122 protein-coding genes, 1 tRNA gene and 1 pseudogene (2 of these 124 cut by a window edge) are annotated in these 115,343 nt (G+C 34.9%); 38 read left to right on the top strand and 86 right to left on the bottom strand.

What is annotated here, in order from left to right; translation table 11 throughout:
* The 5 genes from ACNQGN_RS01770 to recR form a co-directional block, all read right to left on the bottom strand.
* Positions 1-714 carry the 5' portion of a UDP-glucose 6-dehydrogenase gene (locus tag ACNQGN_RS01770; RefSeq protein ID WP_417986165.1) on the bottom strand. The gene continues 678 nt to the left of window position 1, outside the view, so 714 of the gene's 1,392 nt are visible here — the first part of the coding sequence; its start codon is at positions 712-714; its stop codon lies beyond the left edge, outside the window.
* A 65-nt stretch (positions 715-779) separates the two neighbouring features.
* Positions 780-1,763 (bottom strand): SDR family oxidoreductase, encoded by a 984-nt coding sequence (locus ACNQGN_RS01775; protein ID WP_417986166.1) that lies wholly within the window; start codon positions 1,761-1,763, stop codon positions 780-782.
* A gap of 25 nt (positions 1,764-1,788) precedes the next feature.
* Positions 1,789-4,257 carry a polysaccharide biosynthesis tyrosine autokinase gene (locus ACNQGN_RS01780; protein ID WP_417986167.1) on the bottom strand — a complete coding sequence of 823 codons (2,469 nt, stop codon included), beginning with the start codon at positions 4,255-4,257 and terminating at the stop codon, positions 1,789-1,791.
* A gap of 15 nt (positions 4,258-4,272) precedes the next feature.
* Positions 4,273-5,064 carry a polysaccharide biosynthesis/export family protein gene (locus ACNQGN_RS01785; protein ID WP_417986168.1) on the bottom strand — a complete coding sequence of 264 codons (792 nt, stop codon included), beginning with the start codon at positions 5,062-5,064 and terminating at the stop codon, positions 4,273-4,275.
* Positions 5,065-5,135: 71 nt separating this feature from the next.
* A complete protein-coding gene (gene recR, locus ACNQGN_RS01790) occupies positions 5,136-5,756 on the bottom strand; it encodes a recombination mediator RecR (RefSeq protein WP_417986169.1) in 621 nt (206 codons plus the stop codon).
* Between the two features lie 99 nt (positions 5,757-5,855).
* Here recR and ACNQGN_RS01795 point away from each other — a divergent pair, with 99 nt between their 5' ends.
* Positions 5,856-7,364: a sodium:solute symporter gene (locus ACNQGN_RS01795; RefSeq protein WP_417986354.1), complete on the top strand. Its 1,509-nt coding sequence runs from the start codon at positions 5,856-5,858 to the stop codon at positions 7,362-7,364.
* Positions 7,365-7,451: 87 nt separating this feature from the next.
* Here ACNQGN_RS01795 and ACNQGN_RS01800 read toward each other — a convergent pair whose 3' ends face one another.
* The gene (locus ACNQGN_RS01800) at positions 7,452-7,817 is read right to left on the bottom strand and encodes a CoA-binding protein (protein ID WP_417986355.1); all 366 of its coding nucleotides are present in this window, start codon (positions 7,815-7,817) and stop codon (positions 7,452-7,454) included.
* Positions 7,818-7,973: 156 nt separating this feature from the next.
* Between ACNQGN_RS01800 and ACNQGN_RS01805 the strand changes: the two genes are divergently transcribed.
* Entirely contained in the window at positions 7,974-8,603 is a 630-nt protein-coding gene (locus ACNQGN_RS01805) for a MarC family NAAT transporter (RefSeq protein WP_417986170.1), read from the top strand.
* Positions 8,604-8,664: 61 nt separating this feature from the next.
* Here the strand turns inward: ACNQGN_RS01805 and ctlX are convergent, their stop codons facing one another.
* The 4 genes from ctlX to eno form a co-directional block, all read right to left on the bottom strand.
* Positions 8,665-9,600, bottom strand: a complete 936-nt coding sequence (ctlX, locus tag ACNQGN_RS01810; protein ID WP_417986171.1) for a citrulline utilization hydrolase CtlX — start codon at positions 9,598-9,600, stop codon at positions 8,665-8,667.
* A gap of 50 nt (positions 9,601-9,650) precedes the next feature.
* Positions 9,651-10,565: a dimethylarginine dimethylaminohydrolase family protein gene (locus tag ACNQGN_RS01815; RefSeq protein WP_417986172.1), complete on the bottom strand. Its 915-nt coding sequence runs from the start codon at positions 10,563-10,565 to the stop codon at positions 9,651-9,653.
* A 64-nt stretch (positions 10,566-10,629) separates the two neighbouring features.
* Positions 10,630-11,913 (bottom strand): citrate synthase, encoded by a 1,284-nt coding sequence (locus tag ACNQGN_RS01820; protein WP_417986173.1) that lies wholly within the window; start codon positions 11,911-11,913, stop codon positions 10,630-10,632.
* 157 nt (positions 11,914-12,070) lie between these two features.
* A complete protein-coding gene (eno, locus tag ACNQGN_RS01825; protein WP_417986174.1) occupies positions 12,071-13,363 on the bottom strand; it encodes a phosphopyruvate hydratase in 1,293 nt (430 codons plus the stop codon).
* A gap of 398 nt (positions 13,364-13,761) precedes the next feature.
* On the opposite strand from eno, the gene ACNQGN_RS01830 reads away from it, so the two are divergent.
* Positions 13,762-15,099, top strand: a complete 1,338-nt coding sequence (locus ACNQGN_RS01830) for an erythromycin esterase family protein (protein WP_417986175.1) — start codon at positions 13,762-13,764, stop codon at positions 15,097-15,099.
* A 93-nt stretch (positions 15,100-15,192) separates the two neighbouring features.
* On the opposite strand, the gene carA is transcribed toward ACNQGN_RS01830, so the two are convergent.
* The 33 genes from carA to rpsL all read right to left on the bottom strand — a co-directional run bounded on the left by carA (position 15,193) and on the right by rpsL (position 33,904).
* Positions 15,193-16,293, bottom strand: a complete 1,101-nt coding sequence (carA, locus tag ACNQGN_RS01835; protein WP_417986176.1) for a glutamine-hydrolyzing carbamoyl-phosphate synthase small subunit — start codon at positions 16,291-16,293, stop codon at positions 15,193-15,195.
* 390 nt (positions 16,294-16,683) lie between these two features.
* Entirely contained in the window at positions 16,684-17,169 is a 486-nt protein-coding gene (gene rplQ, locus ACNQGN_RS01840) for a 50S ribosomal protein L17 (RefSeq protein WP_073210393.1), read from the bottom strand.
* A 36-nt stretch (positions 17,170-17,205) separates the two neighbouring features.
* A complete protein-coding gene (locus tag ACNQGN_RS01845; protein ID WP_039110214.1) occupies positions 17,206-18,198 on the bottom strand; it encodes a DNA-directed RNA polymerase subunit alpha in 993 nt (330 codons plus the stop codon).
* A gap of 21 nt (positions 18,199-18,219) precedes the next feature.
* Positions 18,220-18,825, bottom strand: a complete 606-nt coding sequence (rpsD, locus tag ACNQGN_RS01850; protein ID WP_417986177.1) for a 30S ribosomal protein S4 — start codon at positions 18,823-18,825, stop codon at positions 18,220-18,222.
* A 92-nt stretch (positions 18,826-18,917) separates the two neighbouring features.
* Positions 18,918-19,301, bottom strand: a complete 384-nt coding sequence (gene rpsK / locus ACNQGN_RS01855; protein WP_024981527.1) for a 30S ribosomal protein S11 — start codon at positions 19,299-19,301, stop codon at positions 18,918-18,920.
* Between the two features lie 8 nt (positions 19,302-19,309).
* Positions 19,310-19,684 carry a 30S ribosomal protein S13 gene (gene rpsM / locus ACNQGN_RS01860; RefSeq protein ID WP_143387617.1) on the bottom strand — a complete coding sequence of 125 codons (375 nt, stop codon included), beginning with the start codon at positions 19,682-19,684 and terminating at the stop codon, positions 19,310-19,312.
* 2 nt (positions 19,685-19,686) lie between these two features.
* On the bottom strand, positions 19,687-19,803 hold the full coding sequence (ykgO, locus tag ACNQGN_RS01865) for a type B 50S ribosomal protein L36 (RefSeq protein ID WP_008992256.1): 117 nt from the start codon (positions 19,801-19,803) through the stop codon (positions 19,687-19,689).
* A gap of 12 nt (positions 19,804-19,815) precedes the next feature.
* Positions 19,816-20,031: a translation initiation factor IF-1 gene (gene infA / locus ACNQGN_RS01870; RefSeq protein ID WP_007136545.1), complete on the bottom strand. Its 216-nt coding sequence runs from the start codon at positions 20,029-20,031 to the stop codon at positions 19,816-19,818.
* A gap of 3 nt (positions 20,032-20,034) precedes the next feature.
* The gene (secY, locus tag ACNQGN_RS01875; RefSeq protein ID WP_417986178.1) at positions 20,035-21,381 is read right to left on the bottom strand and encodes a preprotein translocase subunit SecY; all 1,347 of its coding nucleotides are present in this window, start codon (positions 21,379-21,381) and stop codon (positions 20,035-20,037) included.
* 13 nt (positions 21,382-21,394) lie between these two features.
* The gene (gene rplO / locus ACNQGN_RS01880) at positions 21,395-21,847 is read right to left on the bottom strand and encodes a 50S ribosomal protein L15 (protein ID WP_416842887.1); all 453 of its coding nucleotides are present in this window, start codon (positions 21,845-21,847) and stop codon (positions 21,395-21,397) included.
* A gap of 11 nt (positions 21,848-21,858) precedes the next feature.
* On the bottom strand, positions 21,859-22,041 hold the full coding sequence (gene rpmD, locus ACNQGN_RS01885) for a 50S ribosomal protein L30 (RefSeq protein WP_035668100.1): 183 nt from the start codon (positions 22,039-22,041) through the stop codon (positions 21,859-21,861).
* Positions 22,042-22,053: 12 nt separating this feature from the next.
* Positions 22,054-22,581 (bottom strand): 30S ribosomal protein S5, encoded by a 528-nt coding sequence (gene rpsE, locus ACNQGN_RS01890; protein ID WP_035668102.1) that lies wholly within the window; start codon positions 22,579-22,581, stop codon positions 22,054-22,056.
* Positions 22,582-22,587: 6 nt separating this feature from the next.
* The gene (rplR, locus tag ACNQGN_RS01895) at positions 22,588-22,938 is read right to left on the bottom strand and encodes a 50S ribosomal protein L18 (protein ID WP_113636694.1); all 351 of its coding nucleotides are present in this window, start codon (positions 22,936-22,938) and stop codon (positions 22,588-22,590) included.
* Between the two features lie 11 nt (positions 22,939-22,949).
* On the bottom strand, positions 22,950-23,492 hold the full coding sequence (gene rplF, locus ACNQGN_RS01900; RefSeq protein WP_417986179.1) for a 50S ribosomal protein L6: 543 nt from the start codon (positions 23,490-23,492) through the stop codon (positions 22,950-22,952).
* A 17-nt stretch (positions 23,493-23,509) separates the two neighbouring features.
* Entirely contained in the window at positions 23,510-23,908 is a 399-nt protein-coding gene (gene rpsH / locus ACNQGN_RS01905) for a 30S ribosomal protein S8 (protein WP_035668108.1), read from the bottom strand.
* A 123-nt stretch (positions 23,909-24,031) separates the two neighbouring features.
* The gene (rpsN, locus tag ACNQGN_RS01910; RefSeq protein ID WP_007136553.1) at positions 24,032-24,301 is read right to left on the bottom strand and encodes a 30S ribosomal protein S14; all 270 of its coding nucleotides are present in this window, start codon (positions 24,299-24,301) and stop codon (positions 24,032-24,034) included.
* A 3-nt stretch (positions 24,302-24,304) separates the two neighbouring features.
* Positions 24,305-24,856, bottom strand: coding sequence for a 50S ribosomal protein L5 (rplE, locus tag ACNQGN_RS01915; protein ID WP_091173704.1), 552 nt, complete (start codon positions 24,854-24,856; stop codon positions 24,305-24,307).
* Between the two features lie 2 nt (positions 24,857-24,858).
* A complete protein-coding gene (gene rplX / locus ACNQGN_RS01920) occupies positions 24,859-25,173 on the bottom strand; it encodes a 50S ribosomal protein L24 (RefSeq protein ID WP_035668111.1) in 315 nt (104 codons plus the stop codon).
* Positions 25,174-25,185: 12 nt separating this feature from the next.
* Positions 25,186-25,554 carry a 50S ribosomal protein L14 gene (gene rplN, locus ACNQGN_RS01925; RefSeq protein WP_026717863.1) on the bottom strand — a complete coding sequence of 123 codons (369 nt, stop codon included), beginning with the start codon at positions 25,552-25,554 and terminating at the stop codon, positions 25,186-25,188.
* A gap of 2 nt (positions 25,555-25,556) precedes the next feature.
* A complete protein-coding gene (gene rpsQ / locus ACNQGN_RS01930) occupies positions 25,557-25,817 on the bottom strand; it encodes a 30S ribosomal protein S17 (RefSeq protein WP_039110222.1) in 261 nt (86 codons plus the stop codon).
* 17 nt (positions 25,818-25,834) lie between these two features.
* Positions 25,835-26,026, bottom strand: coding sequence for a 50S ribosomal protein L29 (gene rpmC, locus ACNQGN_RS01935; RefSeq protein ID WP_035668115.1), 192 nt, complete (start codon positions 26,024-26,026; stop codon positions 25,835-25,837).
* A 13-nt stretch (positions 26,027-26,039) separates the two neighbouring features.
* Positions 26,040-26,465, bottom strand: a complete 426-nt coding sequence (gene rplP, locus ACNQGN_RS01940; RefSeq protein ID WP_007803637.1) for a 50S ribosomal protein L16 — start codon at positions 26,463-26,465, stop codon at positions 26,040-26,042.
* Positions 26,466-26,484: 19 nt separating this feature from the next.
* The gene (gene rpsC / locus ACNQGN_RS01945; protein ID WP_035668118.1) at positions 26,485-27,243 is read right to left on the bottom strand and encodes a 30S ribosomal protein S3; all 759 of its coding nucleotides are present in this window, start codon (positions 27,241-27,243) and stop codon (positions 26,485-26,487) included.
* A gap of 5 nt (positions 27,244-27,248) precedes the next feature.
* Positions 27,249-27,662, bottom strand: a complete 414-nt coding sequence (gene rplV, locus ACNQGN_RS01950) for a 50S ribosomal protein L22 (RefSeq protein WP_035668120.1) — start codon at positions 27,660-27,662, stop codon at positions 27,249-27,251.
* Positions 27,663-27,668: 6 nt separating this feature from the next.
* Positions 27,669-27,947 carry a 30S ribosomal protein S19 gene (gene rpsS / locus ACNQGN_RS01955; protein WP_007136562.1) on the bottom strand — a complete coding sequence of 93 codons (279 nt, stop codon included), beginning with the start codon at positions 27,945-27,947 and terminating at the stop codon, positions 27,669-27,671.
* A gap of 6 nt (positions 27,948-27,953) precedes the next feature.
* A complete protein-coding gene (gene rplB, locus ACNQGN_RS01960) occupies positions 27,954-28,778 on the bottom strand; it encodes a 50S ribosomal protein L2 (protein WP_035668122.1) in 825 nt (274 codons plus the stop codon).
* Positions 28,779-28,787: 9 nt separating this feature from the next.
* Positions 28,788-29,078: a 50S ribosomal protein L23 gene (gene rplW, locus ACNQGN_RS01965; protein WP_066081040.1), complete on the bottom strand. Its 291-nt coding sequence runs from the start codon at positions 29,076-29,078 to the stop codon at positions 28,788-28,790.
* A gap of 6 nt (positions 29,079-29,084) precedes the next feature.
* Positions 29,085-29,714, bottom strand: coding sequence for a 50S ribosomal protein L4 (rplD, locus tag ACNQGN_RS01970; RefSeq protein WP_143387620.1), 630 nt, complete (start codon positions 29,712-29,714; stop codon positions 29,085-29,087).
* Complete coding sequence (gene rplC / locus ACNQGN_RS01975) at positions 29,714-30,331, bottom strand: 50S ribosomal protein L3 (protein ID WP_417964652.1); 618 nt, start codon at positions 30,329-30,331, stop codon at positions 29,714-29,716. The genes rplD and rplC overlap by 1 nt, the downstream gene beginning before the upstream one ends.
* A 154-nt stretch (positions 30,332-30,485) precedes the next feature.
* Positions 30,486-30,791, bottom strand: a complete 306-nt coding sequence (gene rpsJ, locus ACNQGN_RS01980) for a 30S ribosomal protein S10 (protein WP_011963470.1) — start codon at positions 30,789-30,791, stop codon at positions 30,486-30,488.
* An 11-nt stretch (positions 30,792-30,802) separates the two neighbouring features.
* Positions 30,803-32,959, bottom strand: coding sequence for an elongation factor G (gene fusA / locus ACNQGN_RS01985; protein ID WP_417986180.1), 2,157 nt, complete (start codon positions 32,957-32,959; stop codon positions 30,803-30,805).
* Between the two features lie 10 nt (positions 32,960-32,969).
* Positions 32,970-33,446, bottom strand: a complete 477-nt coding sequence (gene rpsG / locus ACNQGN_RS01990; protein ID WP_035668130.1) for a 30S ribosomal protein S7 — start codon at positions 33,444-33,446, stop codon at positions 32,970-32,972.
* 74 nt (positions 33,447-33,520) lie between these two features.
* Positions 33,521-33,904 carry a 30S ribosomal protein S12 gene (gene rpsL / locus ACNQGN_RS01995; RefSeq protein WP_007136570.1) on the bottom strand — a complete coding sequence of 128 codons (384 nt, stop codon included), beginning with the start codon at positions 33,902-33,904 and terminating at the stop codon, positions 33,521-33,523.
* Between the two features lie 180 nt (positions 33,905-34,084).
* On the opposite strand from rpsL, the gene ACNQGN_RS02000 reads away from it, so the two are divergent.
* From ACNQGN_RS02000 to rlmB, 6 genes are all read left to right on the top strand, one after another.
* Positions 34,085-35,794 (top strand): BamA/TamA family outer membrane protein, encoded by a 1,710-nt coding sequence (locus ACNQGN_RS02000; protein WP_417986181.1) that lies wholly within the window; start codon positions 34,085-34,087, stop codon positions 35,792-35,794.
* Positions 35,795-35,879: 85 nt separating this feature from the next.
* The gene (locus ACNQGN_RS02005; protein ID WP_417986182.1) at positions 35,880-39,068 is read left to right on the top strand and encodes a SusC/RagA family TonB-linked outer membrane protein; all 3,189 of its coding nucleotides are present in this window, start codon (positions 35,880-35,882) and stop codon (positions 39,066-39,068) included.
* A gap of 10 nt (positions 39,069-39,078) precedes the next feature.
* The gene (locus ACNQGN_RS02010) at positions 39,079-40,515 is read left to right on the top strand and encodes a SusD/RagB family nutrient-binding outer membrane lipoprotein (protein ID WP_417986183.1); all 1,437 of its coding nucleotides are present in this window, start codon (positions 39,079-39,081) and stop codon (positions 40,513-40,515) included.
* A gap of 8 nt (positions 40,516-40,523) precedes the next feature.
* A complete protein-coding gene (locus ACNQGN_RS02015; RefSeq protein WP_417986184.1) occupies positions 40,524-41,258 on the top strand; it encodes an immunoglobulin-like domain-containing protein in 735 nt (244 codons plus the stop codon).
* A gap of 10 nt (positions 41,259-41,268) precedes the next feature.
* Positions 41,269-41,766, top strand: a complete 498-nt coding sequence (locus ACNQGN_RS02020) for a lipid-binding protein (RefSeq protein ID WP_417986185.1) — start codon at positions 41,269-41,271, stop codon at positions 41,764-41,766.
* Between the two features lie 67 nt (positions 41,767-41,833).
* On the top strand, positions 41,834-42,568 hold the full coding sequence (gene rlmB / locus ACNQGN_RS02025; protein ID WP_035668140.1) for a 23S rRNA (guanosine(2251)-2'-O)-methyltransferase RlmB: 735 nt from the start codon (positions 41,834-41,836) through the stop codon (positions 42,566-42,568).
* 63 nt (positions 42,569-42,631) lie between these two features.
* On the opposite strand, the gene ACNQGN_RS02030 is transcribed toward rlmB, so the two are convergent.
* Positions 42,632-43,399, bottom strand: coding sequence for a rhomboid family intramembrane serine protease (locus ACNQGN_RS02030; RefSeq protein ID WP_417986186.1), 768 nt, complete (start codon positions 43,397-43,399; stop codon positions 42,632-42,634).
* Positions 43,400-43,644: 245 nt separating this feature from the next.
* On the opposite strand from ACNQGN_RS02030, the gene ACNQGN_RS02035 reads away from it, so the two are divergent.
* Positions 43,645-44,922, top strand: coding sequence for a replication-associated recombination protein A (locus tag ACNQGN_RS02035; RefSeq protein WP_417986187.1), 1,278 nt, complete (start codon positions 43,645-43,647; stop codon positions 44,920-44,922).
* A gap of 65 nt (positions 44,923-44,987) precedes the next feature.
* On the opposite strand, the gene ACNQGN_RS02040 is transcribed toward ACNQGN_RS02035, so the two are convergent.
* The 6 genes from ACNQGN_RS02040 to ACNQGN_RS02065 are packed head-to-tail and all read right to left on the bottom strand — an operon-like array spanning position 44,988 to position 49,727.
* The gene (locus ACNQGN_RS02040) at positions 44,988-45,749 is read right to left on the bottom strand and encodes a hypothetical protein (RefSeq protein ID WP_417986188.1); all 762 of its coding nucleotides are present in this window, start codon (positions 45,747-45,749) and stop codon (positions 44,988-44,990) included.
* Positions 45,750-45,752: 3 nt separating this feature from the next.
* Entirely contained in the window at positions 45,753-46,442 is a 690-nt protein-coding gene (locus ACNQGN_RS02045) for a YjjG family noncanonical pyrimidine nucleotidase (RefSeq protein WP_417986189.1), read from the bottom strand.
* 9 nt (positions 46,443-46,451) lie between these two features.
* Positions 46,452-47,144 carry a RadC family protein gene (gene radC / locus ACNQGN_RS02050; RefSeq protein ID WP_417986190.1) on the bottom strand — a complete coding sequence of 231 codons (693 nt, stop codon included), beginning with the start codon at positions 47,142-47,144 and terminating at the stop codon, positions 46,452-46,454.
* A 10-nt stretch (positions 47,145-47,154) separates the two neighbouring features.
* The gene (locus ACNQGN_RS02055; RefSeq protein WP_417986191.1) at positions 47,155-47,613 is read right to left on the bottom strand and encodes a GNAT family N-acetyltransferase; all 459 of its coding nucleotides are present in this window, start codon (positions 47,611-47,613) and stop codon (positions 47,155-47,157) included.
* A gap of 7 nt (positions 47,614-47,620) precedes the next feature.
* Positions 47,621-48,976, bottom strand: a complete 1,356-nt coding sequence (locus ACNQGN_RS02060) for a UDP-N-acetylmuramate--L-alanine ligase (RefSeq protein ID WP_417986192.1) — start codon at positions 48,974-48,976, stop codon at positions 47,621-47,623.
* A 55-nt stretch (positions 48,977-49,031) separates the two neighbouring features.
* A complete protein-coding gene (locus tag ACNQGN_RS02065; RefSeq protein ID WP_417986193.1) occupies positions 49,032-49,727 on the bottom strand; it encodes a tetratricopeptide repeat protein in 696 nt (231 codons plus the stop codon).
* 142 nt (positions 49,728-49,869) lie between these two features.
* On the opposite strand from ACNQGN_RS02065, the gene ACNQGN_RS02070 reads away from it, so the two are divergent.
* Both ACNQGN_RS02070 and ACNQGN_RS02075 read left to right on the top strand, forming a co-directional pair.
* Positions 49,870-50,685: a UDP-2,3-diacylglucosamine diphosphatase gene (locus ACNQGN_RS02070; RefSeq protein WP_417986194.1), complete on the top strand. Its 816-nt coding sequence runs from the start codon at positions 49,870-49,872 to the stop codon at positions 50,683-50,685.
* Between the two features lie 41 nt (positions 50,686-50,726).
* Positions 50,727-51,728 (top strand): glycosyltransferase family protein, encoded by a 1,002-nt coding sequence (locus tag ACNQGN_RS02075; RefSeq protein ID WP_417986195.1) that lies wholly within the window; start codon positions 50,727-50,729, stop codon positions 51,726-51,728.
* 60 nt (positions 51,729-51,788) lie between these two features.
* On the opposite strand, the gene obgE is transcribed toward ACNQGN_RS02075, so the two are convergent.
* The 4 genes from obgE to hpt all read right to left on the bottom strand — a co-directional run bounded on the left by obgE (position 51,789) and on the right by hpt (position 55,463).
* Entirely contained in the window at positions 51,789-52,790 is a 1,002-nt protein-coding gene (obgE, locus tag ACNQGN_RS02080; RefSeq protein WP_417986196.1) for a GTPase ObgE, read from the bottom strand.
* A gap of 66 nt (positions 52,791-52,856) precedes the next feature.
* Positions 52,857-54,131 carry a hemolysin family protein gene (locus ACNQGN_RS02085; protein ID WP_417986197.1) on the bottom strand — a complete coding sequence of 425 codons (1,275 nt, stop codon included), beginning with the start codon at positions 54,129-54,131 and terminating at the stop codon, positions 52,857-52,859.
* Between the two features lie 201 nt (positions 54,132-54,332).
* Positions 54,333-54,920: an adenylate kinase gene (locus ACNQGN_RS02090; RefSeq protein ID WP_417986198.1), complete on the bottom strand. Its 588-nt coding sequence runs from the start codon at positions 54,918-54,920 to the stop codon at positions 54,333-54,335.
* Between the two features lie 12 nt (positions 54,921-54,932).
* Entirely contained in the window at positions 54,933-55,463 is a 531-nt protein-coding gene (hpt, locus tag ACNQGN_RS02095) for a hypoxanthine phosphoribosyltransferase (protein ID WP_417986199.1), read from the bottom strand.
* A gap of 266 nt (positions 55,464-55,729) precedes the next feature.
* Between hpt and ACNQGN_RS02100 the strand changes: the two genes are divergently transcribed.
* From ACNQGN_RS02100 to purE, 4 genes are all read left to right on the top strand, one after another.
* Positions 55,730-57,382, top strand: coding sequence for a DUF1800 domain-containing protein (locus ACNQGN_RS02100; protein WP_417986200.1), 1,653 nt, complete (start codon positions 55,730-55,732; stop codon positions 57,380-57,382).
* Between the two features lie 296 nt (positions 57,383-57,678).
* On the top strand, positions 57,679-59,322 hold the full coding sequence (locus ACNQGN_RS02105) for a DUF1501 domain-containing protein (RefSeq protein WP_417986201.1): 1,644 nt from the start codon (positions 57,679-57,681) through the stop codon (positions 59,320-59,322).
* Positions 59,323-59,436: 114 nt separating this feature from the next.
* A complete protein-coding gene (locus ACNQGN_RS02110) occupies positions 59,437-60,594 on the top strand; it encodes a 5-(carboxyamino)imidazole ribonucleotide synthase (protein ID WP_417986202.1) in 1,158 nt (385 codons plus the stop codon).
* Positions 60,595-60,641: 47 nt separating this feature from the next.
* Positions 60,642-61,124 carry a 5-(carboxyamino)imidazole ribonucleotide mutase gene (gene purE / locus ACNQGN_RS02115; protein ID WP_417986203.1) on the top strand — a complete coding sequence of 161 codons (483 nt, stop codon included), beginning with the start codon at positions 60,642-60,644 and terminating at the stop codon, positions 61,122-61,124.
* A 99-nt stretch (positions 61,125-61,223) separates the two neighbouring features.
* On the opposite strand, the gene ACNQGN_RS02120 is transcribed toward purE, so the two are convergent.
* The gene (locus ACNQGN_RS02120; RefSeq protein ID WP_417986204.1) at positions 61,224-61,895 is read right to left on the bottom strand and encodes a hypothetical protein; all 672 of its coding nucleotides are present in this window, start codon (positions 61,893-61,895) and stop codon (positions 61,224-61,226) included.
* A 215-nt stretch (positions 61,896-62,110) separates the two neighbouring features.
* On the opposite strand from ACNQGN_RS02120, the gene ACNQGN_RS02125 reads away from it, so the two are divergent.
* The 3 genes from ACNQGN_RS02125 (at position 62,111) to ACNQGN_RS02135 (ending at position 65,432) form a co-directional block, all read left to right on the top strand.
* Positions 62,111-64,138, top strand: coding sequence for a M3 family metallopeptidase (locus tag ACNQGN_RS02125; RefSeq protein WP_417986205.1), 2,028 nt, complete (start codon positions 62,111-62,113; stop codon positions 64,136-64,138).
* An 88-nt stretch (positions 64,139-64,226) separates the two neighbouring features.
* Positions 64,227-64,934, top strand: coding sequence for a YqjF family protein (locus tag ACNQGN_RS02130; RefSeq protein ID WP_417986206.1), 708 nt, complete (start codon positions 64,227-64,229; stop codon positions 64,932-64,934).
* 6 nt (positions 64,935-64,940) lie between these two features.
* Positions 64,941-65,432, top strand: a complete 492-nt coding sequence (locus ACNQGN_RS02135; protein WP_417986207.1) for an SRPBCC family protein — start codon at positions 64,941-64,943, stop codon at positions 65,430-65,432.
* 211 nt (positions 65,433-65,643) lie between these two features.
* Here the strand turns inward: ACNQGN_RS02135 and ACNQGN_RS02140 are convergent, their stop codons facing one another.
* Entirely contained in the window at positions 65,644-66,309 is a 666-nt protein-coding gene (locus ACNQGN_RS02140) for a PEGA domain-containing protein (RefSeq protein ID WP_417986208.1), read from the bottom strand.
* Between the two features lie 178 nt (positions 66,310-66,487).
* Complete coding sequence (locus ACNQGN_RS02145; protein ID WP_417986209.1) at positions 66,488-67,309, bottom strand: UbiA prenyltransferase family protein; 822 nt, start codon at positions 67,307-67,309, stop codon at positions 66,488-66,490.
* Positions 67,310-67,444: 135 nt separating this feature from the next.
* On the opposite strand from ACNQGN_RS02145, the gene gcvP reads away from it, so the two are divergent.
* The 8 genes from gcvP (at position 67,445) to ACNQGN_RS02185 (ending at position 77,887) form a co-directional block, all read left to right on the top strand.
* On the top strand, positions 67,445-70,294 hold the full coding sequence (gene gcvP, locus ACNQGN_RS02150; protein WP_417986210.1) for an aminomethyl-transferring glycine dehydrogenase: 2,850 nt from the start codon (positions 67,445-67,447) through the stop codon (positions 70,292-70,294).
* A gap of 91 nt (positions 70,295-70,385) precedes the next feature.
* Entirely contained in the window at positions 70,386-71,732 is a 1,347-nt protein-coding gene (locus ACNQGN_RS02155; RefSeq protein WP_417986211.1) for a M48 family metallopeptidase, read from the top strand.
* A 23-nt stretch (positions 71,733-71,755) separates the two neighbouring features.
* Complete coding sequence (locus ACNQGN_RS02160; RefSeq protein WP_417986212.1) at positions 71,756-73,303, top strand: DUF6770 family protein; 1,548 nt, start codon at positions 71,756-71,758, stop codon at positions 73,301-73,303.
* A gap of 351 nt (positions 73,304-73,654) precedes the next feature.
* Entirely contained in the window at positions 73,655-74,713 is a 1,059-nt protein-coding gene (locus ACNQGN_RS02165) for a 3-oxoacyl-ACP synthase III family protein (protein WP_417986213.1), read from the top strand.
* A gap of 215 nt (positions 74,714-74,928) precedes the next feature.
* A complete protein-coding gene (locus tag ACNQGN_RS02170) occupies positions 74,929-75,453 on the top strand; it encodes a class I SAM-dependent methyltransferase (RefSeq protein WP_417986214.1) in 525 nt (174 codons plus the stop codon).
* Complete coding sequence (locus ACNQGN_RS02175) at positions 75,453-76,301, top strand: glycosyltransferase family 2 protein (RefSeq protein WP_417986215.1); 849 nt, start codon at positions 75,453-75,455, stop codon at positions 76,299-76,301. Before ACNQGN_RS02170 ends, ACNQGN_RS02175 begins: the two co-directional genes overlap by 1 nt.
* Before the next feature lie 78 nt (positions 76,302-76,379).
* Positions 76,380-77,129 carry an MlaE family ABC transporter permease gene (locus tag ACNQGN_RS02180; protein WP_417986216.1) on the top strand — a complete coding sequence of 250 codons (750 nt, stop codon included), beginning with the start codon at positions 76,380-76,382 and terminating at the stop codon, positions 77,127-77,129.
* Complete coding sequence (locus ACNQGN_RS02185) at positions 77,126-77,887, top strand: ABC transporter ATP-binding protein (protein WP_417986217.1); 762 nt, start codon at positions 77,126-77,128, stop codon at positions 77,885-77,887. The genes ACNQGN_RS02180 and ACNQGN_RS02185 overlap by 4 nt, the downstream gene beginning before the upstream one ends.
* Before the next feature lie 7 nt (positions 77,888-77,894).
* Here ACNQGN_RS02185 and ACNQGN_RS02190 read toward each other — a convergent pair whose 3' ends face one another.
* Together ACNQGN_RS02190 and ACNQGN_RS02195 are read right to left on the bottom strand one after the other, a co-directional pair.
* On the bottom strand, positions 77,895-78,503 hold the full coding sequence (locus ACNQGN_RS02190) for a SprT-like domain-containing protein (protein WP_417986218.1): 609 nt from the start codon (positions 78,501-78,503) through the stop codon (positions 77,895-77,897).
* 40 nt (positions 78,504-78,543) lie between these two features.
* Positions 78,544-79,221: an SDR family NAD(P)-dependent oxidoreductase gene (locus tag ACNQGN_RS02195; RefSeq protein ID WP_417986219.1), complete on the bottom strand. Its 678-nt coding sequence runs from the start codon at positions 79,219-79,221 to the stop codon at positions 78,544-78,546.
* A 132-nt stretch (positions 79,222-79,353) separates the two neighbouring features.
* Between ACNQGN_RS02195 and ACNQGN_RS02200 the strand changes: the two genes are divergently transcribed.
* Positions 79,354-79,923, top strand: coding sequence for a GNAT family acetyltransferase (locus ACNQGN_RS02200; protein ID WP_417986220.1), 570 nt, complete (start codon positions 79,354-79,356; stop codon positions 79,921-79,923).
* A gap of 6 nt (positions 79,924-79,929) precedes the next feature.
* Here the strand turns inward: ACNQGN_RS02200 and ACNQGN_RS02205 are convergent, their stop codons facing one another.
* From ACNQGN_RS02205 to ACNQGN_RS02240, 8 genes are all read right to left on the bottom strand, one after another.
* Entirely contained in the window at positions 79,930-80,907 is a 978-nt protein-coding gene (locus ACNQGN_RS02205; protein ID WP_417986221.1) for a M20/M25/M40 family metallo-hydrolase, read from the bottom strand.
* Positions 80,908-80,965: 58 nt separating this feature from the next.
* A complete protein-coding gene (locus ACNQGN_RS02210) occupies positions 80,966-81,607 on the bottom strand; it encodes a hypothetical protein (protein WP_417986222.1) in 642 nt (213 codons plus the stop codon).
* A gap of 4 nt (positions 81,608-81,611) precedes the next feature.
* Complete coding sequence (locus ACNQGN_RS02215; RefSeq protein ID WP_417986223.1) at positions 81,612-82,646, bottom strand: ATP-grasp domain-containing protein; 1,035 nt, start codon at positions 82,644-82,646, stop codon at positions 81,612-81,614.
* Between the two features lie 11 nt (positions 82,647-82,657).
* On the bottom strand, positions 82,658-83,368 hold the full coding sequence (locus ACNQGN_RS02220) for an NRDE family protein (RefSeq protein ID WP_417986224.1): 711 nt from the start codon (positions 83,366-83,368) through the stop codon (positions 82,658-82,660).
* Positions 83,356-83,844: a DinB family protein gene (locus ACNQGN_RS02225; protein WP_417986225.1), complete on the bottom strand. Its 489-nt coding sequence runs from the start codon at positions 83,842-83,844 to the stop codon at positions 83,356-83,358. Before ACNQGN_RS02225 ends, ACNQGN_RS02220 begins: the two co-directional genes overlap by 13 nt.
* Positions 83,845-83,859: 15 nt before the next feature.
* Positions 83,860-84,234, bottom strand: a complete 375-nt coding sequence (locus tag ACNQGN_RS02230) for a DoxX family protein (RefSeq protein WP_417986226.1) — start codon at positions 84,232-84,234, stop codon at positions 83,860-83,862.
* Positions 84,235-84,236: 2 nt separating this feature from the next.
* Entirely contained in the window at positions 84,237-84,677 is a 441-nt protein-coding gene (locus ACNQGN_RS02235) for a YHS domain-containing (seleno)protein (protein ID WP_417986227.1), read from the bottom strand.
* Between the two features lie 822 nt (positions 84,678-85,499).
* The gene (locus ACNQGN_RS02240; RefSeq protein WP_417986228.1) at positions 85,500-86,639 is read right to left on the bottom strand and encodes an acyl-CoA dehydrogenase family protein; all 1,140 of its coding nucleotides are present in this window, start codon (positions 86,637-86,639) and stop codon (positions 85,500-85,502) included.
* Between the two features lie 232 nt (positions 86,640-86,871).
* Between ACNQGN_RS02240 and ACNQGN_RS02245 the strand changes: the two genes are divergently transcribed.
* From ACNQGN_RS02245 to ACNQGN_RS02255, 3 genes are all read left to right on the top strand, one after another.
* Positions 86,872-87,942 carry an anhydro-N-acetylmuramic acid kinase gene (locus ACNQGN_RS02245; protein WP_417986229.1) on the top strand — a complete coding sequence of 357 codons (1,071 nt, stop codon included), beginning with the start codon at positions 86,872-86,874 and terminating at the stop codon, positions 87,940-87,942.
* A 67-nt stretch (positions 87,943-88,009) separates the two neighbouring features.
* Positions 88,010-89,236, top strand: coding sequence for a Glu/Leu/Phe/Val dehydrogenase dimerization domain-containing protein (locus ACNQGN_RS02250; protein WP_417986230.1), 1,227 nt, complete (start codon positions 88,010-88,012; stop codon positions 89,234-89,236).
* Between the two features lie 203 nt (positions 89,237-89,439).
* Positions 89,440-90,342, top strand: coding sequence for an energy transducer TonB (locus ACNQGN_RS02255; RefSeq protein ID WP_417986231.1), 903 nt, complete (start codon positions 89,440-89,442; stop codon positions 90,340-90,342).
* Positions 90,343-90,515: 173 nt separating this feature from the next.
* Here the strand turns inward: ACNQGN_RS02255 and ACNQGN_RS02260 are convergent, their stop codons facing one another.
* Both ACNQGN_RS02260 and ACNQGN_RS02265 read right to left on the bottom strand, forming a co-directional pair.
* On the bottom strand, positions 90,516-90,911 hold the full coding sequence (locus tag ACNQGN_RS02260; RefSeq protein WP_417986232.1) for an ExbD/TolR family protein: 396 nt from the start codon (positions 90,909-90,911) through the stop codon (positions 90,516-90,518).
* Position 90,912: 1 nt separating this feature from the next.
* Entirely contained in the window at positions 90,913-91,608 is a 696-nt protein-coding gene (locus tag ACNQGN_RS02265; RefSeq protein WP_417986233.1) for a MotA/TolQ/ExbB proton channel family protein, read from the bottom strand.
* Between the two features lie 129 nt (positions 91,609-91,737).
* On the opposite strand from ACNQGN_RS02265, the gene ACNQGN_RS02270 reads away from it, so the two are divergent.
* The 3 genes from ACNQGN_RS02270 to ACNQGN_RS02280 all read left to right on the top strand — a co-directional run bounded on the left by ACNQGN_RS02270 (position 91,738) and on the right by ACNQGN_RS02280 (position 94,174).
* Positions 91,738-92,973 carry a bifunctional folylpolyglutamate synthase/dihydrofolate synthase gene (locus tag ACNQGN_RS02270; protein ID WP_417986234.1) on the top strand — a complete coding sequence of 412 codons (1,236 nt, stop codon included), beginning with the start codon at positions 91,738-91,740 and terminating at the stop codon, positions 92,971-92,973.
* A gap of 117 nt (positions 92,974-93,090) precedes the next feature.
* A complete protein-coding gene (locus tag ACNQGN_RS02275) occupies positions 93,091-93,888 on the top strand; it encodes a hypothetical protein (protein WP_417986235.1) in 798 nt (265 codons plus the stop codon).
* Between the two features lie 208 nt (positions 93,889-94,096).
* Positions 94,097-94,174, top strand: a tRNA-Val gene (locus ACNQGN_RS02280).
* A 342-nt stretch (positions 94,175-94,516) separates the two neighbouring features.
* On the opposite strand, the gene ACNQGN_RS02285 is transcribed toward ACNQGN_RS02280, so the two are convergent.
* The 10 genes and pseudogenes from ACNQGN_RS02285 to ACNQGN_RS02330 form a co-directional block, all read right to left on the bottom strand.
* Entirely contained in the window at positions 94,517-95,380 is an 864-nt protein-coding gene (locus ACNQGN_RS02285; RefSeq protein ID WP_417986236.1) for a DMT family transporter, read from the bottom strand.
* A gap of 666 nt (positions 95,381-96,046) precedes the next feature.
* Entirely contained in the window at positions 96,047-97,279 is a 1,233-nt protein-coding gene (locus ACNQGN_RS02290; RefSeq protein WP_417986237.1) for a type II toxin-antitoxin system HipA family toxin, read from the bottom strand.
* 2 nt (positions 97,280-97,281) lie between these two features.
* Positions 97,282-97,569, bottom strand: a complete 288-nt coding sequence (locus tag ACNQGN_RS02295) for a helix-turn-helix domain-containing protein (protein WP_417986238.1) — start codon at positions 97,567-97,569, stop codon at positions 97,282-97,284.
* Between the two features lie 612 nt (positions 97,570-98,181).
* A complete protein-coding gene (locus ACNQGN_RS02300; protein ID WP_417986356.1) occupies positions 98,182-98,442 on the bottom strand; it encodes a GNAT family N-acetyltransferase in 261 nt (86 codons plus the stop codon).
* A 76-nt stretch (positions 98,443-98,518) separates the two neighbouring features.
* Positions 98,519-98,866, bottom strand: coding sequence for a HepT-like ribonuclease domain-containing protein (locus ACNQGN_RS02305; protein WP_417958021.1), 348 nt, complete (start codon positions 98,864-98,866; stop codon positions 98,519-98,521).
* Positions 98,859-99,158, bottom strand: a complete 300-nt coding sequence (locus ACNQGN_RS02310) for a nucleotidyltransferase family protein (protein ID WP_417958020.1) — start codon at positions 99,156-99,158, stop codon at positions 98,859-98,861. Before ACNQGN_RS02310 ends, ACNQGN_RS02305 begins: the two co-directional genes overlap by 8 nt.
* Positions 99,159-99,937: 779 nt before the next feature.
* Positions 99,938-100,093 carry a hypothetical protein gene (locus ACNQGN_RS02315; protein WP_417986239.1) on the bottom strand — a complete coding sequence of 52 codons (156 nt, stop codon included), beginning with the start codon at positions 100,091-100,093 and terminating at the stop codon, positions 99,938-99,940.
* Between the two features lie 4 nt (positions 100,094-100,097).
* Positions 100,098-100,295, bottom strand: a pseudogene (locus ACNQGN_RS02320) (DUF6934 family protein); the annotation flags it as partial.
* 57 nt (positions 100,296-100,352) lie between these two features.
* Complete coding sequence (locus ACNQGN_RS02325; protein WP_417986240.1) at positions 100,353-100,682, bottom strand: nucleotidyltransferase family protein; 330 nt, start codon at positions 100,680-100,682, stop codon at positions 100,353-100,355.
* Positions 100,683-100,907: 225 nt separating this feature from the next.
* A complete protein-coding gene (locus ACNQGN_RS02330) occupies positions 100,908-102,446 on the bottom strand; it encodes a Fic family protein (RefSeq protein ID WP_417986241.1) in 1,539 nt (512 codons plus the stop codon).
* A gap of 723 nt (positions 102,447-103,169) precedes the next feature.
* Between ACNQGN_RS02330 and ACNQGN_RS02335 the strand changes: the two genes are divergently transcribed.
* From ACNQGN_RS02335 to ACNQGN_RS02345, 3 genes are all read left to right on the top strand, one after another.
* A complete protein-coding gene (locus ACNQGN_RS02335; protein WP_417986242.1) occupies positions 103,170-103,403 on the top strand; it encodes a hypothetical protein in 234 nt (77 codons plus the stop codon).
* The gene (locus ACNQGN_RS02340; protein ID WP_417986243.1) at positions 103,393-103,683 is read left to right on the top strand and encodes a type II toxin-antitoxin system RelE/ParE family toxin; all 291 of its coding nucleotides are present in this window, start codon (positions 103,393-103,395) and stop codon (positions 103,681-103,683) included. The genes ACNQGN_RS02335 and ACNQGN_RS02340 overlap by 11 nt, the downstream gene beginning before the upstream one ends.
* Positions 103,684-104,331: 648 nt before the next feature.
* A complete protein-coding gene (locus ACNQGN_RS02345; protein WP_417986244.1) occupies positions 104,332-105,780 on the top strand; it encodes an ATP-binding protein in 1,449 nt (482 codons plus the stop codon).
* A gap of 406 nt (positions 105,781-106,186) precedes the next feature.
* Here the strand turns inward: ACNQGN_RS02345 and ACNQGN_RS02350 are convergent, their stop codons facing one another.
* The 3 genes from ACNQGN_RS02350 to ACNQGN_RS02360 are packed head-to-tail and all read right to left on the bottom strand — an operon-like array spanning position 106,187 to position 108,676.
* Positions 106,187-106,780, bottom strand: coding sequence for an NAD(P)H-dependent oxidoreductase (locus ACNQGN_RS02350; protein WP_417986245.1), 594 nt, complete (start codon positions 106,778-106,780; stop codon positions 106,187-106,189).
* Between the two features lie 27 nt (positions 106,781-106,807).
* A complete protein-coding gene (locus ACNQGN_RS02355) occupies positions 106,808-107,938 on the bottom strand; it encodes an aldo/keto reductase (protein ID WP_417986246.1) in 1,131 nt (376 codons plus the stop codon).
* A 60-nt stretch (positions 107,939-107,998) separates the two neighbouring features.
* Positions 107,999-108,676: an IS110 family transposase gene (locus tag ACNQGN_RS02360; RefSeq protein WP_417986357.1), complete on the bottom strand. Its 678-nt coding sequence runs from the start codon at positions 108,674-108,676 to the stop codon at positions 107,999-108,001.
* An 849-nt stretch (positions 108,677-109,525) separates the two neighbouring features.
* On the opposite strand from ACNQGN_RS02360, the gene ACNQGN_RS02365 reads away from it, so the two are divergent.
* Entirely contained in the window at positions 109,526-113,038 is a 3,513-nt protein-coding gene (locus ACNQGN_RS02365) for an SNF2-related protein (RefSeq protein ID WP_417986247.1), read from the top strand.
* Here the strand turns inward: ACNQGN_RS02365 and ACNQGN_RS02370 are convergent.
* The 4 genes from ACNQGN_RS02370 to ACNQGN_RS02385 form a co-directional block, all read right to left on the bottom strand.
* A complete protein-coding gene (locus tag ACNQGN_RS02370; protein WP_417986248.1) occupies positions 113,025-113,267 on the bottom strand; it encodes a hypothetical protein in 243 nt (80 codons plus the stop codon). The two genes, ACNQGN_RS02365 and ACNQGN_RS02370, sit on opposite strands and share 14 nt — an antisense overlap.
* A 299-nt stretch (positions 113,268-113,566) precedes the next feature.
* Positions 113,567-114,796, bottom strand: a complete 1,230-nt coding sequence (locus ACNQGN_RS02375; RefSeq protein ID WP_417986249.1) for an MFS transporter — start codon at positions 114,794-114,796, stop codon at positions 113,567-113,569.
* Between the two features lie 5 nt (positions 114,797-114,801).
* The gene (locus tag ACNQGN_RS02380; RefSeq protein ID WP_417986250.1) at positions 114,802-115,146 is read right to left on the bottom strand and encodes a 5-carboxymethyl-2-hydroxymuconate Delta-isomerase; all 345 of its coding nucleotides are present in this window, start codon (positions 115,144-115,146) and stop codon (positions 114,802-114,804) included.
* Between the two features lie 108 nt (positions 115,147-115,254).
* Positions 115,255-115,343, bottom strand: the end of a protein-coding gene (locus tag ACNQGN_RS02385) for an ankyrin repeat domain-containing protein (RefSeq protein ID WP_417986251.1). It continues 295 nt past the right edge of the window; the window shows 89 of its 384 coding nt (coding positions 296-384); the start codon falls outside the window, past its right edge — the gene reads right to left on this strand; its stop codon occupies positions 115,255-115,257.

A 115,343-nucleotide genomic window follows, 5' to 3' on the forward strand; every position in this document is an offset into this window, starting at 1 on the left:
CATTGCATTAATAGAAGAAATTCGTTGCGCCAAAAATGCATTGGCTGTCAATTTTGATAATTCCGATGACCATACATTAGTGGTCAATATTTTAGTGGGCGTAACCCAGTTCGAATAAACAGCAACAAGCGCTTGTATCGCTTTTTGTCCTTCTTCTGAAGGATCTCCACCGATTAGTATTCTGTCTGGATTCAATAAATCCTGAACAGCAGTTCCTTCAGCCAAAAACTCTGGATTGGAAAGAATTTGAAACTGAACACCATTTCCGGTATTGTCTAGAATGCTTTTTATTGCTTCAGCAGTTCGTACCGGAAGTGTTGATTTTTCAACTACAATTTTGTTGTCTTTTGCTACCCTGGCAATTTGCCTGGCACACAATTCAATGTATTTTAAATCCGCTGCCATACCTTTCCCTTTTCCATAGGTTTTAGTAGGTGTATTTACTGATATAAAAATAATTTGTGCTTCGTCAATTGCTTTTTCCACATCGGTTGAGAAAAAAAGATTTCTTCCTCTTGCTTCGCTAACAATTTTATCTAATCCCGGTTCGTAAATGGGAATATTTTCAATATTTTCATCATTCCAAGCCGCAATGCGTTCTTCATTTAAGTCGACTACTGTAACTTGTATTTTTGGGCATTTTTGAGCAATAACAGCCATAGTGGGCCCTCCAACATATCCAGCTCCGATGCAACAAATTTTTGTGATTTTCATTTTATAATTTTCAATTCGCAAATATACTTTATTTTATTATCCACCTTTTCCTCAAAAAAGGATTTCTATTTAAGATTATCCCAATACCAATTAACAGCTTCCTTCAGTCCTTCTTGCATGGAATACTTAGGATCATAGCCTAATAATGACTTGGCTTTATCAATACTTGCCAAAGAGTGTGGAATATCGCCAGCCCTGTTGGCCCCATATTCAACTTTAACAGAAGCAATCTTTGGATCGTATTTCGCCAAATATTCCTTCAAATAATCAAGTAGATTATTTAACGTATTTCTATCCCCATATGCCGTATTATAGACCGTGTTTACAGCATCTGGATTTTTTGTCAGCATGGCCAACTCATTCATTTGAATTACATTATCAATATAAGTAAAATCACGAGAATAGTTTCCGTCACCATTTATTTTTGGACTTTCCAATTGCATTAGTTGCATTACAAATTTTGGAATAACTGCTGCGTAAGCTCCATTAGGATCCTGCTTCCTTCCAAAAACATTAAAATATCGCAAGCCTATTGTCTCTAACCCATAGGTTCGGCTGAAAATTTCAGCATACAATTCGTTAACATACTTTGTTATCGCATAAGGAGACAGTGGTTTTCCAATCACTTCTTCTACTTTTGGCAATCCAACTGAATCTCCATAAGTGGAGGAACTTGCTGCATAAACAAATCGTTTTACATTAGCATCACGAGAAGCCACCAGCATGTTTAAAAAACCCGAAACATTCACATCATTGGTCGTAACCGGGTCAATCAAAGAACGTGGTACGGAACCTAAAGCGGCCTGATGTAATACATAGTCCACTCCTTTTACCGCATTTTGACAATCTGTTGCATTCCGAATGTCCCCATCTATTACACGAAAATTCGGATTATTGATAAAGTCTTTTAAATTATGTCTGTACCCTGTCGCAAAATTATCCAAACAAACCACTTCGTGTCCTTTAGATAAAAAATATTCACAAAGATTGGAACCTATAAACCCTGCTCCGCCAGTAATTAATATGGTGTTTTTTGTTTCTTCTTTCATGTTTTTTTAATTTAAAACAACCATATTACTTAGTCTGTTTTTTACGAAATGTTCCAACAACTCTTTCAAAGATATTTTTTGGCCTATCCTCTTCATGATAGCCACTTGAATAAGTACCATATCCATACCCGTAACCATATCCATATCCGTAACCTGCTCCGTATTTAGCTTTATTCTCAAAGCCATTCAAAATAATACTGGTATTATTTAACTCCCCGCGTTTCACTCGGTTGTTTAATAACGTAATCATTTCTTTTTTAGTGAAATTCTGTCGCACTATATATAAAGTAACATCGCAATATTGTGCTAATTCCAGCGCATCGGATACCAGACCAACCGGCGGTGTGTCCAAGATAATGTAATCGTATTTTTTCTTTAACTCTTCAATTAAATCCTTCATTCCCCCGTTCATAATCATCTCCGCAGGATTAGGAGGAACTGGACCGGACAGAATAACGTCCAGAAAAGGAATATGGGTATGATTGATGATTTCGTCAACTGTTTTTTGCTTAATCAGATAATTTACAACTCCAACTTCATTGGACAAATTAAACTCCGTGAACAGCTTCGGTTTTCTTAAATCAAGACCAATTACCACTGTCTTTTTCTCGCTTAACGCAAATACGGTTGCAATATTTACGGAACAAAACGTTTTCCCTTCACCACTCACTGATGATGTTATCATCAGTGTTTTAGCACCGTCTACGTTTTGTTGTTTGTATAAAAATTGTAGTGAAGAACGAATAGCCCTAAAGGATTCCGATAAAGCTGATTTGGGTTTATCATAAACCGCTAAATTGGTATCTTCTTTACTCAGTCCAACGACTCCTATCAAAGGAATTTGTGTCAGCTTGCTGATATCCTCCGTATTTTGAATCGAATTATTGACAAAGAAAATTGCAAATACAAAAAGTAACGGAAACAATATTCCCAGAAATAATGCCAACACATAATTTACGGATGTTTTGGGTCCTATAAGTCCGCCACCAACATCTTTTGCCGGGTCTATAAAATGAATATCTGATAAATTTGCCGCTTTAACAATATCGGCTTCACTTCTTTTTTGAAGAAATGTACTGTAAATATTATCACTTAAATCATATTTACGTTTAATCTTGATTAGCTCTTGCTGGTCTTCCGGAAGTTGCTTTATCGTACTTTCCGTTTCATTAATTTTACTGCTAACCATAGCCAAATCATACTGCAAAGAAGCCTTGGCTGTTGCTATATTTTCCAACAGTACTTTTTTCACAGCCTCCATTTGATTGTCGAAATCCTTGAATATCTTATCGCTTTTTACAGCATAGGCCATTTCGGATCTTTGAGTAGACAGTGCAATCAATTTCGAAACACTTACAACAATATTAGGATCTTCAATTCCTGCCACTGATGGCGCCGGAAGTTTAGAATAGTCCACACTGTTTTTTAAGTAGGCTTTTAATGAATTGTAATAGGCCAGTTTACGCGTAACTTCATCTTTCTTAACATCAAACTCAAGTATTTTGTCCGAAAACTTAGCTCCCCCCTGTTCTATGTCATAGATATTTTTGTCTTTTCTAAATGATTTCAGCTCATTGCCGGTCTCCTTTAGCTGGGATTCCATTGTGATCAATGTACTGTCTATAAAAGCAATTGTATTGGTCGCAAATTGATTTTTACTATCCAATTGTCTTTTTATAAGCATTTTTACAGTCGAATTCAAATATTCAACCATTCTTGCTTTATTGGTTCCTTGCATACCCAGGGTAATTATAGAACCGCCTTTATCATCTGATCTGACATTGATTCCTTTGTAACCGGATACTGTTCCGTCAAAATCATTAAACTGTACAAAATATTCATTTCCCTTATAAAAGCCGGGATTGTCTTTTATTTGTAATTTCCAATTTAAAAAAGGCAGTGCTACTTGCTCGCCTACTTTATATTTTTTTACAAATTCCCCTGTTTCAACGGCGGTATTACTGTACGAATTATTGGAATAGGTTATTAATGAAACGTTTTGACCCTCAAATGGAATTCTGATTTCATATTCATTCTCGCTTAAAAATTTAATCCCAATCAAATTTCCTGCTAACTGTCCTTTTGATTTATCTATGTTTACATAGAAAGGAACAGCTCCATACGCATCTTCCAGCGTGTACTTGCCTTTGACCAGGTAATTAATATAGTATTGCAGTTTATCGACAACCAACTCGTTATGAGATCTGGATTGCAACGTGGTTGAAATCGTCTGCACCTGATCTGAAGTACCACCCCAATTAAAAACCAAACTGGTATTTGAAGTAAAAAGAGGATTGCTTTCTTCCTTTACGGCAATAAGCGTTTCCATACCGTAAATTCTTTGTTTACGGATGTTAACTTGATAGGCAATCGTGAAAGTGATTAATAAACTCAGTAAAAACCATTTCCAATAACTTCCGATTTTTATTAAAAATCCCTTAAAGTCAAAACTTACCTGGTTTTCAAAAATCGAAAAATCTTTTATATCTAACATTTTTTGAAGTCTGTTTTAATTTTTTAATAGTAAAAAGGTAGTTGTTGCCAATGATAAAAGCGTAATAATGGTACCCAATGATTCGATTCCTGTTTTTCCGGTTCCCCAGGTTTTTTGTTTGAGTGGCTTTACATAGATATAATCATTCGGCTGTAAATAGTAATACGGCGATTTCATCACATTTATATCGGTAAGGTCTAAATCCTGCATTTGAACTCCAGTAGGTGTTTTTCTCATGATGGTAACTGCTTTTCTGTTTCCGGTTATGGTTATATCACCCGAATTCGCAATAGCCTCCATAATTGTTACATGCTCCTGAAACAATACTTTACTTCCGGTACTTCCCACTTCTCCATTAATAGTATATCGGAAACCTGCCAATTTTACGGTCACAAAAATATTTGCCTCCTTGTTGAAATATTCAGCTAATAACTGCTTCTCAACTCTAACTCTAATCTCATCCAGCGTGTATCCGATCACATTTAAGTCACCCAAAACCGGAACTCTGATATTCCCATGATCATCAACTGTAAAGCCATCAAAATACAATCCTGTCTCAGATTTACCAGCTGAATTGCCATCTCCTGTCGGACTAAAAATAGCCACTAATTTTGGATCAACTGCTTTTATGGTAATACTCAAAACATCATTAGTTTGCAATCGGTAAGGCTTTGATTCAACTGCTGCAATTGTGGCATTCTCTTGCGAATTATCCTTTTTCTGAAGATAAATCAAATCTTGAGTCGAGATACAAGAAGTAAATAACACACTAATAACTAGCAATAAGTAGAATCTGGATTTGCTCATTTTTACTATTTTTAACGACAAATATAGCTTTTCATTTACGATTTAAAAAGCGTAGCTATTCATTAAGTGGATTAATTATTTTTAAAAAACTTTTCAAAAGGAACTCTTTGCAATATACTTCTTCCTAAGGTAACTTCATCTGCATATTCCAGTTCATCACCCACCGAAATTCCTCTGGCAATTGTTGATATAATTATTTCACAATCGGCGATTTGTTTATAAATATAAAAATTAGTGGTATCGCCTTCCATTGTGGAGCTTAAAGCAAAAATGATTTCGTTTACACTTCCTGATTTTACTTTCTCTACCAATGTAGTAATATTTAACTGACTTGGTCCAACCCCATCAATAGGCGAAATTTTGCCTCCTAACACATGGTAAATCCCTCTAAATTGACCCGTATTTTCAATTGCCATCACATCGCGAATGTCTTCCACGATGCAAATGATCTGATGGTTTCTGCTTTTGTTAGCGCAGATTTCACAAAGTATACTGTCCGAAATATTGTGACAACTGGTACAGTATTTAATATCCTCACGCATAGCAACCAAAGCTTGTGCTAAAAAACCCGTTTGCTCTTTTGGCTGTTTCAATAAATGCAATACTAATCGCAACGCCGTTCGTTTACCTATTCCAGGTAATTGAGACATTTCGCTAACTGCTTTTTCTAATAATTTCGAAGAAAATTCCATAGAAGCAAAAGTAATCAATTTGTCCCGAACGTTCGGGATAGATAATTTGAAAATATGAAGATTATTTATGTAATTTGGCCTAAACAATTTTTATACAAAATGACTCCCAGCACCATTCTACTACTTATAACCGTTTATTTTGGAATTTTATTTTACATCTCTTATGCGGTAAGCAAAAAAGACAGTGGAAATGATGCCTTTTTTAAGGCCAATAAAAACTCAAGATGGTATCTCGTTGCCTTTGGAATGATTGGAACGGCACTTTCAGGAGTGACCTTTATTTCAGTCCCGGGGGAAGTGGGAGCACCAAGCGGGGAACAATTTAAGTATTTCCAGTTTGTCTTAGGCAACGCTATTGGTTTTGTCATTATTGCAAAAGTGCTATTGCCGTTGTATTACCGAATGAATTTAACCTCTATTTATGGCTATATAGAGCATCGACTGGGAACTTACTCTTATAAAACTGCCGCAACAATTTTCCTAATCAGCCGAACGATTGGCTCCTCTTTTAGATTATATCTTGTTGTAATTGTGCTGCAACGTTACGTCTTTGATTTTTATGGAATTCCATTTGCAGTTACGGTTTTGATTTCATTGGCTTTGATATTTGCCTATACCTATCGTGGCGGATTAAAAACAATTATTATCACCGACACGCTACAAACATTCTTCTTAGTTTCTTCTGTTTTTCTCACCATTTTCTTTATTTGCAGAAGTTTAAACCTGACTGTTTTTGAAGCTTTTGATGAAGTCAAAAACAGTAACTATTCTAAAGTATTCTTCTTTGAGGATTTTGTATCGAGTAAGTTCCATTTTGTAAAACAAATCCTTGGTGGAATTTTCGTAACCATCGCTATGGTAGGTTTGGATCAGGATCTAATGCAGAAAAACCTGAGTTGCAAGAATATTGGGGAAGCCCAAAAAAATATGTTTACGTTCACCGGGATATTTGTACTTATCAATATCTTTTTTCTTAGCGTAGGTGCCTTACTTTATATTTACGCCAGCAGAAACGGTATTGAAGTACCCACTGATTTAGTTACCGGAAAGCCCAGAACTGACTTGCTCTTTCCCGAAATTGCTTTTCACCATCTGGCAATAGTCCCTTCGGTTATTTTTCTATTGGGATTGACAGCGGCAACTTTTGCTACAACCGATTCCGCTTTAACAGCGCTTACAACATCATTTTGTGTTGATTTTCTCGGTATGGATAAAGCGGAAAATCTAAACAAACCAAACGTAGTACGCAACAGGCATTTTGTTCATATTGGCTTTTCTTTCCTTATGTTTTTGGTAATTGTATTCTTTAATGCAATTAACGATAGCTCTGTAGTGGGAATGATTTTCAGGGTTGCCTCCTATACGTATGGTCCGCTTTTAGGATTGTATTGCTTCGGATTGTTTCTAAAGTCAAAGACTGTCAAGGACAAATTTGTCCCTATGATTTGTCTCTTGTCACCAGCTATAACCTTCGGTATTAGCGAAAATTCGAAAGCGCTGTTTTTTGGATACGTTTTCGACAACGAGTTGATTATCGTAAATGGGCTAATCACTTTTCTTGGATTGCTATTGATTAGCAAGGATGCCACTTCTGAAACACGATTTTAGTGTAGCCCTGACCATTTCTTGTTCCGTTAAAAAGCGGGACAAGAAAAGACAGCGTGCATAGCTCGAAACTGGTGAAGAAAAAAAAAATTAATATTGATTTGTTGCCAACATAACAAGTGTACAACCTATCTCGACTTTGATATCGTTTAATTTTAACAATTGATAGAACTCCGGATTCTCAGTACCTGGATTAAAAACAACACGTTTTGGTTGTGCCTCGACGATATAATTGTAGTAATCACGCTGACGCAAAGGATTTAGATAAAGGGTAACTGTATCGATGTTTTTTAATGGAACAGCCTTAGTTTGGATTTTAATCCCTGCTACTTCTCCTGCATTTTGACCAATCGCAAGAACGGAATGCCCTTTTTCAACCAATTTTTCAATTGCTAAAAAAGAATATCTGGCTGGTTTTGTTGAAGCTCCAAGAACCAACGTTTTTTTATTTTTTATCATTTTCTGTAATTATATTTTGCAAAAGTAATCAAAAAGGTTCATGACTATAGCAATTATTAGGTTTAGTTACAAGCAATAAAAACAATATCCTAACACTAAAAATAATGCTTCATCTAAAAAAAGAGTATTTTTGCAGCATTAAATTAGAATAACATGGATCTTTTTATTTACCTGTTCGTTGCGCTTTTTTCAGTATTAAACCCTATTGGAACTGTTCCTATATTTGTTGGCCTCACACAAGACGACAGCAAACTGGAGCGCTCCAGGATTTCTCTTTGGACCGCAGTAAATGTTTTTGCGATACTGATAATCTCCTTTTTTATAGGACAATATGTTTTAATATTTTTTGGAATTAGCATTGACGCACTCCGAATTGCAGGGGGAATAATTATTGTGAGTTCCGGATTTTCATTGCTTTCCGGGAAGCTCAACAAAAAAAGAGGTATTAATAAAAAAGTGGAAACCGATGCTCAAAAAAGAAATGATATTGCATTGACTCCGTTAGCTATGCCAATGCTTGCAGGTCCCGGGTCTATTTCACTACTTATTGCATTCTATCAGGAACACAATTCCACCAGCGACATTATCATATCTTCACTAGCCATTCTTGCCATTGCAATTGCTATTTTTATTATTCTAAGAAGCGCCCATTATTTAGCAAAAATACTAGGGGCATCAGGAATTGTTGCAATATCAAGAATCGTAGGCTTTATCGTAATCGCAATTGGGATTCAATATATCGTTAGTGCTATCATCAATATTATTAAAGGAAATTTAATATAGATACAAACACACTGTTTTTTATACTCTGACAAGATTATTGGTCTTGCCAGAGTTTGAAAAATTAATCTCTGGGCAAGAAAATCTCTGCCATCATGCATCTGGCACTTCCACCGCCACAAGCTTCAATAGTATCTAAACTTGAACTCAGAATTTCAGCATGCTTTTCCAATTGTTCTATTTGTTTTGGCGTTAGGCTCTGATGTGCAGCTGTACTCATAACCAAATATCTTTTATCTTTTGCACCGAGAACTTCAAGCATATTCCCTGCAAAATTGTTCATTTGGGCTTCCGTAATCAGAATAATTTCTTTTCCGTTATCTTTTAGATTATCCAGAACCATTTTGCGCTCTTTTTTATCATCGATACAATCGGAACAAATTACTGCGAAAGTTTCTCCCACACACATCATTACATTGGTGTGATAAATCAGTTTTCGTTCTGAATCTACTGTTTGAAAAGCCTCGAAAATTACCGGTGCGTAATCAAAATCTTCACAGAATTCAATAAACAATTCTTCATCTGCTCTGGGTGACAGAGCGCAATAGGCTTTTGAATTACCTCTGTCCAGCACTAAACTTCCTGTTCCTTCCAGGAAAAAACCATCTTCCTCGGCCGATGTGTAATCCATTATATTATTGATCACAAAACCTTTGTCTTCCAGAATATCTAAAATATCCTCCCGACGTTCCTCCCGACGGTTTTCCGCAAACATTGGATATAAGGCCACATCGCCATCCTCGTGAAAAGAAACCCAATTGTTTGGAAAAATACTATCTGGTGTATCTGGATTTGAAGTATCTTCCACAACAGTTACATCAACACCTACTGCCCTCAATTTTTCCACAAAAGCATCAAATTCTTCTTGCGCTTTGGCATTTACCGTAGCTGGTAAAAGTCCTTCTATTACTTTTTGATAATAATTATTTACTGCCGTTTGCTCGTTCATTCGAAATGCAACCGGGCGAATCATCAATATGGAATTTGTCGTTTGTTTCATGTTTATATATTTTTTTCAGAGACTTGCAATGCGATGTCCCTATAATGAAATTAATCTCTTATTAAAGGTAATGTAGAACAGCGTAATAATCCTTCTTGTTTGGCGATTTCTGCATAGGGAATCTCTTCCACCACAAACTCGTTCGCGCGCAACCAATTGTTTAATCTGGTGAAGTTTTTTTCGGAAACAATAACATTCGTATCTATGGAAAAAATATTGGAATTCATATTATACATTTCCGCTCTGGTAATATGAAACAAGTTTTCTTTCCCAAAAAGATTCACAAGAAACAGATAGTCCGCCTCTTCACGGAATCCTCTTTTGTAAATGATTCCTTTATCAGTACCAACAGGCTGAAAACAACAGTCCAGGTGTAAAGCATTGTCGCGGGCTTCAATTTTTGATTTAACCAAATCGAATTCCTTGACAATTTTATTTGGAAATAAATCTTTGATGTACTGAACACCTTGCACATTGGTTCTTGCCGTAATATAATCTTTGTAATCACTGCCTTTATAAGTTCCGATAAAAATGTAGTCATTCCACAGAATCACATCTCCACCTTCAATATGTACTTCTTCCGGAGGACGAACCACTTTTTTGGGATCAATCTGATCTATTATATATTGTATCGCGTCTAACTCTCGTTCCCGTTCCGGCAGTATATTTGATTTAATAAAAACATCATCTATAACAAAACCGATGTCTCTTGTAAATATCTGATTGTAATTGGCAATCATTTCTGGACGAAAAACAGTCACATCATATTTTTGAAGAACTGTATTAAAGGCTTCCATTTCAGCAACCATATCAGATTCTATAGGATAAGTCCCCGCTAAAATATGTTCTAATGATTTTGGATCATAGGCTTCATCAGCCTTTGGAGTTGGACCGTTGTTAAGTGCTGAACCTAAAACTACGGATCTCAATCTTGAAGTCTCATTCTTTATATTTAACGCTAGCATGTATTTTCACTTTTGGCAAATATAAAAAAAGCTTCACAAATTAGTGAAGCTTTTTGAATTGAATTTATCTTTTGTCAGCGGTAACAAAATCTCTCAAAGGACTACCAGTATATACTTGTCTTGGTCTTCCGATTGGCTCTTTGTTTTCACGCATTTCTTTCCACTGTGCAATCCAGCCAGGTAAACGTCCTATTGCAAACATTACAGTAAACATATCTGTAGGAATTCCTAATGCTCTGTAAATAATCCCAGAATAGAAATCTACATTTGGATATAAATTTCTTGATTTGAAATATTCATCTTCTAAAGCTGATTCTTCCAGTTTCTTAGCGATAGCAAGAATTGGATCTTCCACTCCCAAAGTTGCTAAAACTTCGTTAGCTGCTTTTTTGATGATTTTTGCTCTTGGATCGAAATTTTTATATACTCTGTGACCAAATCCCATCAAACGGAAAGGATCATTTTTATCTTTTGCTTTCGCTATATATTTCTCAGCATCACCACCATTTTTGTGAATTTCTTCAAGCATTTCAAGTACTGCCTGATTAGCACCACCATGTAAAGGTCCCCAAAGTGCAGAAACTCCCGCAGATATTGAAGCAAATAGTCCCGCATGAGAAGAACCTACCATTCTAACGGTTGACGTAGAGCAATTTTGCTCATGATCCGCATGAAGAATAAACAATCTGTCTAACGCATCAATAACAACAGGACTTGCCTTGTAAGGCTCTGTTGGCAATTCAAACATCAAACGCATAAAATTCTCTACATATCCTTTTGTGTTATCATAATAATTTAAAGGATAACCCATACTTTTTCTGTATGTCCAAGTTGCAATTACCAAGAATTTACCCATGGTTTTACAAACTGCCTCATACATCTCTTTATCATTTTCAACATTAACCGACTTTGGATTAAATGCTGTCAAAGCACTTGTCAAAGCAGCTAAAACACCCATAGGATGTGCTGTTTTTGGAAAACCGTCAATGATATTCTTCATTTCTTCGTTTACCAAAGTATATTTTCTAATATCATTTTCAAACTGCTCTAACTGAACTTTAGATGGCAATTCTCCAAAAATTAAAAGATAAGAAACTTCTAAAAAATCCGCTTTTTCGGCTAAATCTTCTATTGAATACCCTCTATAACGCAAAATCCCAAGCTCTCCGTCAAGGAAAGTAATTTCGCTTTTACAAGAACCTGAATTTTTGTAACCCGGATCAATAGTAATTGCACCCGACAAATCACGTAATTTGTTAATATCGATAGCAACTTCATTTTCAGTCCCTACGATGATAGGAAGTTCAAATTTTTTGCCATCTATTTCTAATGTTGCTGTTTTTGACATAATATAATTGGAAATAAAACTTTTAAAAATAATAATTTACCAAATCTAGGGAATTTCAAATTAATTAAAAAATGAATAACACAATGAAATTGTTAAAAGTCAAAAAAAAAGCCACTCACGATCCGTGAATGGCCTTTTTAAAAATATTATTATGAACTTATTTTATTTTGAAAGCATTTAAACCTGGAAAATAAGCTGTATTTCCTAGTTCTTCTTCAATTCTTAATAATTGGTTGTATTTAGCCATACGATCTGAACGAGAAGCCGAACCTGTTTTAATTTGACCGCAATTTAAAGCTACTGCCAAATCTGCAATTGTATTATCTTCTGTTTCTCCTGAACGGTGTGACATTACTGAAGTATAACCTGCATTTTTAGCCATGTTAACAGCTGCAATAGTTTCAGTTAATGTACCAATTTGGTTTACTTTAACAAGGATTGAATTAGCGATTCCTTTTTCAATACCTGTAGCCAAACGTTTCACATTGGTAACGAATAAATCATCTCCAACTAATTGTACTTTATCTCCAATTTTTTCAGTTAGCAATTTCCAACCATCCCAGTCATTTTCATCCATTCCGTCTTCAATAGAAATAATTGGGTATTTAGCTGCTAATTCTGCTAAATATTCTACTTGCTCTTCAGAAGTTCTGATCTTACCAGTTTCTCCTTCAAATTTAGTGTAATCGTATTTCCCATTTACATAAAACTCAGCAGCAGCACAATCTAATGCAATCATAATTTCGTCTCCAAAAGAATAACCTGCAGTTTCAACCGCTTTTTTGATTGTATCTAAAGCATCTTCAGTTCCTCCAGGAAGATTTGGTGCAAAACCACCTTCATCACCAACTGCAGTTGAAAGACCTCTATCGTGTAAAACTTTTTTCAAGCTATGGAAAATTTCTGTTCCCATTTGCATTGCATGTGAAAAAGATGTTGCTTTCACAGGGAAAATCATAAATTCCTGAAACGCGATAGGCGCATCAGAATGAGAACCTCCATTGATGATATTCATCATTGGAACTGGCAATGTATTGGCAGAAACACCACCTACGTATCTGTATAAAGGCAAACCTAATTCATTCGCAGCAGCTTTTGCAACAGCAAGAGAAACACCTAAAATTGCATTTGCTCCTAAGTTAGATTTATTTGGAGTACCATCTAAATCGATCATCATTTGATCAACAAGATTTTGCTCGAAAACTGAAACTCCAACAAGTTCTTCAGAAATAATGGTATTAACATTTTTCACAGCATTCAAAACTCCTTTTCCAAGAAATGCTTTTCCTCCATCACGTAATTCAACAGCTTCATGTTCTCCAGTTGAAGCTCCAGATGGTACAGCAGCTCTTCCTATAACACCATTGTCTGTAATTACATCTACTTCAATTGTAGGATTTCCTCTTGAATCGAAAATTTGTCTTGCGTGAACTTTGATAATTATACTCATAATACTAAAATTTAAATTTTAAAATACAAATATATTCTATCTTTTGTAATGATTTAATGAAAATAATGAATGTTATTAACGAAAACGTTATAATTTTTTCACAAACAAAACATTTAAGCTATTTTAAGAATTTATTTTTACATTATCTGTTATTTTTTTCCATTCCCTCAAAATCAAAACAAAGAAATTCTAAGCGTTCTGCCCCCAACCTGGCGCCGTAAATTTCAACTTGAAACAAATTAATTCTAACGAATAAACAAATCAAAACTATCTGATTACCAATAATATAGATTAACTTTATACTCGTTTTTAAAAACATAAAAACACACTTTAAATCGTATATTTTTTAATTGTAAATTTTGACTATTCAAGCTGTAAATTAAAAAAATAAAAATGTGATGGAAACTTTAAAAAACCTTAACAATTTAATCAATTCTAGTGAAATCGTAGAATTATTGAACAAAACAGCTTCTCCATTGGAAAATTCAGAAGATTTAGACCCCTTAATGGATTATATTGGAGATGCAAAATATATCCTTTTAGGCGAAGCCTCACACGGAACCCATGAATATTATACCTGGAGAGCTAAAATTACGCAACGGCTAATTAAAGAAAAAGGATTTTCATTTGTAGGAGTAGAAGGAGACTGGCCAGATTGTTATCGTTTGAATCGGTTTGCTAAAGGATACCTAAATTCCGGAAAAGACATCTATACGGTCATGAATGAATTTAAACGATGGCCAACATGGATGTGGGCTAATTGGGAAACTGCAGCCTTCATAGATTGGCTCAAGTCCTATAATGAAGACCTTGCAGCGGAAAAACGAATAGGCTTTTACGGCTTAGATGTATACAGCTTCAGGGAGTCAATGAATTCAATCATTCAATACTTAGAAAAAAATGATCCCAAAGCACTAGCAGTTGCAAAAACGGCCATGAAATGCTTTGAGCCTTACGGCAAAGACGAAGGCCAATCCTACGCCAGAGCTTCTTCCTATGTACCGGAATTATGTGAAAAAGAAATACTGCACATGCTTGCCGAAATACTAAAAAATGTTCCCTACTATAATTCCGATGCGGAAAATGTTTTGAGCACGGAACAAAATGCATTTATTGCCAGAAATGCCGAAAAGTACTATCGTGCCATGATAAAAAGAGGTTCCGCCTCCTGGAATATTCGCGACGAGCACATGGTCTCCACCATACAACGCCTCATGAAATTCCATGGAAAGGAAGCCAAAATAGTAGTTTGGGAGCACAATACCCACATCGGTGATGCACGTGCTACAGAAATGGCGGCTCAGGGAATGGTAAATGTCGGACAGTTAGTACGAGAACAACATTTGATGGACGGCGTTGTAGCAGTAGGATTTGGCTCTTATCAGGGAAGCGTGGTTGCCGGAAGAGAATGGGGAGATGCTATGCGAAAAATAAAAGTTCCTGAGGCTGTCGAGGGCAGTTGGGAACATGCCTTTCATCTTGCAGGCAATGGTAGAAACAAATTAGTCCTGCTCAACAAAATAAAGGACGAAAAATGTCTTTCTTCTTATATAGGGCACCGCGCAATTGGCGTGGTATATAACCCGGAGCATGAAAAATTTGGCAACTACGTCCCTACACTACTTCCAAAAAGATACGATGCATTCATTTTTATTGACCAAACAACAGCGTTGCATCCAATTCATATTGAACCTGATGGACACCAAATCCCGGATACCTATCCTTTCGGAATGTAAGTTTACGTTGCTTTATAAAAAAAAGGGTTTGACTTAATTAAAAGTCAAACCCTTGTGTTTTTAACATCAAGCATTAATAGATCTGATTAAAGCTTAGCCTTTTATATTTTCAATAAACTGATCGAACAAATAAGACGAATCATGTGGTCCAGGACTTGCTTCCGGATGGTATTGAACTGAAAAACAATTTTTGTTTCTCATACGCATACCAGCAACAGTTCCATCGTTAAGGTGAACATGTGTGATCTCCAAATCAGGATGATTGTCTAACTCTTCCTTGTTAACAGCAAAACCGTGATTCTGAGAAGTGATTTCTCCTTTTCCGGTAATGATGTTTTTTACAGGGTGATTTATTCCTCTGTGACCATTAAACATTTTATAGGTAGAGATTCCGTTTGCCAAACCAATTACTTGGTGACCAAGACAGATTCCAAATAATGGCTTGTCCTCTTCAAGAATTTCTTTTGCTACCTGAATAGCACTAGCAAGAGGCTCAGGATCTCCAGGACCGTTAGATAAAAAATAGCCATCTGGATTAAATGCTGCTAAATCCTGGTAAGAGGAATCAAAAGGAAATACTTTTATATAGCAATCTCTTTTAGCAAGATTACGAAGGATATTAGTTTTAATTCCTAAGTCAAGTGCAGAAATTTTATACGTTGCATTCTCATCTCCAAAAAAATAAGGCTCAGTTGTAGATACTTTAGAGGCTAATTCTAATCCTTTCATATCCGGAACTTTCGCCAGTGAAGCTTTCAGTTCTTCAATTGGTGTTTCATCGGTACAGATCACCGCGTTCATAGCTCCGTTATCACGTATGTAACTTACAAGAGCACGTGTATCTACATCAGAGATGCAAATAAGGTTTTGTTTGATAAAATAGTCTTCTAAACTCCCTGAAGCACCTTCGCGAGAATAATTGAAGCTAAAATTTTTACAAACTAAACCAGCAATTTTAATACTGTCTGATTCAACTTCTAAATCACTTACTCCGTAATTTCCGATATGGGCATTGGTGGCTACCATTAATTGACCAAAATAAGAAGGGTCAGTAAATATTTCCTGGTAACCTGTCATTCCTGTGTTAAAACAAACTTCCCCAAAAGTAGTCCCACTGATTCCAATAGATTTACCATGGAATATGGTTCCGTCACTTAATAGAAGAATTGCTTTTTGTCGTGTTGTATATTTCATTCGTAGCTTTCTATTATTTTTTTAATAGTATCATGTAACTCGCAAAAACGCGTTTCATGTGTAGTTAAATATTGTGCAAATTTAATTCTTTAAAACAATGGATGCAATCTTTTTAAAATTTATATTTTCAAACAGAATTCATACCCTGAATTAAAACATATATAGATTTAAATCACCTCTTAAAAAGGCAGCTTAAACAAATCAAAAAGCGGTAAACTAGCCCCAGTTGAAAAAAAAATGTCTTTTCCGTAATTCTGCTAAAAAGCAATTTCAAAAGAACTGAAGCGAAAACCAGCAGAAAAACGAAGCTTTTCAATAAAAAAAATCAAAAAAAAAGGATAAACTAGTACTAGCTTATCCTTGATTTTTATTGAATGATTATTTTCATAACTATTCAGCAGTCTCTGTAGTTGTTTCAGTTTCAGCAGCTGGAGCTTCAGTAGCTTCATCTTTCTTAGCTTTACCACCACGACGGCTTTTTGCTTTTTTAACTTCTTTTTTACCACCATTGTAAAGTTCATTGAAATCTACCAATTCGATCATTGCCATATCAGCATTATCTCCTAAACGATTTCCAACTTTAATGATACGAGTGTATCCACCTGGACGGTCTCCTACTTTAGCAGCTACGTCTCTGAACAAGTCAGTTACCGCATATTTGCTACGTAAGTAAGCAAAAACGATACGACGATTGTGAGTCGTATCTTGTTTTGATTTTGTTATTAAAGGCTCAACGAATTGTTTAAGCGCTTTTGCTTTAGCGACAGTAGTGTTAATACGTTTGTGCTCGATAAGAGAACAAGCCATATTAGCTAACATAGATTTTCTATGCGCAGTCTGTCTGCTTAAGTGATTGAATTTTTTTCCGTGTCTCATTGCTTTATGAAATTTAATCTGCCAAGGCAGATTAGATTATTCTTTATCTAGTTTGTATTTTGCTAAATCCATACCGAAGTTTAAATTTTTAACTGCAACAAGCTCATCAAGTTCAGTTAAAGATTTTTTACCGAAATTACGGAATTTCATTAGGTCATTTTTATTGAACGATACTAAGTCACCAAGTGTATCAACTTCAGCCGCTTTCAAACAATTTAATGCTCTTACAGAAAGATCCATATCAACAAGCTTAGTTTTAAGCAATTGTCTCATATGTAATGACTCTTCATCATACGATTCTGTTTGTGCAATTTCGTCAGCCTCGAGAGTAATTCTTTCGTCAGAGAATAACATGAAATGGTGAATTAAAACTTTTGCAGCTTCAGTAAGGGCATCTTTTGGATTAATAGATCCGTCAGTTTTTATTTCAAAAACCAATTTTTCATAATCTGTTTTTTGCTCAACACGGAAGTTTTCAATCGCATATTTTACATTTTTTACCGGAGTAAAAATTGAATCTGTAAAAATAGTTCCAATTGCAGCATTCTGTTTTTTGTTCTCTTCAGCAGGAACATATCCTCTACCTTTTTCGATAGTTAAATCGAAATTAAGTTTGATTTTACTGTCCAAATTACAGATAACCAGTTCTGGATTCAAAACTTGGAAACCTGAAATAAATTTTTGAAAATCACCAGCTGTTAATTGATCTTTACCTGAAACAGAAATAGTAACTGATTCATTATCTATATCTTCAATTTGACGTTTAAAACGTACTTGTTTAAGATTAAGAATAATTTCGGTAACGTCTTCAACAACTCCTGAAATAGTAGAAAACTCATGATCTACACCTTCAATGCGAACAGATGTAATTGCATAACCTTCTAATGCTGAAAGCAAAACTCTTCTAAGTGCATTACCAACGGTCAATCCGTATCCAGGTTCTAAAGGTCTAAATTCAAATTTACCTTCAAAATCGGTTGAATCGATCATGATAACTTTATCGGGCTTCTGAAAATTAAATATTGCCATAAATTTCGACTAAGTCAATTATTATTTGTTGTACAACTCTACGATTAATTGTTCTTTAATGTTTTCTGGGATTTGAAGTCTCGCAGGTACAGAAACGAAAGTACCTTCTTTGATATCATTATTCCAAGTAATCCATTCATAAACATGACTTGAATTAGATAAAGAACGTTCGATAGCTTCTAAAGATTTAGATTTTTCACGAACAGCAACTTTATCACCAGGCTTAAGGTGGTAAGAAGGAATATTAACCACATCACCGTTTACAGTCACGTGTCTGTGAGAAACGATTTGACGAGCACCTCTTCTAGAAGGAGCGATACCCATTCTAAAAACTACGTTGTCTAATCTTGCTTCACACAATTGTAATAATACTTCACCAGTAACTCCTTTAGTAGCTGATGCTTTTTCGAATAAGTTTCTGAATTGTTTTTCTAATATTCCGTAAGAATATTTAGCTTTTTGCTTTTCCATTAACTGGACAGCATATTCAGACTTTTTTCCTCTTTTTTTAGCCATCCCGTGTTGTCCAGGTGGGTAATTTCTTTTTTCGAAAGCTTTATCGTCTCCGAAAATTGCCTCGCCAAATTTACGAGCGATTTTGGTTTTTGGACCAGTATATCTTGCCATTTTAAAAAATTTAAGGTAGAGATTATGAATTCAGGTCATATCCTCCGATAATCTATATTCTACCTATGTTATACTATATAAATTTTTGAGTATTAAACTCTACGTCTTTTAGGAGGACGACATCCGTTGTGAGGCATTGGAGTTACATCGATAATCTCTGTTACTTCAATTCCACCGTTATGCAAAGAACGGATAGCAGACTCACGTCCGTTTCCTGGTCCTTTAACATAAACCTTTACTTTTTTAAGTCCAGCTTCAAGAGCTACTTTACTACAATCTTCTGCTGCCATTTGGGCTGCGTATGGAGTGTTCTTTTTAGAACCTCTAAAACCCATTTTACCAGCTGAAGACCAAGAAATAACTTCACCTTTTTTGTTAGTCAAAGAAATGATGATATTGTTAAAAGTAGCAGAAATATGAGCTTCTCCCGTTGATTCAACGATAACTTTACGTTTTTTTGCAGTTGCTTTAGCCATATTACTTATTATTTAGTTGCTTTTTTCTTGTTGGCAACAGTTTTTCTCTTACCTTTTCTTGTTCTAGAGTTGTTTTTAGTTCTTTGTCCTCTTAATGGAAGACCAGATCTATGACGGATACCTCTATAACATCCAATATCCATTAAACGTTTGATGTTTAAAGAAACTTCAGAACGTAATTCTCCTTCAATTTTGAAAGTTGATACTGCTTCACGAATTGCTCCGATCTCATCATCATTCCAGTCTTGAACTTTTTTATCTTGGCTAACTTGAGCTTTTTCTAAAATCTCAATAGCTCTACTTCTTCCTAATCCGAAGATATAGGTAAGTGCTATAACACCTCTCTTATTTTTTGGGATATCTACCCCTGCTATTCTTGCCATAACTATCCTTGTCTTTGTTTAAATCTAGGATTCTTTTTGTTTATTACGTACAATCTCCCTTTTCTTCGCACAATTTTGCACTCGGGACTTCTCTTTTTTACTGAAGCTCTAACTTTCATTTTGAATATCCTTTAATATCTATAAGTAATTCTTGCTTTTGACAAATCGTAAGGGCTCATTTCTAGTTTCACTTTATCACCAGGTAATAATTTGATGTAATGCATACGCATTTTTCCAGATATATGTGCGATTACAATATGTCCATTTTCTAACTCTACACGGAACATTGCATTTGATAATGCTTCAATGATCGAACCGTCTTGTTCTATTGCTGATTGTTTTGCCATAAGTTAAGCTACTGCTTTTCTATTTTTACCAGTCTTCATTAAACCATCATAATGTCTATTTAACAAATATGAATTGATTTGCTGCATCGTGTCTATGGCAACTCCAACCATAATAATTAATGAGGTCCCTCCAAAAAACATTGCCCAAGATTGTTGAACATCCATAACGCTTACAACAATTGCTGGGAACACAGCGATTAAAGCAAGAAATAAAGATCCTGGGAAAGTTATTAAAGACATCACTTTATCAAGATAATCAGAAGTTTCAACTCCAGGTCTAACCCCAGGTATGAAACCACCGCTTCTTTTTAAATCATCAGACATTTTGTTAGTAGGAACAGTAATCGCGGTATAAAAGAAAGTAAACACAATTATTAAAGTTGCGAAAACAAAATTATACCAAAAACCGAACATATTACTAAAAGCGCCAACAATAGATTGTGATGCATCTGATTTTGACAACCCTGCTACAGCAGCAGGTATAAACATAATTGCCTGAGCAAATATAATAGGCATAACCCCAGAAGCATTAAGCTTTAATGGAATCCATTGTCTATTACCACCCATAACATCTTGTTCGTAATCACCTGAAGTTGTACGACGAGCGTACTGAACAGGTATTTTGCGGACTGCCATTACTAATAATACACAAGCAATAATAACCAATAACCAGATAATAACTTCGATAACCAATAACATTGGCCCTCCGTTATTATTAGTCACACGGGTCGTAAATTCTTGAATAAAAGCTTGTGGAAATCGAGCTAATATACCTACCATAATCAATAATGAGATACCGTTTCCGATTCCTTTATCAGTGATTTTTTCTCCTAACCACATGGCAAAAATTGTACCTGTAACTAAAATAATTACTGAAGAAAATAAGAATTCAAATGAATTAAATCCCAATAAAAAAGCATTACTAGGTAATGTTCTATAAAGATTATAGATATAAGTTGGTCCTTGAACTAAAGTAATACCTATTGTTAACCAACGAGTAATTTGATTAATCTTTTTTCGACCACTTTCTCCATCACTTTGAAGTTTCTGCAAATAAGGTATTGCAATTCCCATTAACTGAACAACGATTGATGCAGAAATGTAAGGCATAATACCCAAAGCAAAAACTGAAGCTTGAGAAAATGCACCTCCGGTAAACATGTCAAGAATAGAACCGATTCCATCCTTAGTCTGGCCGGCTAAATTCCCTAATTGTGTTGCATCAATACCTGGAAGAGTTACTTGAGCTCCAAAACGATATACTAAAAGCAATCCTAAAGTGATTAGAATTCTATTTTTCAGTTCCTCAATTTTCCAAACATTACTTAATGATTCAATAAATTTCTTCATCTTAATAGAAAAATTATATTGTTACAGCTTCTCCACCAGCAGCTTCAATAGCAGCTTTTGCAGTAGCAGTAAATTTGTGAGCGGTTACCTTTAATTTTGCTGTCAACTCTCCTCTTCCTAAAATCTTAACGATTTCGTTTTTAGTAGCCAAACGGTTAGCAACGTAAACTGTCATATCAACAGCATCAGTTATCACACCATTGTCTACCAACAATTGAAGCGTATCAAGGTTTACACCTTCGTATTCTTTACGATTGATGTTTGTAAAACCAAACTTAGGCACACGTCTTTGAAGTGGCATTTGACCACCTTCAAAACCAATCTTTTTAGAATAACCAGAACGAGATTTTGCTCCTTTGTGACCTCTTGCAGAAGTACCACCTTTTCCAGAACCTTCTCCTCTACCTAATCTTTTATTTTGATTGTGTGTAGAACCTTCAGCAGGTTGTAAGTTACTTAAATTCATAACAGTATTTGTTATTTAGTTTCTTCAACAGAAACTAAGTGTTTAACTTTATTTATCATCCCAAGGATTGTAGGGTTTGAATCATGCTCTACAACTTGTCCCATTTTACGTAGACCTAAAGCTTCTAATCCTCTCTTTTGAGTAAGAGGACAGTTGATTTTGCTTCTAACTTGTTTTACTAATAATTTAGCCATAATTTCCTTGAATTAACCTTTAAAAACTTTTTCTAAAGAAACGCCTCTTTGTTTTGCAACAGTATAAGCACTTCTCATTTGCAATAAAGCATCAAAAGTTGCCTTAACTACGTTGTGAGGATTTGATGATCCTTGTGATTTAGATAATACATCATGAATTCCTACTGATTCAAGAACTGAACGAACAGCTCCACCAGCAATAACTCCTGTACCATGAGAGGCAGGAATTAAGAAAACACGTGCACCACCAAATTTACCTTTTTGTTCGTGAGGAACTGACTGACCATTCAAAGGAATTTTTACTAAATTTTTCTTAGCATCTTCTACTGCTTTCGCAATTGCTTCAGAAACGTCTTTAGATTTTCCTAATCCATGTCCAACCACTCCATTTTCATCACCTACAACTACAATAGCAGAAAAACCGAAAGCTCTACCACCCTTTGTAACCTTAGTAACACGATTTACACTTACCAAACGATCTTTTAATTCAAGACCACTTGGTTTTACTAACTCTACATTCTTGTATTTACTATTAGACATACTATATTAGAATTTAAGTCCAGCCGCTCTTGCGCCTTCCGCTAATGATTTAATACGACCGTGATATAAATAACCTCCTCTATCGAAAGTTACTACGTCTATCCCAGCTTTTAAAGCTTTTTCAGCAACTAGTTTTCCAACTGCTGTAGCAACTTCAATGTTCGTACCGTTACCTATTTCTTTTTCTCTTGAAGAAGCCGCCAATATAGTAACTCCGTTTACATCATCAATAAGTTGAGCGTAAATTTCTTTGTTACTTCTAAATACAGATAGTCTTGGATTAGTAGCAGTACCACTAATTGTTTTTCTAATTCTGAATCTAATTCGTTGTCTTCTTTCAGGTTTTGTTAATGACATAATCTTATTTTTTAAGCTGATTTACCTGCTTTTCTTCTTAATACTTCACCTACAAATTTAACACCTTTTCCTTTATACGGCTCAGGCTTACGGAAACCTCTGATTTTCGCAGCTACCTGACCTAAAAGTTGTTTGTCAAATGATGTTAATTTCACGATAGGGTTTTTACCTTTTTCAGATATTGTTTCCAAAGTTACTTCTGGAGCAATTTCTAAAACTATATTGTGAGAGTAACCAAGTGCTAAATCTAATTTTTGTCCTTGATTTGAAGCTCTATAACCAACTCCTACCAATTCTAATGACTTAGTAAAACCTTCTGTTACACCGATAATCATGTTATTGATTAAAGATCTATACAAACCGTGTTTTGCTCTTTGGTCTTTGTGATCAGACGATCTTTCTACTTGAACTTGACCGTCTTCAACTGTAACAGTAACGTCCGAAAACTCCTGAGTTAGTTGACCATTTTTTCCTTTTACTGTAATAATACCATTTGCAACTTCAACAGTTACACCAGCAGGGATTACAACCGGACTTTTACCTATTCTTGACATCTTATATAGTCTTTAAATTAGTATACGTAACAAATTACTTCACCACCAACATTTAACTGTCTGGCTTTCTTTCCTGTCATCAAACCTTTTGATGTAGAAACAATAGCAATTCCTAATCCGTTAAGGATTCTAGGAATAGTTGAAGAACTTGAATATTTACGTAAACCTGGTTTACTAATTCTCTGGATATCTTTAATTACTGACTCTTTAGTATCTTTATCATACTTCAAAGCGATTTTGATTGAACCCTGAACAGCGTTGTCTTCAAATTTGTAACTCAAGATATAACCTTGATCAAATAAGATCTTAGTTATTTCTTTTTTTAGATTAGATGCAGGAATTTCAACAACTTTGTGGTTTGCAGCCACAGCGTTACGAACTCTTGTCAAATAATCAGCAATAGGATCTGTATACATGTGTATTAATTTGCGGTTTTGGTTTTCAACAAACTATTTGCCGAACCTGAAACCAATTTATAAATGTTTATGATACAGACAAAACGTAAGTTAAGTCTGTATCAAGACGCAATAAATTACGTCTTACCAAGATGCTTTTTTAACACCAGGTATCAATCCGTTATTTGCCATTTCACGAAATGTAACACGTGAAAGACCGAATTGACGCATATACCCTCTTGGTCTACCTGTTAATTTACAACGATTGTGCAAACGAACTGGTGAAGCATTTTTTGGTAACTTTTGCAAACCTACGAAATCTCCAGCTTCTAACAAAGCTTTTCTTTTCTCAGCATACTTTGCTACTGTTTTTTCTCTCTTAACCTCGCGGGCTTTCATTGATTCTTTAGCCATGTCTTAATTCTTTTTAAAAGGTAATCCTAATTCTGTCAATAGAGACTTTGCTTCTTTATCTGTTTTTGCACTAGTTACAAAAGAGATATCCATTCCTGAAATTTTGTTTACTTTGTCAATATCAATTTCTGGGAAAATGATTTGCTCCAAAACTCCAAGGTTGTAATTTCCTCTTCCGTCAAATCCAGTAGCTTTAATACCACTGAAATCTCTTACACGTGGTAAAGCTGAAGTAATAAGTCTATCTAAAAACTCATACATTCTTTCTCCACGCAAAGTAACTTTTGCTCCAATAGGCATCCCTTTTCTCAATTTGAATGACGCAACGTCTTTCTTTGAAATAGTAGATACTGCTTTCTGTCCAGTGATCTTTGTTAACTCATCAACTGCATAGTCAATAAGTTTTTTATCAGATACAGCTGCACCAACTCCTTTACTTAAAACGATTTTTTCCAATTTTGGAACTTGCATTACGTTTACGTATCCGAATTCCTCTTTAAGAGCAGCAATTACTCTGCTCTTATATTCTTCTTTTAGTCTAGGTATATACGCCATTACTATAGTACTTGATTAGATTTTTTTGAAAATCTTACTTTCTTATCTCCTTCTACTCTAATACCAACTCTAGTTGTTTCCTTAGTTTTAGGATCAATTAAAGAAATATTAGATATCTGTATAGAAGCTTCTTTCTTTACGATACCACCTTGAGGGCTTTTTGCACTAGGCTTCGTATGTTTCGAAACCATGTTTACACCTTCAACAATCGCTTTGTTTTTCTCACGGTAAACACGTAATACTTTACCTTCAGCACCTTTATGGTCTCCAGCAATTACTCTTACGATGTCACCTGATTTTATTTTTAGCTTTATCATCTTAAAAACGAATTAAAGCACTTCTGGTGCTAATGATACAATTTTCATGAATTGTTTTTCACGAAGTTCTCTTGCTACCGGACCAAAAACACGAGTTCCTCTCATTTCACCAGCAGCATTCAATAACACACATGCGTTGTCATCAAATCTAATGTATGAACCATCGGCTCTTCTTACTTCTTTTTTGGTACGTACAACAACTGCAGTTGAAACAGCTCCTTTTTTAACGCTTCCGTTAGGAGCAGTATCTTTGATAGAAACTACAATCTTGTCACCAACAGAGGCATACCTTCTTTTGGTACCTCCTAAAACACGGATAGTTAAAACTTCCTTTGCTCCAGTGTTATCTGCTACTTTTAGTCTTGATTCTTGCTGTACCATAATTATTTAGCTCTTTCTAGGATTTCAACTAACCTCCAACATTTTGTTTTACTCATAGGACGCGTTTCGCTAATCCTTACAGTATCTCCAATGTTACAGTCGTTCTTTTCGTCGTGTGCGTGATACTTTTTAGTTTTCAACACGAACTTACCGTATAACGGGTGTTTAACTTTACGCACTTCTGCAACAACAATAGATTTATCCATTTTGTCCGAAGTAACAACACCAACTCTTTCTTTTCTTAAATTTCTTTTTTCTTCCATCTTTCAGCAGAATACAGTTATTGTAACTCTCTTTTAGTAAGTTCTGTAGCTAATCTTGCAACTGTTCTTCTTACACTTCTAATTTGAAGTGGGTTCTCAATTGGAGAAATAGCGTGAGCCATTTTTAGGTCGGCATATGCCTTCTTAGTCTGGCTAAGTTTTTCTTGCAACTCCGCTGCAGAAAGATCTTTTATTTCTGATTGTTTCATAATATATAATTAATTATGCTTCGAAATCTCTAGCAACAACGAATTTAGTTTTTACTGGAAGCTTTTGAGCTGCAAGACGTAACGCCTCTTTTGCAACTGACAAAGGTACTCCTCCAACTTCAAACATAATTCTTCCGGGTTTAACAACGGCAGCCCAATACTCAACTGCTCCTTTACCTTTACCCATACGTACCTCAAGAGGTTTCTTAGTAATTGGTTTGTCTGGAAATATTTTGATCCATAATTGTCCTTCTCTTTTCATAAAACGAGTTGCAGCAATACGCGCAGCTTCGATTTGACGAGACGTTAAGAACATTCCATCTTCATGTACAGATTTAATACCAAACATTCCATTAGAAAGTTCATGTCCTCTTTGAGAATTTCCTTTCATTTTACCTTTTTGTACCTTACGGTATTTTGTTCTTTTAGGCTGTAACATTTTTCTTTAGTTTAAAAATTTACTTTCGTTTACGAGCGTCTGGTTTTCCACCTTTATTAAAAGGCTTTCTATCTCCTCTTGGAGAATCGCCACCTTTACCACCAGCACCAGATTGTTTTTTGTCCATTCCGGCAAGTGGAGAAAGATCTCTCTTTCCATAAACTTCACCTTTCATGATCCATACTTTGATTCCCATTCTACCATAAGTAGTATGAGCTTCAGCCAAAGCATAATCAATGTCAGCTCTGAAAGTTGATAGAGGAATTCTACCTTCTTTGAAACCTTCTGAACGTGCCATTTCAGCACCATTCAAACGACCAGAAATCAGAACTTTAATTCCTTCAGCGTTCATACGCATAGAGGCTGCGATAGCCATTTTAATGGCACGTCTGTAAGAAATTCTGCTTTCGATTTGACGACAGATACTAGTCGCAACTAGATAAGCGTCAAGCTCAGGTCTTTTGATTTCAAAGATGTTAATTTGAACCTCTTTGTCAGTAATTTTCTTAAGTTCTTCTTTTAACTTGTCTACCTCTTGTCCACCTTTTCCGATAATGATACCAGGTCTGGCTGTAGTGATAGTAACGGTTACAAGTTTTAAAGTTCTCTCGATGATTACTTTCGATACACTAGCTTTTGATAAACGAGCATGGATATACTTTCTGATTTTGTGATCTTCGGCAAGTTTATCACCGTAATCATTTCCACCATACCAGTTTGAGTCCCATCCTCTGATGATACCAAGTCTATTTCCAATTGGATTTGTCTTTTGTCCCATGCTGCTTAAGAATTGCTTTGTGTGTTATTGATAGCCCCAAGCACGATTGTTACGTGATTAGAACGTTTTCTTATTCTGTGTGCTCTTCCTTGTGGTGCTGGACGAAGTCTTTTCAACATCATTCCACCATCAACACGGATTTCCTTAACAAATAAACCAGCTTCTTCCATATTAGCTTCAGGGTTTTTTGCTTGCCAGTTGGCAATAACAGATAAAACCAATTTTTCTAATTTTCTTGAAGCTTCTTTAGAACTGAATCTTAAGATGTTAAGTGCTCTTTCTACCTTCTGACCTCTTACTAGATCTGCTACTAAGCGCATTTTTCTAGGTGAAGTAGGGCAGTTATTTAACTTTGCAAAAGCCAATGACTTGTTAGCCTCTTTTCTTGCATCTGCTGTTTCTCTTTTACGAACTCCCATTGCTTCTTATTTTTTACCTTTATTTTTTGCTCCAGCATGACCTCTAAAAGATCTAGTTGGTGAAAATTCTCCTAATTTGTGACCTACCATGTTTTCTGTTACGTAAACTGGTACAAATTGACGACCGTTATGAACTGCGATAGTTTGTCCAACAAAGTCCGGAGTAATCATAGAAGCTCTAGACCATGTCTTAACAACTCCTTTATTTCCACCTGCAATGTTTTCCTGAACTTTCTTGTCTAACTTATAATGAACGAAAGGTCCTTTTTTTAATGAACGTGCCATATCTTATTATTTCTTTCTACGTTCTACGATATACTTGTTACTCGGGTTTTTCTTAGAACGAGTTCTATAACCTTTAGCTGGTATTCCATTTCTTGAACGTGGATGTCCACCAGAAGAACGTCCTTCACCACCACCCATTGGGTGATCGACAGGGTTCATTGCAACAGGTCTTGTTCTAGGTCTTCTTCCTAACCATCTTGTTCTACCTGCTTTACCAGATACAACTAATTGGTGGTCTGAATTAGAAACCGCTCCAATTGTAGCCGAACAAGTCAACAAGATTAATCTTGTTTCCCCAGAAGGCATTTTGATTGTAGCATATTTTCCATCTCTTGCCATTAATTGAGCAAATGTTCCAGCAGAACGAGCGATTACAGCTCCCTGACCTGGTCTCAATTCGATACAAGAAATTACAGTTCCTAGTGGAACTCTACTTAAAGGTAAAGTATTACCAATTTCAGGTTGAGATTCTGGACCAGAAACTAATTTCTGACCAACTTTCAATCCGTTTTGAGCAATAACATACGTTTTCTCTCCATCAGCATACGCTAACAAAGCGATAAATGCAGTACGATTTGGATCATATTCAATTGATTTAACCGTAGCAGGAATTCCTTCTTTAGTACGTTTAAAATCAATGATACGATATCTCTGCTTGTGACCACCACCCGTATAACGCATGGTCATCTTTCCTTGACTATTTCTACCACCAGAGTTTTTTATCGGCGCTATCAAAGAGCGTTCCGGCTTATCAGTTGTAATGGCGTCATAACCATTCACAACTCTAAATCGCTGACCTGGGGTAATAGGTTTTAATTTTCTTACTGACATTTTTCTATCTTAGATATTGTTGTAAAAATCAATTGTTTCTCCTTCTTGTACTTGAACAATTGCTTTTTTAATTGCATTAGTCTTTCCACTGATTAAACCACTTTTAGTGTATTTAGTAGTTCTATCCGGTCTTACGTTCATCGTGTTAACACTCAAAATAGTTACTCCATAAGCAGCTTCAATAGCTTTCTTAATTTGCACTTTGTTTGCTTTTTTGTCAACAACGAATCCGAAGCGGTTTAAAACTTCACTTTCTTTGGTTACTTTTTCCGTTACTATAGGCTTAATTATGATGCTCATATCCTATTATTTACTTAAATTTTCTTCAATTATCTCCAAAGAACTCTCTAAAAGCACTAAATTATTAGCGTTTAATATAGCGTAAGTGCTTAATTCTAAGCTACTTACCACGCTAGAGCCCTTTAAATTGCGTGACGACAAATATACATTTTTATTTGTATCACCCAACACAAACAGGGATTTTTTATCCTGTAACTCTAAAGCTTTCAAAACGTTGATGAAATTTTTAGTGTTTGGTGTTTCAAAATTAAAGTCTTCAAGAACGATAATGTTCGACTCTTTTGCTTTAATTGAGAAAGCAGATTTTCTAGCCAAACGTTTCAAGCTTTTATTCAATTTGAATGAATAACTTCTTGGTCTTGGTCCAAAAACTGTTCCACCACCTTTAAACAATGGATTCTTTGCACTACCCGCACGAGCAGTACCAGTTCCTTTTTGTTTTTTAATCTTACGAGTACTTCCCGCAACTTCAGCTCTTTCTTTAGCTTTGTGCGTTCCTTGTCTTTGATTAGCAAGATATTGCTTAACATCAAGGTATACTGCGTGATTGTTTGGTTCTATACCAAATACTGAATCAGAAAGTTGAACTTTTCTTCCAGTATCTTTTCCGTTGAAATCTAATACTTTTGCTTCCATTACTTCTGAATGATTACATAAGAGTTGTTACATCCAGGAATACATCCTTTAATAACAAGTAGGTTCTTTTCAGCAACTACTTTTAAAACTCTAAGGTTTTGAACTTTTACATTGTCTCCTCCCATTCTTCCAGCCATACGCATTCCTTTGAATACTCTAGATGGATAAGAAGAAGCTCCTACAGAACCTGGCGCTCTTAAACGGTTGTGTTGACCGTGAGTTGCTTGACCAACACCACCAAAACCGTGACGTTTTACAACCCCTTGAAAACCTTTACCTTTAGATACACCTTGTACATCTACAAATTCTCCTTCTTGAAAAATAGAAACATCTATAAGATCTCCTAAATTTTGTTCAGTTGCGAAATCTCGGAATTCAACGACTTTTTTCTTAGCTACAGTTCCCGCTTTTTTAAAGTGACCTAAAGCCGCTTTTGTGGAATGTTTCTCGTTTTTGTCATCGAAACCAAGTTGCAACGCTTCGTACCCGTCAACACCTTTGGTTCTGACTTGGGTAACAACGCATGGTCCAGCTTCGATTACTGTACAAGGAATATTCTTCCCGTTCTCGTCGAAAATGCTAGTCATGCCGATTTTTTTACCAATTAACCCAGACATAATTATTAATTATTAATTATTAAATATAAATATAGAACGCAGCTTTTAACCGAATCCTATTTTTTTTAGTGGTGCAAAAGTATAACTTATTTACACACAAACCAAAAAAATATTTTTCGCTTAAAAACAGCGTTCCTTTTTACTCTTAAACTACTTAAACTTTGATTTCAACTTCAACTCCACTTGGCAATTCAAGTTTCATTAAAGCATCAATAGTTTTAGATGAAGATGAATAAATGTCAATTAATCTCTTGTATGACATTACTTCAAATTGCTCTCTCGCTTTTTTGTTAACGTGTGGAGAACGTAGTACAGTGAAAAGTTTTTTGTGAGTTGGTAATGGGATCGGTCCTGTTACTACTGCACCTGTACTTTTTACAGTTTTTACAATCTTTTCAGCAGACTTATCTACTAACATGTGATCGTAAGATTTTAGTTTTATTCTGATTTTTTGACTCATTTTCTTAAAGATTAAGCGTTTCCTTTTGCTTTTTTGATAACTGCTTCCGAAATATTCGAAGGAGTTTCAGCGTAGTGTGAAAATTCCATTGTTGATGTTGCACGACCTGAAGATAAAGTTCTTAAAGTAGTAACATAACCAAACATTTCTGATAATGGCACATCTGCTTTAATAGTTTTAGCACCATTTCTGTCACCCATGTCATTCACCTGACCTCTACGACGGTTGATATCACCTACGATATCTCCCATGTTTTCTTCTGGTGTAATAACTTCCATTTTCATGATAGGCTCAAGAATAACAGCACCTGCAGCACGACCTGACTCTCTGTAACCCATTCTAGCAGCTAACTCAAAAGAAAGCGCATCTGAATCGACAGGGTGAAAAGATCCGTCTAATAAAGTCACTTTCAAACTATCAACTTGGTATCCTGCTAAAGGACCTGTTTTCATAGCTTCTCTGAAACCTTTTTCAACTGAAGGGATATATTCTTTAGGAACGTTACCACCTTTCACTGCATTAATAAACTGCAATCCAACTGGAGTCTTACCGTCTACAACATCTGCTGGCTCGATTCTAAATACGATATCACCGAATTTACCACGACCACCTGATTGTTTCTTGTACGTCTCTCTGTGTTGAGCAGATTTAGTAAATGCTTCTTTATATTCAACTTGAGGCTCACCTTGGTTTACTTCAACTTTGAATTCACGTTTCATTCTATCAACAAGGATATCTAAGTGAAGCTCACCCATACCTGATATAATAGTTTGCCCTGAAGCCTCATCTGTTCTAACAGTAAATGTAGGATCTTCTTCAGCCAATTTAGCCAAAGCCATACCCATTTTATCTACGTCAGCTTTAGTTTTAGGCTCAATTGCGATACCAATTACCGGTGCTGGAAATTTCATAGACTCAAGAATAATTGGGTGTTTTTCATCACACAATGTATCTCCAGTTTTAATATCCTTAAATCCAACTGCTGCCCCAATATCACCTGCTTCGATATACTCGATTGGGTTTTGTTTGTTAGCGTGCATTTGGTATATACGCGAGATTCTTTCTTTATTTCCTGAACGTGTGTTCAAAACATAAGAACCTGCATCTAAACGTCCTGAATAAGCACGGAAGAAAGCTAAACGACCTACGAATGGGTCAGTAGCAATTTTAAATGCTAAAGCAGCGAATGGCTCTTTAACATCTGGCTTACGCAAAATTTTAGTTTGATCTTCTTCTAATAATTCAGCATCATCAGGATGAATCCCTTCGATACCTTCTTTATCCATTGGAGATGGCAAATACTTACATACTGCATCTAACATGAATTGAACTCCTTTGTTTTTGAAAGAAGAACCAGCAATCATAGGAATGATAGCCATATCCATAGTAGCAGCTCTTAATGCAATGTTGATTTCTTCCTCAGTAATTGAGTCTTCATCTTCCATGAATTTTTCCAACAAATTCTCATCATAATCAGCAACTGCCTCAATAAGAATCGATCTGTACTCTTTCACTTCTGCAATCATATCTTCAGGAATAGGCACAATATCATATGTAGCACCCAAACCTTCTTCATGCCATACAATAGCTTGATTCTTAACTAAATCAACCACTCCTTTGAAGTCGTTTTCTTCACCAATTGGCAAAGTTATCGCAACTGCATTAGATTTCAACATATCTCTAACTTGCTGACAAACCATCAAAAAGTTAGAACCCTGACGGTCCATTTTGTTAACGAATCCGATACGCGGTACTCTATATTGATCTGCAAGTCTCCAGTTCGTTTCTGATTGTGGCTCAACACCATCAACAGCACTAAACAAGAAAACTAACCCATCAAGTACACGCAATGAACGATTTACTTCAACAGTAAAATCAACGTGTCCTGGGGTATCAATAATATTAAAGTGATACGGTAATGTTTCCGGTAAAGGAACTCCTTGTGTAGTAGGGAAATTCCATTCACAAGTAGTAGCAGCAGAAGTAATTGTTATACCTCTTTCTTGCTCTTGCGCCATCCAGTCCATAGTTGCAGCACCATCGTGTACTTCACCTATTTTATGTGATTTACCTGTATAGAATAATATACGCTCTGTTGTTGTTGTTTTACCAGCATCAATGTGAGCAGCAATTCCAATATTTCTTGTGTATTTTAGATCTCTAGCCATTTCTTATGAATTAAAATCTAAAGTGAGAGAATGCTTTATTAGCTTCTGCCATTTTGTGAGTATCCATTCTCTTTTTAACAGCAGCACCTTCTTCTTTAGCCGCAGCTAAACATTCAGAAGCTAACCTTTGAGCCATAGATTTTTCATTTCTTCTTCTAGAATAAAGTATTAACCACTTCATTGCCATAGAGATTTTTCTGTCTGGACGAATCTGCATTGGAATTTGAAATGTAGCTCCACCTACTCTACGACTACGTACTTCTACGTGAGGCATAACGTTAGTTAAAGCATCTTTCCATATTTCTAATGATGGTTTTTCTGCATCTTGCTTTTTTGATTCTATGATGTCAATTGCATCATAAAAAACTTTAAAAGCTGTTGATTTTTTACCGTCCCACATTAAGTTATTCACAAAACGCGTTACCAATTGGTCGTTAAACCTTGGATCTGGTAAAAGTGGTCTTTTCTTTGCCGCTCTTTTTCTCATGTCTTTTTTTTAATAAAATGTCATACCTATACAGCTGTGAAGAATCACACCCTAATAAGAACTAACCTTTTAAATTACTTTTTTGCTTCTTTTGGGCGTTTAGCACCATACTTAGATCTTCTTTGCGTTCTTCCTGCTACTCCTGACGTATCAAGTGCACCACGAACGATGTGATATCTAACTCCTGGTAAATCTTTTACCCTTCCACCCCTAACTAATACTATCGAGTGCTCTTGTAAATTGTGTCCTTCACCAGGGATGTAAGCATTCACTTCATTACCATTTGTCAAACGTACACGCGCTACTTTACGCATTGCAGAGTTTGGTTTTTTTGGTGTTGTAGTGTAAACACGCGTACAAACCCCTCTTCTTTGAGGACAAGAATCTAAAGCAACCGATTTACTCTTCTTAGTTATCTGAGTTCTTCCTGTTCTTACTAATTGTTGAATTGTTGGCATAATTAATACTAAAAATTTCTTATTATATTAAATTCCCGCTTTTTACGGGGTTGCAAATGTAGAAAATATTTTTCACTCTACAAACGTTAAACTATTAATTTTCAATAAGATTATTTTGCCGTTTGATTTTTATCACAAACCATAGATATTTGCATTACATTTAATAAAACATCCATTCATTTGAAACCTTTACTAATTTTCTTTCTTTTTTTTAAATTCGGAATGAGTTGTTCTGCTCAAAATTTTAAGTTACAAATAATTGGACAAACCGCTTCTGAAACAAAAATCATCGATTCACTGACCTATAATTCAAATCACAAAAACCCAAAATCAATCGGTGACGAAATAGCTAAGACAGCAGAAAAGCTCTCTAAAACAGGATTTATTGAAAACAAAATCCTTAACAACATCAAAACAAAAGACTCCAGCTATACCGCTACATTTAGCCTAGGAAACAGAATTAAAAAGATACATATATATATAGGTAGAAATATTCCACTCACTAATTTAATTCCAGCAACAAAAACAAAGGACACAATTATCATCCGATACGAAGAAACAGAAGCATTTTTAAACAACGCTTTACTAAAACTGGAACAACAGGGATATGCCTTAGCAAAACTAAAACTGACAAACATCCAAAATAGGAATCAAATACTTTATGCCGATCTGGAACTCACCACTGACAAAAAAAGAAAATTAAATACCATCGAAATCAGATATTCTGAGAAAGACAGCAAAACAAAATTTCCAAAAGGACATATAGCCCAAATCAATCATAAATACCGCAATAAAACTTTTAACCAGGGAATCATCAAACAGGTTCATAATGAATTCGAAAAATTCAGATTCGTAAACCAGCTAAAATATCCTGAAATTCTATTCACAACAGACAGCACAAAAATATATGTTTATCTGGAAAAGAGAAAGTCAAATACTTTTGATGGCTTTATAGGTTTTTCCAACAATGACAATAAGAAAATAGCACTCAATGGTTATTTAGACGTAAATCTGGAAAACACTTTAGGAGTCGGAGAACAATTTTCGCTCTATTGGAAAAGTGATGGGAACAAACAAAAAACATTTAAAACCAGCATCGAATTACCATACCTATTCAAAAGCCCGATTGGCCTTAAAGCAAACCTAACAATTTTCAAACAGGACAGCACCTTTCAAAACACAAAAACAGGAATTGATCTAGGCTACTTTATTACGTACAACAGTCGCATTTACTTAGGCTACCAATCAACCGAATCAAGTGACATCCAAAACACAAACAGCTTTCAGTTAAGCGATTACAAAAATTCATTTCTGACTTCGAATTTTGAATACACAAAAATCGACAATGACAATTTCACATTCCCAAAAAAGTCAGCTCTTTCCATTACGATAGGTTTCGGAAAAAGAGACATAAACAATTTATCCGAAACAGCAAGAGCAGGTAAACAATTTTACATCAACCTGGAAGCCACCCATAATTTCTATCTAAATAAAAAAAACAGCATCAATATAAAAAGCCAAAATTATTTTTTACAAAGCGATACTTACATAATAAATGAGCTGTTTCGTTTTGGAGGTTTCAATTCGATACGAGGATTTGAAGAAAATAACCTACAAGCAAACTTTTTAACAACAGTTTTAACAGAATATCGATACGCACTTTCTCCAAGTTTGTACATTCATTCCATAATAGATTATGGCATATACAAAGACCCGACAATTGTCAACGAAAACAATCAAAAAACAAGCCTAATAGGACTAGGACTGGGACTGGGAGTCCAAACAAAAAACGGACTGCTAAAATTAGCGCTCGCTAACGGAAGTACAAAAAACCAAAATTTAAATTTTTATAACACTATTATTCACATATGTTATAATGTTAAATTTTGAATGCGTGCATAAAAAATCATTTCAAATGTTAGGAAAGTTAACAAATTATTAAGATTTTTGTCTCACTAATTCAAAATATTTAAAAATGAAACTAAAGTTCAATGGATTCTTAGTACTATTAGTAGTACTTGTGGCGCAACTAACTTTTGCGCAAGAAAGAGCTGTTTCAGGAACTGTTTCTGACAATGCAGGATTACCTTTACCAGGTGTGAGTGTATTAGTGAAAGGAACTAAATCTGGAACACAAACTGATTTTGATGGGAAATACTCTATCAAAGCAACGTCAAGCCAAGTCTTGATTTTTAGCTACATTGGGATGAAAACCCAAGAAGTGTCAGCTAGTTCTACAGTAGTAAACGTTAAACTGAAAGATGATTCAGTTCAATTAGAAGGTGTAGTGGTTACCGCTTTTGGTATTAAAAAACAAAAAAGATCGTTAGGTTATGCTACGGCTAATGTAGGTGCAAAAGAACTTACCGAAGTTACTAACGTTAACGTATTTGAATCATTATCTGGAAAAGTTGCAGGTGTTGATATTACCGCTCCTGCTCAAGTTGGAGCATCCTCAAAAGTAATTATTAGAGGATTTAATTCACTTTCTAACAGTAGTCCTTTATATGTTGTTGATGGTACTCCTATCAACAATAGTAGTAATGGTGGTACTGGAAACACTAGAAGTTTTGATGCTGGTAACGGTGTTAGTGATTTAGACCCTAATAATATTGAAAGTATGTCGATATTAAAAGGTGCTGCCGCTTCAGCACTATACGGATCTAGAGCTGCAAACGGAGTAATCTTGATTACAACTAAATCTGCAAAAAACAAAGCTAAAATTTCAGTAGAATTACTTCATTCTACAGATTTTTCAGAAGTAGCAAGAGTTCCTCATTTACAAAATGAATTTGGACAAGGATGGGCAGGACTTTCATGGTCAAACTGGGCAGGTAGTCCAAACAACGCCAGTAATGAAAATGGTTCATGGGGACCAGCATTCAACGGTGAAGTTAGACCTTGGGGAGCAATCCTTAATAATGCACAGCAAATCAAACCTTACGTAGGGCTTGCAAACAACATCCAAGATTTCTTCGAAATTGGAAGCACATTTACCAATAGCGTAAGAATTAGTGGTGGTGGAGAAAATTCAAACTTCTCTTTAAACTTCTCTGATGTAAACTCAGATGGTATCATTCCTTCCGGAGCAGATTCTTATAACAGAAAAGCTCTTGGTATTAACGGAGGTATTACTGGTGAAAAATTAAGTGTTAAAGCTAATTTTAACTACATTAAAAAAGATCAAAATGCAGTAAACACTGGTCAAGGTGCTGATGCTGGAGAAGGAAACACATTAACTCAGGAATTACTACAAATCCCTAGAGACGTGAGTGTTGTTGATTTAGAAGATTACAAAAACAATCCATACAACAACAATAGTAATTATTTTTCACCATATACAAATAACCCATATTGGTCTGTATACGAAAATGCTACAAAAATTGACGGAAATCGTTTCTTTGGTAACGTAAATTTATCTTACAAAATAACTGATAAATTAACTGCTAGCTACCAGGCTGGTGGAGATTACAGAACAGAAAAAATCAAATCTTACGGTGCTGTAGTATCATTCGAACCTGGATCTGCACAAGCCAATGCAGCTGCGAATGCAGTAGTTGGAGGGGTGACAGAACAGACAAATGAAAATGCTGAATTTGACACAAATTTAAACTTAAATTACAACACTAACATTACTGAAGACTTTAACTTAAATGCACTTTTAGGTTTCAACTCAAATGAAAGAAAAGGATCTTCGTTAACTGGTCAAATTACTAATTTAGATATCCCTAATTTCTACGAACTATCTAACTCTTCTATCAAACCAGCTGTTTTTCAAAATGACTTTTTAAGAAAATCTTTTGGTGTGTTTGCTTCTGTTGAAACATCATACAAAAACGTACTTTTCTTAACTTTGACAGGAAGAAATGACTGGACTTCTACTTTACCTCAAGGAGCCAATTCTTATTTCTACCCTTCAGTAAACATCAGTGGAATTGTTGTGGACACTCCTAACTATTTCTTAAAATTAAGAGCTGGTTATGCTGAAATAGGAAATGACACTGGATCATATCAAACAGAATCAGCGTTGGTTCAAGGAAATGCAGGATTAGGTTTCGGTAACATTATTCTTCCTATTGGTGGGGTTAATGGTTATGAATATGCTGGTAACTTAGGTAACTCATCACTTAAACCAGAAAGAACAAATGAATTTGAATTCGGTTTTGAAACTAATTTATTTGCAAAGAGAGTTAACCTTGATGCATCTTACTACAACAAAACTACTGAAGGTTTATTATTCGGAAGACCTGTAGCAACATCTACTGGATTTACTTCTCAAACAACAAACCTACTTGATGTGAACAACAAAGGTATAGAGTTAGTATTGAATGTGATTCCTGTAAAAACTGACAATTTCCAATGGGATTTCACAACTACATTTACTAAAAATGAATCAGAAGTTACTGATATCGTTGGAGATGTTAGCAAAATACAACTTGCAACAAATTACGGAGTATCATTTAACGCAGTAGTAGGACAACCTTTAGGTGTATTTAGTACTTTTGTACCTAGAACTAATGACTTAGGACAATTTATTGTAGATGCTAATGGATACTACAAAGTTACCGATGACGAACAAAAAGTTGGTACTTCACAAAGAGATTTCGTAATGGGTTTTAAAAATAAAGTGTCTTATAAAAATTTAGCGCTATCTTTTGGAATCGATTGGAAACAAGGTGGTGATATGTATTCATACACTAAAAGACTTTCTCATTTTACAGGAAATGGAATCGAAACTGCTTACAATGACAGAAATACATTTATCGTACCAAACTCTGTAGTTGAAATAGTAGGTACAGATGGTACAGTTACCGGTTACGCAGAAAACACAAATGCTATTAGCTTAGAGTCTGTAACAGATTTTTACAATCCTGGTAACAATCCTGGTATAGAACAAACGCATGTAATAGACAAAACATTTGTAAGATTAAGAGATGTTTCTTTAACTTACACTGTTCCTTTTACAATTATTAAAAAAATGGGATTATCTAATGCTTCGTTCAGTGTATACGGCAAAAATTTAGCTTTATGGACACCAAACGAAAATCCTTATGTTGATCCAGAATTGTCAACTTTTGGAGATGGATTATTAAGTGAACAAGGTGAGTTTGGAGCTAATCCTTCACAAAGAACTTATGGAGCTAGCCTTAAATTAACATTCTAAAAAAACGAAAATGAAAAAATTTATAATTAGTATACTAGTTTTATCAACTACATTTATAGGATGTAGCACTGATTTAGATATCAATAGAGACCCGGATTCATTAGACCCAAACAGTGCTCCTCTTTCTGCACAATTACCTTCAGGTATTGCTGGATTAATAGGATCACAAGGAGCTTCTTTCGCAATCATTGGAGGAATGTGGTCACAATATTGGACACAAAGTAATGCTGCCAATCAATATAAAGAAATCGACAATTATACAGTTGGTACTTCTGACTACAATTTTGCTTGGAATGGTATGTTTGATGCCTTAGGCGATATTAGAAATGTAAAAAGGAGAGCGTTAGCAGAAGGAAACTGGAAATACTATTTGATAGCTACTACATTAGAAGTACAAGCTTCACAAGTATTAACAGACTTCTACGGAAGTATCCCTTACACAGAAGCTAACAACAGTACAATTTTGGAACCTAAATTCAACACAGGTGAAGAAGTTTATACTATGATGATTGCAGACATAGATGATGCACTTTCAAGAGATTTGTCAGCATCAACAGGAAGCAATCCAGGAGCTGATGATTTTATTTATGGTGGAAATATGGCTAATTGGACAAAACTAGCCAATACTTTAAAACTAAAAGTATACATGAGACAGACCAATAGTTCAAGAGCTGCAATAGCAGATGCTGGAATAACAGCGATGTTAAACAGTGGTGCACAATTCTTAACCGTTGATGCTGCAATGACTCAGTTTACTGATGCAATTAATCAAAGTAATCCATTGTTCGAATACAATAACAGAAGATTAAACGTTGCAACTAACCTTAGAATGAGCACAACATTAGCTTCTTTCCTTGACGAAAATGCAGATCCTAGAAAAGCAGCTTACTACCTAGCAGGGAATTCTCTTAACCAAGGAGATTATACCAATACCGTAGGAGCAGGAACTATAGCTATAGTAAAATTAAGCGCTACTACTCCAGCTTTAATCATGAGTAAAGAAGAAAGTTTCTTATTACAGGCAGAAGCATTGGAAAGATACAAATCTGGAACAGGTGCAAAAGCTTTATATGATGCTGCAATACTTGCGAATTTCACCAGACATGGTCAAAATGGAGCTGCATTTGTTGCAGGCGCTTATGCTTACCCAACTACAGGTACACTTGAAAATAAAATCGAAGCTATAATCACCCAAAAGTGGGTAGCTAGTTTTCCTGGTAATGGTTTCGAAGCGTTTTTTGAAAAAAACAGAACAGGATATCCTAAAACATCTGCTGTACCAGCATCTAGTAATTCATATGTTTCTGGACAATTTACTTACTCAGTAAATGGTACAACTGGAGGTTTATTCCCAAAAAGAATTGCATACCCTCTTTCTGAAAGAAATGCTAATCCAAACGCACCAACTTTGATACCAATAACAACTCCAGTTTGGTGGAATAAATAAAAAAAATCATGAAAAAAATAATAGCTCTTTTAGTAGTTGCAAGCACTTTTTTTGTGTCTTGTGACGATATAGATACTGCAAATGTATCTTCAATAACAAACTATCCTTTAATTACAGTTATAGGAAGTAATCCGATCTTTGTTCCCCTAGGAGGTACTTATACTGATCCAGGTGCAGTTGCTACAGAAAACGGAGCACCAATAGCATTCACTAGTGTTGGATCTGGAAATTACAGAAAAGCAACAACTATCGATACCAATATTGCAGATGAATATTCTCAGACTTATACTGCCTCTAATAAAGACGGTTTTAAAGCCAGCGCCGTAAGAAAAGTTATAGTATACAAAACCGGAGATTTAGTAAACAGTATAGAAGGGGTTTACACTTGTACCATAAGCAGAAATGGGGTAACCCCAAGTAATGCTTACAGAAACATAAAGTACATCTATATTTGGAAGAACACAGATGGTTCCTATGAAATATCTGATTCTTTCGGAGGTTGGTATCAATATGGAAGAGGCTTAGGTTTAAGCTATATTACACCTGGTGCAAAAATCATTGCAAACAATATTGCGACAAATGACTTTAGCTTTCCCGGAACACAATCTAATCTAGGATTTGGCGGTAGTTCAGACATCACCTCATTAACAGTTAATGCAACTACTAAAACACTTGTACTAACAACTAGTTGGGATGCAGGACCATACATATTTGTAGGCACATTAACTCAAGTTCAACTTTAATATCATAAAAATGAATATATTAAAAAATAATTTTATAAAAGTACTTTTTGGTATTCTTATAGTAACGTCATTCTCATCGTGTGATGAAGGAGGCGATCCAAACCCAGGAGGAACAACGACGGAAAAATTTGCTGGAGATTGGTATATCGATCTTGTAGATACTGATGGACACGATGTTGCTGCACATGCTTTACATTCAACTTATAACACTGCCGCAAATGACAATACAATGTGGATTGACGACCATGAAAATGGTTATGTTATAAAATGTAAAATCACCATGGATGTTGCAACTGGTACTTTTACCGCAGTGGCTGAACCAAATATCATTGATGCTGGAACAGTAACAATTACTGAAGGTAAAATTGAAAAAGGCGCAGGAGTTTCTAAAGCAGGACATACTGTAGATAAAATATCTTTCAGAGCCCATTTTAGCTACGATGACGCAGGATATGACATTCTTTACGAAGGTCATAAAAGAACTGGTTTCAAAGAAGATGAATACTAGAAACTAAATAATAAATTTGAAAAACCATCCCACCATCAGGGATGGTTTTTTTTTATATATTTGCACCATGGAAAAAGAACACCAAATATTCGGGATTAGAGCAATAATTGAAGCCATACAAGCGGGCGCAACAGTAGACAAAGTATACATTCAAAAGGAAGCAAGCAGCGAACTGATGAAAGACTTGATGAAAGTGATGAAGCGTGGTAATATTAATTTTTCTTATGTTCCTGTTGAAAAACTAAACAGACTTACGCCAAATAACCATCAAGGTGCAGTGGCAACCATCTCTCCTATCTCCTTTTTTGATTTAGAATCGTTAATTGAATCTGTAATTGAAAATGGAAAAAAGCCGTTATTTTTAATTTTGGATCAAATATCTGATGCACGTAATTTTGGTGCTATCATACGAACTGCCGAATGTACGGGAGTAAACGGAATAATAGTTCAAAAAGCAGGTTCTGCTCCTGTAAATGGAGATACCGTAAAAACATCCGCTGGAGCTGTTTTTAACATTCCTATCTGTAAAGTAGAACACATTAAAGACGCTATTTTTCTTTTACAGGCCAGTGGTATTAAAACCGTAGCCGCTACAGAAAAAACAGATCAAAACATCTATGATATTTCTTTAAACGAACCTGTAGCTATTATTATGGGATCCGAAGATCGCGGCGTAAATCCTTCTGTTTTAAAAATAGTGGATGAAAAAGCTAAACTGCCTATGTTTGGAACCATTGGTTCTTTGAATGTTTCGGTAGCTTGCGGTGCTTTTTTATACGAAGCAGTAAGACAAAGAAGTTAGCCTACTTTTTATTGGCGATTAACTTTTATATATTTACTACTACTTACCTACTTTAAAAATGAATTAAGACTCCGGTTTTGATTCATTTTTTTCATTTTGCACGATCTTATAATCAACGGGGTAATTTGAAGAATAATAGGATGCTTCTTCCTCCGTTATTTCAGGCGGGGGAAGATTAACGAAATTTCCATTCACATCAAAACGCTGCATGAATGGATCTTCATCAGGATTATACTCTGGTTTTTCCCAATCGTACTTAATCAACTTTTTATACTCCGGTGTTTTATAAATTAAAGATAAAGTAAAACCAGCTATCAAGCCCGCCAAGTGCCCTTCCCAAGAAATTTTTTCATCCACTTTTGGAAAAGCATACCACACCAAACCACCATAGATAACAATAACAGCAAGTGATAAAGCAACCAGGCGATAATACTTTGTTTGTATCCCTTTGAAAAAAATGAAGCTCACCAAAACATAAACCAAACCACTGGCACCAATATGGTAATTATCCCTTCCTATAACCCAGGTGATAATTCCTGAAAGTACTATTCCAAATCCAATTACTTTAACAGATTGATTCGCATAAAAAAATTGCAAAGCTGCCAATAAGATTACTAATGGAATTGAATTATTATACAGATGCTCAATATCACCGTGAATAAACGGGCTAAACAACACGCCTTGCAAACCCCAAAGTTCTCTTGGAAAAATACCGTTTTCAACAAAATCAAAATCAAACCGTATTTCAAGCCAAAAAACAAACCATAGGAATACCACAAAAAAAAGTGGCAGCGCAATAACAGAATTAGTAAATTTGAAATGATTGTCCATTAATTATAGTTTCGTTTTCCACTACATTAAACTCAAAAATTTATCCAAAAGCAATTTAATGCTATTTTGTCATACTCAGAGTAAAAATACGCTTTAAACAACAACACCTTAAGATAGAAACTCCACCGTCTTTCTCATTTTTTAAAGCGCTAAAAAGACACAATATAAGGTTGGAAATACCCGCAATAAAAAGCAACTTTTAAGAATCTCAAGCAAATTCAGGTAAAAAATAGTAATTTTACACAATGGAAGCACCACTTGCAGAACGCATTCGACCACAAAAACTAGAAGACTATATAAGTCAATCCCATTTGGTAGGACCAAGTGGCTCCTTGACACAACAAATTTCAAAAGGAATAATTCCTTCTTTAATTTTCTGGGGACCGCCAGGAACAGGAAAAACGACTTTAGCACAAATTATTGCACAAGAATCGAAACGTCCGTTCTACATACTGAGCGCCATCAATTCCGGCGTGAAGGATATTCGTGATGTTATTGAAAAAGCAAAGCAAAGCGGTGGCCTTTTTACAGCAAAAAACCCGATTCTCTTTATTGACGAGATTCATCGTTTTAGTAAATCCCAACAGGACTCCTTATTGGCAGCTGTAGAAAAAGGTTGGATAACATTAATAGGCGCCACTACTGAAAATCCAAGTTTTGAAGTTATTCCTGCATTACTTTCACGATGTCAGGTTTATGTTTTAAATGCATTTACTAAGAAAGATTTGGAAGCCTTATTGGAACGCGCCATGAAAACAGATGCTTTTTTGACAACGAAAAACATTGTTTTAAAAGAAACAGAGGCTCTTTTGCGACTTTCCGGAGGCGATGGACGCAAGCTATTAAATATTTTTGAACTTGTCGTAAACGCTTCGAATGAAGCTGACATTATCATCACGAATGACCGCGTTTTCGAATTGGTGCAACAAAACACCGTTTTGTATGATAAAAGTGGGGAACAGCATTATGATATTGTCTCGGCTTTTATAAAATCAATTCGCGGAAGTGATCCTAATGGAGCTGTATATTGGCTTGCAAGAATGATTGAAGGTGGTGAAGATGTAAAATTCATAGCCAGACGTATGCTCATTCTCTCCAGTGAAGATATAGGAAATGCAAATCCGACCGCTTTTATTATGGCCAATAATACTTTTCAGGCCGTTGCAACCATTGGCTATCCTGAAAGCAGAATTATATTAAGCCAATGCGCCATTTACCTCGCAACATCTCCAAAAAGCAATTCCTCTTATCTTGCCATAGGTACTGCCCAACAGCTGGTGAAACAAACAGGTGATTTGCCCGTTCCAATTCATTTGCGCAATGCTCCTACCAAATTAATGAAAGAATTGGGTTATGGCGACGAGTATAAATATTCGCATGATTTTGCCAATAATTTTGCAGAGCAAGAATTCCTACCCAATGAGATAAGCAATAAGGCCCTATATGTTCCCGGAACCAATTCCAGAGAAAACACAATACGGGAGTTCTTAAAAAACCGTTGGAAAGAAAAATACGGGTATTAATATGCCTATTAATGAGAAGAGATGCACCGCAGCGCATCTCTTTCAAAAACTATCTCTTTTAAAATCTAAAATTTAACGGCTACTTTTTCAGAAATTAATTTGTCGTTTAGGTAATATTCAAAAAACCACTGATTCTGTATAGCAATTAAAACACCCTGTGTATTTCCTTTTACTGCAAGAAAACAATCTTTTCTAGAGGTAGTAAATACTTTCATAATAACTTTTGGCGCACTATCGATTAGTTGAAAACCAGTAGCTGTAGGCTGCGCGTATAGCATATTGGAATTGTCGACAGCTGCATTCTGTGCATTATCCGCCTGATTTATAGGCAAAGCCACCGGAGCCTCTTGAGACACTGGTACTGAAGTTGGTTTAGAAATGGCACTTGGATTACTATTCCCTGTACTATTGTATTTATATTGCAAAGCATTAACAGACACAAAAGCCTTATTTAATGCTTCGGTATACCCCATTTGAAAGTCTTTTTCTTTGCTTATACCGGTATCCGATTTGAAAATGATTTTCCCATTACAATCTTTAAAAGTGATATACAATTTAGTTGTTAAAAATGATTTTTCTTTCACAACATCAAAATACAACAAACTGCACCTGTCATGATATTCTTTTGGCAACGGCTCATTATCATAAAAGCCCTGAAAACCAGCTTTATTTAAGTTGAACTTAGATAAAGTAGCGAGCCTATATTGATTTTCAGACCTAGTAAATTCAAATCTTAAAGGTATAAGCACGGCCTTATAATCATTGACAGATTGCGAGAAACAATAACTCGAAATTAATAGTACCAGAAACAGGAATCTTGTTTTCATAATTTATAAATATTTTTTTAATTCTAATAAATGATTTACTTGTTTAATATTCTCTTCTACCGGCACGTTACTTTCGTTAAAAAAAATTGCATCTAATCCCGCATCAAGAGCTCCCCGAACATCCGCTTCAATACAATCCCCAATCATAATACTATTTTCTTTTTTGGCTTTGGCCAAATCAAGCGCATATTCAAAAATAATAGGATTTGGCTTTTTCACTCCCGCCATTTCCGAATTGGTAATCGTTTGAAAGTAGCTACCAATATTTGAATTGTTTAATTTTTTAAATTGCACTTCAGCAAAACCATTGGTTATGATATGAAGCTTGTATTTTTGATTTAAATAATCCAAAACCTCAAAAGTCCCGTCAAAAAGATGGTTGTTTTCAGGCAACAACTGAATGTATTCCTGAGCAATACTTTCTATTCCTTCATCGGAAATAGCGTAGTTTAATGCATCGAAAGATTCTTTCAGCCTACTGTAACGCAATTCCTTATGGGAAATTTTGTCGTACTGGTATAATTTCCAACACGCCTGATTAATAGGAACATATTTCCCTATGAATTCTTTGGAATCAATCTCTGGATGATTTCTGTTAAAAATAGTCTCAAAGGTCAACTCCGAATTTTTATCAAAATCCCAAAGGGTATGATCTAAATCAAAGAAAACGTCTTTTATAATGGTATGTTTCATTCTTAATTTCTAAAATATCCCCTCGTCAACAAAGCTAAAATAACTGGCTTCAGTCACAATAAGATGATCTAACACTTTTATGTCTAAGCTCTCTCCTGCCTGTTTTAACTTCCGTGTAATATGTTTGTCCGCCTCACTTGGTATCAGTGTTCCCGAAGGATGATTGTGACACATTATCAATCCCGTTGCACCCATTTCAAGCGCCATTTTAAAAACAAGACGTACATCAACCAAAGTCCCTGTAATACCGCCTTTACTCAACTGCGATTTTGAAATGACCTTATTAGAATTATTCAAATACACAATCCAAAATTCTTCATGCGGTAATTCACCGATAATGGGCTGCATGATCTCGAAAATTGTTTTGCTGGAAGTAACTTTTGTTAATTCAATAACGTCCTCTGCCCTTCTTCGTCTTCCCACTTCCAACGCGGCAATTATTGAAATGGCTTTCGCCTCTCCTATTCCTTTAAATGCCATTAACTGTGAAACTGACAATTTCCCTAAGGCATTCAAATTAGCGTGAACACTCCCTAAAATCCGTTTACTCAACTCCACCGCTGATTCGTTACGACTTCCTGACCCAATCAAAATGGCAATCAGTTCCGCATCACTTAAAACACTTTTGCCTTTACGCATCAGTTTTTCACGTGGTTTGTCGTCTTGGGACCAATTGGTTATTGGAAAAGAATTTTCGGACATAAGCTTATTTTTAAATTTGTTTTTTCATGCAAATACTATTTTCTAAACCCACGTAAGGGTCATAATTAGCTACAATACTATACCCTGCCTTTTGGTATAAACTGATGGCTTCCTTTTGTTTATACAACGTTTCTAAAATCGAGAACGAAAAACCTAACGCTCCGGCCCAAAGCTCGAGTTCGTGTATTACTTTTTTAGCCAAACCCATCCCGCGCACTTCCGGAGAAACAAACATACGTTTTAATTCAATTGTATTGGTATCATATTTCTTGAAACAACCACAAGCAACAGCTTTGTTATCGAGATAGACAACAATAACATTTGGATTTAATTCAATTACATTATTCCCCCAGTAATTTGCTTTTAACGCTGGATAACGCTCCCACAAACTCTTATCCAATGCAGCGATGAGCGTAACAAAATCTTTATTTTCACTATTAGTTTTAGAAACTTTTATGGTCTCATTCATATACTTCTTATTTCACCAGTTCCTTAACCTCCTCAAAATTAAGTCCGCCATAATTACCGGAACTCATTAATAGCAAAGCCGAATTATCAAGATTTAAGTTGAATAAATAGGCTGCAAAATCTTTTGGATTCGTATAAATAATTAAATCTTTTCTGTTGAATGCATTTGCTATTTGCTCATAAGTCACTTCCTCCAACTGCTTAATTTTTACCGCATCCGGTGAGTAGAAAACAACCGCTTTATCTGCATATTCTAATGCGCCTTCATATTCATTTAAAAATTCAGCATTCAGGCTACTATACGTATGCAACTCTAAACAAGCTACTAAAGTTCTATTTGGATATTGCTCTTTTACCGCTTTTGTAGTTGCCGACACCTTACTTGGGGAATGTGCGAAATCTTTATACGCTACTTTAGTTTTGCTTTCGCCAATTTTTTCCAATCGTTTTGAAGCTCCTTTAAAACTAGCAATAGCTTCGTAAAAATCAGCTTCATCAACTCCCATGTTCTGGCAAATCCATTTGGCTCCTGCCAAATTATTAAGATTATGCGCTCCAAAAACTTCAATCGGCATATCACCTTCCGGAGTTTCGAGAAGCGTAACACCATCACTTACTGTATATTTTGGTGTATGATATGCTAATTTTCTAATTGGGTTCGTAGCAGCTTCTGCAACACGCTTTACTTCGGGATCCTCTTCATTGTAAACTAAAATTCCTCCGTTGGTTATTTTACTAATAAAAATTTCAAACTGTTCTACGTAATTTTCATAGGTTGGAAAAACATTAATATGATCCCAGGCTATTCCAGAAATTAAAGCAATATTGGGCTGATACAAATGGAATTTTGGCCTTCTGTCTATTGGCGAAGACAAATATTCATCCCCTTCTAAAACGATAAAATCATTTTCTTCCGTTAGATGTACCATCGTATCAAATCCTTCCAATTGAGCACCAACCATATAATCTACCGCTATTCCGTGGTAATGCATCACATGCAAAATCATAGAAGTTATCGTTGTTTTTCCATGAGAACCACCGATAACTACGCGCGTTTTATTTTTGGATTGCGCGTAAAGGAATTCCGGATAGGAATATATTTTCAAACCTAGCTCCTGCGCTTTCAACAATTCTGGATTGTCTGCCTTGGCGTGCATTCCTAATATTACCGCTTCAATAGCTGATGTTATTTTTTCAGGAAACCAACCTAATTCAACAGGCAAAATTCCTTTCTTATCCAATCTTGATTTTGACGGCTCAAAAATAGCATCGTCACTTCCTGTAACTTGATACCCTTTGTTGTGTAATGCTAAAGCGAGGTTGTGCATGGCACTACCACCGATAGCTATAAAATGTGTACGCATTTTAGTGTATGGTTTATAGTTGTTGTATTATAAGTATGTCAAAATCCATGACCCTTTATCCTTTTTTATTTTTATATTCTTCTAAAACTGATTTGGCCTTTTCAGGTTCGTTCATTTTATTTTTGTACAAACTCGCTAACTTTAGATAACTCATTCGTGATCCACCTGCAGTTATTGCTCTTTTATAGTTTTGTTCCGCAACTTTATATCTTTTAAAATATTCATCAATATGCCCTCTTGATAAATAACCGTCTATTGGCGATAATCGCAATAATTCATTTGAATATTTTATAGCTTTAGACTCACTGCCACCCACGATTCCCGGCAGCTGAATATACAATTCTATTAATGCCCAGCGTGCCTCAATATGCTTAGGATTGAAAACTATTGCTTTTTCAAAAGACCCTTTGACCTCGTCAATCATCCCAAGAGCTTTGAATTTATTCACCTGAGTAGCTTTCATGCCCAAAGCGCCTCCGTATTTATAATGATAGTTAGCTTCCGAAGGTTTCGATTGTTTTAGCTTTTTATAATAACCAATTGCTTTATCCCAAGACTTACTTCGTCCGGCTATGTCCCCTAAATATTCAATGGTTTTCAAATCAGAAGGATTAGCCTTTAAAATTGATTCAAAAATAGGTTGCGCCTGATCGTATTTTTCTTCTTTGAAAAATTTCTCTGCTTTATCGAAATTGGATTGGGACCAAGTCATCAAAGGAAGTAATAAAAAGAGGTATACTATTTTTTTCATCTTTCAAAAATAAGGAAATTTTAAAGTATTAAACCGCTTTTTAATCTTAAAAAAGTTAACAAACCAAATCATCCTGAGAGAAATAATAATAAATAAGAAACATTGCCATAACATAGAGTAGCTAATTTCGTCAAAACAAATTATGAAAAGAAAGCGAAAAATCCCTTTAGTGGTATTAAGCGATGTACACTTAGGAACCTATGGCTGTCAGGCCAAAGAATTACTCCAATATTTAAAATCGATTCAACCCAAAATGTTGGTTTTAAACGGGGATATTATTGACATGTGGAGCTTTAGCAAAAGCTATTTCCCGGCAGCCCATATGAATGTGTTGCGACAAATCATAAAAATGTCAAATCAGGGAACCCGTGTTATTTACATTACCGGAAACCATGATGAAGCTTTAAGAAAATACTCCGATTTTATTTTAGGAAATTTTGAATTGGCAGACAAATTAATTCTGGAATTAGACGGCAAGAAAACTTGGATTTTTCACGGGGATGTATTTGATTCCTCTACAAAAGGATATGCAAAAATAGTAGCCAAACTTGGCGGAAAAGGATATGATTTACTGATACTGATCAATAGTTTAATCAATTGGTTTTTAGTCCTTTTGGGAAAAGAGAAACGAAGCTATTCAAAAATGATTAAAGACAGTGTCAAGAAAGCGGTCTCTTTTGTATCCAATTTTGAAACCACCGCAGCAGAAATTGCAATTCAAAAAAAATACAGTTATGTAGTTTGTGGACACATACACAAACCCCAAATGAAGGAAGTCGAAAACGAACACGGAAAAGTTATGTATTTAAACAGTGGAGATTGGGTTGAAAACCTTACCGCATTGGAATACAAAAAAGAAAAATGGAGTATTTACAAATACAACAAAGCCGACTATTTACACCATGACAACAATGAAGACAAAATTGTCAGTGATATTATCACCAAAATTTTATCATAGCTATTCCATACAATTACTTTAAAAATCAAACTAGTAACGCAATGAAAATATTTTACGCTATTCAAGCAACTGGTAATGGGCATATCAGCAGAGCTGTACAATTATATCCGTATCTGCAAAAATTTGGTGAAGTTGATTTTTTCATGAGTGGCAACAATGCCAGCCTGGATGTCAATTTACCTGTAAAATTCAAAAGCGAAGGCTGTAGCTTGCATTACAGTAAATGCGGAGGCTTGAATTACTGGGATATTGCCAAAAACATAAAACCAAGGCAAATATATAAAGACGCAAATTCTTTACCCTTAAAAAACTACGATGTGGTCATCAATGATTTTGATTCTATTACTTCTTTGGCTTGCAAATTGCAAAAAGTACATTCGATACAATTTGGACATCAAGCCAGTTTTATTTCACCTTTGGCTCCAAGACCCGAAAAAAAGAGCATCATGGGAGAAATGATTCTGAAACATTATGCCCCTTCGCCACAATATATTGGATTGCATTTTGACAAATACGACTCTTTTATATTCCCTCCAATTATCAAAGATGAAATCGTAAATGCCGAACCCAAAAACAAGGGCCATATTACTGTCTATTTACCTTCTTTTCAACAGGATTGTTTAGAGAAGGCGTTCAACAAACTGCCTAATTTATCTTTTCACTGGTTTTTGAACGATGTACAGACCAAACACACTATAAAAAACGTCACTTATTATCCTGTTAATCAAGAATACTTCAATAAAAGTTTAATCAAGTGTGAAGGAGTTATTACTGGCGGAGGATTTGAAACTCCTGCGGAAGCGCTGTATCTGGAAAAAAAAATACTCTCTATTCCTATTCGAAAACATTATGAACAGGAATGTAATGCTGCCGCCCTTAAAAAATTGGGGGTTCCTGTCCTTTATGATGTTGGTGATGATTTTTATTTAGTAATAGAAAATTGGCTCGATTCGCCTATTAAATACCCGAAAATACAGGCTAATAATATCCCGGAAACCTTACAGTTTTTATTTGATACATATAATCACAACGGCATCAAATAAACGATAGGAACGAGAAAAGGTGCTCTTCTCAGAACACCTTTTATATAAAATTTTTAAATTTTAGTCATTTAACATTTTCCACAATTTATCTTTTAATTCTGTCAGACCCTGTTGCGCCACAGAAGAAATAAACATATAAGGAATATCTTTAAAAGCGACGTCTAATTCCACTTTAAGTTCTGCTTTCAATTCATCATCAAGCATATCACATTTTGAAATCACCAATAAACGCTCTTTGTCTAGCATCTCAGGATTGTACTTCGTCAATTCATTCACTAAAATATCATATTCGGCTTTAATATCCGGTGTATCCACAGGAACCAAAAACAATAGCGTCGAATTACGTTCAATATGACGTAAAAAATAATGCCCTAATCCTTTTCCTTCAGCAGCACCCTCAATAATACCAGGAATATCAGCAATTACAAAAGATTGAAAATCTCTGTATGCTACAATTCCAAGATTGGGTTTTAAAGTAGTAAACGGATAATCTGCAATTTTCGGTTTCGCTGAAGTCAACACTGACAACAGTGTCGATTTTCCTGCATTAGGAAAACCTACCAAACCAACGTCTGCCAGAACTTTTAATTCTAAAATCACATCCATTTCTGCACCAGGCAAACCGGGTTGTGAGTATCTTGGTGTCTGATTGGTTGAACTTCTAAAATGCCAATTTCCTAACCCTCCTTTTCCACCACGAGAAAGTACTTGTTTTTCACCATCTTCAGTAATTTCAAATAATATTTCTCCTGTTTCTTTATCTTTTACTACCGTTCCTAATGGAACTTCGATGTATTTATCATCTCCATCAGCACCTGTACTTCTGTCACCACTACCGTCACCACCATTACCTGCTTTAATATGTCGTGCAAACTTAAGGTGAAACAATGTCCAAAGACCTTTGTTCCCAACCAAAAAAACATGACCTCCACGACCACCATCACCACCATCTGGTCCACCTTTTTCAATAAATTTTTCTCTATGCAAATGCGTAGATCCTTTTCCTCCTTTTCCGGAAGAAACATATATTTTAACGTAATCTACAAAATTCCCTTCAGTCATTTTTTCTACTATTCAATGTTCAGCTTTATATTCAGTACTCATTTTGAGTACTTTCCTATACGCTATTTAATTTCTTAATGCTTTCACCATCACTTTATCAATCTTCACGCCATCCATATCAATGACTTCCAACTCAAATTTTTGCCAAATTAATTTCTCTCCCTGTTTTGGAATATGCGAGAGCTCCGTCATTATTAATCCACTCACCGTGGTCACTTCGTAATCGTTGATCAATTCGTCTAATTCAAAATAAGTCAAGAAATCATGCAGTGAATAATGCCCGTCAACCAGCCAACTTCCATCTTCCCTTTCAATCAATTGAAAATCATCTTTATAAAAGTCCGACGCATCTCCAACCAAGGCTTCCAGAATATCATTCAAAGTAATTACGCCTTGAAACACTCCATATTCATCAGAGACAAATGCATAATGAATACCTGTTTTTTTGAAGTTTTCTAAGGCTATATAGGCAGTAGTCTGCTCCATCATAAAAGGAGCTTCAGTCATTATATCTGCTAAATTGAAGTTTTCATTTTCAAAATGAGCAAAAATATTTTTTAAGTTAACGACCCCAACGATATCATCATAATGTTCCCCAAAAACAGGATAGATAGAATGCAGCTCTTTAAGCATAAATTCCTTAACCTGTTCTTTATCAGAATGCAAAGGTAAAAAAACTACCGACTTCCTGTGGGTCATCAATGAATTAATTTTTCGATCACCAATATGAAAAACGCGTTCCACGATATCCTGCTCTATTTCCTGCACTTCTCCACCTTCTGTTCCTTCTTTGATAATCGCCTTTATTTCCTCTTCAGTTACTTTACCGTCAGCAGTCGGTTTTATTTGTAAAACATTCAATAAAAAATCAGTTGAGTGTGTTAACATCCAAATAAATGGTGCTGTAACAATCGAAACAATTTTCATTGGTAATGCCACGGCTTTGGCTATAGATTCCGGATGATTCAGGCCTATTCTTTTAGGCAACAACTCTCCGAGTACTAAGGAGAAAAAAGTCAAAGTCACAACAACTATACCTACAGCAACAGAGTGCGCATAAGGTGTTATCATTTCGAACCCTATTATAAAGGCCTCTACATCTTTGGTTATTTTATCACCACTATAAATACCGGTAAGAATTCCGATCAGGGTGATTCCTATTTGTACTGTTGACAAAAATTTATTTGGCGAATTCGCTAAATCCAACGCAATTTTAGCACTTTTATTTCCTTTTTTTGCCGCAGTCTCTAATCTATTCTTTCGTGCTGAAATCAATGCAATTTCTGACATCGAGAACACCCCGTTTAATAGTATTAGAAAAAATATTATTAGTATTTCCAATTTTTTAGTTGATTCGTTTTTTTTTAGATCTGATTTCTGAATTACTCTGAAATCTCTTGTATAGCAGCCGGATTTTCAGCGGCTACACTAGGGAAAAAGTCCGCAGTTAAAAAAGCTAATTTTCTTGTCAAAAAAGAGCCTGCAAACGAAGCTACTTATATGACAATAAAAAATAGTTTTTTTTTAACAGAAACTTTTAAGCTACAGGACTTGCTCCTGTAATTGATCAATCACAGTACTTAAACGCTCCGTGATTTCCTGAATAGTTCCTATTCCGTTTATGGCGTAAAACTTTCCCTGTTCCTCATAATACCCCATTAAAGGAGCTGTTTTTTCATTATATTCCTGATAGCGATTTCTAATTTTTTCTTCATCCTGATCGTCAATTCTACCACTTGTTTTTCCTCTTTCCAGCAAACGTTGAATCAAAATTTCATCATCGGCTTCCAGCGCAATTGTTGCAGCCACTTTGGAACCTATTGAAGTAAGAAATGCATCTAAAGCTTCGGCTTGTGAAATTGTTCTTGGATAACCATCAAACAAAATCCCATTCGTGTCTGGGTGTTTATTGACCTCATCAATTAGCATTTTGGTAGTCAATTCATCTGGCACTAAATCACCAGCGTCCATATATACTCTTGCTTGTTTCCCAAGTTCTGTATCGTTTTTTAAATTATAACGAAATACATCCCCTGTAGATATATGCGTTAATTTGTATTTTTCTTTTAAGAACTCAGCTTGAGTTCCTTTACCTGCTCCTGGCTTTCCAAATAAAACAATGTTAGTCATGTTGTTGTGTAGTTATTCTTTTAGTTTATATACTTCGGGTAAATTTCTTCCTAAACCATCATAGTCTAAGCCATAACCTACAATAAATTTATTTGGAATTCTAATCCCAACATAATCTATTTTCATGTCTTTAGTATATGCTTCTGGTTTGAAAAAAAGTGTTGCTATTTTAAAATGTTTTACATTTTGCTTTTTAAATAATTCTTTAAGTTCCACTAAAGTATTTCCGGTATCTACAATATCTTCTATTATAATAACGGTACGTCCTGTCAAATCCTGATTCAATCCTATTAATTGTTTCACTTCGGCTGTGGAAGAAGTTCCTTCATAAGATGCCATTTTTATGAAAGACACCTCACATGGTTTTTTGTACAGTTTCATAAAATCAGAAACCACCATAAAGGCACCATTCAAGACACCTATAAATATTGGTATTTCATCGGCAAAATCATCTTCTATTTGAGCAACCATTTTTTCGATTGCAAAGTCAATTTCCTTGGCAGAAATAAACGGAACAAATTGTTTATCGTGAAGTTGTATCATTATTTTCGTATTTAAAATAATGCGCAAAGATACTGAATTCGGATTTGACAAATGATAATTGAACATTAATTTGTCCCCAACAAATCGAATGCCCTAATTATCCTAATAATACAACTTTAAAATTTTTAACTAAAATCTTAAAAAAAATATATAATTTTCTAAAAAACAGGTAGTTAGACGACTATTAAGATCTGTTTATCGAAAAAAAATTGTAATAAATTTATTTATTCCTAAATTTAAGTAAGGATATTGTAAATCGTAAAATTATGGCTTCATTAAATCCAAACACAGCAGTTTTAGGCGCCAAAAATGCTAAACATTTATTGCGAAGAGCAACTTTTGTTTATACCAAAGCCTTAATAGACCAGTACGCTAAGTTAACACCAAACCAAGCTTTGGATTTATTATTAGTTGACAATCCGCTCACGCTCACCTTACCTTATGACCCTTTACCAACTACCGCACCAGATGGTTATTGGACTGAATCTACAAATTTACCCGGTGCATTTCCAAATCAATATGGCAAAGGCACAATTGTAGCTGGTTGGTGGTGGTATAATGCGATAAACAGTCCAACATTAAAATTCAAACTTTCTCATTTTTTATCTACTCGTTTTACCGTAATAAAAAACACCGATGTATTTGGGTCAGCAACCGAATTTTATGATTACATCCGATTGCTTTTATTTTATTCTTTTGGCAATTATAAAAAATTAGCAAAAAAAATGACCCTCAATAATTCGATGCTCAGTTTTTTGAACAATACCTCTAATGTGAAAAGTTCTCCAAATGAAAATTATGCCCGTGAGTTTTTAGAATTATTTACCATTGGAAAAGGGGCTCAAATTGCACCTGGAAATTACACAAACTATACGGAATCAGATATTGTACAGACAGCAAGAATACTAACCGGATTTAAAAGAAAACCGGATCGATCTATAATTGATTCCGAAACTAAAATTCCAAAGGGACACAACCAATTTTCAGATCACAATACCAGTTCTAAAACGTTTAGTGGTGCTTTTAGCAACAAAATAATTACTTCTGCGAGTGATGCTGCTTCTATGGACAGTGAATTAGATACTTACATCGAAATGGTTTTTAATCAACCGGCGACAGCTAAAAATATTTGCAGAAAAATGTATACTTACTTTGTAAAAAGCACTATTTCAGCAGAAGCAGAAAATGACATTATAGATCCTTTAGCACAAATCCTCTATAACAATGGCTATGAAATCGTTCCTATAGTCCGAAAATTATTAGAAAGTCAACATTTTTACGATTTGGATGATAGTAATGCGACAGACGAGACCATAGGCGGGATGATAAAATCGCCGCTTCAACAACTATCTGAAATATGCACTTATTTAAAAGCTACTATCCCAGACCCAACTTCAAATACATTGAATTTCTACAATGTTTTTTGGTGGAATTTCATCAACAATAACTTTTTCACACGTTCGAATATGATTTTATTTGAGCCAGAAAATGTTGCCGGACATGCCGCCTTTTACCAAGCTCCTAATTTTGATAAAGGCTGGATATCTTCCGCCACTTTAATTGCGAGATACCGATTAGGAGAATCGCTGCTTGACGGAGTAAACAGGATTAGTGGCAATAGTATTATCGTTGCCAAAATAAACATATCAGAAGTACTAAAAAATGCCGGTATTGTTTCAAATCCTTCTGACCCCTTTGTATTAACCTCAGAATTATGCAACGCTCTTTTTGCGCAGCAACCAGATACCGAGCGCATTAATTATTTTATGAATTCTTTTCTGCTCCAAGGCCTTACCAATTATTATTGGACAGAAGCCTGGAATAGTTTTATTAGCACCAATAATAGCACAGTAGTCGAGTCTCGACTAAAGCTATTAGTAACCAAAATAGTAAGAGCCCCCGAATCGCAGCTATTTTAGTATCATTTTAAAAATTTATTTAACAAACAAGACATTTTAAGGCAACTTAAACTACAACTGTTTTAGTATTATTTCACTCATTTATTTAGCAACCAAGACATTTAAGGAAACTTAAATCACAAGTGTTCTTGTATTATTTCACACATTTATTTAGCAAACAGGCATTTAAGGAAACTTAAATCACAAGTGTTTTTGTATTATTTCAAAAATTTATTTACCGTCAAAGATATTATGAGACCCCAAATCTCACCTGTTTTAGTAGTATTCCAATAATAAATTACAAAACAACAAATATCATGAAAAGAAGAAATTTTATTAAATTGACTTCTACAGCTAGCGCATTTTCATTATTGCCTACAGAAGTTTTTGCTCTCTTTAAATCGGCAGGCATGACGAGCTGCCCTGATTCCAGTACAAAAAAAATAGTATTGATCCAATTAGCGGGGGCTAATGACGGATTAAACACTATCGTACCTCTCAACCAATATGACACTTATGCCACATTACGGCCCAACATAAAACTAAATAATATTGGAGGAACAAATGGGGTAATCAATCTGGATTCCACTTTGGCATTAAAGGACCAGGTGGGACTGCATCCGTCACTCGTTGGATTTAAAAACCTATATGATAAAGGATTCATGAGAATAATTCAAGGTGTTGGCTATCCTTCTCAAGACAAATCCCATTTTAAATCTACTGATTTATGGCTAAGTGGAGGCGATGGAACTATGGCCAACAATTATCTCGATAATGGATGGGTAGGACGCTTCTTAGAGAATTATTATGTGGATTATCTGAATTCAAACTTTCCTTTAGGAATCCAGCTGGGAAGCAGTGATAATTCACTTGGTTTTCATGGAGAAGTTGAACATGGAATGTCTTTAAACATTAGCGGTCAGGATCTGTCCGGTTTCTATTCTGTGGTCAATGGTTTAGGCGGATTACCCCCAACAAACATTCCAGATTCAGAATACGGCAGTTTAATTCAATACATCCTTAACAATGACGCCGCTACAAATTCGTATGCACAAACTATTTCCAGCTCCTTTAATTCGGGAAGCAATACTTTAACCTATCCCAACACCAGCTTGTCCAATCAATTAAAAACGGTAGCACGCTTTATTTCAGGTGGTCTCCAAACCAAAGTCTATTTAGTCAAAATAGGTGGATTTGACACGCATGACATGCAGGTAGCTGCAAACAACACAGCACATTTAGGTGCGCATGCAAACCTATTAACCCACATATCAGAAGCAATCAATACTTTTATTACAGATTTGAACAACCAGAATATGGGAAATGATGTTATAGCGGTAACTTTTTCGGAATTCGGAAGAAAAGCAGGAGAAAATGCAAGTTTAGGCACTGATCATGGTGAGATTGCTCCGATGTTTGTTTTCGGAAGTGCAATAAATCCGGGAATATCTGGGACAAATGTAAATTTAGCTGAAGCAGTTTTGGCAAATAATTATCAAGTGAGAACTGTTCAGCATGACTACAGGAGGGTTTTCAGTACTGTATTACAAGATTGGTTTGGAACAAGCAACCAAACATTAGACATGACCTTCTACAATCACACCACTAATACTGGATTTTCAAACAATAAAATAGCCGATTTAATAAAACTTCCAAACGTCGTTAATACTACCTGCTATGCTGATAAATTACTTTCCGTTAACGAATTTCAAAATGCGCACGAAGTTATCGTTTATCCAAATCCAACATCAGAACTCATTACCATTAACTCCCCGAACAACAATGATGTCTATGCTGTTTCTATATACTCAGTCGACGGTAAATTTATTGGCAGGTATAAAAATCCTCTAATGACTAGCCAGCTTTCTATAAATGTTGAAAATCTAGCAACCGGATTCTATACTTTGAAAATTGAGACTGCCAATGGGAATTTTTCTAAAAAAGTAATTGTAAGAAGGTAATATCTTCAGTATTGAAACACCTATAAAACTATTTTACAAGTCGTATCTTTTTATTATTAATCATTTAAAAGTATCTTTGTAAAATCAATTTTACAGATAAATTTCTATACAACGATGAATTATTTTTCTTCTGATTTTAAACTGGGAATTCTCGGCGGCGGACAACTCGGCAAAATGCTGTTGTTTGATACGCGAAAATTCGACATACAAACTTATGTTCTTGACCCAAGTAATCAAGCGCCATGTAAAATAGCATGCAATAAATTCTTTAAAGGTGATTTAATGAATTTTGAGACCGTTTATAACTTTGGCAAAAAAGTTGACGTTTTGACTTTCGAAATCGAGTTGGTTAATCTTGAGGCTTTAGAAAAACTTGAAGAGGAAGGAATAAAAGTATATCCTTCTCCTAAAACATTGAAACTTATTCAAAATAAAGGAACTCAAAAAGATTTTTATATAAAACATGCCATTCCGACCGCAAATTACAAGCGATTTGGCAATCTAAAAAGTGTAATTGTTGACATTCTCGATTCCAAATTAAAATTACCATTTGTATGGAAATGCACTGAATTTGGTTACGACGGAAATGGAGTAAAAGTCATCAGACAAATTTCAGATTTAGATAATTTAGCCAATGTTGAATGCATCGCCGAAGAAATGATTCCTTTCAAAAATGAATTAGCGGTGATCGTTTGTCGCAATCCATCGGGTCAAATAAAAACCTATCCCGTTGTGGAAATGGAATTTCATCCGGAAGCAAACCAGGTAGAATACGTAATTTGCCCTGCCCGAATTGACCCTAAAGTTGCTGAAAAAGCAATTGCAATAGCATTAAATGTTTCTGAAAAATTCAATCATGTTGGCCTTTTGGCAGTCGAAATGTTTCAAACTGAAGACGACGAAATTTTAGTTAATGAAGTTGCTCCCCGTCCGCACAATTCTGGACATTATTCCATTGAGGCCAGTTACACTTCACAATTCGAGAATCACATACGCGCTATTCTTAATTTGCCTTTAGGAAATACGGATAGCAAAGCTGCCGGAATTATGGTGAATTTATCGGGTGCCGAAGGTTTTTCCGGAGATGTGGTTTACGAGAATATTGAAAAAATATTAGGTTGGGATGGTGTTACGCCTCACATTTATGGAAAAAAAGAGACCCGTCCCTTTCGAAAAATGGGACATGTTACTATTGTAAATAAAAACATTAATGAAGCTAGAATAATTGCTGAAAAAGTAAAAAATACGATTCGGGTAATCAGCAATCGATAATTTATTTCTAGTCGTTGTCCTGCACTTAAAAAAACAAAATAAAAAACATGAAAGTAGCCGTTATAATGGGAAGCATTTCTGATATGCCTGTAATGCAAGAAGCCATAGACATCTTAAAAGCATTTGATATAGAAACAGAAGTTGATATCGTTTCTGCACACAGAACCCCGGAAAAATTATTTGACTTTAGTAAAAATGCACACCATCGTGGGATTTCGGTTATTATTGCAGGTGCTGGCGGTGCCGCACATTTACCTGGAATGGTAGCCTCTATGTCTCCACTTCCTGTAATTGGTGTTCCTGTAAAATCAAGCAACTCTATTGATGGCTGGGATAGTATTTTGTCTATTCTTCAAATGCCAGGGGGTGTTCCTGTAGCGACAGTTGCATTAAATGGAGCCAAAAACGCAGGAATTCTTGCCGCTCAAATCATAGGGAGTCATAATAAAACTATCCTTGACCGAATAGTATTGTATAAAACAGGATTAAAAGAAGCTGTAGATATTGCCTCTGAAACCCTGAACAAATAATACAAAATATGATACTAAAGCTCCATAAAAATACCCCAAACAGTTGCTGTTTTTTGGATATTTTTATGGAGCTTTATTCTATTTTAAATCGGGAATGAACTATTCCACAGTCACCGATTCTACAAGAACCCCTTCAAATTCTGAAGCAATTATATCTTCTTTATTTAACCAATATTCAGAAGTTGTTAAAGCATAATTCACCTTATCCGAAGTTGTTAAATCCCATAAAATATCTTCCGCTTCCGGGAAAGGCGCATTTTCATTCATAGCCTGATCAAACAATCTTTTGATAAGATTACTATCCGACAATCCGTTGCTCAATAATTTCAAAACATTTTCTTTGGTCAATTCAGCTTCACTTTCGCCTTCTGATGGAGTGATACTGCAAGTAATGATTGTGGCTTTAGCATTAGGGAATTTACCGTTGTACGCTTTAAAAAGCAATTGGTTGACATGAAAAAGAACCGAATGCAAACCTATTTCAGGGTATTCTTCACATACTTTATCCAAAAACATATCGTTTGAAATTTGTTGAATTTGACCTTCATTTAAAGCTTCTGACAATTTGTATTCCAATACAATTACAGCAGCATCTTTGGGTTCAAAATCGGAAATTGCCATAAATAACAATTCTCTTAAACTGGCTGCATCAGCATCAGATGCATCTGGATAATCGAATTTTTCCAATAGTTTGATATAATCTTCATTTGTCCAATATTCCTCTATTTGATCTACAGTAATAGCGCTTTTTATTTCAATTTGATAGTTCATATTTTATTTTGTTTTTTGACTGGTTTCTTAAAAACCCAATCTTTTTTCACAATTTAAGGCTTTATTACTGCGAAACGAAATAAATAACATTTAAATAACACAAGTCACTCCGCCATTTTAAGACAAATCAATTCGTTTAGCAACCTCGTTTTTTTTAATAAATCCCTACCTTTGTTATCTATAAACATTGAATTATTTTTAGTAAAAAAATACAAATGAGTATCCTAACACACCATTTCAATACAAAATATAACACTGCTCCTTTTTCGAAAATTAAAAACGAAGATTTTCTTCCTGCTTTCAAAAAAGGAATCGAATTGGCAAAAGCCGAAATCGATGCCATTGTACGAAATCCAATACAACCAACTTTCGAAAACACCATTGAAGCACTAGCATTCAGCGGAGATGTTTTGGATCGAATCTCAAGCATCTTTTTCAACCTGAATTCAGCAGAAACAAATGATGAGATTCAAAAAATCGCTCAGGACGTTTCTCCTTTATTATCTGAATTTTCGAATGACATTCGTCTTAATCCTGATTTATTCGCCCGGGTAAAAACGGTTTACGAGCAAAGAGATAAACTAACGCTAAATCCGGAACAAACCACCCTTCTAGAAAAAAAATACAAAAGTTTTTCCAGAAACGGGGCTAATTTACCGGAAGACAAAAAGGATAAATTAAGAGAAATCGACAAAGAGCTGTCAAAATTGAGTTTGCAATTTGGCGAAAATGTTTTGGCAGAAACCCATGCCTTTCAATTGCATCTTACCGATGAAAGCGATTTAGCAGGTTTACCGGAAGGAACTATTGAAGCGGCTCGATCTTTGGCTAAAACCCAAGAAAAAGAAGGCTGGATTTTTACTTTGGATTACCCTAGTTATGTTCCATTTGTTACCTATGCTGACAATCGTGAATTGCGTAAGAAAATGGCAATCGCTTTTGGCGCTAAAGGTTTTCAGAACAACGAATTTGACAATCAGGAAATCGTTCTTAAAATTGCAAAATTGCGTTTTGACAGAGCACAGGTTTTAGGTTATGCCACGCACGCCCATTTCGTTCTTGAAGAACGAATGGCAGAAAGCCCAGAGAAAGTAAAAACATTCTCGAATGACTTATTGGAAAAAGCCAAACCTGCAGCTTTGAAAGAATTTGCACAATTGACTGCTTTCGCAACAGCGCTGGACAAAATCGAACAACTGGAAAAATGGGATTCCGCGTATTATTCCGAAAAATTGAAACAGCAATTATTCAATTTGGATGATGAAATATTAAAACCTTATTTCCAATTAGAGAAAGTCTTAGACGGGGCTTTTGCAGTAGCGCAAAAATTATACGGAATCACTTTTGAAGAGATTTTCGAAGTGGACAAATACCACGAAGAAGTAAAAACATACGAAGTAAAAGATGAAGATGACCAACTGGTTGCCGTATTTTATGCTGATTTCTTCCCAAGGAAAGGCAAACGCAACGGAGCCTGGATGACCTCTTTTAAATCACAATACATAAAAAAAGGAATCAACGAAAGACCCCACATTTCTATTGTGTGTAATTTCACTAAACCTACCGAAACAAAGCCATCATTATTGACTTTTAACGAAGTGACCACTTTGTTTCATGAATTTGGGCATGCTTTACACGGCATGTTAGCCAATACCACCTATCCAAGTTTATCTGGAACTTCTGTATATTGGGATTTTGTGGAATTACCAAGTCAGATTCTGGAGAACTGGTGTTACGAGCCGGAAGCACTGGCTTTGTTCGCGTACCATTACCAAACTGGAGAAATGATCCCCGTAGAATTAGTGCACAAAATTAAAGAAAGCGCTAGTTTTCAAGAAGGAATGGCAACGATGCGTCAATTGAGTTTTGGATTGTTAGACATGGGATGGCATGCACAAGACCCCTCAAATATTAAAGACATCAAGGCATTTGAAACCGAGCAATTTGCCGCTACACAACTCTATCCTGATGTAAAAGAAAATGCAATGAGCACTTCCTTTTCCCATATTTTTCAAGGGGGTTATTCTTCCGGATATTACAGTTATAAATGGGCTGAAGTTCTCGACGCTGATGCCTTTGAATATTTCCAGGAATGCGGTATTTTCAATAAGGAAGTGGCCACAAAATTCAAAGAGAATGTACTCTCTAAAGGCGGAACAGAACATCCAATGATTTTATACAAACGTTTTAGAGGACAAGAACCAAAACCGGAAGCACTATTAAAAAGAGCGGGATTGGTTTAAACAACAACTATCAAAACCCGAAGTTTAAGTGCTTCGGGTTTTTTAATATATTTTCATCTATTTCTGAAAATTTAAATGCAACGAAATCATGAGTTTTCTAAAAGCCGAATGGAATAATTTAGCAATGCTTAATTATGAAGTCAATCCTCAAATATTAGAAAAATATGTCCCTAAAGGAACCGAAATAGACTACCACAACGGCAAATGTTATATTAGTTTTATTGGGTTTCTATTTGAAAACGTGAGAATTCTAGGAATGAAAATCCCTTTTCATTCTGATTTCGAAGAAGTAAACCTACGGTTTTATGTCAAACGCCTGGAAAATGGAGCTTGGAAAAGAGGTACGGTTTTTATTAGTGAACTTGTCCCAAAATACGCCATATCGTTTGTAGCAAATACATTCTACAACGAGCATTACCAGACTTTACCAATGAAACACACTTATAAAGTAAATGAAAACTCCCTGGAATTCCTTTACCAATGGAAAATGAATGGGAACTGGAATACCATTCATGTAGCAACCAATAAAAATCTCATTCCGATTGAATCGGGCTCTGAAGCTGAATTCATCACCGAGCATTATTTTGGTTACAACAAAATAAATGAAAATGAAACTTTTGAATACCACGTCACGCATCCCAGATGGCAACAACTGGAAGTAATCAACAACTCTTCCCTAATTGATTTCGAAAGTGTTTATGGAAAAGAATTTGCTTTTATTAAAGATTTAAAACCTGCATCCGTCTTCCTGGCTATTGGCTCTCCAATCACCATTGAAGACAAACGAAAAATCTAATTATTGATGAGAAAAATAAAAATAAGAACTATAATAAATGCACCGGTACAAACTGTTTTTGACGTATCAAGAGACATTGATATACACCAACAATCTGCGAGTCCTACTAAAGAAATGGCTATTGATGGGGTCACTTCCGGACTAATCAATTTAAATGAAACGGTGACATGGAGGGGCAAACATTTTGGAATTTATATGACCCATAAAAGCCGAATCACCGCTATGAATCTGTATGAATATTTTGTAGATGAAATGGAAGAAGGAAAATTCAAATCATTTCGACACGAACATTTTTTTTATGAAAAAGATGGAATCACCGTCATGAAAGATAAAGTCTATTACCAGGTGCCTTACGGAGTAGTTGGAGAATTATTTGATTTTCTGTTTCTAAAAAACCACCTGATTAATTTCCTTCTCAAAAGAAATAAAGTTCTGAAAGCCTTATCTGAAAAATCAGAAGTAACAGCCACCACAGAACCAATATGCTTTCCAGCCTAAGAGAAGTACACTATTTAGTGCTTTTTTCAGTGGCACCAGAAATAACGACATCGTGACCACTAGTGTAGGTTGACAATTAATTGGGATTGTAAATTCACTCCTTACTGAATTATTTGGAAGTGAAAGCTTTCGGCACTTTGAAAGAATAATTTTTAAAACAAAAAAACCGAAGTTTTGCGCTTCGGTTTTTTCGTTTATCGTGATGCTTTTCTTATTTCTTCATCAGTCTGTTTGAGAAATCTGAAATTACATTTTTATATTTTCTAAGAATCCTGTCCCAATCTTTAAACTGCTCGTCTGCTTTTACACTAGTTCCGCTAACTCCTGAATACTCACTATTAAGCTTAACTTTAAATGTAAGAGGATCTGATTTCGATAATTTAATAATCAAACGCGTTCTAATTGTATTTTGTTGAAATGATTGAACGCTCCATGCTGTTCTTAAATAGGATGTTTCTTTATCACTTACTTCAATAGCATCAAAATAATCAGTAACTATTTGCGTAGTAAGCTTCCAGGCTTCTGTAATGTTTAAATCTGGATTTACTTCAATTTGAAAATCTACGTTTGCCTGATCCGTTTTGATAGAAGCCTCCTCAGCATCATCTTTTTTCATTTCAAAATACACACTTGAAGGCGGCTCAGGTCCCGCTTTTTTTCCACAAACTGTAGATTCATACTTTAAAAAACCCGGTTTTTCAACTTTAATTTTGTAACAGTCTTTTTTATCCAGACTCAATTTATAGCTTCCAGTCCCTACATTAGCCCCATTAACAATAATGTTGGCGTCCGGTTCGGAAGCACTAATTTTAACAGTTTGCGCACTAGCAAAACTAAAAACAAACAAGACAACTAGAGTAAGTAATTTTGATTTCATAAATAATTAATTTTAAATGAGTTAGAAGTACTGTATACGTATTTAACATTTCCTTAAGACAAAGTTAGAGATTATTATAAACAAAATACTACTAAACTTCAAATTAGCTTAATTTTTACAGAATTACATTCAAAAGACCCAAATCAACATTAATTAACCAAAAAAAACATACAATACCCTATTTTTTACAAAAATAAAGCCATAATAACCACCAAAGAATCGGTATGCTTTCCACCCAAAAAGAAGTATAATATTTAGTACGTTTTTCAGTGGCAAAAACCAGAAATAACGACAGCATAACCACTAGTATCAGGTTGACAATTAATTGATTTTCATCGAAATTACTTTTTAGCAATTCCAGAAAATAAAACGGAATTAAAAGCAGCAACCCCACTATTTTGGTTCGCTTTACTCCTATCTGTTGTGGTACGGTCTGCAAATGCGGATCATCATTAGCCAGATCAATAATTTCAAAAATAAGCACCAGTACAAAAATCAAAATAAACCGCTGTATGCATTTGAGATAAAAATCAAGCCCAATCGAAACATCGGCATTCAGAATTGGCAACACCAGAGTCACTCCTACCCAACACAACGCCACAATATAAATTTTAACCCCCGCCCAGTTTCTGGCATTTTTTTTATTTGGAAAAAACGGAACGGTATACAACAGTGTGATACTCAAAAAAGCAACCGCTACTATTTGGGTAATGCGTTGCAAATGAAAAAAATAAAAACCAACCAAAAGAAGCGCAAAAAAACTAAATACGGCGATGATTTTTAACTCCTTGCGCATTTTTAATTTTTTGGCCCTGGCCAAAGCATCGTATTTTACGAAATTATATCCTACAATTGTTCCAAAAAAAGCAAAATTTGCGATGGATTCATCTCCGGAAATGTGGAACATGTGTTGCGTCATTCTCACCAGGGCATAACATGACAATCCCACGTGAATACTGCTATTGATATAAAATTTGAATAGTTCTTTGAAAATCCTCATGAGGCAAAATTAATCAATTGTGAACAAATACATCATTTAGTTGAAAAATCAATAAAAAAGGAAGCCAAAAATGCCGTGTACATTATTAATAATACTTAATTTTGCACCACAAAAAAACAACACCTACATTTTTATATGAAAACAGATGCTTTTGCTTTAAGACACATTGGTCCAAGAGAAAACGACCTACAACATATGTTGAAAACGATTGGAGCGGAGACGCTTGATCAATTGATTTTCGAAACAATACCTAGTGATATTCGTCTAAAAGCTGATTTAGATTTAGAGCCGGCTATGACCGAATATGAATTTGCAAACCACATTCAAAAATTAGGGAATAAAAATAAAGTTTTTCAATCGTACATTGGTCTAGGTTACAATGCAGCAATCATCCCTGCAGTAATTCAAAGAAACGTTTTTGAGAACCCAGGTTGGTATACTGCTTATACGCCTTATCAGGCCGAGATTGCACAAGGACGTTTGGAAGCAATTTTGAATTTCCAGACTACGGTTATCGAATTAACAGGAATGGAAATCGCAAACGCTTCTTTACTGGATGAAGGAACTGCTGCTGCTGAAGCAATGGCATTACTTTTCGATGTTCGTTCTCGTGACCAAAAGAAAAATAACATTTGTAAATTCTTCGTTTCAGAAGAAATTTTACCACAAACATTATCTGTTTTACAAACACGTTCTACGCCAATTGGTGTTGAATTAGTAATTGGGAACCATGAAGATTTCGACTTTTCAACAGACTATTTTGGAGCAATCCTTCAATATCCCGGAAAATTTGGACAAGTGCATGATTATACTGATTTTATTGCTAAAGCGGGTGCAAACGAAATAAAAGTAGCTGTTGCTGCTGATATTTTGAGTTTGGCAAAACTGACTCCTCCTGGAGAAATGGGAGCTGCAGTAGTGTTAGGAACAACACAACGTTTCGGAATTCCGTTAGGCTATGGTGGTCCACATGCTGCCTATTTTGCTACAAAAGACGAATACAAAAGAAGCATGCCAGGAAGAATCATCGGGGTAACCGTTGACACTAATGGCAATCGTGCACTTCGTATGGCATTGCAAACACGCGAACAACATATTAAGCGTGATAAAGCAACTTCAAACATTTGTACTGCGCAAGTTTTATTGTCCGTTATGGCAGGAATGTACGCCGTTTATCATGGTCCAAAAGGATTACAATATATCGCTAATAAAGTACACGCTTCAGCAGCTACCTTGGCAAACGAATTAGAAAAACTAGGTTTACAACAAACCAATACCGCTTTCTTTGACACGATCGTTGTTAAGGCTGACGCCCAAAAAGTAAAAGCGATTGCCGAACAAAACGAAATTAACTTTTATTACATTGACGAAAATACGGTTTCTATTTCTCTGAATGAAACGACAAGTATTGCTGATTTGAATACCATTATTTCTGTTTTTGCTTCCGCAACTAACAAACAGGCAACTGCAATTGAAAGTTTATCAGAAACCAATCATTTTCCTGAAAGTGTAAACAGAACCTCACCGTTCTTAGAACATGATGTATTCAACAAATTCCATTCGGAAACCGCTTTGATGCGTTACATCAAAATGTTGGAAAGAAAAGATTTAGCTTTGAATCATTCTATGATTTCATTAGGTTCTTGTACTATGAAGCTGAATGCAGCTTCAGAGATGCTGCCTTTAAGCATGCCACAATGGAATAACATTCATCCATTTGCACCACTTGATCAAGCACAGGGATACCAGGAAATGTTAGCTAAACTAGAACAGCAATTAAATGTAATCACTGGTTTTGCAGGAACTACTTTGCAACCTAATTCAGGTGCCCAGGGCGAATATGCCGGATTAATGGTTATTCGTGCCTACCACCAGTCAAGAGGAGATCATCATAGAAATATTGCTTTAATTCCTTCATCAGCTCACGGAACTAATCCGGCATCAGCAGCTATGGCGGGAATGAAAGTTATTGTTACCAAAACTTTAGATAACGGAAATATCGACGTGGAAGATTTACGTGAAAAAGCAATTCTTCACGCTGACAATCTTTCTTGTTTGATGGTAACGTATCCATCAACTCACGGTGTATTTGAAAGTGCTATTAAAGAAATCACACAATTGATTCACGATAACGGCGGACAGGTATATATGGATGGTGCTAATATGAATGCGCAAGTAGGACTTACAAACCCTGCTACTATTGGTGCTGACGTTTGTCACTTGAACTTACACAAAACATTTGCTATACCTCACGGTGGTGGTGGACCAGGTGTCGGACCAATATGTGTTGCTCCGCAATTAGTTCCCTTTTTACCGTCAAACCCAATAATTCCAACTGGAGGAGAAAATGCTATTACCGCTATTTCTGCTGCACCTTGGGGTTCGGCTTTAGTTTGTTTAATTTCCTATGGTTACATTTCAATGTTAGGTGCGGAAGGACTGAAACAATCTACTCAATATGCAATCTTAAATGCGAACTATATCAAAGAGAAATTGAACGGACATTACGACACGTTATATTCTGGAGAAATGGGTCGTGCAGCGCACGAAATGATTTTAGAATGTCGCCCATTCAAACAAAAAGGAATTGAAGTTACTGATATCGCAAAACGTTTAATGGATTATGGATTCCATGCTCCTACTGTCTCTTTTCCAGTTGCGGGTACATTAATGATTGAACCAACAGAAAGTGAAAACCTAGAAGAATTAGACCGCTTTTGTGATGCGATGATATCAATACGTAAAGAAATTGAAGCTTCTACTCTGGAAGACAAAAACAATGTTTTGAAAAATTCTCCACATACATTAGCCATGCTAACCGCTGACACTTGGGATTTCCCATACACTCGTGAACAAGCAGCTTTCCCATTGGATTATATTGCTGAAAATAAATTCTGGCCAACGGTTCGCCGAGCAGATGATGCTTATGGCGATAGAAATTTGGTTTGTTCTTGTGCGCCAATTGAAGCGTATATGGAAAACTAATTTTAACCATTTAAAAAAAAACAAAAATGCCTCGATATATCGGGGCATTTTCATTATACTTGTATTGGCAAAACAATTCTTACAAGTATATATGAGAACAAATCTATTATGCTTTCTGTTCCTACTGTATTTTGGCTTCTCCCAAGCCCAGAATAATGACTTTGACTATTACCCTCACAGTATCGATTCTCTGGAAAATTATCTTACCAGAATAACTACTACTAAAATAAATGAGTTTTCCACTATTCAGCAAAAAAAGGCAAAAGAAATACTTCTGGAGCGAAAAGTATCCTTTTTAAAAAATGTAAAGGACAGTACGTTTATTTTTGACAAAACCATTAATGGGTTTCTTCAAAAAACACTTACCGAAATATACCATTCAAATCCCCAAATTGACACAAAAAATTTTTATTTTCTGATTAACAAATCCCTAATCCCTAATGCTGCATGCTACGGGAACGGACTATTCTCGGTTAATTTAGGTTTATTCACGCTTATTGAAAATAATGATGAAATGGCTTTTATTATTTGCCATGAAATAGCACATTATATCTTAAAACACAACGACAAAGCGCTCGAAGAATACATCCAGACATTCAGCTCTAAGAATACTAAGCAACAGCTTAATGCCGCTTCAAATAAAAAATATGGACGTCGATCCGCTGTAACTTCATTATTAAAGGACCTGCAATTTAATTTTATGAAGCGAAGCCGAAGCGCAGAAACACAAGCCGACTCGCTTGGTTTTATTTTGTTTAACAAGACAAAATACAACAAACAGGCTTCGATAAATATTCTAAAAAAACTCGATACGACTGATGGTATACTTTTCAACAATCCAACAAATCTAAAACAAAATTTCACCTTCGAAGAATACCCGTTTAAAGAAGCATGGATTGCCCAGGAAGACAAAATGTTCGACATTACCGAAAAAGTAAATGATTTGGAATTTGATAAAGATTCCACAAAAACACATCCTGACATTCCTCTTCGTATCAAAAATATAATCCAAAACTATACCATCTCCCCAACAAATCCAACCAAAAATGAAATAGATCTGGTACAGAAAAAAACAGCTGAAAACAGCATTAAAATCTTTTTTGACGACTCTAAATTAGACTTTGCGCTCTACCAATTATTGTCCCTTTATGAAAAAGAGGAATTAAATAAAAAAGACTTTACCAGTTCTGTTGCCCACCTATTAAAAAAAGTATACGTTTTAAAAGAAAAACACGCCTTTGGAAAATATGTAGAACCCGTAAACTCTTTTTCCGAAGAAAAATATATTAATGAGATACGGTTATTTTTAAACAATCTTGAACTAAAAGAACTCCGAAAAATTGGTTATTATTTCTGTCTAAAAAACGAAGTGCTATCAAAAGAGGATGCTGAATTTCAAACTGCCTATACTTTCTTCAAAAGCTTAAATAAAAATTAATACAATCAAACAACAAACCAATTATGAAAAAAATCAGTACGCTACTATTAATCTCCTTTGTGGCAAATTTAACTTTTGCACAAACAAAAAAAATTAATGAAGTCAATACTTTTAAAGTAAAGAATTCAGGAGCAATCCTCAACAAAGAGAAGGATGTTGATGGCTATTACTTTTTCTATGAAATAGACAAGTTAAAAAAAGGAAATCGCGAATTTGCAATTCAGGTTTTAGACAAAAATCTAGTTGAAGTAGCCCAGAAAACCTATGTTGATAATAAAAATACTTTTTTAATGAAAAGTAGTTTTAACAATCAAGGGATAATGTTTGCGATGGCTAATTTTAAAGAAAAAAAGATCAGCCTGCTAAGCTATGATAAGAAAGTAAATGCATTACCAACAATTGACATTCCCTTGGAAAGTAAAGAAATCCGCTACATTCAATACATGCAACAAACTGGTGATTTTAATATTATATTTCCTGTTGAAAACAAAGGATTTATTTTCAACAAGTTTGAAGACAATAAAAAAATAGGATACTCTTTAAAATACTACCCAACCGACGGTGGAAATGCATGGGAATACAATTCTCCTGAAGATTCAAAAGAAATATTAGCAATAAATCCAATCGAAGTAAATGATAAAGTAATTGTTGCTTTAGAAACTTCAAAACCTAGTCTTTTATCACGAAAACTAGCCCTAAGGACAAAAGTTATTGATGTAAATACAGGCCTGTTATTGTATGAAAAAGAATATAGCAAAAACAGCAAACCAAGATTAATTAACAATGCATTCCTTGACAAAGACGACAATGTTGTTTTAATGGGGGAATATTTTAAAGAAGGTGATAATATTATTGATGATAAAAGTTTAGGTTTGTTTACGGAAGTTATCGATTTATCCGGAAAAACTTTAAAAGAAAACTTTACCAGTTGGAAAGAAGACGTTGCAAAAATTGCAAAAGTGAGCGGTAATTACATTGAAGACAAAGGATACATTTATTTTCATAATATTGCCAGAACAAAGAACAATGAGTATTATGCCATTGGAGAGTTTTATAAAAGAACAGCAAATGCCGGAGGCATAGCACTAAATACCCTATCGCTATTAGCCGGAGGTGGTGGAGGTGCAAGTGTTACACAACTTACAATTACAAATTCTGTAGTGTTCAAATTTAATTCTGATTTCAAACTTATAGAAATTCAAGAATTTGAAAAAGGAAAATCAAGAGCACCGAGTCTCTCTGATTTTGGAAGCCCACAATTAAATGCGCATGCCTTAAAAGCCTATGGTGCGTTTGATTATGAATATACCCAACTCGACAAAACAAATGATCGTTTCTATGCTTGCTTTATCGATTATGAAAGACTAAAAGGCGAGAAAAATAAAAATGCGTTTAAAACTATCATTTGTGATAACGGCCAATTATCCGAAGATAAAATCTACCTGGAAAGTGACAATAACAACAATGATTTCCGAGTTTTGCCAGCGAAAGTTGGAAATGTTCTGTTACTGGAATACGACAAGAAATTAAAAGAAATAAACATACACTTAGAAAAATTAAATATAAAATAATCCCACTAAGAGCCACTAAAAAGTGGCTCTTTTTTTATTCCTGCCCCGCAATCCAATTCGTAATACTACGCAATGACTGCTTTCAAAAATTCACGATTTAGAAACAAACAAGCAGTAGTACAACATTTAATCTCAAACCGATTTCCCTTTCTAGATTCTGAAAACATCAATTTTACCAAGCACAACAATTCGGAAATCAATATCGCATCATTTTTTTGCAATTCGTAATAAAATAATCAATATTTTTGCCAATAAATTATTATTCCACAATTATATGCATGCATAATAAATTTTGTGAGTGTACTAATTTATTTATGATTAAATTAGCCTGAATTTTTGGAAAACAACCCGATGAAAATAAAAATAACTGGAATAGGAAGTTATATTCCTGAAAAAAAAGTAAGCAATACTGACTTTAGCGAACATATTTTTTTGAATGAAGACGGAACAGCTTTTGGCTACGCTAATGAAGTAGTCATTAGTAAATTTAAAGGAATAACTGGTATAGAACACAGACGTTATGCCGAAGACCAATACACCTCTTCTGATTTAGCTTTTTTTGCTTCTCAAAAAGCAATAGAAAATGCAGGAATTGATCCTGAGACTATTGACTATATCATCTTCGCACATAATTTTGGTGATGTAAAATGCGGAACAAATCAATCTGATATGATTCCAAGTTTAGCCACGCGCGTAAAAAATAAATTACAAATAAAGAACCCAAAATGTGTTGCTTACGATATCCTTTTCGGATGTCCGGGCTGGATTGAAGGTGTTATGCAGGCCAATGCTTTCATCAAATCCGGTATGGCAAAACGTTGTCTGGTAATCGGAGCTGAAACACTTTCAAGAGTGGTTGATGCCCATGACAGGGATTCCATGATTTATTCAGATGGCGCAGGCGCTTCTGTAATTGAAGCCTCTGACGATGAAACAGGAATGTTGGCTTATGAAAGTGCTACTTACGCTAATGATGAAGCGAATTATTTGTTTTTTGGAAAATCGTACAATCCTGATTTAGATCCAGACATCAGATACATAAAAATGTACGGACGCAAAATCTATGAATTTGCATTAAGCCAGGTTCCAGCTGCTATGAAAAGTTGTTTGGACAAAAGTGGATTAGGCATTGACGATGTAAAGAAAATCCTTATCCATCAGGCCAATGAAAAAATGGACGAAGCGATAATCCAACGTTTTTACAAATTATACGACAGACCCGTTCCAAAAGACATTATGCCGATGAGCATTCACGAACTTGGAAACAGTAGTGTAGCAACCGTGCCAACACTTTATGACCTTTTAATTCGCGGAGAAATAGAAAATCAATCCATACAAAAAGGAGACATTCTTATTTTTGCATCCGTTGGAGCAGGAATGAATATCAATGCATTTGTTTACAGATATTAATTTTATTTGGAGCTAATCCAGCGATACACTTTAGCCCACACTTAAAAAATGTGTTTTTTTCAAACCTTAGAAAGAGCTTCTTTTTGCTCCCTTTTTAGGCTGCCAAAAACTGCATTTTTTTGGTCGTGGGCTTTCGGTTGCTATCTCGGTTAAAAATTCTGCAAATAAGAAACTTATCTTTGTACCTTTGCATCTTTGTTGCTAAAAATAAAAAAATGTACGAAAAAACGTTTCCAAATAAAAGATTCAAACATACTTTAGAATTTCTAAAAAAACACATCTCCACAGATGAAACCATATTAGATTTAGGTGTAGAAAATCCTTTCTCTAAAATCATGAAATCGGAAGGATTTGCGGTTAAAAACACAACAGGGCAAGACTTAGACATCGACCAAGCCGTACTTTCTGCCGAAAAACAGGATGTCGTAACTGCTTTTGAAATCTTCGAGCACCTACTAAACCCGTTTACTATTTTAAAAGAAATAAAATCCGATAAGCTTTTTATTTCCATCCCGATGCGTTTGTGGTTTTCACCAGCATACCGAAGCAAAACCGATATGTGGGACAGACATTACCATGAATTTGAAGATTGGCAATTGGACTGGCTATTGGAAAAAACAGGCTGGAAAATAATCGACAGAGAAAAATGGACCAATCCGGTTAAGAAATTTGGTCTTCGTCCATTATTGCGAAAATTTACCAACAGGTATTATATTGTTTACGCTGAAAAAATAAAATAATGAATTATTATATTGTTATTCCGGCCCATAATGAAGAAGCATTTATTGCTTTAACACTGCAATCCTTAATTTCACAAACTGTCTTACCAAAAAAAGTAGTCGTTGTCAATGATAATTCAACTGATAAAACAGCCGAAATTGTAACTGCTTTCGCCAAGGAAAATCCGTTTATTACTTTAGTAAATAAAACGTCAAGCGCGATACATCTTCCGGGAAGTAAAGTTATTCAAGCCTTTCACAAGGGTTTTGAGACATTGGACCAAGAGTATGACGTCATCGTAAAACTAGATGCCGACCTAATTCTGCCCACTAACTATTTTGAAACCATTTTAACTATTTTCGAAAAAGATGCAACAATCGGAATGGCTGGTGGATTTGCCTACATCGAAAAAAATGGCGAATGGATTTTAGAAAACCTAACCGATAAAGACCATATTCGTGGCGCTTTTAAAGCGTACAGAAAAGCTTGTTTTCAACAAATAGGAAATTTAAAACCTGCTATGGGTTGGGATACCGTTGATGAATTACTATCTAAATTTTACGGATGGAAAGTAGTTACTGATGCTTCCTTAATCGTAAAACATTTAAAACCAACTGGTGCGAATTATAATAAAACAGCCCGCTACAAACAAGGAGAAGCGTTTTATACTTTAGGGTACGGATTTCTTATCACTGCCATAGCTTCGGCAAAACTGGCAATGATGAAAAAGAAACCTTTACTCTTTTTAGATTATATCAAAGGTTTCTGGAAGGCCAAATCAGCCAAAACACCCTTATTGGTAACGGCAGAACAAGCTAAATTCATTCGATCCTATCGCATAAAGAAAATGAAAGAAAAGCTTTTTTAGCTTCAAAAATCAAAAAACTATAAAGTGCAAAGTGTAAACTGCTAACTAATCCTTAATTTAGCCCATAATCGCAAAACTATGATGCTCATTCGATATATAACGCAGATAGGAAGATACTTCTTAATGCTAAAAGAAATTTTCAACAAGCAGACGAAATGGTCTGTGATGAGAAATCTGATTTTTAAGGAAATTGATGATTTAATTATTGGTTCCCTTGGTATTGTAGCCTTCATTTCTTTCTTTGTTGGAGGTGTTGTTGCGATTCAAACCGCATTAAATCTGACCAATCCTTTAATTCCAAAATACCTTATTGGTTTTGCAACAAGACAATCGGTAATATTAGAATTTGCACCCACTTTCATCTCTGTAATTATGGCAGGAAAAATGGGTTCTTTTATCACATCAAGTATTGGAACGATGAGGGTTACGGAACAAATTGATGCCTTGGAAGTGATGGGCGTGAACTCGTTAAATTATTTAGTTTTCCCAAAAATAATTGCCCTACTATTGTATCCTTTTGTTATTGGAATCAGTATGTTCCTGGGAGTACTGGGTGGCTGGATGGCTGGAGTTTACGGTGGCTTCACCTCAAGCTCCGAATTTATAAATGGTGCTCAAATGGATTTTATTCCATTTCATATCGTTTATGCTTTTCTAAAGACATTACTCTTCGCAATGTTACTGGCAACTATTCCTTCTTTTCACGGGTACTACATGAAAGGTGGTGCACTTGAAGTAGGTCGGGCAAGTACCGTTTCATTTGTTTGGACATCGGTTTCGATCATTTCTTTCAACTATATATTAACACAATTGTTACTGGGCTCATGATAGAAGTACAAAACATAGAAAAATCATTTGGCGGTACCAAAATTCTTAAAGGTGTTTCGACCGTTTTTGAAACTGGAAAGACAAATTTAATTATCGGACAAAGTGGATCCGGAAAAACGGTCTTACTTAAAAGTCTTTTAGGAATCCATACTCCTGAATCTGGAACAATTTCATTTGATGGCAGGATTTATTCTGAATTGAACCCTGACGAAAAACGAGATTTACGAACCGAGATAGGAATGGTTTTTCAAGGAAGTGCATTATTTGATTCCATGACTGTTGCTGAAAACGTAGGTTTTCCGTTAAAAATGTTCACCAAAGACAATAATGCAAAAATCCAGCAGCGCGTCGATTTTGTATTAAAAAGAGTCAACCTTATTGACGCCCACAAAAAATTACCTTCGGAAATTTCAGGAGGAATGCAAAAACGTGTCGCTATTGCGCGCGCTATTGTAAATAATCCAAAATACCTTTTTTGTGATGAGCCTAACTCCGGACTAGATCCAAACACGGCTATATTGATTGATAATCTCATCAAAGAAATCACAGAAGAATACAATATCACAACCGTTATAAACACGCATGATATGAACTCCGTAATGGAAATTGGGGAGAAAATTTTATTTCTTAAAGATGGTTTAAAAGCCTGGGAAGGAACAAAAGAAGAAATTTTCAGAACCGACAACGAAGCTGTTGTGGCGTTTGTTTATTCTTCTAATTTATTCAAAAAAGTACGAGAAGCCTATCTGAAAGAGTAAAACAGCATCAAATTTGATTTGTTTTCAACAGCTCTACCTCAGCATTAGGATTGAATAGATAGGTTCTGCCAGAACTTATCTCCAGGCATTCAAAACGTTTGGTTCTAATTGCCACTTTCTTAAAAATCTTTCCGTTTTGGATTCGGAAAACACTGCCATACGGAATCTCAAACACATAGTTTTTATCATTCTCCTGGTCAAATTGTTTCAATGCCAAAGCTAAAGTAGCATCTGTATCACTACTGGCTGTCGGGTTTTTGAAATGCCTCGCCAACAGCGGCAGCAAATGATTCGGGAAAATCTCGGGACGAATGTATGGTATCATCAACCGCTGAAAAGAATACTTCCATTCATTTCCATGTGGTTTAATATTTCGTCCAAATTTTTCAAAGGCAACCAGATGCGAAATTTCATGAATAAGGGTAATCAGAAACTTGTATTTATTCAGGTTTGAATTTACAGTAATTTCATGCTTCCCATTTAAGCCTTTTCGATAATCACCATGACGTGTCTGCCTTTCGTTGACTATCTTAAGATGCACCTGATTGGCGACAATAAGTTCAAAGACTGGTTTTACAGCATGTTCCGGTAAATATCTTGTTAAGGTTTCGCTCAAAATAGGTATGCGTTAGGAATTATGAATTTATCTTTTAATTCTAAGGATTAGTAGAAGACACTTGCAATACTTTTCCATTGAAATATTTATTTCCAGTCAGCGTAAAATTAAAAATATAATCTGCCATTTCACTTGCTGATATTGGCGCCTGATAACCTGGAAAAGCCTCAGCCAGCATTTCTGTCTGAACGGAACCTAATGCCAAAACATTAAATGCCACACCTCTTTCCTTATACTCTTCGGCTAACAGCTCTGATAAGGTAATTACAGCACCTTTACTGGAACTGTAGGCTGCAAGTCCTGCAAACTTTAAGCTTCCCTGAATTCCACCCATAGAACTTATCGTTACCACGTGGCTTCCTTTTTGCAAATAAGGCATACAAATTCTTGTTAGGTTGGCAACGCCAAAAACATTGACTTTATAGATCTGCTCAAAATCATCCTGAGTCGTTTCGGAAAATGGTTTCAACAACAAACTTCCTGCATTGTGAATGACGGCATCAATTTGTTTCCAGGAATCCGAAAGGAATCCTTCCACTTTTGCCAATTCAGATTCAACAGACAAATCAACCGAAAGACAAGTGATATTTGCATTGCCCAGTAAAGCTTGCGGAATTTTTCTGGAAATAGCTAGAACCTGATAGCCTGCTTTAGCAAATTGCAATGCCAACTCATATCCTATCCCTCTGCTGGTTCCTGTAATGATAATATTTTTCATGCAGCAAAAATAAACAAAAACACTAAAAAAAACATCATTTTGCCCCTTCCTATTGTTTTGAATATAAAAATAAGGATTTCTACAATTATGCTTAATTTTGCCGAGAAAAATTACTACTTCAATTCACAACAAATGATACAGAATATACAATTAGAAATAGCAAAATTAAATGATATAGAAGGCATATTAGCATTACAGGAATTGTATCTTGTCTCTAATTTATCCGAAGAAGAAAAAGCTTCGGGCTTTGTCACCACGCCGTTCTCAATTGCTCAATTAACTGAAATCATAGGACAGGAAGGCTTATTTCTTGCTAAAGACGACACTAAAATCATTGCTTATATTTTTGCAGGAGGCTGGGATTTTTACAGCCAATGGCCCATCTTCGCTTATATGACTACTTTATTTCCTAAGCTGACATTTTTAGATTTCGATATTACTACAACCAATAGTTTTCAATATGGACCGATTTGCATTCATAAGGAATACAGAGGAAAAGGATTAATAACACCCCTTTTTGAATTTATGAGAAAACACATTCTTAAAAGATATCCATTGGCTTTGACCTTTATCAACAAGACTAATATCCCTTCCACAAAAGCGCATACCGAAAAATTAAAATGGTCTATAATTGCGGATTTTCAATTCAACAACAACGACTATTTTATATTGGCTTATGAGATGAAGCAACCAGTCTCTTAAGATTCGTTACTTCATGTGAATTTCACGCGTTGGAGAATTGGCCATTTGTGTAATTGCAGGTAATAATTCCTGAATAAACGAAGTCATATGAGGCAAATCCATCGCTTTAAATTCATCCGAAACATGGTGATAGAATTCGAAATTTTCAAAATCAAAAGTGCTTACCGATTGGCAAGGGACTTTGAAAAGAGTATAAAATGAGTAATTATCGGATCTGTAAAACAATTCGTATTCGGCTTCTTTTGGAAGAAAACCAATGGTGTTTTTTCCTGTATATTCATTGATTTTAGCAGCCATATTAGATTTATCAAAACCAGTAATATAAGCTAGATACTCTCTTTTCATTGGCACACCAATCATCTCAATATTGAACTGGGCATACAATTTAAAATCCTGATCTTTCAGCTTTTTGGCCAAATGCTTAGACCCTAACAACCCTTTTTCTTCACCCGTAAAAAACACAAAAAGAATACTTCTTTTATTATTTTGAGTACTGCTGAAATATTTCGCCATTTCAGCAACAGCAGTGGTTCCGGATGCATCATCATTGGCGCCATTATTTATGAAATCTCCATTGACTCCCTTTTTATCAATTCCAATATGATCGTAATGCGCGCTTAAAATTATAAATTCATTTTTTAAAACAGGGTCAGTCCCTTCCACAAAACCTACAATATTAAATGCAGTTTCTTTGAAAGTTGATATCGTATCCCGATACGATTTAAAATAAGGCTTTACATTGTTGTTTTTAAAAAACTGCTCCAAATAATCCGCTGCTTTTATCATTCCTTTTGTTCCGGTTTCTCTTCCTTCTAATTCGTCCAAAGTTAAATACTTCAATGTTTCAGCAACATCTGATTCTTTGACCTTATAAGCAACTTCAACTGGTTTGTATTGGGTATTGTTTGCAACCGGAGTAGTAACCGAAGAAGTCGACACACATCCGAATAAAAGTAATGGAAGTAGTAAAAGTGTAATTTTCATAGTTTGTAATTCTTTGGTTAAAAGCAGCAATCCTTTACAGACAGCTACGGTTAATTTCTTATTTCCTGTAATATTTTTTGTAGACTTTATACATTTGAATCAGAGCTAAAACTACAAAAAATAAAGGAATAATTACTGGTAACACATATTTTGAAAAACCAGCTGTATTTTGGGAAAACAAATTCAGGATAGTGACCAAAGCCAGCATTCCAAAAAACGTCCCTACAACAGTTCCAAAAACATAATAATATTTGAGTCTTTTATCGATGACAATATAATTTCCGTTAATCAAATAGAGATTCCATCCGGTCCAGAATGGCACTTGAAGAAAATTGATACAATTCAAAAATACGCCGATGAAAAAAGGCGAATACATCATAAATTTTTCTAAGCCGTTATCATTTTCTGTTGTCTGATTCGTATGAGCATAAAAAGTATAGGCCAGAAACAGTAAAAAGAAAACAGCAAAAAAATCAATTGTTTTCATCAATTTCTTATTATTTACCAATTGATTTGCAAAAATCAGCGTAAAGTAAATGACAAAAACCTCAACGAAAATAACACCCAGCAAATAGAAAATCAAACTATTGATTCCTAATAGCGAATAAATTTCGAATCCAATAATATTTAAATATCCAAGGGGAACAGAGCCAATAAAGCTGACAATAAAACCAACGAAAATATTTTTTACAACTTTCATTTTATTAGAAATTTACAATCCTGTTGCTTTGCTCTAAATGCAAACGGTATTCTTTCATTCCATCTTCATGAGACAAATACGGACTTCCTGTTTTATGATTTTCAACACTTATTTCAAACATATACGTAATATGCCGCGCAAGTTCTTTCCAGGCAAACAGCAAAGAATGTTTCGGGTCATAAATATGTGTAGGTTCACTTCCAGCACCATTCAATTCAACGATTGCGAAATTTTCTCCTTGTTCCAATTCATCCAAAGTGTTGTACATAACATCCAGTCTTCCAAAATAAAAACCAGGAATCTGCAAACACAATTCATTAATCGTTTCGGTTAATTTTGGCGTGATCCAATGGCTTCCATCAATAAACTTCGCACCACGTGAATGATTCCCGTACGGCACTAAATTTAGCTCTTCTCCTTTGAGCAACACCTCCCTTAATTTCTTACCGTATTCTTGGTTCAATACTTTAAGCTGCAATTCATACCGAGGATTTTTCTTAATCAACTGTTCAATAGTGGAAGTTCCGTCTCCAGTAATTATTAGAAATTCTTTGGAAACGATCCCTGTTATTTTACCTGTTTTCTCGTGTGGATAACGCACGTAAAAAATCCCAATTTCATTCTTGAAAGGAATTAAATCTTGTACTACATAATCAAAATTTGCCTTTTCAGCATATCTTTTTAAGTCGGCAACAGTGTCAATTTTCTTCACTCCAGAACCACGCAAACCGATATCCGGTTTCGCTATCAATGGATATTTTATACCTGATAACTGGATGGTTTTAAAAATTTCGTCCAGTGCAGTTCCTGCTGCGATAAGTTCGGTTTTTGGATAATACTGCTGCGGAATTAAATCATAGATTGCTTTCTTAGACTCCATCATAAATCCTCCATTTTTTATGGTCGGATTAGAGGCGTTAAAGAAAAAAATCGATTTTGCTTTAAGAGAATAAAATGCCCAAAGAAAATAAATTGGAATATAAACAAGCTGAAACGGCCAATATTCCCAATGCGTAATCTTATGAAAAAGTAATTTCAACTGAGAAAATTTTAAATTGTGATAAATGAGGTCTTATACTCTTTTTGTGCAATCAAATCGCAATGCAAGATAGCGACTTTATTTTTTTCGATTACCGATTGTGTAATACTCAAGGTTTTCATTTGCTCATTCCGATTAATAACCAATCCGTTTTCCTGATTATCCTCCTCAGTATAACGATGAAAATGAAGCATCTCTGTTTCTGAAATCGCAGGATTTGCATTCAAAAAAGTATAAAACCAATTCGTGCGTTTCTCCCGAATTGCAGCAGGATATAACGTCGATGAAGACCAAACATGATTTTTATGAATATCTAAAGGAATTGATACTTTCTCTTTTCCGTTCCATCGCAATTGAAAAAGCGCCGACTCCTGGAATAAAACTAATGTAAAAGGTTCGATGTTTTCCAAATCAATTTCCGCCCAAAAATCCTTTGGTGACACCCTGCTAATAATATCCAAAACAATTAAACCACGACTTTTTCGATAAGGAAGCGCTACCTTATGCTTTTCGTCAGCACCATTTAATAAGACTAAAACAGTCCCATTTGCAGCAACAGCAAACCAGGTTCCACCCGCTTTTGGGTCTTTCGGAAAAATAACATTCGTACCGTTTATGGTATACTCTTTAGGGGGTATTGCACTTGGCCGGACTACTTTTTCATCTCGATTTGAGGTAATGATAATGGTATCATTTACATGAACAAAACTTACTGTGCACATTGATTTCTGTATTCAATTGTAGAACGGGCTACCCCAAAATTTTCATCAACGCTGACGTTTTCACATTGAAAAATAGCAACTTTAATAAGCGCCTGATGATGAATGCAATGTTCTAAGTTGTAAAGTAATTCTCTGTGATAATTGCTTTCGATTCGTATTTCCTCTCCATCAATAAGCTGTTGTAACTCAATATTTTTATTCTCCTTTTCTAAATTATCCTGAATGATCCGAATGTGTTTAATAGCACAGGCCGCATCAGTCTGAATCAAAATATTGCGTTCTCTTTTATCATAATTTACAACACCTAAATCGTATTGATTTTCAAGGCACTGAAACATTTCGATAACATGCCTGGTATGTTCTCCAATACTGGCATTGCTTAATTCAGCGCATGAATTTACGTATTCTGTCTTCGATAATTGATTCAGCAAACCAATCAATTCGTTTAGACTATTATTAATAGAAGGTATAAGCATATTATAGTTTTAATTTTAACAAATTTGATATTTTTTTTTATTCTTAAAAACCAAAACAGCGCAACAAAGGAAAGTAAATAGTGCCAGAATAAAAAGAACTCCTCCATCGTTCTGTACCTCAATTCCAAGTATAAATAAATGCGAAAAAATTGCGCCAAGCATAACTCCAGCGCCAATCAATGCTCCCAAATGGGTTGTTCTTGGAACCAAAATTAAAACAACTGCAATCAATTCAACAATTCCAGAGCCAATTCTCCCATAAGGTTCCATCCCTAGAGTAGAGAAAATATAAATACTTTCTTCGGCACCTGTAAACTTAAAATACAATGTTTGAAATAAAATAGAAGCGGCTACAATTCGAAGTGCCCAGATAAAGATTGGATTTTCCATAATTATTTAATTATTTTTTTCCAATTAAACTCGGCTTTTGACTTCAAATTAGCTTGATCTTTATTCCAGCTTTTTAATGTATTATTAAAAAAAGCATTGTAAAATAAATACAATTTCCCTTCAATAATTTTAAAAGTTTCTGGGTTTATCGCTACTTTTTCACCTGAATCTCCCATCGCATAGGCACACCAGCCTCCAAATTGCGGTTCATATCGCAATGGATTTTTCAGGAAATACTCTCTATTTACTGGTATTGAAAATTGATAGGTTATGCCCTCATGCAATGCCGTTAGTTCTTTCTTACCCTTTACGGCTTTCCCTTGTTTAAAATACGCCACAGGATCGTAACCTTGCAAAGCTACTTGACCCTCTAAATTGAAATGAGCTTTACGCTTATTTTCGTTTTGCGCAAATGCCGTCAGTGAAATAATACTAACGAACATAAATAGGATTTGTTTTCTACTCCGCAATTTAAAATTGCTTTTTTGGCATTTACTACACTCCAATTTCATTATAATTTAATTTTAAGATGAGACTTCGTTTATTTCTTAAACAAAGGATATTTAGAATCAAAAAAGCCATTGCCGGCTATTTTACAATACATACGAAATAATTGAAGCTACAGTTTTGTGCTATCCGAAATTATATTTTTTTGTTATAAATCAAAGTTTTCTTGCTTTCCACTTCCTTATACAATTGATTTTGAGATTATATTGAATTATAAAGATTTAAGCATTACCGTTTTAGATTAGCCATTTTAAATCACTTTACTACTAAGTAAAAGTTGCAGAGAAATCATTTCGCTTTTTTGTAGTAACTACTATCCATCCCATAATTTATGATTCAAAATATTTTATTGGTATCACTTGCTATTTCAACGCTTCTCTCTTCAAGCTTCAGAAAGCATTTTTGCGTTATTCCGCTGGTCATCTGTTACTCTAGTCAGCGCCCAAATAAAGTCTCTTTTTGAACACTATATTTTACCGTTATCCGTTTTAGTAACGGCTACAATCTTAATTTTTTTTTCAACCGAAAAATCCTTTATACAGCACAGGAAGAATAAACAATTTCCTCTTTCCACTTTTAAAACCAGTACTAAAAAATTGTCTGATTTGTTCAAAAGAATTTGTATCCCCAAACTACAATGTTTTAAATTTTCATGATCAAAAACAACTCTTCCAGTAAATATATTAAAAAAACGATTTGAAAAACAAAACCCTTTCCAATCGAAATCGGAAAGGGTTTTTATAACTATAAAATTAGAGTTAAGAAATTAGAGTTCTTGAAATTACAATTCGTTGAATTTCAGAAGTTCCTTCATATATCTGAGTAATTTTAGCATCACGCATCATACGCTCTACATGATACTCGGCTACATAACCATTCCCACCATGTATTTGAACCGCTTCAATAGTCGTATCCATAGCGGTTTGAGAAGCAAACAACTTCGCCATTGCCCCCGATTGTGAAATATCCATTCCTAGATCTTTTTCAGATGCAGCTTTAAAACACAACATTCTGGCAGCCATAATTTGAGTTGCCATATCCGCCAATTTAAAAGCGATAGCCTGATGTTTAAAAATTTCTTTTCCAAAAGCTTTACGCTCTTGTGAGTATTTCAAAGCCAATTCATAAGCACCGGTTGCAATTCCTAAAGCTTGAGAAGCAATCCCTATTCTTCCGCCATTGAGTACACTCATTGCAAAATTAAATCCAAATCCATCTGCTCCGATTCGGTTTTCCTTTGGCACTTTAACATCGTTAAACATTAAAGAATGCGTATCTGATCCCCGGATTCCCATTTTTTTCTCTTTTGGACCAATATCAAAACCAGCCCAACCCTTTTCAACTATAAATGCATTAATCCCTTTATGTCCTTTTTCAATATCAGTCTGGGCAATTACGATATAGGTCGATGCTGATGATCCATTAGTAATCCAGTTTTTAGTTCCATTCATTAGGTAATAATCTCCCTTATCAATTGCTGTTGTCTTTTGCGAAGTCGCATCAGAACCGGCTTCAGGTTCAGACAGACAAAAAGCACCAATTACTTCTCCTTTGGCCAGAGGAACTAAATATTTCATTTTTTGCTCTTCATTGCAATATTTTTCTAAACCTGCACAAACTAAAGAGTTGTTTACAGACATCACTACTGCTGAGGACGCATCTATTTTTGCAATTTCAGTAATTGCCAATACATAAGAAACGCTATCCAATCCCGAACCACCATATTTAGGATCAACCATCATTCCTAAAAAACCAAGCTCAGCCATTTTCTTTACCTGCTCGGTTGGAAATTTGGAAAATTCATCTCTTTCTATGACACCTGGCAATAATTCATTTTGAGCAAAATCTTTAGCTGCTTGCTGAATCATTAACTGCTCTTCGGTTAGATTAAAATCCATAACTATATATTGTTTATTTTATTAAAATTTCAACTCTACAAATAAAAGTAAAATTACTCAATTACAATCCTTAAATTTACAGCTTAAGAAAGTTTTTTGCATTTTTTACTTTTTCTTTTAAAATTGATGATTGTTCTAAGTTGCATGCATTAAATTACTTTTTATGTAAAAAAATCATCCAAAGATACTTTTTTATTATTAAATTATCAATTTTGATTTAGAAATTTATTTAATGAAAGAAGATTACTATAACGTTATCGGAGTAATGTCCGGAACTTCCCTTGATGGTGTCGATTTAGCACATATTCAATTTAGTGTAGACAACAATAAATGGACTTTCGAAATTCTTGAAAGTGAAACCATTGCCTATAGTTCAAGCTGGATACAAACGCTAAAAGCAGCGGTCGATTATTCTAAAGAGCAACTCGAAAAATTAAATCAGGATTATACGCAACTCCTTGGTTCTATTATTACAGCCTTTATCGAAAAACATAAAATCGAAAACTTAGACGCCGTTTGTTCACATGGGCATACTATTTTACACCAACCGCAAAATGGCTTTACCTTGCAAATTGGCAACTTACCCGAAATGGCTTCTTTGATTCATCAAACTGTGGTTTGCGATTTTAGAGTACAAGACGTTCAGCTTGGCGGTCAGGGCGCTCCTCTAGTTCCTATTGGGGATCGAATATTATTTCCTGAATACGATTACTGCATGAATTTAGGCGGTTTTTCCAATGTATCTTTCGAACAAGACAAGCAACGAATTGCCTTTGATATCTCACCGGTGAACACCGTTTTAAATTTCTATGCCAATCAATTGGCATTGGATTATGACGATAAAGGGAGCATTTCAAGAACTGGAAAAATCGATGCAAATTTACTGAATTCTTTAAATTCATTAAATTTCTATCAAAAGAAATACCCGAAATCATTAGGTTTTGAATTTGTAAAAGAAACTGTTCTTCCTTTAATTGAGCGTTTCGAAATTGCCATCGAAGACAAATTGTGCACTTTCACAGAACATGTGGCACTGCAAATCGGTTTGGCTTTGCCGAATAAAAATGGAAATCTTTATGTAACTGGTGGTGGTGCCTACAATGATTTTCTGATCGAACGCATCCAGTTCTATTTACCAAAAATGAAAATCATAATTCCGTCAACCATAATTCTGGAATTCAAAGAAGCATTAATTTTCGCTTTGCTTGGCGTATTGAAATTAAGGGGAGAAATCAATGTTTTAAGTAGTGTAACTGGTGCTAAAATGGATCATAGTTCTGGAAATATTTTTTACGTAAAATAATAGTAAAAATACATAATTCACATTATTCTATTTTTTATATTTGTCAAAACTAAACATATCGCAATAAATGAAAGATTTATTAAAGAAATTCGAAAACAAAGAACCTGAAATAGTTTTCCATTGGAAAGACGCCGAAACAGAAGCAGAAGGTTGGACAGTAATTAATTCTCTTCGTGGTGGTGCTGCCGGTGGCGGAACCCGTATGAGAAAAGGATTAGATATAAATGAAGTTTTATCTTTAGCAAAAACAATGGAAGTGAAATTTTCGGTTTCAGGACCTGCTATCGGTGGTGCTAAATCTGGAATTAATTTTGACCCGAATGACCCAAGAAAAAAAGGCGTTTTACAACGTTGGTATAAAGCGGTTTCTCCGCTATTGAAAAGTTATTATGGAACTGGTGGCGATTTGAATGTGGATGAAATTCACGAAGTGATTCCAATGACAGAAGAGTGTGGTGTTTGGCATCCGCAAGAAGGTGTTTTCAACGGTCATTTCAAACCAACAGAAGCCGATAAAATAAATAGGATTGGTCAATTGCGTCAAGGCGTGGTTAAAGTAATTGAGAATCCTAAATTCTCTCCTGATGTTTCCAGAAAATATACTATTGCAGATATGATTACCGGTTTTGGCGTTGCTGAAGCAGTTCGTAATTATTATACTATTTATGGTGGGGATGTAAAAGGCAAGAAAGCCATTGTCCAGGGATTTGGAAATGTAGGTTCGGCTGCAGCATTTTATCTGGCAGAGATGGGAGCAAAAATCATCGGTATTATTGACAGAGACGGTGGATTGATAAACGAAGAAGGCTTTACTTTCGAGGAAATAAAAGCATTATTCCTCGCTAAAGACGGCAACAAACTGGTTGCCGAAAATATGATTCCTTTTGAAGAAATAAATCAAAAAATATGGACCATCGGTGCTGAAATATTTACGCCATGTGCAGCATCCAGATTAGTGGCCCAATCTCAAATTGACAGTTTGATTTCCAATGGCCTGGAAGTAATTTCATGTGGCGCTAACGTTCCTTTTGCCGACAAAGAAATATTTTTCGGTCCGATTATGGAAGACGTAGACCATAAAGTGAGTTTGATCCCCGATTTTATTTCTAATTGTGGAATGGCTCGTGTTTTTGCATATTTCATGGAAAAGAAAGTACAAATGACCGATGAAGCAATCTTTCACGACACATCGGAAACTATTAAAAAAGCAATTGAAAAAGCGCATGATTTGAATCCCAGTAAAACTAACATAAGCGCAACCGCTTTTGAAATTGCACTAAAGCAGCTTACTTAAAATAAAAAAAATAGCATTCTTTTCACTTACTATCGGAACAGGGATTAAGCAGATTTTATTATATCTATTTAATCCCTGTTCTTATTTCCAATTTTAAATAAAAGTAAACTCACTTATATTCTGCAAGTAGCTTTTTACTCTTGACAATTTTTAGTACTTTTCCACGTTTTTTAGTAATACACTTTTTTAAATTTAAAATACAAATGAGTTCCACCATTTCATCAGACCAAAAGAAATCTTTAGCAATATCTACTCTTTTGTATGCGACAATGTTGTTGATTTTATTTTTCATCCGATTTTGGCCACCATCAAACATGGCTGAACTTGCCGGTGGCGGTGGTGGCGGTGGTGTTACCGTAAATTTTGGAGACAGCGATTTAGGTTCTGGGGCAAATTACAAAAGCGAAGTTCTGGAAGTAAAAAACCATACTAAACAAACACCAGCAAAAGCAATACCTGAAGAAGCTATTCTATCTCAGGAAAACAGCACCGACGAAACAGTTGTCATTCCGCAGAAAGAGAAAACGAAAAAGCCTATTGCCGTTATAAAAAAAGAGGAAACAAAACCAGTGGCTGTAAAGCCTAAAGTTTCGAACAATACAAATGATGCGCTATCCAGCATCCTAAAAGGTTCTAACAAAGGCGGTGATGGCGATGACAAGACGGCAGGTAATAAAGGAAAAACCAATGGAAGCTTAAGCTCTAATGGATATTATGGATCGGGAGGATCAGGTGGCGGAACAGGTGGTGGAAATGGCACCGGAACCGGAATTGGAACTGGTAGCGGATACGGCTCAGGTAGCGGTGGAGGAACAGGAAGCGGATCTGGTGGCGGAGTCGGATATTCCCTGGGAAGCAGAAAAGCAGTTTCTAAACCCGCACCAAAATACACCTGTAACGAACAAGGAAAAGTTGTTGTTGAAGTATCCGTAGACAGAACAGGAAGAACTATAAACGCTGTTGCAGGAATAAAAGGAACAACCAATACAGCTAGATGTTTACTAGACCAGGCAAGAATTGCAGCGATGAACACTAAATGGGATGCAAGCAGCGATGCTCCGGAAAAACAAGTAGGCAAAATCGTTTACAATTTCAATTTGAATTAGCAATCAAACAGGACTTTCAAGAAGCAACACAAAATAGAAAAACAAAAATAGAATTTTAAGATATAAAAAATGCCTATAAGATTAGGCATTTTTTATACAACTACGTTAAAATTAAAACATGCAGTTCGAATTTAGAAATTCGTTATCGATTTGCATTTAAAATCATTGCACTATTATTTAGGGCTCGTGGCAATAACAAATTTCAAATTATTCTTCACTCCTATTTGCAGCACATCAACTAAGTCTTGTACTTGTAGATTAAATGGGATCCTTACAACAACTGTTTGATCCTTTTCACTATTCATTTTAGACATTAAAGTAGTTTCCAAATCTTCAAAGGAAACAGCTTGCTTATCAATATAGAATTTCTTGTCCTCGGTAACGGATAAACTAATGTATTGCTTGTTTGTTTTCTCATTTGCTTTTGCTTTTGGCAACGTCATTTTTATAACATTGGGATTAGCCAAAGTGGATATGATCAGAAAAAACAACAACAAGAAAAACATAATATCACTTAATGACGAAGTAGCCACCTCGGCATGAAATCTTCTTTTTCGTTTTATAGACATGTTACGATCTTTGAATAATATTTACGAATTCCAATATTTGCTTTTGAATTTTTAAAGCAAAATTATCAATCTTACCATTTAATAAGTGATACCCACTATAAGCTATAATACCAACTATTAATCCAGCACCACTACTAATCATCTTCTCATATAATCCTCCGGAAATATTACCAATGCTAATATTTTCAGTGACTGATATGCTATAAAATATTTTAATTACTCCAGAGATAGTTCCAATAAATCCAAGCGTAGGTGCTATTCCGGCAATAAGTCCCAAATGGCCTAAATGCTTTTCCATTCCTCCTATTTCGATATCTGCAGCGCGGTCCATATTGGATTCAATCTCAATAATTGGTCTCCCGATTACAAGTATACCTTCTTTTACAATATTTCCCGAAGATGTATTATTTCTTTCCGCAATAGATCGAGCCAAATCCAGATTCCCTGAATTTAAATTATCACGAACATCTCTCATCAAAAGAGTGTCGATTTTTGATGCTTTACTTATGTACAAATAACGCTCAATAATCAAATAGAAAGTGTAAAATAATAGGATTCCAATTGGGATTAACCACACACCGCCTTTTAAAAGAAATCCTAAAGTGGATATTTCTGTGTTTGGAGCAATTTTTTCGATAACTACGTTTGACGCAGCGTTGGTAATGGTGTCGGCCTGTAATTGTATAAAACTAAACATATAATATTATTGTATTTTAATCATTAATTCTAAAAATTATTTCAATTTTGCAATAAAGATACTTTTCGATGTACTATTAAACTAAAAAAATCGAAAAATATTTTAAACAATGCTTATTTTATTACAAAAATGAACTATCAAGAAACAATAAACTGGATGTTTAATCAACTCCCGATGTACCAACTTCAGGGCGCTTCCGCCTATAAGAAAGACTTAACCAATATCCATTTACTTGCAAATCATCTTGATAATCCAGAGGATAAAATAAAATGTATTCATGTAGCAGGAACAAACGGAAAGGGGTCGACTTCTCACATGTTGGCTTCCATTCTTCAAGACGCAGGCTATAAAGTAGGACTATACACCTCTCCACATTTAAAAGATTTTAGAGAGCGCATCAAAATTAATGGAACTGACATTTCAGAAGAATTTGTTACTAATTTTATCAATGCACACAAATTTTTTTTTGAGGCAAACGACATGAGTTTTTTCGAAATGACCGTTGGATTGGCATTTGATTATTTTGCAGAAGAAAAAGTAGACATAGCTATTATTGAAGTAGGAATGGGCGGAAGATTAGATGCCACTAATATTATCACGCCTCTTGTTTCGGTAATAACGAATATTGGATTGGATCACACCCAGTTTCTGGGAAACACACTCGAATCCGTCGCTTTTGAAAAAGCTGGGATCATAAAGCCTAACGTCCCTGTAGTAATTGGAGAATACACACCAGAAACGCAGCCCGTTTTTTTAGCTAAAGCCAAAGAATGCAACTCCACAATCTATTTTGCGTCTGATTTAATCAGAGAAACATATCCTTCAGATTTAATTGGTGACTATCAGTTGCACAATAAGAAAACAGTTTTGCAAACCATAGCAGTATTAAATACCCAGAAAGAATTTAAAATCACTCCTGAAAATAGCAAATCTGGTTTATTACAGGTTGTAAAAAACACCGGACTTCAGGGAAGATGGCAACAACTAGGCACATTCCCAAAAGTCATTTGTGATACAGCACACAACAAAAATGGATTAGAAATTGTTTTGAATCAAATCCAAAAAGAAACATTCGAAAAACTACATATTGTACTAGGAGTTGTGAATGACAAAGATCTGGATGAAATTTTACCTTTATTCCCAAAAAACGCTATTTATTATTTCTGCAAACCGGAAATCCCCCGTGGTTTAGACGCATCAATTTTACAAGAAAAAGCGCAAAATTACAATCTAAATGGAAACACATACCGCTCTGTAACAGAAGCTTACAGAGAATCTAAGAATAATGCTACAAAAAAAGATTTCATTTTTATTGGTGGTAGTACCTTCGTAGTGGCCGAATTGCCTTTAAATATGAGGATTTAAATTTTGCACCAATTATTATCTTAAAATAAATCACTTATTTCGATAACTACTTGATTCATAATTTGTTAAATTTATGTGACTACTATTTTTTAATAATCACTTAATTCTTAAACTATTATGAAAAAGAAAGACAATTTAGTATTAAGAATGTTAATTTTAACATTCTTGTTAAGCGCTGGCATGTTTGCTCAAGAACAAACCCCGGAACCTATTTTTATTACAGTAACGACTATGCATCGGAATTTAGATTCCGATAGAAAAGACTGGAAGGAAACCGAACAAGAATACTTTGACAAAGTTACCAGTAAGAATGATTTAATAATTGGTTCCGAAATTCTCAATCATTATTACACAGAAAACAGTTCCGAAATTTTACACGTTTCCGCTTTTAAAACATGGGAAGATATAGAAAAATCGGGCGAGATAACAAACGAACTAGTCAAAAAAGGCTGGCCAGATGAAAAAGCAAGAACTGCGTTTTTCGAAAAATACAACAGCTATTACTCCCCTATCCATTCTGACGAAATCTACTCTTCTATTACCGGCACCAAAGAATTCAAAGCAACTACAAAAGAACCAATGGTTGTATATGTGCGAAAATCGCAAATGTCGATGAACGGCAAAGGTAAAGGACTAAAAGAATTCAATGAAAAAATTACCATGAATGATCCCTATATAAAAGGATATTACCCTCACCGTCATTCATGGGGAGCAGACAGTAGAGACTTCCTTGAAGCCTATTATTATGATTCCTTATCCGATTTAGAAAAATCCAGCGACAAACAAAACGAATTAATTAAAGCAGCATGGCCAAAAGAAGAAGATAGAAAAGTGTTTTTTGATGAACTCAATAAGACCTTTACTGGTATGCATGGCGATTTCATCTACACCAATGTTCCTTCTTTATCCAAATAACTTATAATTTCTCAAATAAACTCCATCTTATCTAGAGTAAACGGAGTTTATTTGAGAATATTTATTAGACCTAATAAATTAAATACCAATCAAATATAATTTCACCCACAAAAAATATTAAAATTTATTTAAAAATGTTTTGGATATGCGAAAAACAAGCTTATATTTGCACTCGCAATAAGGTAATGAAAATTACTAAATTGCAGTAGGGCGATTAGCTCAGCTGGTTCAGAGCACCTCGTTTACACCGAGGGGGTCGGGGGTTCGAACCCCTCATCGCCCACCAAAAATTACAAACCTCCAAAGTCATTTGATTTTGGAGGTTTTTTTATGGTTCGAATTAATTGAATTGATCATTACTTAATTTTCTCAACATCTGTATTTACTGAGAATAACTATTCGAATAGCTTAAGGTTCATTTTTCAAGTAATTTTGGCAGTAATTCCGAAAACAATCTGACCTCATTGAAATTTGATCTTTTTTAATTTGTAAATAGTTGATAATTAGTATTTTTAATTTTGGTAAGAAATAGGTATTTTTATCTCCCTAACTTACTTTCCTCACTCTTAATATATTTAGCTCAAGAAGATATTTATACCTCTTATTATTTTGTAAGAGGTTAAGTTGCTTATTTCCTCAGCGAAATTATAGTTTGTAATAATACCGAGACCATTACAAAAAACAACCCGATGTAAAACGAGATATTCAATTCCTTACTTTCATTAAAAAATAGAAACGCTAAGATAATTGCGTATACAGGTTCAAGATTGAAGCTTAAATTGACTGTAAAGGCTGACATGTGTTTTAAAGATTCAGCAAACAATACATAAAGACCAACTGTACAAAATGAAGCTAATAAAATAAGATAATAAGTATCTCTAAGGCTTGGAACGATGGTGTCAACAGGAAAAAAGTGAAGATAAAATGGAAGCAGCATTCCAAGTCCTACTGTTCCGCCGATCATTTGATAGTAATTAATGATTCTGCTGTCATAGTTTCTTACTAGTTTTTCATTATATATTGTATAAAGTGCTGCAAATGCTGATGAAACAACGCCGAGAATTATACCTAATTGATAAGATGAATCAAAATGAAAAATTAAAGCTATACCCGTTAGCGTGATCAAGCTTAAAGCTAATTCCGACAAACTAAATCCACGTCGGTTGATTAAAGGTGCAAAAATTGCAGTGAAAAAACTGGTTAGGCAATAGCATACCACTCCTATAGAAATGTTTGAGTACTTTATACTCGCATAGAAAAATACCCAATGAATAGTAATAAACAGTCCAATTTTTGCAATATCAAACTTCTCCTGAAGTTTAATATTTGTTGATATCCGGAATACTTTTAAAATTAGAAATAAAACAATAGAGGAAAATAATACTCTATACCAAACTAAAAGTCCTTCATTAAGAGATATAAGCTTACCGAATATACCAGTAAAGCCAGCTAGGATTACAGCGATGTGTAATACCAAATATGATTTTTTCATAAGAATTGTCTGTACCTAAGTACATGATTAAAAATTAATAATAAATTGAGCAATAGCCATAGATAAAATCGCCGAAAAATAAGTCGACAAATAACCATGTAATTGCGTAGTTAATTATTAAAATCTAGGCGGAGGAAGACAACTCTTTCTGTTCATATCTAAAAATTTCATGCAATTTAAACAAATAAACTTATACTAACAACGTAGTATTTTATAAATGCAGTATTTTTTCTTTAAGATTCATTAAATATCAACATAGTTTTACTTTGATTTTTTCTTCAATATTTCAGAATAAGAATAGCTGGTCGTTAATAATGACAGTGGTTATTTTGTTGCAAGTTTCTTCAAATCATGTAGGAAATGGTTCGTAAACGGTACCGTAAGGACCACAGAAAGACAAATAAAGCCACTGGAAGACAGTGGCTTTATTTTTTCATGTACTATACTTCACAAATTACTAATTACCGCATATTTTTTTGTCACTATAAAATTATCCCGACAAAAACAATTAAAAATTGTCGTTATTTGCGGTATTGCGACAATATAGAATTAAATTGGCCTTATAAGATTCTTTATAAATTGCAAAACTAATATTTCAAATGTAATTAATTAGAGACAAATAATAGATTTTTTTTCTTATAAAAAGCAAACACCACTACGAGTTAATTATAACTTCAAAGTACCCTGTATCTTCTTTTCAATTAAAACCATAGATTCTTTTGCGACGCCCGCGTCTTTGGCATAAGATCTCCATTGTGATACAGCATCGGTCACCTGCTCTATAATTAGAGCCCCATGTCTTAATCGGAATTCATTAGCAAGTTCAATCAAATGGCTTTTCCCTGGAGATATACCCTCCCTAGCTATAGTTGTACTATGCATTCCATGTGACGAATTGGAATAAGTCAGGTCATAAGCGGGTGCCAATTGCCATTTCCCTTCTGAATCCATCAGATAAGATATATTTTTACTATGATCGTCTCGGTTATGAGTAAAAACATTAAAGGCTCCTATCCTTAGTATTTTCTCATGTCCAGCTACGTCATTTTCCAATCGGAAAGTGGCATCCATCAAATTACCGTAATCCATGGTGCTATACCTAAAGTTATCGTTCAGCATGCCGGCTGCCGACTGTAAATGTAATCGGCTATTCTCAGTTCGGTCAAATCGTTTGGTGCCAAAAAACACCTTTCCGGATTCACTTTCAAATAACTTGCAGGGATTCATAATAATTCCAGCAGCTAGAGCCATTTTATGATAAGCGTATTCTATTGGTGCAATATCTATTCTATCGCTTGATGATGGAAATTTAATTAGCCAGTGTTCATAACCCTCAGGCAACGGTTCAATACCATGAATCAAATGTCCGGTTCCTGGGTGGTACCCAACGAGTATCTTAGGTCTTGCTCCTCCCGATGAACCACCCATTTCATATAATTCATCAATCACTAAAGAACTAGATCCTTGTAATACTGCAGTCATTTCTTTAGAAATAGCATCTAACTCGATTTGAAATATTTCTTGAAAAGAGGATTCAATTTGAGGTCGATAAATCAACGCCCCCATACCCTTTAAACCAACATAAGACAATCGGTGTAAAGGAGTGATATCTTCTATTAAAACACCTCTAGCAGTCAATGTTCTGCCTAGCAATAAACGTCCCCATCCGTCAGGTAATGAATCTGAAAACACACCAAACAATCCTTCAAAGGGTTGTGAGGAAGCAGTGTATATGCGGTCATGCAACGGTAAATGAAAAGGAGAAAGTTCAAGTCCAGATTTGAGGAATTCAGTATAGTATTTAAAATAAATGCCTTTACCTTCCTTTATCAATTCTCCAACCTGCAGTTCTTTACCTCCAAAATCAATCGAAACTATAACTTTTTGAATGGGTTTCATTACTATCTGGTTTTATTGCTGAATAATTTTTCTACAGTTTCTAAATCAGAATCAATCAGAAATACAGCTGTAAAATCGTCAAGCCTGTTAAAAAAATAAGCCAATTTCAATAGCGATTCCAGCGAAATTTGACCAGTTGTTTCAAAACGTTTAATGCTTCCAAATGACACACCAGATCGCTTAGACAATTCAAGTTGTGATATTCTGTTTTTTTTACGCAATTGCTGGGTCTTTAAAACCAATTCATGCATAACTGCTGTTGGCGTTTTTGTTGCACTGTATTTAGACATAAATATATAATATAGTATACAAATATACTAAAAATACACTTAAATATATAATATATTATATTATATATAATTCGTCAGAAAAAGGTAGTTTGGGACTCAAAAACGGATCAATTGGCTCGTCTGATTACGCCAATGCTATTGATTATTGTTTTATAGGTTAATACTTGCCAAATGACAGAAAAAAGGCATGAAGAAATCCCTATCGTAATGAAAGGGGATTTAATTGACCATAATAGGATTCGAACCTTTAGGAAACTTACTTTAAGTTCTCGAAAAAAGTCAAAATTGGTATTAAGTGTTCGATTGTGGTCCCTGACACTCCACCATAATTTTAAAAACCTCGAAAGTCTTATGATTTTGGAGGTTTTTTTATGGTTCGAAAAACAGAGTGCTGTTTATGTAAAAAGCAATATTTTAAATCTCATATTTTATATGTTTCGTTTTTTGTATACTAGCACCTACAGGCCTCGACTTTGTAATGGCCTCGGTTTGGTTTAGTCCTTTCGAGATGCATCCAAATTGAAGATGTTGTATATCTCTAGAAGGGTGTACCATGTCTTCAACGTAATCGCGCCTGATGTAGTGTAACCCTAGGAATGCACTACTATCAATCTAAATAAGATTTGGATTATTTTCGACGATATCGTCCAATTTCTTAAAATTTAATTTTTGAAGAAGTTTAGTTGAGCTTTGATTATTTTTATGTGTTTGTGCATCTATTGTTTTTAGTCCATGTGTTTTAATTGCGTATTCTAAAACTTTCCTCGCAGCTTCGATCATAATTCCTTGACCATGATATTCCGCAAGAAGCTCGTATCCAATTTCACATTTCGTTAAATCGCCTAAAAACTCAAATAGACAAATTGTACCAATTAATTTATCCTCACCAGTTCAACACAGGTTTCATTTTTTTTGAGTTACACGAACGACGAATCCTTGCTATTAGTAGTTATTTTTCGGCTATTAAATTTTCGATTTCGCCTTTAAGTTTTGGAAGATGATTTATGAGAACTGACCAAATATTTTCATCAGAAATATTATCATAGGCATGGATAACTTGATTCCTTAATCCAACAATCGCTTTAGCGCTCGTTATTTTAATTATATAATTATTATCGCGAGTGATAATTCTATTCATTGCCTCACCAATAATTTCTAAATCTCTTTCGACCGCTCTTTTCAACATCAAGTTATCTCGATATTTAAAAAAATCCTTTTGTTCGTTTATAAAATAACCATCAATTTCATCAATAGCCATTTTAATGTCAAATAACCATTTCAGGATTCTTTCATCCATAAATAAGCTCTTTAGATTTATTTATGGATTTTATAAGAATTGGATTTTTAAGTGTTTGTTCTTCAAGTAAATCTACTTCACGACCAAACAATTTCTTCAAATTCTCTTTTAGATTGATATAATTCTCAAAGTATTGAGATAATTCAATAGATTTAAATTTGACTAGAAAATCAATATCACTTTTGTCACTAAAATTTGAATTTAGAGCTGATCCAAAAAGATACATTTTGTCCACATTGTATGTAGAACAAAGCTTTTTTAGACCATCAATATTTCTTTCTATTAGAATCATGCTCAAATTTAGGAAAAAAGTTTTTATAACGCTCAGGTTTTTTATAATTTCTGCCAACCCAAGTCTATGAAAAAAAATATTTTATTGCAAACAAATATATTGAAATGCTGGGATAAATCAGGAGCTTTCGTATTTTCAAGAATGCAACATATCGCAGGAATTTTAAAAATACTTTTTGATTGTAAGTTTCTTTAAATCTTGCATAAAATGGTTCGTAAACGGTACCGTAAGGACCACCATAATTTTAAAAACCTCCAAAGTCTTATGATTTTGGAGGTTTTTTTGGTTCAAAAATTAGGTCTTTTTTACATAAAAATTAAAAACACTTGTATTTACTGACGGTAAGAGGTTCGAATAACTTAAGGTCTTTTCGGATCAATCCCAAAACCTGTTGGGAAGCAAAAATTCAACCAACTACAAAAGAAGCTAAAGTAGCTGAAATTAGAAAGTGTCAATGTTGCAAAGTAGCAACTTACATACCATTCTGATTTTTGACACCCGAGGACCGCCGCCTTGGTATCTTGGGCGTTAGCCAAAAAGCGAAAACCCAACAAAGCTAACTTGGCACGGGTATGGGCAGTTACGCATAAAAGTGACGGAAAACACTATAAAACCAACCGTTTTATACTTCAAAAAAAAGAGGACTACTCATCCTCTTGAAAACTGTCAAAATACTTAACGACAACCTCATAGTGGACGGAAGTGGAATCAGTTCCGTTCAACACATGCTTCATTGTTGGCTTTTCAAGCCCAACGAAGCCTTATCTGTCAGCAGAAGGTTATTTTGACGTTTCTACTGGAAGCTGAACTTTTTCAAGCATTTTATTAGCCAATTCAAGTTTTTCGGGAAACAAAATTTTTCCTTTAAATTCTTCCAATTTTTTATTAATCTTAACTACCGGTATTTTTGCTTTATTTAAATCTTCAACTTTCATAATTTTAATTTTTTCTTGTTATTAAAAACCCCAAATAATCTTCTCCAACAATAAATGATTCAAATGCTTCGTCTATTTTTAATCCGTAAACATAGAAGTCATTTTTCAATTCTTCTAAATTATTTGTAATACCCATTCGGTATAATCTTGTTCTTGCTTCACTACTTCCTGTCGCAAAAATATGAGCTTCTGGATATTTTCCTGTAAAAGCGTAATTTCAATAGTAAATTCGCGAATTAAGTTTATTGCCATTAAGACATCAGAAAGATACTTTTTGCTCTTTTCCGTCATAAAGTAAAATTTTTGTAGCGTCTATATTTTTTCTAAGAATCGGATTTTTAATTGATGAATTTGTCAACAAATCAACTTTTCTTTGGAAAAAGTCTTCAAGTTTGTCCCAAATATCCATCAAAATTTCTCCACGCTCTATTGGGTCTTCGTTTTCAATTTCGATTAATAAATCTATATCGCTAGACTCATCATTGAAATTTTCAGTCACGGCAGAACCAAAAGCATAAATGTTTTTAACATTATGACTTTTGCATAAGGTCAAAAACTCTACTAATTTCATTTGTATTGACTCTTTCATTTTCATTAGGTTAAGATAGCTCTTTTTTTTGAAAATTAGTAGTACATCCTCAAAGCCTATCTGGTCAGCTTACTAGCAACTTATTTGATTCCAAGTATTTTTAAATCATGTACAAAGCGGTTCGTAAACAGTCCCGTATGGACCACAAAGTGGCTGTCTCAAAATAGACAGCCACTTTTTTATGCCTTATATTTTCCGAAAAATTATTTTGAATCTCTCTTGTCATTAGTTGTAAAAATAGGCCCTATAATTATCCTCAATCTCCTTTACCTCATCATCTATCAAAGCGGAAAATTCATTTTCAAGAGCTCTTTTTGAAAGTTTTCCATTATTTTGTTCTAAAAATCGAATGAGCAAAGCGACTGTCTTGTCAGGCATTTGAAACGTATCGTCCAGATATCGTTTCAAATTATCATATTTTTGAAGATAGTTTACCTCATTGGGAATTACGTTTTCAATAGTATCATTTACGCAATCATATAAAAATTCAGCTTGTTTTGTAGCATCAAAATAGCGGTAATAATCAATCGTTTCATTCAAGACTTCCACATTGTTGGTATTTGTCGTTTTCCAATCTATAAAGTCTAATAATGGATGCGAAAAAGATTCTAATACTATTCTATAATCATCGATATGATTTAAAATAGAAGCCGAAACCGGAAAAATTATTCCTTGTTGTGCAAATTGCATTTTTGCCAAAATATGATGTATTAAATAGCGGTGTATTCTACCATTACCATCTACAAAAGGATGAATAAAAACAAAACCAAAGGCTATTTTTGCTGCTGCTAAAACCGCATTAAAGCCAGAATCTTCTATGCTTTTATAAGTTGCAATTAATCCGTCAATCAAGGGTTCAATGTCTTGCCATTTTGCCGAAATATGTTCGGGCATGGGTTCTCCGGTAATTCTATCGTGTTCGCCCACAAAACCTCCTTCGTCTCTAAAGCCCATTTTTAGAAAACGACTATTTTCTATTACTATTTGCTGCAATCGCAGTAGTTCTTCTTTGTCTAAAGGTTTTGAACCTGCTTGCCCTATGGCTCTTCCCCATCTCACAGCACGAGTATTTGTTGGATTTTCGCCTTCTATCGTAAAGGATGCTTTAGAGTCTTTAAGTAATAAAAATGCTGATGCACGATGCAATACGTCTTTGTGAATGGCATTTAAATAGGCGTCTTTTTTGCTAGAAAGATTAGCTTCTATGTAGCTTTCCAATTTTTGAGTTTTAAATATCAAAGGGCAAAAATAAACTGTACCAGATAAATTGTTTTTAATACGGTGTCGGCTGGAATTGATACTTATAGGTGAAGCATATTGTATTGTTTCATCTAATAAGGACACAAAATTACCTTTATCTAAATCCAGAATATTTAGTTTAGCACCTAATAGCCATTCGTACAAAAACCAAATTTTTCGACTATATTGTCCTTGTGGTTCGAGTTGCACAAGTGTTTCTATCTCGGCTGTAGATAGTTTTTCGAATAGTTTTTTAAAAAACAACAGATTTACCCCTTCATATTTTAGCGCAAAAACCAATTGTTTGTAGAGCGTATCTTCCGGTTCATAACGAGAGGAAAGTACTCGCCATTGGTCTCTATTGTACTGACGTTTTTTGGAGCTTATCAGTGTTAGATTATTAGGTAGTGGCATCATCAAAGCATAGCCTTCTATTAGAGCCCCATATCCCACCAACAAACCTTCTTCTGGTGTACTGCGACCGTGAAAAACACTTATTTTAAGTGAAAAGGACTTATTTACCATGTGATTTAGTGAAAAATGATTATTCAAATATAAATAAAAAAATCCTTAATAAAGGTGAAAAACGCTTATTCTGAGTGAAAAATACTTATTTTTTATGCTTTTTAGAGAAAAACACTTATTTTAAAGTGTTGAAATGTTTAATCAGTTTCCGTTGAATACACTTTCAACGGAATAAGCAGAAAGGATCACTTAAAGCTTCATTGAAATTTTCTTCAAATCCTGTAAAAAATGGTTCGTAAACAGTCCCGTATGGACCACAAAATTACAAGCCTCCAAAGTCATTTGATTTTGGAGGTTTTTTTATGGTCTAAATTATTTGCTTAAAATTCGCTTATTGACTATATTTGTACTATTGCTTTTAAAGTGCTATACGCATACAAATCAGCTTAAACACAAAGAAGATTATGTACCAAAAAGGATTGCTTCTAAAAAGAGTGGTCAATATTGAGGTTTGCATGCCGTTAATTACAATAAAACTGAAAAAAGAGAAAAGGAACTTTCCATTAAAGTCGCTGAAAAGATTTGTAAATATTGTGGCATAGCTAAAGAACAAATCAAAAGAAGAAATTCCTACAGAAGTAAAATAAAGCTTCTAATAAAAAACACAAATAATAGAGCAACTGTAAGACAAAGACAAATAAGGCATTTATAGCGGTATTAACCAAATCTAAATTCAAGAATTTCTTTCAATTAAATGTAGCTGCATTATAAAAACAAAAGATTATGAACACACAACAACTGCAAAACGAAAAATTAAATATCATAAACTGGATTACCCAGATACAGGATTATTCTCTTGTCGAGAAAATTAAAAACTTGATGAGTTCTTCTAATCCACCTTATGTATTAACCGACGAACAACAAAAAATATTGGATAGCCAACTAAACTCTGATAAAAGCCAATATATTGAAGCGGAAACACTTTATACTAGTTTAAAAAGCAAGTATGAGTTATAGGATTATTATTTCGCCTATTGCTTCAAAAAACATCGAGAATGCCATTGAATATTATATTTACAAAGCCAGTAAGAAAGTAGCTCTCGATTTTTTGAAAGATTACAAAAAAACTTCTAAAGCTTTACAAACAAGCCCCTTTTATCAGTTTCACGATAATAATTACCGCTTTTTGCCTTTTAAGAAGTTTCCGTATATCGCTTTTTTTATTGTCGACGAACCATCGAAAACAGTTTTTCTAAACGCCATTTTTAACACTTCGCAAGATCCTGATAAATATTAATTACGATAATTTTTCAAGAAAGCCACATACACTTGGGTCTTTAGACGGGCAAAAAATAGCGAGTTAAAAAATGTACATGGATATGATAGAGCAATATCGTATGGCATTACCAATATGCAAATGCAAGGAGCAATAGCAATTTTCGCAGTCAACTTAAAAAGAATACTGAAATTAATGTAGGAAATCGCAACCTTTATGAACAGTATCCAGAATCAACCTATATAAGTCAAAAATCGACTGATACAGCATACAATAAAAAACAGTTGTAAAAACAAAAACGCTTATAACGGATCTTTAAAATCCTGTTACAAGCGTTTTTTTTTGTCTAAAAAACGACACTAATCAAAAACAAGGGATGTTTTTCAGTGCCCTCGCTTAAGCTGGAGGAGTTGTCAAAACAGCCTATAATTTAAATGGCTTCTAATAACATGAAAAATAAAGTAGTTGGAAGGTCAAATAAAACTGATATTGAATGGTTTTTCCACAATGATATAATTCGAAAATATTAGAAATATAACGAGTAAATAGATTATTGAGGATAAACAGACTTTAAAAAAAATGCTTTATTTTCTATTAGTATTAAAAAAATATAAATAGATAGTCTGAAGCATTCTTATTTTTGTTAATTTTACATAAATAAGAGTTATTATGAAAATTTCAAGTATTATTCCAACAGAAAAAATAATAGAACGTTTGCACTACGAAAATCCGTGGTGGGTTTCTAAAGCGGTACATTCAGCATATAAAAATATGCAAAAGCGACTGTACTTTGATTTGTTTTATCCTTTTGTTAAAGAAAAAGATATTCGCAGGGCAGTAGTTTTGATGGGACCTCGTCGTGTTGGTAAGACCGTAATGATGTTTCATTCCATAGATCAACTAATTCAAGAAGAAATTAATCCTCAAAAAATATTTTTTGTAGGTATAGACAATCCGCTATATCTAAATTTAAGCCTGGAAGACATATTACTGCTCTGTAAAGATGCTGTCAAATTACAAAATTTAGATGGTTGCTACGTCTTTTTTGATGAAGTACAATATTTAAAAGATTGGGAACGTCATTTAAAAGTCCTAGTGGATTCATACCCTGACAGCAAATTTATTGTTTCGGGATCAGCAGCAGCTGCATTAAGATGGCACAGCACCGAAAGTGGTGCAGGAAGATTCACAGATTTTATGTTACCACCTTTAACTTTTCAAGAATATATTCATCTTAAGAATATGAATCATTTAATATTGAAGGGAGAAATTGATTATGCTACTCGAAAAATACCATATACAATAACACATGATATAAAGGCTTTAAATAAAGAGTTTCTAAACTACTTAAATTTTGGTGGTTATCCGGAGGTTGTTTTGTCTGAAAAAATACAAAGTGATATGGGTAGATATGTAAAAAATGATATTGTAGACAAGGTACTTTTACGAGATTTACCAAGTCTTTACGGTATTAAAGATGTTCAAGAATTGAATCGTTTTTTTACATATATCGCTTATAATACAGGAAATGAATTCTCCTATGAAACGATGTCAAGAGAAAGTGGCATTACTAAAGATACTTTGAAGAAATATTTAGAATATTTAGAATCGGCGTTCTTAATTAAAGTATTGAATAAGGTAGATATTAACGCCAAACGATTAAAAAGAGTGACCAGTTTTAAAGTGTATTTAACCAATCCATCTTTAAGAACAGCGATGTTTTCACCTATATCGGAAACCGATAGTGAAATGGGAAATATGGTAGAAACAGCTATTTTGTCGCAATGGATGCACCGAGAGAACTTGGACTTATCCTATGCAAGATGGAAAGATAAAAAAGAAGGAGAAGTTGATTTGGTTTTATTGGATGATAAAAAATTTAAGCCATTGTGGGGAATTGAAATAAAATGGAGCAATCGTTATTTTGATAAACCGCAGGAATTAAATAGCCTAATTCAGTTTTGTCAGGCAAATGATTTTAAAAGTGCAGTAGTAACTTCTATTGATAAAGAAGCAGTAAAAGAAATTGCAGATTTGCGTTTTACTTTTATACCATCTGCTCTATATGCTTTTAATATTGGTGAGAATACGTTGAAAATGAAAAATACATCATACTAAAAATTCTTAAGCGTAAAATTTAAAGAAGAATGGATAAAAGTCAATTGCGAAAAATATTTTTAAGCTAAAGGACCTACCATCTTCGAGTTTAAATTCATGACGACTTTCAGTTTCTGAAATATTTTTAAGAATTATTTTTTCCAACAACTGAATAAGTTTTGTGTCGAGACAGGACCATAGCTACCAATTTAGTCTACTGTATAGAGATGCTCAATTTCTTCAAATCTTGCATAAAATGGTTCGCAATAGTTCCGTGCGGACCACCATAATTTAGAAACCTCCAAAGTCATTTGATTTTGGAGATTTTTTTCGCTTCGAAAAGTATTTCGATCTTGTTCTAAGATTGATAAACCCTGAATTTACAGAGATTATTGGTTCGAATCCCTCAAGCTTGATTATATAATTGTTAACCTATAATTTTTTCTAAATGTTTAGGATAATGTGCTATATCATTAGCAATATCACCATCTTTAAAAATATCAAAACAGTTATAACCTTTTAAAATTTCCACACCACAAAAACGATAATTGCTTGTAATATTTAAAAATAGATCTTCTGTTCTTTTTCCTTGCATTAAAGACTGCAGAGGATTGTCAAAACTTTCAGCTGGCGCATTAAAAGTAGCAGAAATCATAAATTTTTTTCCTTGCATTTTTCCACCTGTCCCATATTGTTTGGTTAAATCTTCTCTGGTTCTACCATCTCCTGAAAGAAACTTTTGACTATGTAATCCGCTATTGAAAACTTCATCTACATATTTTTTATAAATCCACGGCGCACCAAACCAATTGACAGGTGTTTGAAGAATGATAATATCAGCTTGAAGATGTTTTTCTACTTCTTTGTTTGCGTCGTAGCCGTCTTCTACTTTTGTTTCTAAAATTTCAAAATTTTTTGATTCAAAAAAATCTTTAGCTTTTTGGTTGAAAGCATCGTTTAATAATCCTTCTGACCAATTTGGATACGTTAAGTGTGTATTGATTAATAATACCTTTTTCATCTTTATTATAATTTCTTGATTTTGTAATTAAATAGTGTAGTCAATTGAACTCATATGTGCTTCGCCCATACGGTCGCCGTAAACAGGGAATTTTGTAAAACAGATTTCTATACTTTGTATATCTTCTTTTGTTAAATTAATTTTTGACGCACCAAGGTTTTCTAATAAATGTTCCTCAGTACGAGTACCAGGAATTGGAACGATATTCGGGCTTTTAGCAAGTAACCACGCCAGGGCAATTTGGGCTGGTGTTGCATTCTTTTTTTTAGCATACTCTTTTAGCCACTCTATCATTGGCATATTCAAGGGTAAAAATTCTTTTGAAAAACGAGGGAAGCCCGCGCGGAAATCTGATTCCTTGTCGAATTTAGTAGTTGTATCGAATTTACCAGTCAAAAAACCTGCACCTACAGGAGCCCAAGGCACGAACCCAATGCCTAAGTCCTCACAAGTTTTCAGCACTCCATTTAACTCAACATTACGTGTCCACAATGAATATTCTGACTGAACAGCCGATACCTTTTGAACGGCATGTGCGCGCTGAATTGTTTTTGCACTAGCTTCGGAAAGTCCAAAATGCAACACTTTGCCTTGTTGGATAAGCTCCTTAATAGTACCTGCAACTTCTTCGATTGGAACGTTAGGATCAACTCGATGTTGATAATATAAATCAATATGATCGGTTCGAAGACGCGTAAGTGATTCTTCAACAACTTTCTTGATTCGTTCTGGTCTACTGTCTAATCCAGCAGTACCATCAATTGCAAACCCGAATTTTGTAGCAATCTTGACTTGATTACGAAAAGGCTGGAGCGCTTCGCCAACAAGTTTTTCATCTGTATAAGGACCATATACTTCTGCTGTGTCGAAGAATCTTACTCCATTTTCAAATGCGGTACGTATAGTTTTAACAGATTGTTGATGATTTGCCGGTGGGTTGTAGTTTCCAACCATATTCATGCATCCAAGACCGATTTCAGAAACTTCCAGAGTTCCTAGTTTTCTTGTTTTCATATTTTTGTCTTTATTATCGCTAATTTGTTTTGAATATGATGAAGTATTAGTTGCTGACAATAAATTTGGCGCAAATAGCAAACCAGCACCAACAACTGCTGTATGTTGAATAAATTTTCTCCTTGAATTTTCTTCGTCTTTCATCTTTTAAATTTTTATAATACAAATTTAGATTCAGCACAGAGAATCAAAGGAAACAGATCACTAATAAAAAGGAAACAAATTACGGATAACAAAAAACGCCATCTTAAGAAGGGCACACACGTTCACCGGAATAAGCAGTGATGGTTCCGCTATTTCCTGCTTTGATTTTCTAACCCGAGGATCGGTTAATTGAGCTAATACCAGCCCATTGCGTTCTCCTTGCAGAATGGATTCTATTATAGCTGTACCAGTTTTACCGACTATATCACCTAAAACAACATCTAATCGTAAATTCATCAGCCGAAGTGATTTTTGCATTTTGTTTATCATTGCTGCAGCATTTGCTTGGATTGAAGACCGGTGGCGATGCAGCACCCGCAGTCTGGCAGTTTGTTCACAAGGTAAAAAACATCCTCTGAGCAGGCCTACTGAATGAAGTTTTTGTATCCATTGGCAATCTTTAACATCAGTTTTTGCTCGTACATTTTTAGTCTGGTATCCAGAAACTAATATGACTTCATAACCAGAGCGTTGTAATTCAAAAAACAGTGTCTGCCAATAACTTCCAGTACTTTCCATAGCGATGGTTGTGATGCCTTTACATTTCAAAAATGAAATCATTTCAGCGTGGTTCGCTGAATAAACCCCGAATTCTCGCACATCTTCTGGATTCTGTCCTACTGCTACAAAATGGCTTCTTGAGCCAACATCAATCCCTGCTGCATGGAGATTAATGATTTACATTTTTTCTGTCTTTTTCATGATAAAAAATTTAAGTGAAAATTTGAAAAAAAGCAGCAGGAAATGTACTTTTGAACTAACATTATTCTATACGGGATCCTTCTAGGAAGGTCACCAATTGGTTCTTCAAAGCCCCGACTACTCAATATAGTTGGGGTTTATACATTTCAACCAGAATTCCGGCAGGGATAGTATTCACCATTGAGGTGCTAGGTTTTACCGCTGCAATAGTAAAGTTAGCTATTTGGTTCTACTTTTTGTATGCATTTGAATTCCGGTTTAAACGGGACAGCATCAGATTTATGTTAACATTCGCATAAATCTGATTATCATCACTTTTTTATTATGCGAAGTATTTTATTTAAAGGCTCTGTAAAGCAGTAAATTACGTCAAATTATTCTTAAGCGAGATGTATTATACAAATCCGTTTTGATTACAGAAATTTATGTTAGAACAAATCCAAAAAGCATATGCCACCAACGGGAACAACCAAAATTTGCTACTAATTAAACAATGCGTATTGGAAAGGTTTTACGATGAAACGGGTTATGTTTCTAGGATTGAAAGAAATTATTCTGTAATATATGGTGTTTAATAGTGTTTTTATTTGCCATTTTCCTGCTTTTGTTGACCAGTTGAATATTTGCCGAGTTACTGTTTTTTTTTAATATTTTTGTTCCACATGAAGAGCACAATAAATATGTTATTTGTTTTACAAAATCAAAAATACGGGTTTCTCAGTCTGTTTTTTTTTAGCCTTTCAGACAGCAGAGGTTATTATTTTGTACTACACCTCAGAAAATCAAATTGAGAAAAGAATAATAATTAATCAGAAAACAAGAATTATGTCCAATACTTACGGAAAAACCTGGTGGGGTCTGCAATGGTTAAACACCTTGTCCAATATTGATTATGATAACAGATTGCCCAGAGGTAAAAGTTATGCCAACAAAGGTTCTGTAACCAAAATTACAATCAAGGGAAACCGTATCGAAGCTAAAGTAGCTGGTTCCCGACCAAAACCTTATAATGTAGACATTACTTTACCTCCTTTTTTCGAACCGCAATTGGGGGATTTTATCGGTGCTCTGGCAAAAAAACCAACCGTGATTTCCAAATTGCTGAACCGTGAACTCGATCCTGAGGTTCTAACCATCGCAGAGGATTTAGGTTTAAAAGTTTTTCCCAAACAATGGACCGATTTTAAGATGCAATGTTCTTGTCCCGATTGGGCGGTACCTTGCAAACACTTGGCTGCCGTGGTGTATAAAGTGAGTGCCGAGATTGACAACAACCCGTTTCTGGTATTCGAACTCCACCAAGTAAATTTGATAGAAGAACTCAATAAACTGGGGATTTTTGTAAATGTCCCAGCTTCAGAAATTCCAAAGATTACCGATCTGTATTTTGATTCCAAAAAGAAAAAAATAACAGACTATAATCTGGATAATGCATATAAGAAATTATCTTTTTCTAAACTATCACCCATACATGAACCTTTAACCGCTTTGCTGTCCGATTTTCCTGCTTTTTATCAAGGTGCTGGAAATTTTAAGGAAAAATACAAATCCAAGATTTCCAGAACGGTAAAGGTAGCTCAAAAGGTGGTTCAGGGCAAAATATCGCTGGAGAATCTGTTTTTAAAGGCAAGCCTCCAAGAACAAAAAATAAATTCGCACAGCCAGCATAAAATTACGATTGACGAAAGTTATCAGTCAAAGGTTTTTGTGAATGAAACCCAGTTTTCGTTTCTTGATTTTTTGCAACAAATAGCCCAAATCCATTCGTCCAAAACTTTGGATTACCAACCATCAACGGCTTCCTTGCACACGATCTTGCACTTTTCGGTGCATCTTTTGGCAAATGGCGCGGTGGTGCCTCAAATTGTACAATTGCAAAACAAGGAGTTCGGCGTACGCTGGTTGCCGGCAATGTTGAGTAGTGACGTTCGGGATTTAGTTGAAAAGTTAGAAGGGATTTTGCCTCCGTCCATTTTTCTTTGGGAAGAAAAAAAAGGTCATAAACCTATAAACAACAATCAGGCATTCAATTTAATTTCTTTGTTTTTGACTGAAATCACACATATTCTGGAAGACGTTCCCAGCCAGGATTTGTATCTTAATTTGTTTTTTAGAAATGAAACTTACGGATTTAAAAAACCTGGTGAAGAAGCTTTAAGTGGCGGTATTTCGGCTTGGATTCAAAAATATTTTATTGCCCAAGGTAATTATAAACCGCAAATTGTGGTCAGTGAATTATCGGATGATTTTCTGATTACACTAAATATAAAGGATAAACAGCAGCAACCTAATGAAGCGTCTTATGGGTTACACGATATTTTAAATTTAGAAAAATTTGATAAAAACCGGTACGAAATTCTGCAAAGCCTTACCCAATTAAGCCCCTTTATCGATGGTTTAGACTGTTATATCAACAGCCGGGGTGACGATAAGATGGTAATGGGCAATGCCGTTTTCACGCCTTTTTTAATGGAAATGATTCCGGCAATTCAGCTCTTGGATATTGATATTTTGTTGCCAAAATCATTGCAGGAGATTTTGAAACCCAAAGCAAGTCTTAAAATCAAACGGAAATCGGAGGGCAAATCATTTATTACCCTCGGGAATTTATTCGATTTCAATTGGCAAGTGGCCATTGGCGATACATTGATGAGCGAAGCGGAGTTCAATAAGTTACTAAATAAATCTGACGGATTGCTCAAATATAAATCAAGATATATTTATGTCAATCAAAGCGATCTGGAGAAAATACATAAGCATTTTACGTCTACCAAAGAACTTTCGGCTTTCGAAATGTTGCGTGCCGCTTTGAGTGGCGAATACCAAGGAGCGGCAATTGGTTTGACCGACGAGGTTCGGGATTTGATTGCCGAACTGACCAATTTCTCTGAAATAGAATTACCAAAAGGTATCAACGCTCAACTCCGTCCCTACCAGCATCGTGGTTTTTCATGGATGTATCGCAACGCAAAAATTGGTTTTGGTTCCGTTTTGGCCGATGATATGGGATTGGGGAAAACTTTGCAGGTGATTACCACTTTGTTGAAATACAAAGAAGACGGATTGCTCGAAAATGAAAAAGCCTTGGTTGTTGCACCAACGGGGCTTTTGACCAATTGGGAAACCGAAATCGCAAAATTTGCCCCGACTTTAAAAACCAAAATTTACCACGGGGCGGCAAGGAAGTTTGACAAAAAAGATGATTTTGATGTCTTGATTTCCTCTTACGGAACCGTGCGCAGTGATGCCAAGGAATTGAAAAAGAAAAAATGGCATTCGCTGGTAATCGACGAAGCTCAAAATATAAAAAACACCAATACCGAGCAAACCAAAGCGGTAAAAACCATTGGTGCCAATCATTTTATAGCCTTGAGCGGAACACCGGTGGAGAACCGTTTGAGCGAGTTATGGAGTATTATGGATTATAGTAATCGCGGTTTTTTGGGTAATCTCAAAGACTTTAACGAAACCTATGGTAACCCAATTCAGCAGTTCAATGACGTGGCTGTCGCCGAAAATCTTAAAAAAGTGACCGCTCCATTTATGATGCGTCGATTAAAATCGGACAAATCAATTATTTCCGATTTACCGGACAAAATCGAAATGGATTGTTACTCGACCCTTGCGAATGAACAAGCCAGTTTGTATGAAAAAACGTTGCAAAAGGCTATTCAAGACATAGACAGTTTGGATCTTAGCGACGATAAAGCCCTTTTTGTACGACAAGGATTGGTCCTTCAGATGATTTTGGCACTTAAACAAATATGCAATCACCCCACGCAGTATTTAAAAAACAATATTCTCGACGCTTCGCTAAGTGGTAAAATGGAATTGTTGTTCAATCGATTGGACAGCATACTCGAAAGTGGCGAAAAAGTATTGATTTTTACCCAGTTTACCGAAATGGGCAACTTGATCAAGCATTTTATCACCGAAAGGTATCAAGAAGAACCACTGTTTTACCACGGAGGCTGTAACTTAAAACAGCGCAAAGAAATGGTCGATGGTTTTCAAAGCAACCGTGCCGACAAGGTATTTATACTTTCACTCAAATCCGCAGGAACGGGTTTGAATCTTACCGCCGCCAATCACGTCATTCATTTTGACCTTTGGTGGAACCCCGCCGTAGAAGCACAGGCAACGGATAGAGCTTACAGAATTGGACAAAAAAGCAACGTGATGGTTCATCGTTTTATCACCAAAAATACTTTTGAAGAAAAAATAAACGATATGATTCAATCCAAAAAAGCACTAGCTGAAATGACTGTTTCCAGTGGTGAAAATTGGATTGGAAATTTGAGTAACAAAGAATTGAAACAACTCTTTACAGTGGGCTAATATTTGGGTATGAGCCTACCAAAAAAGTTAGGTTTACATCATTTCTAGTTTGCTCTGTAGCTTCTTCAACAGTATATTTTCCCTTTAAATCAGGTTTATTATTGCTAAAGAAATCAAACAAAAACATCGGATCATTCCACCCATCTAACACACTTTCTAATTCATCTGAATCCACATTAGGATAATGAAAGGCATGTAAATTTGGTACAAATTCGGCAACTATTTCCATAAAATCAACCTGTGGGTTTATTTTTTTGTTTTTGTTTAAGTTCAATTCCTCTAAATCATTTGTTTTTTTGGTAAATGACTTCTACCTCCTTGTTTCAACCGAGTGATGCTACAATAGCATTAGATTTTGGAGATTTTTTTATGAGTTGAAAAATGGGTCATTGCTTATATAAAACCAGTAAGAACCAGTATTTACAGGCAAACAACAACAGTAATTCTTTTTTTCAAACATTCCATTTAATAAATTATAAATGTTTTCTGATTTCCATCAATTAGATTGTCAATTTTGAAACTATCATTTTATACAACGCCTGTTTTTTGATTCGTCAAATTCGGAAGAAAATAACAAATAGCACCTATTATTGGAAGGAACGAACAGACAAGGTATACATATTGAATTGAGGTGTAATCGGCCAATATCCCCAATAAGGCAGAACCAATAGCTGCCATTCCAAAAGCAAAACCATAAAAAACGCCTGAGATCATCCCCAATTTCAGTGGCAGTAATTCTTGTGCATACACTATTATTGCCGGAAAAGCAGAAGACATAATAAACCCGATAGTGATCATCAGCATATCCGTATAAAAAAGATTTGAATAAGGTAATAATAAAGCGAATGGTGTTGCACCAAAAACAGAAAACCAAATGATATAAATGCGCCCAAATCTATCCCCTAATGGCCCACCCAGAATAGTTCCGAGCATATAGGCAAAAAGATAAATAAACATATGAAATTGGGCTTGCTGTATTGTAAGATGGAATTTTTCCATGAGGTAAAAAGTATAAAAGGTAGACAAACTCGCTGAGTATATAAACTTCGAAAAAATAATGATCAAAAGAATTCCAATCGCCCATTTGATTTTTCTATTCGAAAGTTGATGTGTACTTTTAACAATACCTTTTTTTATGCTTTTTTTAAGTAAGTGTTCTTTATACCAATTGGCAATTTGAGTAAGAATAATCAATCCAATGGTTGAAGCGATTAAAAACCAAAGGATATACTTTTGGGCATTAGGAACCACTATAAAAGCAACAGCTAATGGCGCAATAGCTCCTCCTAAATTACCACCTATCTGAAAAATAGATTGTGCTAATCCTAATTTTCCACCAGAAGCCAAATTAGAAATTCGACTGGACTCGGGATGAAAAACAGCAGACCCAATTCCGATGATCATACTGGAAAAGACAATCCAATAGAAATTATCGGCATAGGAAATAGCGATCACCCCCAGTGTTGTAAAAAACATGCCATATACCTGAGAATAGGGCTTAGGAAATTTATCAGTGTAATAGCCCACAAAGGGTTGCAATATAGACGCCGTAAACTGAAATGCAAAAGTGATCAATCCAATCTGTGAAAAGGAAAGTCCATAGTTTTGTCTTAATAGTGGATAAATAGAAGGTATAATTCCTTGTATTAAATCATTTATTAAATGAGCAAAACAAATTAATATTAGAATCGGATAAAGCGTTTCGTTAGTATTAGGTTTTGCCGCCCTAATTTGATTTTCGTTTAAATTCCGTGTCATGACCTTTAAACCATTACTTTATTACAGTAAGTAGCTTTTTCAAAATCTCTAATGTTCATAGACAGCATAGCAACTTCTGGAAACATTGCTTTCAAGTTTTTAATAACTTCCTTAGAAAGCATGCTTTTCTGGGAGGTGGTCCTTCCTTCCATCACATTTCCAAAAATGTGAATGAAATCGTCCTTAGTGTCTCCAACTTTATAATATTGAAACGGATTAATTCTTACTTTGATATCCCCCAAATCAAAAAGGGCAGTCGATTCAGCCGAATTATATACATTCTGCATTATTTCTTCTGGAGATTTTAATTTCAATATATTTTCTGAGCAATCAATTATTAAATGTGGCATTTTGTTTTCAATTTAAATTAGATTTTATTTATCGTTTTCTTATTTCATTACAAATTTTCGTTGCATACTATTTCTTTAAGTAGTTTAATAAAATCATTTTTTTTAGAATTATTTTTTTAATTCATTGCTTAACAGAACCGCTGCTTCCTCTAAATTATTAAACTTTGCGATTGCTAAAGCGGTACGTCCTTTCTCAT

Source organism: Flavobacterium rhamnosi, assembly GCF_048286515.1.
Classification (GTDB): Bacteria; Bacteroidota; Bacteroidia; order Flavobacteriales; family Flavobacteriaceae; genus Flavobacterium.

Coding starts and splice junctions, on each gene's coding strand:
- ACNQGN_RS01775 (WP_417986166.1), bottom strand. CDS start 1,763: ATGAAAGAAGAAACAAAAAACACCATATTAATTACTGGCGGAGCAGGG.
- ACNQGN_RS01780 (WP_417986167.1), bottom strand. CDS start 4,257: ATGTTAGATATAAAAGATTTTTCGATTTTTGAAAACCAGGTAAGTTTT.
- ACNQGN_RS01785 (WP_417986168.1), bottom strand. CDS start 5,064: ATGAGCAAATCCAGATTCTACTTATTGCTAGTTATTAGTGTGTTATTT.
- recR (WP_417986169.1), bottom strand. CDS start 5,756: ATGGAATTTTCTTCGAAATTATTAGAAAAAGCAGTTAGCGAAATGTCT.
- ACNQGN_RS01795 (WP_417986354.1), top strand. CDS start 5,856: ATGACTCCCAGCACCATTCTACTACTTATAACCGTTTATTTTGGAATT.
- ACNQGN_RS01805 (WP_417986170.1), top strand. CDS start 7,974: ATGGATCTTTTTATTTACCTGTTCGTTGCGCTTTTTTCAGTATTAAAC.
- ctlX (WP_417986171.1), bottom strand. CDS start 9,600: ATGAAACAAACGACAAATTCCATATTGATGATTCGCCCGGTTGCATTT.
- ACNQGN_RS01815 (WP_417986172.1), bottom strand. CDS start 10,565: ATGCTAGCGTTAAATATAAAGAATGAGACTTCAAGATTGAGATCCGTA.
- ACNQGN_RS01820 (WP_417986173.1), bottom strand. CDS start 11,913: ATGTCAAAAACAGCAACATTAGAAATAGATGGCAAAAAATTTGAACTT.
- eno (WP_417986174.1), bottom strand. CDS start 13,363: ATGAGTATAATTATCAAAGTTCACGCAAGACAAATTTTCGATTCAAGA.
- ACNQGN_RS01830 (WP_417986175.1), top strand. CDS start 13,762: ATGGAAACTTTAAAAAACCTTAACAATTTAATCAATTCTAGTGAAATC.
- carA (WP_417986176.1), bottom strand. CDS start 16,293: ATGAAATATACAACACGACAAAAAGCAATTCTTCTATTAAGTGACGGA.
- rplQ (WP_073210393.1), bottom strand. CDS start 17,169: ATGAGACACGGAAAAAAATTCAATCACTTAAGCAGACAGACTGCGCAT.
- ACNQGN_RS01845 (WP_039110214.1), bottom strand. CDS start 18,198: ATGGCAATATTTAATTTTCAGAAGCCCGATAAAGTTATCATGATCGAT.
- rpsD (WP_417986177.1), bottom strand. CDS start 18,825: ATGGCAAGATATACTGGTCCAAAAACCAAAATCGCTCGTAAATTTGGC.
- rpsK (WP_024981527.1), bottom strand. CDS start 19,301: ATGGCTAAAGCAACTGCAAAAAAACGTAAAGTTATCGTTGAATCAACG.
- rpsM (WP_143387617.1), bottom strand. CDS start 19,684: ATGGCAAGAATAGCAGGGGTAGATATCCCAAAAAATAAGAGAGGTGTT.
- ykgO (WP_008992256.1), bottom strand. CDS start 19,803: ATGAAAGTTAGAGCTTCAGTAAAAAAGAGAAGTCCCGAGTGCAAAATT.
- infA (WP_007136545.1), bottom strand. CDS start 20,031: ATGGCAAAACAATCAGCAATAGAACAAGACGGTTCGATCATTGAAGCA.
- secY (WP_417986178.1), bottom strand. CDS start 21,381: ATGAAGAAATTTATTGAATCATTAAGTAATGTTTGGAAAATTGAGGAA.
- rplO (WP_416842887.1), bottom strand. CDS start 21,847: ATGAATTTAAGTAACTTACAACCTGCTGAAGGTTCTACACACAATCAA.
- rpmD (WP_035668100.1), bottom strand. CDS start 22,041: ATGGCTAAATTATTAGTAAAACAAGTTAGAAGCAAAATCAACTGTCCT.
- rpsE (WP_035668102.1), bottom strand. CDS start 22,581: ATGTCTAATAGTAAATACAAGAATGTAGAGTTAGTAAAACCAAGTGGT.
- rplR (WP_113636694.1), bottom strand. CDS start 22,938: ATGTCATTAACAAAACCTGAAAGAAGACAACGAATTAGATTCAGAATT.
- rplF (WP_417986179.1), bottom strand. CDS start 23,492: ATGTCAAGAATAGGTAAAAGTCCGGTTGTAATCCCTGCTGGTGTAACT.
- rpsH (WP_035668108.1), bottom strand. CDS start 23,908: ATGTATACAGATCCTATTGCTGATTATTTGACAAGAGTTCGTAACGCT.
- rpsN (WP_007136553.1), bottom strand. CDS start 24,301: ATGGCTAAAGAATCAATGAAAGCCCGCGAGGTTAAGAGAGAAAAAACA.
- rplE (WP_091173704.1), bottom strand. CDS start 24,856: ATGGCGTATATACCTAGACTAAAAGAAGAATATAAGAGCAGAGTAATT.
- rplX (WP_035668111.1), bottom strand. CDS start 25,173: ATGATAAAGCTAAAAATAAAATCAGGTGACATCGTAAGAGTAATTGCT.
- rplN (WP_026717863.1), bottom strand. CDS start 25,554: ATGGTACAGCAAGAATCAAGACTAAAAGTAGCAGATAACACTGGAGCA.
- rpsQ (WP_039110222.1), bottom strand. CDS start 25,817: ATGGAAGAAAAAAGAAATTTAAGAAAAGAAAGAGTTGGTGTTGTTACT.
- rpmC (WP_035668115.1), bottom strand. CDS start 26,026: ATGAAACAATCAGAAATAAAAGATCTTTCTGCAGCGGAGTTGCAAGAA.
- rplP (WP_007803637.1), bottom strand. CDS start 26,465: ATGTTACAGCCTAAAAGAACAAAATACCGTAAGGTACAAAAAGGTAAA.
- rpsC (WP_035668118.1), bottom strand. CDS start 27,243: ATGGGACAAAAGACAAATCCAATTGGAAATAGACTTGGTATCATCAGA.
- rplV (WP_035668120.1), bottom strand. CDS start 27,662: ATGGGAGTTCGTAAAAGAGAAACAGCAGATGCAAGAAAAGAGGCTAAC.
- rpsS (WP_007136562.1), bottom strand. CDS start 27,947: ATGGCACGTTCATTAAAAAAAGGACCTTTCGTTCATTATAAGTTAGAC.
- rplB (WP_035668122.1), bottom strand. CDS start 28,778: ATGTCAGTAAGAAAATTAAAACCTATTACCCCAGGTCAGCGATTTAGA.
- rplW (WP_066081040.1), bottom strand. CDS start 29,078: ATGAGCATCATAATTAAGCCTATAGTAACGGAAAAAGTAACCAAAGAA.
- rplD (WP_143387620.1), bottom strand. CDS start 29,714: ATGGAAGCAAAAGTATTAGATTTCAACGGAAAAGATACTGGAAGAAAA.
- rplC (WP_417964652.1), bottom strand. CDS start 30,331: ATGTCTGGGTTAATTGGTAAAAAAATCGGCATGACTAGCATTTTCGAC.
- rpsJ (WP_011963470.1), bottom strand. CDS start 30,791: ATGAGTCAAAAAATCAGAATAAAACTAAAATCTTACGATCACATGTTA.
- fusA (WP_417986180.1), bottom strand. CDS start 32,959: ATGGCTAGAGATCTAAAATACACAAGAAATATTGGAATTGCTGCTCAC.
- rpsG (WP_035668130.1), bottom strand. CDS start 33,446: ATGAGAAAAAGAGCGGCAAAGAAAAGACCACTTTTACCAGATCCAAGG.
- rpsL (WP_007136570.1), bottom strand. CDS start 33,904: ATGCCAACAATTCAACAATTAGTAAGAACAGGAAGAACTCAGATAACT.
- ACNQGN_RS02005 (WP_417986182.1), top strand. CDS start 35,880: ATGAAACTAAAGTTCAATGGATTCTTAGTACTATTAGTAGTACTTGTG.
- ACNQGN_RS02010 (WP_417986183.1), top strand. CDS start 39,079: ATGAAAAAATTTATAATTAGTATACTAGTTTTATCAACTACATTTATA.
- ACNQGN_RS02015 (WP_417986184.1), top strand. CDS start 40,524: ATGAAAAAAATAATAGCTCTTTTAGTAGTTGCAAGCACTTTTTTTGTG.
- ACNQGN_RS02020 (WP_417986185.1), top strand. CDS start 41,269: ATGAATATATTAAAAAATAATTTTATAAAAGTACTTTTTGGTATTCTT.
- rlmB (WP_035668140.1), top strand. CDS start 41,834: ATGGAAAAAGAACACCAAATATTCGGGATTAGAGCAATAATTGAAGCC.
- ACNQGN_RS02030 (WP_417986186.1), bottom strand. CDS start 43,399: ATGGACAATCATTTCAAATTTACTAATTCTGTTATTGCGCTGCCACTT.
- ACNQGN_RS02035 (WP_417986187.1), top strand. CDS start 43,645: ATGGAAGCACCACTTGCAGAACGCATTCGACCACAAAAACTAGAAGAC.
- ACNQGN_RS02040 (WP_417986188.1), bottom strand. CDS start 45,749: ATGAAAACAAGATTCCTGTTTCTGGTACTATTAATTTCGAGTTATTGT.
- ACNQGN_RS02045 (WP_417986189.1), bottom strand. CDS start 46,442: ATGAAACATACCATTATAAAAGACGTTTTCTTTGATTTAGATCATACC.
- radC (WP_417986190.1), bottom strand. CDS start 47,144: ATGTCCGAAAATTCTTTTCCAATAACCAATTGGTCCCAAGACGACAAA.
- ACNQGN_RS02055 (WP_417986191.1), bottom strand. CDS start 47,613: ATGAATGAGACCATAAAAGTTTCTAAAACTAATAGTGAAAATAAAGAT.
- ACNQGN_RS02060 (WP_417986192.1), bottom strand. CDS start 48,976: ATGCGTACACATTTTATAGCTATCGGTGGTAGTGCCATGCACAACCTC.
- ACNQGN_RS02065 (WP_417986193.1), bottom strand. CDS start 49,727: ATGAAAAAAATAGTATACCTCTTTTTATTACTTCCTTTGATGACTTGG.
- ACNQGN_RS02070 (WP_417986194.1), top strand. CDS start 49,870: ATGAAAAGAAAGCGAAAAATCCCTTTAGTGGTATTAAGCGATGTACAC.
- ACNQGN_RS02075 (WP_417986195.1), top strand. CDS start 50,727: ATGAAAATATTTTACGCTATTCAAGCAACTGGTAATGGGCATATCAGC.
- obgE (WP_417986196.1), bottom strand. CDS start 52,790: ATGACTGAAGGGAATTTTGTAGATTACGTTAAAATATATGTTTCTTCC.
- ACNQGN_RS02090 (WP_417986198.1), bottom strand. CDS start 54,920: ATGACTAACATTGTTTTATTTGGAAAGCCAGGAGCAGGTAAAGGAACT.
- hpt (WP_417986199.1), bottom strand. CDS start 55,463: ATGATACAACTTCACGATAAACAATTTGTTCCGTTTATTTCTGCCAAG.
- ACNQGN_RS02100 (WP_417986200.1), top strand. CDS start 55,730: ATGGCTTCATTAAATCCAAACACAGCAGTTTTAGGCGCCAAAAATGCT.
- ACNQGN_RS02105 (WP_417986201.1), top strand. CDS start 57,679: ATGAAAAGAAGAAATTTTATTAAATTGACTTCTACAGCTAGCGCATTT.
- ACNQGN_RS02110 (WP_417986202.1), top strand. CDS start 59,437: ATGAATTATTTTTCTTCTGATTTTAAACTGGGAATTCTCGGCGGCGGA.
- purE (WP_417986203.1), top strand. CDS start 60,642: ATGAAAGTAGCCGTTATAATGGGAAGCATTTCTGATATGCCTGTAATG.
- ACNQGN_RS02120 (WP_417986204.1), bottom strand. CDS start 61,895: ATGAACTATCAAATTGAAATAAAAAGCGCTATTACTGTAGATCAAATA.
- ACNQGN_RS02125 (WP_417986205.1), top strand. CDS start 62,111: ATGAGTATCCTAACACACCATTTCAATACAAAATATAACACTGCTCCT.
- ACNQGN_RS02130 (WP_417986206.1), top strand. CDS start 64,227: ATGAGTTTTCTAAAAGCCGAATGGAATAATTTAGCAATGCTTAATTAT.
- ACNQGN_RS02135 (WP_417986207.1), top strand. CDS start 64,941: ATGAGAAAAATAAAAATAAGAACTATAATAAATGCACCGGTACAAACT.
- ACNQGN_RS02140 (WP_417986208.1), bottom strand. CDS start 66,309: ATGAAATCAAAATTACTTACTCTAGTTGTCTTGTTTGTTTTTAGTTTT.
- ACNQGN_RS02145 (WP_417986209.1), bottom strand. CDS start 67,309: ATGAGGATTTTCAAAGAACTATTCAAATTTTATATCAATAGCAGTATT.
- gcvP (WP_417986210.1), top strand. CDS start 67,445: ATGAAAACAGATGCTTTTGCTTTAAGACACATTGGTCCAAGAGAAAAC.
- ACNQGN_RS02155 (WP_417986211.1), top strand. CDS start 70,386: ATGAGAACAAATCTATTATGCTTTCTGTTCCTACTGTATTTTGGCTTC.
- ACNQGN_RS02160 (WP_417986212.1), top strand. CDS start 71,756: ATGAAAAAAATCAGTACGCTACTATTAATCTCCTTTGTGGCAAATTTA.
- ACNQGN_RS02165 (WP_417986213.1), top strand. CDS start 73,655: ATGAAAATAAAAATAACTGGAATAGGAAGTTATATTCCTGAAAAAAAA.
- ACNQGN_RS02170 (WP_417986214.1), top strand. CDS start 74,929: ATGTACGAAAAAACGTTTCCAAATAAAAGATTCAAACATACTTTAGAA.
- ACNQGN_RS02175 (WP_417986215.1), top strand. CDS start 75,453: ATGAATTATTATATTGTTATTCCGGCCCATAATGAAGAAGCATTTATT.
- ACNQGN_RS02180 (WP_417986216.1), top strand. CDS start 76,380: ATGATGCTCATTCGATATATAACGCAGATAGGAAGATACTTCTTAATG.
- ACNQGN_RS02185 (WP_417986217.1), top strand. CDS start 77,126: ATGATAGAAGTACAAAACATAGAAAAATCATTTGGCGGTACCAAAATT.
- ACNQGN_RS02195 (WP_417986219.1), bottom strand. CDS start 79,221: ATGAAAAATATTATCATTACAGGAACCAGCAGAGGGATAGGATATGAG.
- ACNQGN_RS02200 (WP_417986220.1), top strand. CDS start 79,354: ATGATACAGAATATACAATTAGAAATAGCAAAATTAAATGATATAGAA.
- ACNQGN_RS02205 (WP_417986221.1), bottom strand. CDS start 80,907: ATGAAAATTACACTTTTACTACTTCCATTACTTTTATTCGGATGTGTG.
- ACNQGN_RS02210 (WP_417986222.1), bottom strand. CDS start 81,607: ATGAAAGTTGTAAAAAATATTTTCGTTGGTTTTATTGTCAGCTTTATT.
- ACNQGN_RS02220 (WP_417986224.1), bottom strand. CDS start 83,368: ATGTGCACAGTAAGTTTTGTTCATGTAAATGATACCATTATCATTACC.
- ACNQGN_RS02225 (WP_417986225.1), bottom strand. CDS start 83,844: ATGCTTATACCTTCTATTAATAATAGTCTAAACGAATTGATTGGTTTG.
- ACNQGN_RS02230 (WP_417986226.1), bottom strand. CDS start 84,234: ATGGAAAATCCAATCTTTATCTGGGCACTTCGAATTGTAGCCGCTTCT.
- ACNQGN_RS02235 (WP_417986227.1), bottom strand. CDS start 84,677: ATGTTCGTTAGTATTATTTCACTGACGGCATTTGCGCAAAACGAAAAT.
- ACNQGN_RS02240 (WP_417986228.1), bottom strand. CDS start 86,639: ATGGATTTTAATCTAACCGAAGAGCAGTTAATGATTCAGCAAGCAGCT.
- ACNQGN_RS02245 (WP_417986229.1), top strand. CDS start 86,872: ATGAAAGAAGATTACTATAACGTTATCGGAGTAATGTCCGGAACTTCC.
- ACNQGN_RS02250 (WP_417986230.1), top strand. CDS start 88,010: ATGAAAGATTTATTAAAGAAATTCGAAAACAAAGAACCTGAAATAGTT.
- ACNQGN_RS02255 (WP_417986231.1), top strand. CDS start 89,440: ATGAGTTCCACCATTTCATCAGACCAAAAGAAATCTTTAGCAATATCT.
- ACNQGN_RS02260 (WP_417986232.1), bottom strand. CDS start 90,911: ATGTCTATAAAACGAAAAAGAAGATTTCATGCCGAGGTGGCTACTTCG.
- ACNQGN_RS02265 (WP_417986233.1), bottom strand. CDS start 91,608: ATGTTTAGTTTTATACAATTACAGGCCGACACCATTACCAACGCTGCG.
- ACNQGN_RS02270 (WP_417986234.1), top strand. CDS start 91,738: ATGAACTATCAAGAAACAATAAACTGGATGTTTAATCAACTCCCGATG.
- ACNQGN_RS02275 (WP_417986235.1), top strand. CDS start 93,091: ATGAAAAAGAAAGACAATTTAGTATTAAGAATGTTAATTTTAACATTC.
- ACNQGN_RS02285 (WP_417986236.1), bottom strand. CDS start 95,380: ATGAAAAAATCATATTTGGTATTACACATCGCTGTAATCCTAGCTGGC.
- ACNQGN_RS02290 (WP_417986237.1), bottom strand. CDS start 97,279: ATGAAACCCATTCAAAAAGTTATAGTTTCGATTGATTTTGGAGGTAAA.
- ACNQGN_RS02295 (WP_417986238.1), bottom strand. CDS start 97,569: ATGTCTAAATACAGTGCAACAAAAACGCCAACAGCAGTTATGCATGAA.
- ACNQGN_RS02305 (WP_417958021.1), bottom strand. CDS start 98,866: ATGGATGAAAGAATCCTGAAATGGTTATTTGACATTAAAATGGCTATT.
- ACNQGN_RS02310 (WP_417958020.1), bottom strand. CDS start 99,158: ATGATTCTAATAGAAAGAAATATTGATGGTCTAAAAAAGCTTTGTTCT.
- ACNQGN_RS02315 (WP_417986239.1), bottom strand. CDS start 100,093: ATGAAAGTTGAAGATTTAAATAAAGCAAAAATACCGGTAGTTAAGATT.
- ACNQGN_RS02325 (WP_417986240.1), bottom strand. CDS start 100,682: ATGAAAGAGTCAATACAAATGAAATTAGTAGAGTTTTTGACCTTATGC.
- ACNQGN_RS02330 (WP_417986241.1), bottom strand. CDS start 102,446: ATGGTAAATAAGTCCTTTTCACTTAAAATAAGTGTTTTTCACGGTCGC.
- ACNQGN_RS02335 (WP_417986242.1), top strand. CDS start 103,170: ATGAACACACAACAACTGCAAAACGAAAAATTAAATATCATAAACTGG.
- ACNQGN_RS02340 (WP_417986243.1), top strand. CDS start 103,393: ATGAGTTATAGGATTATTATTTCGCCTATTGCTTCAAAAAACATCGAG.
- ACNQGN_RS02345 (WP_417986244.1), top strand. CDS start 104,332: ATGAAAATTTCAAGTATTATTCCAACAGAAAAAATAATAGAACGTTTG.
- ACNQGN_RS02350 (WP_417986245.1), bottom strand. CDS start 106,780: ATGAAAAAGGTATTATTAATCAATACACACTTAACGTATCCAAATTGG.
- ACNQGN_RS02355 (WP_417986246.1), bottom strand. CDS start 107,938: ATGAAAGACGAAGAAAATTCAAGGAGAAAATTTATTCAACATACAGCA.
- ACNQGN_RS02365 (WP_417986247.1), top strand. CDS start 109,526: ATGTCCAATACTTACGGAAAAACCTGGTGGGGTCTGCAATGGTTAAAC.
- ACNQGN_RS02370 (WP_417986248.1), bottom strand. CDS start 113,267: ATGGAAATAGTTGCCGAATTTGTACCAAATTTACATGCCTTTCATTAT.
- ACNQGN_RS02375 (WP_417986249.1), bottom strand. CDS start 114,796: ATGACACGGAATTTAAACGAAAATCAAATTAGGGCGGCAAAACCTAAT.
- ACNQGN_RS02380 (WP_417986250.1), bottom strand. CDS start 115,146: ATGCCACATTTAATAATTGATTGCTCAGAAAATATATTGAAATTAAAA.